The sequence below is a fragment of the Demequina sp. B12 genome, from assembly GCF_028823635.1.
Classification (GTDB): domain Bacteria; phylum Actinomycetota; class Actinomycetes; order Actinomycetales; family Demequinaceae; genus Demequina.
This window is the reverse complement of record NZ_JAPEHU010000003.1, coordinates 285,574-400,916: the sequence shown is the minus strand read 5'-3', so window position 1 is coordinate 400,916 and position 115,343 is coordinate 285,574. Positions and strand designations below refer to the sequence as shown.

99 protein-coding genes, 4 tRNA genes and 1 other RNA gene (2 of these 104 only partly in view) are annotated in these 115,343 nt (G+C 64.3%); 61 read left to right on the top strand and 43 right to left on the bottom strand.

Features of this window, described 5'->3' with window-relative positions; translation table 11 throughout:
- Positions 1-573: the 5' portion of a nucleoside triphosphate pyrophosphatase gene (locus tag ON058_RS09350; protein ID WP_274668776.1), read on the bottom strand. Its footprint begins 60 nt before the window's first position; only the first 573 of its 633 coding nucleotides appear in the window; its start codon is at positions 571-573; the stop codon falls past the left edge of the window.
- Positions 574-713: 140 nt separating this feature from the next.
- Positions 714-2,342, bottom strand: coding sequence for an MFS transporter (locus ON058_RS09345; protein ID WP_274668775.1), 1,629 nt, complete (start codon positions 2,340-2,342; stop codon positions 714-716).
- A gap of 154 nt (positions 2,343-2,496) precedes the next feature.
- Between ON058_RS09345 and ON058_RS09340 the strand changes: the two genes are divergently transcribed.
- The gene (locus ON058_RS09340) at positions 2,497-2,928 is read left to right on the top strand and encodes a MarR family winged helix-turn-helix transcriptional regulator (protein ID WP_274668774.1); all 432 of its coding nucleotides are present in this window, start codon (positions 2,497-2,499) and stop codon (positions 2,926-2,928) included.
- On the opposite strand, the gene ON058_RS09335 is transcribed toward ON058_RS09340, so the two are convergent.
- From ON058_RS09335 to ON058_RS09320, 4 genes are read right to left on the bottom strand one after another with little or no spacing between them, the layout of a single operon-like run.
- Positions 2,925-3,422 (bottom strand): MarR family winged helix-turn-helix transcriptional regulator, encoded by a 498-nt coding sequence (locus tag ON058_RS09335; protein ID WP_274668773.1) that lies wholly within the window; start codon positions 3,420-3,422, stop codon positions 2,925-2,927. The two genes, ON058_RS09340 and ON058_RS09335, sit on opposite strands and share 4 nt — an antisense overlap.
- Positions 3,423-3,482: 60 nt before the next feature.
- A complete protein-coding gene (locus ON058_RS09330; protein ID WP_274668772.1) occupies positions 3,483-4,100 on the bottom strand; it encodes a vancomycin high temperature exclusion protein in 618 nt (205 codons plus the stop codon).
- A gap of 5 nt (positions 4,101-4,105) precedes the next feature.
- Entirely contained in the window at positions 4,106-4,357 is a 252-nt protein-coding gene (locus tag ON058_RS09325) for an acyl-CoA carboxylase epsilon subunit (protein WP_274668771.1), read from the bottom strand.
- Entirely contained in the window at positions 4,354-5,943 is a 1,590-nt protein-coding gene (locus ON058_RS09320) for an acyl-CoA carboxylase subunit beta (RefSeq protein ID WP_274668770.1), read from the bottom strand. Before ON058_RS09320 ends, ON058_RS09325 begins: the two co-directional genes overlap by 4 nt.
- Positions 5,944-5,984: 41 nt before the next feature.
- Here ON058_RS09320 and ON058_RS09315 point away from each other — a divergent pair, with 41 nt between their 5' ends.
- From ON058_RS09315 to glf, 8 genes are all read left to right on the top strand, one after another.
- Positions 5,985-6,854, top strand: coding sequence for a biotin--[acetyl-CoA-carboxylase] ligase (locus tag ON058_RS09315; protein WP_274668769.1), 870 nt, complete (start codon positions 5,985-5,987; stop codon positions 6,852-6,854).
- Positions 6,855-7,226: 372 nt separating this feature from the next.
- Entirely contained in the window at positions 7,227-9,605 is a 2,379-nt protein-coding gene (locus ON058_RS09310) for a glycoside hydrolase family 3 N-terminal domain-containing protein (protein WP_274668768.1), read from the top strand.
- A 147-nt stretch (positions 9,606-9,752) separates the two neighbouring features.
- Positions 9,753-10,163 (top strand): hypothetical protein, encoded by a 411-nt coding sequence (locus ON058_RS09305; protein WP_274668767.1) that lies wholly within the window; start codon positions 9,753-9,755, stop codon positions 10,161-10,163.
- Between the two features lie 144 nt (positions 10,164-10,307).
- Positions 10,308-13,304 (top strand): glycoside hydrolase family 3 C-terminal domain-containing protein, encoded by a 2,997-nt coding sequence (locus ON058_RS09300; RefSeq protein ID WP_274668766.1) that lies wholly within the window; start codon positions 10,308-10,310, stop codon positions 13,302-13,304.
- A gap of 138 nt (positions 13,305-13,442) precedes the next feature.
- On the top strand, positions 13,443-15,854 hold the full coding sequence (locus ON058_RS09295; protein WP_274668765.1) for a glycoside hydrolase family 3 C-terminal domain-containing protein: 2,412 nt from the start codon (positions 13,443-13,445) through the stop codon (positions 15,852-15,854).
- A 12-nt stretch (positions 15,855-15,866) separates the two neighbouring features.
- Complete coding sequence (locus tag ON058_RS09290; protein WP_274668764.1) at positions 15,867-16,628, top strand: hypothetical protein; 762 nt, start codon at positions 15,867-15,869, stop codon at positions 16,626-16,628.
- 16 nt (positions 16,629-16,644) lie between these two features.
- Positions 16,645-17,661, top strand: a complete 1,017-nt coding sequence (locus ON058_RS09285) for a glycosyltransferase family A protein (protein ID WP_274668763.1) — start codon at positions 16,645-16,647, stop codon at positions 17,659-17,661.
- A gap of 31 nt (positions 17,662-17,692) precedes the next feature.
- Positions 17,693-18,832 (top strand): UDP-galactopyranose mutase, encoded by a 1,140-nt coding sequence (gene glf, locus ON058_RS09280; RefSeq protein WP_274668762.1) that lies wholly within the window; start codon positions 17,693-17,695, stop codon positions 18,830-18,832.
- A gap of 12 nt (positions 18,833-18,844) precedes the next feature.
- Here glf and ON058_RS09275 read toward each other — a convergent pair whose 3' ends face one another.
- The 4 genes from ON058_RS09275 to ON058_RS09260 all read right to left on the bottom strand — a co-directional run bounded on the left by ON058_RS09275 (position 18,845) and on the right by ON058_RS09260 (position 22,990).
- A complete protein-coding gene (locus tag ON058_RS09275; protein ID WP_274668761.1) occupies positions 18,845-20,155 on the bottom strand; it encodes an alpha/beta hydrolase-fold protein in 1,311 nt (436 codons plus the stop codon).
- Positions 20,152-21,270: a sensor histidine kinase gene (locus tag ON058_RS09270; protein ID WP_274668760.1), complete on the bottom strand. Its 1,119-nt coding sequence runs from the start codon at positions 21,268-21,270 to the stop codon at positions 20,152-20,154. Before ON058_RS09270 ends, ON058_RS09275 begins: the two co-directional genes overlap by 4 nt.
- Positions 21,271-21,500: 230 nt before the next feature.
- On the bottom strand, positions 21,501-22,217 hold the full coding sequence (locus ON058_RS09265) for a LytTR family DNA-binding domain-containing protein (RefSeq protein WP_274668759.1): 717 nt from the start codon (positions 22,215-22,217) through the stop codon (positions 21,501-21,503).
- A gap of 77 nt (positions 22,218-22,294) precedes the next feature.
- On the bottom strand, positions 22,295-22,990 hold the full coding sequence (locus tag ON058_RS09260; RefSeq protein WP_274668758.1) for an SOS response-associated peptidase: 696 nt from the start codon (positions 22,988-22,990) through the stop codon (positions 22,295-22,297).
- Positions 22,991-23,094: 104 nt separating this feature from the next.
- Between ON058_RS09260 and ON058_RS09255 the strand changes: the two genes are divergently transcribed.
- From ON058_RS09255 to ON058_RS09225, 7 genes are all read left to right on the top strand, one after another.
- A complete protein-coding gene (locus tag ON058_RS09255; RefSeq protein ID WP_274668757.1) occupies positions 23,095-24,258 on the top strand; it encodes a CpaF family protein in 1,164 nt (387 codons plus the stop codon).
- A gap of 5 nt (positions 24,259-24,263) precedes the next feature.
- A complete protein-coding gene (locus tag ON058_RS09250; RefSeq protein ID WP_274668756.1) occupies positions 24,264-25,124 on the top strand; it encodes a type II secretion system F family protein in 861 nt (286 codons plus the stop codon).
- Positions 25,121-26,038: a type II secretion system F family protein gene (locus ON058_RS09245; RefSeq protein WP_274668755.1), complete on the top strand. Its 918-nt coding sequence runs from the start codon at positions 25,121-25,123 to the stop codon at positions 26,036-26,038. The genes ON058_RS09250 and ON058_RS09245 overlap by 4 nt, the downstream gene beginning before the upstream one ends.
- Before the next feature lie 73 nt (positions 26,039-26,111).
- Positions 26,112-26,315 (top strand): hypothetical protein, encoded by a 204-nt coding sequence (locus tag ON058_RS09240; protein WP_274668754.1) that lies wholly within the window; start codon positions 26,112-26,114, stop codon positions 26,313-26,315.
- Complete coding sequence (locus ON058_RS09235; RefSeq protein ID WP_342453037.1) at positions 26,233-26,685, top strand: TadE family protein; 453 nt, start codon at positions 26,233-26,235, stop codon at positions 26,683-26,685. Before ON058_RS09240 ends, ON058_RS09235 begins: the two co-directional genes overlap by 83 nt.
- Positions 26,682-27,212 (top strand): pilus assembly protein, encoded by a 531-nt coding sequence (locus ON058_RS09230; RefSeq protein ID WP_274668752.1) that lies wholly within the window; start codon positions 26,682-26,684, stop codon positions 27,210-27,212. The genes ON058_RS09235 and ON058_RS09230 overlap by 4 nt, the downstream gene beginning before the upstream one ends.
- Complete coding sequence (locus ON058_RS09225) at positions 27,209-27,706, top strand: pilus assembly protein TadG-related protein (RefSeq protein ID WP_274668751.1); 498 nt, start codon at positions 27,209-27,211, stop codon at positions 27,704-27,706. The genes ON058_RS09230 and ON058_RS09225 overlap by 4 nt, the downstream gene beginning before the upstream one ends.
- A gap of 7 nt (positions 27,707-27,713) precedes the next feature.
- Here the strand turns inward: ON058_RS09225 and ON058_RS09220 are convergent, their stop codons facing one another.
- Positions 27,714-30,245, bottom strand: a complete 2,532-nt coding sequence (locus ON058_RS09220) for a glycoside hydrolase family 2 protein (protein WP_274668750.1) — start codon at positions 30,243-30,245, stop codon at positions 27,714-27,716.
- Positions 30,246-30,506: 261 nt separating this feature from the next.
- Here ON058_RS09220 and pflB point away from each other — a divergent pair, with 261 nt between their 5' ends.
- The 3 genes from pflB (at position 30,507) to adhE (ending at position 36,681) form a co-directional block, all read left to right on the top strand.
- Positions 30,507-32,777, top strand: a complete 2,271-nt coding sequence (gene pflB, locus ON058_RS09215) for a formate C-acetyltransferase (protein ID WP_274668749.1) — start codon at positions 30,507-30,509, stop codon at positions 32,775-32,777.
- A 93-nt stretch (positions 32,778-32,870) separates the two neighbouring features.
- Entirely contained in the window at positions 32,871-33,680 is an 810-nt protein-coding gene (gene pflA / locus ON058_RS09210) for a pyruvate formate-lyase-activating protein (protein WP_274668748.1), read from the top strand.
- Between the two features lie 253 nt (positions 33,681-33,933).
- Positions 33,934-36,681: a bifunctional acetaldehyde-CoA/alcohol dehydrogenase gene (gene adhE, locus ON058_RS09205; RefSeq protein WP_274668747.1), complete on the top strand. Its 2,748-nt coding sequence runs from the start codon at positions 33,934-33,936 to the stop codon at positions 36,679-36,681.
- A 144-nt stretch (positions 36,682-36,825) separates the two neighbouring features.
- On the opposite strand, the gene ON058_RS09200 is transcribed toward adhE, so the two are convergent.
- Entirely contained in the window at positions 36,826-38,139 is a 1,314-nt protein-coding gene (locus ON058_RS09200; protein WP_274668746.1) for an ion channel protein, read from the bottom strand.
- A 54-nt stretch (positions 38,140-38,193) separates the two neighbouring features.
- On the opposite strand from ON058_RS09200, the gene prfB reads away from it, so the two are divergent.
- The gene (gene prfB / locus ON058_RS09195; RefSeq protein WP_274668745.1) at positions 38,194-39,306 is read left to right on the top strand and encodes a peptide chain release factor 2; all 1,113 of its coding nucleotides are present in this window, start codon (positions 38,194-38,196) and stop codon (positions 39,304-39,306) included.
- On the opposite strand, the gene ON058_RS09190 is transcribed toward prfB, so the two are convergent.
- Positions 39,303-39,728: a hypothetical protein gene (locus ON058_RS09190; protein ID WP_274668744.1), complete on the bottom strand. Its 426-nt coding sequence runs from the start codon at positions 39,726-39,728 to the stop codon at positions 39,303-39,305. The genes prfB and ON058_RS09190 overlap by 4 nt on opposite strands.
- Before the next feature lie 175 nt (positions 39,729-39,903).
- Here ON058_RS09190 and ftsE point away from each other — a divergent pair, with 175 nt between their 5' ends.
- From ftsE to ON058_RS09120, 14 genes are all read left to right on the top strand, one after another.
- On the top strand, positions 39,904-40,596 hold the full coding sequence (ftsE, locus tag ON058_RS09185; protein WP_274668743.1) for a cell division ATP-binding protein FtsE: 693 nt from the start codon (positions 39,904-39,906) through the stop codon (positions 40,594-40,596).
- Entirely contained in the window at positions 40,596-41,507 is a 912-nt protein-coding gene (ftsX, locus tag ON058_RS09180; protein ID WP_274668742.1) for a permease-like cell division protein FtsX, read from the top strand. Before ftsE ends, ftsX begins: the two co-directional genes overlap by 1 nt.
- The gene (locus ON058_RS09175) at positions 41,504-42,925 is read left to right on the top strand and encodes a M23 family metallopeptidase (RefSeq protein ID WP_274668741.1); all 1,422 of its coding nucleotides are present in this window, start codon (positions 41,504-41,506) and stop codon (positions 42,923-42,925) included. The genes ftsX and ON058_RS09175 overlap by 4 nt, the downstream gene beginning before the upstream one ends.
- A gap of 223 nt (positions 42,926-43,148) precedes the next feature.
- On the top strand, positions 43,149-44,666 hold the full coding sequence (locus ON058_RS09170; RefSeq protein WP_274668740.1) for a sugar ABC transporter ATP-binding protein: 1,518 nt from the start codon (positions 43,149-43,151) through the stop codon (positions 44,664-44,666).
- Positions 44,663-45,691, top strand: coding sequence for an ABC transporter permease (locus tag ON058_RS09165; protein WP_274668739.1), 1,029 nt, complete (start codon positions 44,663-44,665; stop codon positions 45,689-45,691). The genes ON058_RS09170 and ON058_RS09165 overlap by 4 nt, the downstream gene beginning before the upstream one ends.
- Complete coding sequence (locus ON058_RS09160; protein ID WP_274668738.1) at positions 45,688-46,800, top strand: autoinducer 2 import system permease LsrD; 1,113 nt, start codon at positions 45,688-45,690, stop codon at positions 46,798-46,800. Before ON058_RS09165 ends, ON058_RS09160 begins: the two co-directional genes overlap by 4 nt.
- A gap of 42 nt (positions 46,801-46,842) precedes the next feature.
- The gene (lsrB, locus tag ON058_RS09155; protein ID WP_274668737.1) at positions 46,843-47,913 is read left to right on the top strand and encodes an autoinducer 2 ABC transporter substrate-binding protein LsrB; all 1,071 of its coding nucleotides are present in this window, start codon (positions 46,843-46,845) and stop codon (positions 47,911-47,913) included.
- A gap of 107 nt (positions 47,914-48,020) precedes the next feature.
- A complete protein-coding gene (locus tag ON058_RS09150) occupies positions 48,021-48,998 on the top strand; it encodes a sugar-binding transcriptional regulator (protein ID WP_274668736.1) in 978 nt (325 codons plus the stop codon).
- Entirely contained in the window at positions 48,995-50,548 is a 1,554-nt protein-coding gene (gene lsrK / locus ON058_RS09145) for an autoinducer-2 kinase (protein WP_274668735.1), read from the top strand. The genes ON058_RS09150 and lsrK overlap by 4 nt, the downstream gene beginning before the upstream one ends.
- A gap of 36 nt (positions 50,549-50,584) precedes the next feature.
- Positions 50,585-50,995: a cupin domain-containing protein gene (locus ON058_RS09140; RefSeq protein WP_274668734.1), complete on the top strand. Its 411-nt coding sequence runs from the start codon at positions 50,585-50,587 to the stop codon at positions 50,993-50,995.
- 5 nt (positions 50,996-51,000) lie between these two features.
- Positions 51,001-51,888: a 3-hydroxy-5-phosphonooxypentane-2,4-dione thiolase gene (gene lsrF / locus ON058_RS09135; protein WP_274668733.1), complete on the top strand. Its 888-nt coding sequence runs from the start codon at positions 51,001-51,003 to the stop codon at positions 51,886-51,888.
- A gap of 58 nt (positions 51,889-51,946) precedes the next feature.
- A complete protein-coding gene (locus ON058_RS09130; protein WP_274668732.1) occupies positions 51,947-53,131 on the top strand; it encodes a class II aldolase/adducin family protein in 1,185 nt (394 codons plus the stop codon).
- 229 nt (positions 53,132-53,360) lie between these two features.
- Positions 53,361-53,825, top strand: a complete 465-nt coding sequence (gene smpB, locus ON058_RS09125) for an SsrA-binding protein SmpB (protein WP_274668731.1) — start codon at positions 53,361-53,363, stop codon at positions 53,823-53,825.
- 142 nt (positions 53,826-53,967) lie between these two features.
- Positions 53,968-54,804, top strand: coding sequence for a formate/nitrite transporter family protein (locus ON058_RS09120; RefSeq protein WP_274668730.1), 837 nt, complete (start codon positions 53,968-53,970; stop codon positions 54,802-54,804).
- Here ON058_RS09120 and ON058_RS09115 read toward each other — a convergent pair.
- Entirely contained in the window at positions 54,768-55,733 is a 966-nt protein-coding gene (locus ON058_RS09115; RefSeq protein WP_274668729.1) for a serine hydrolase, read from the bottom strand. The two genes, ON058_RS09120 and ON058_RS09115, sit on opposite strands and share 37 nt — an antisense overlap.
- 81 nt (positions 55,734-55,814) lie before the next feature.
- A complete protein-coding gene (locus ON058_RS09110; protein ID WP_274668728.1) occupies positions 55,815-58,424 on the bottom strand; it encodes an MMPL family transporter in 2,610 nt (869 codons plus the stop codon).
- A 138-nt stretch (positions 58,425-58,562) separates the two neighbouring features.
- Here ON058_RS09110 and ON058_RS09105 point away from each other — a divergent pair, with 138 nt between their 5' ends.
- The 3 genes from ON058_RS09105 (at position 58,563) to ON058_RS09095 (ending at position 60,696) form a co-directional block, all read left to right on the top strand.
- Complete coding sequence (locus tag ON058_RS09105) at positions 58,563-59,114, top strand: TetR/AcrR family transcriptional regulator (protein WP_274668727.1); 552 nt, start codon at positions 58,563-58,565, stop codon at positions 59,112-59,114.
- 67 nt (positions 59,115-59,181) lie between these two features.
- Positions 59,182-59,549: a transfer-messenger RNA gene (gene ssrA, locus ON058_RS09100) on the top strand.
- A 190-nt stretch (positions 59,550-59,739) separates the two neighbouring features.
- Complete coding sequence (locus tag ON058_RS09095) at positions 59,740-60,696, top strand: aldo/keto reductase (RefSeq protein ID WP_274668726.1); 957 nt, start codon at positions 59,740-59,742, stop codon at positions 60,694-60,696.
- Positions 60,697-60,710: 14 nt separating this feature from the next.
- Here ON058_RS09095 and ON058_RS09090 read toward each other — a convergent pair whose 3' ends face one another.
- The 4 genes from ON058_RS09090 to ON058_RS09075 form a co-directional block, all read right to left on the bottom strand.
- Positions 60,711-61,139: an LPXTG cell wall anchor domain-containing protein gene (locus ON058_RS09090; RefSeq protein WP_274668725.1), complete on the bottom strand. Its 429-nt coding sequence runs from the start codon at positions 61,137-61,139 to the stop codon at positions 60,711-60,713.
- Positions 61,136-62,743 (bottom strand): leucine-rich repeat protein, encoded by a 1,608-nt coding sequence (locus ON058_RS09085; RefSeq protein ID WP_274668724.1) that lies wholly within the window; start codon positions 62,741-62,743, stop codon positions 61,136-61,138. The genes ON058_RS09090 and ON058_RS09085 overlap by 4 nt, the downstream gene beginning before the upstream one ends.
- A 104-nt stretch (positions 62,744-62,847) precedes the next feature.
- On the bottom strand, positions 62,848-65,469 hold the full coding sequence (locus ON058_RS09080; RefSeq protein ID WP_274668723.1) for an InlB B-repeat-containing protein: 2,622 nt from the start codon (positions 65,467-65,469) through the stop codon (positions 62,848-62,850).
- Between the two features lie 92 nt (positions 65,470-65,561).
- A complete protein-coding gene (locus ON058_RS09075; protein WP_274668722.1) occupies positions 65,562-66,638 on the bottom strand; it encodes an acyl-CoA desaturase in 1,077 nt (358 codons plus the stop codon).
- Positions 66,639-66,797: 159 nt separating this feature from the next.
- Here ON058_RS09075 and ON058_RS09070 point away from each other — a divergent pair, with 159 nt between their 5' ends.
- The 10 genes from ON058_RS09070 to rdgB are packed head-to-tail and all read left to right on the top strand — an operon-like array spanning position 66,798 to position 74,427.
- The gene (locus ON058_RS09070; RefSeq protein WP_274668721.1) at positions 66,798-67,763 is read left to right on the top strand and encodes a calcium/sodium antiporter; all 966 of its coding nucleotides are present in this window, start codon (positions 66,798-66,800) and stop codon (positions 67,761-67,763) included.
- Positions 67,764-67,767: 4 nt separating this feature from the next.
- A complete protein-coding gene (locus tag ON058_RS09065; RefSeq protein ID WP_274668720.1) occupies positions 67,768-68,544 on the top strand; it encodes an ABC transporter ATP-binding protein in 777 nt (258 codons plus the stop codon).
- The gene (locus ON058_RS09060) at positions 68,526-70,124 is read left to right on the top strand and encodes a hypothetical protein (RefSeq protein WP_274668719.1); all 1,599 of its coding nucleotides are present in this window, start codon (positions 68,526-68,528) and stop codon (positions 70,122-70,124) included. Before ON058_RS09065 ends, ON058_RS09060 begins: the two co-directional genes overlap by 19 nt.
- A gap of 40 nt (positions 70,125-70,164) precedes the next feature.
- A complete protein-coding gene (locus ON058_RS09055; RefSeq protein WP_274668718.1) occupies positions 70,165-70,443 on the top strand; it encodes a DUF3039 domain-containing protein in 279 nt (92 codons plus the stop codon).
- Positions 70,444-70,497: 54 nt separating this feature from the next.
- Entirely contained in the window at positions 70,498-70,785 is a 288-nt protein-coding gene (clpS, locus tag ON058_RS09050) for an ATP-dependent Clp protease adapter ClpS (protein ID WP_274668717.1), read from the top strand.
- A complete protein-coding gene (locus tag ON058_RS09045) occupies positions 70,782-71,471 on the top strand; it encodes a DUF2017 family protein (RefSeq protein WP_274668716.1) in 690 nt (229 codons plus the stop codon). The genes clpS and ON058_RS09045 overlap by 4 nt, the downstream gene beginning before the upstream one ends.
- Positions 71,464-72,267: a glutamate racemase gene (gene murI / locus ON058_RS09040; RefSeq protein ID WP_274668715.1), complete on the top strand. Its 804-nt coding sequence runs from the start codon at positions 71,464-71,466 to the stop codon at positions 72,265-72,267. Before ON058_RS09045 ends, murI begins: the two co-directional genes overlap by 8 nt.
- Positions 72,267-73,040: an MBL fold metallo-hydrolase gene (locus tag ON058_RS09035; RefSeq protein WP_274668714.1), complete on the top strand. Its 774-nt coding sequence runs from the start codon at positions 72,267-72,269 to the stop codon at positions 73,038-73,040. Before murI ends, ON058_RS09035 begins: the two co-directional genes overlap by 1 nt.
- Before the next feature lie 26 nt (positions 73,041-73,066).
- Positions 73,067-73,819: a ribonuclease PH gene (gene rph, locus ON058_RS09030; protein WP_274668713.1), complete on the top strand. Its 753-nt coding sequence runs from the start codon at positions 73,067-73,069 to the stop codon at positions 73,817-73,819.
- The gene (gene rdgB / locus ON058_RS09025; RefSeq protein ID WP_274668712.1) at positions 73,819-74,427 is read left to right on the top strand and encodes an RdgB/HAM1 family non-canonical purine NTP pyrophosphatase; all 609 of its coding nucleotides are present in this window, start codon (positions 73,819-73,821) and stop codon (positions 74,425-74,427) included. The genes rph and rdgB overlap by 1 nt, the downstream gene beginning before the upstream one ends.
- A gap of 46 nt (positions 74,428-74,473) precedes the next feature.
- On the opposite strand, the gene ON058_RS09020 is transcribed toward rdgB, so the two are convergent.
- Positions 74,474-75,016 (bottom strand): NUDIX hydrolase family protein, encoded by a 543-nt coding sequence (locus ON058_RS09020; protein ID WP_274668711.1) that lies wholly within the window; start codon positions 75,014-75,016, stop codon positions 74,474-74,476.
- Positions 75,017-75,152: 136 nt separating this feature from the next.
- On the opposite strand from ON058_RS09020, the gene trxA reads away from it, so the two are divergent.
- A complete protein-coding gene (gene trxA, locus ON058_RS09015; RefSeq protein ID WP_274668710.1) occupies positions 75,153-75,515 on the top strand; it encodes a thioredoxin in 363 nt (120 codons plus the stop codon).
- 146 nt (positions 75,516-75,661) lie between these two features.
- Here trxA and ON058_RS09010 read toward each other — a convergent pair.
- A tRNA-Leu gene (locus ON058_RS09010) sits at positions 75,662-75,743 on the bottom strand.
- 63 nt (positions 75,744-75,806) lie between these two features.
- Positions 75,807-76,274, bottom strand: a complete 468-nt coding sequence (gene bcp, locus ON058_RS09005) for a thioredoxin-dependent thiol peroxidase (RefSeq protein ID WP_274668709.1) — start codon at positions 76,272-76,274, stop codon at positions 75,807-75,809.
- A gap of 104 nt (positions 76,275-76,378) precedes the next feature.
- Between bcp and ON058_RS09000 the strand changes: the two genes are divergently transcribed.
- Together ON058_RS09000 and ON058_RS08995 are read left to right on the top strand one after the other, a co-directional pair.
- Entirely contained in the window at positions 76,379-80,224 is a 3,846-nt protein-coding gene (locus ON058_RS09000) for an SCO7613 C-terminal domain-containing membrane protein (protein WP_274668708.1), read from the top strand.
- Positions 80,225-80,302: 78 nt separating this feature from the next.
- A tRNA-Lys gene (locus ON058_RS08995) sits at positions 80,303-80,378 on the top strand.
- 59 nt (positions 80,379-80,437) lie between these two features.
- Here the strand turns inward: ON058_RS08995 and ON058_RS08990 are convergent.
- The 4 genes from ON058_RS08990 to ON058_RS08975 all read right to left on the bottom strand — a co-directional run bounded on the left by ON058_RS08990 (position 80,438) and on the right by ON058_RS08975 (position 83,812).
- Positions 80,438-81,202, bottom strand: a complete 765-nt coding sequence (locus ON058_RS08990; protein ID WP_274668707.1) for a phosphotransferase enzyme family protein — start codon at positions 81,200-81,202, stop codon at positions 80,438-80,440.
- 95 nt (positions 81,203-81,297) lie between these two features.
- Positions 81,298-82,317 carry a glycine betaine ABC transporter substrate-binding protein gene (locus ON058_RS08985; protein ID WP_274668706.1) on the bottom strand — a complete coding sequence of 340 codons (1,020 nt, stop codon included), beginning with the start codon at positions 82,315-82,317 and terminating at the stop codon, positions 81,298-81,300.
- 110 nt (positions 82,318-82,427) lie between these two features.
- Entirely contained in the window at positions 82,428-83,153 is a 726-nt protein-coding gene (locus ON058_RS08980; protein ID WP_274668705.1) for an ABC transporter permease, read from the bottom strand.
- A complete protein-coding gene (locus tag ON058_RS08975; RefSeq protein ID WP_274668704.1) occupies positions 83,150-83,812 on the bottom strand; it encodes an ABC transporter permease in 663 nt (220 codons plus the stop codon). The genes ON058_RS08980 and ON058_RS08975 overlap by 4 nt, the downstream gene beginning before the upstream one ends.
- Positions 83,813-83,872: 60 nt before the next feature.
- Here ON058_RS08975 and ON058_RS08970 point away from each other — a divergent pair, with 60 nt between their 5' ends.
- On the top strand, positions 83,873-84,613 hold the full coding sequence (locus ON058_RS08970; protein ID WP_342453033.1) for an ATP-binding cassette domain-containing protein: 741 nt from the start codon (positions 83,873-83,875) through the stop codon (positions 84,611-84,613).
- Positions 84,614-84,625: 12 nt separating this feature from the next.
- On the opposite strand, the gene ON058_RS08965 is transcribed toward ON058_RS08970, so the two are convergent.
- The 3 genes from ON058_RS08965 to orn form a co-directional block, all read right to left on the bottom strand.
- The gene (locus ON058_RS08965) at positions 84,626-85,501 is read right to left on the bottom strand and encodes a DUF4126 domain-containing protein (protein WP_274668703.1); all 876 of its coding nucleotides are present in this window, start codon (positions 85,499-85,501) and stop codon (positions 84,626-84,628) included.
- Between the two features lie 172 nt (positions 85,502-85,673).
- Positions 85,674-85,746 (bottom strand) — tRNA-His (locus ON058_RS08960).
- 82 nt (positions 85,747-85,828) lie between these two features.
- Complete coding sequence (gene orn, locus ON058_RS08955) at positions 85,829-86,452, bottom strand: oligoribonuclease (RefSeq protein WP_274668702.1); 624 nt, start codon at positions 86,450-86,452, stop codon at positions 85,829-85,831.
- A gap of 178 nt (positions 86,453-86,630) precedes the next feature.
- Here orn and ON058_RS08950 point away from each other — a divergent pair, with 178 nt between their 5' ends.
- Genes ON058_RS08950 through ON058_RS08940 form a run of 3 tightly spaced genes read left to right on the top strand, consistent with a single transcriptional unit; the run spans position 86,631 to position 88,629 of the window.
- Entirely contained in the window at positions 86,631-86,987 is a 357-nt protein-coding gene (locus ON058_RS08950) for a GntR family transcriptional regulator (protein ID WP_274668701.1), read from the top strand.
- Positions 86,984-87,871 (top strand): ABC transporter ATP-binding protein, encoded by an 888-nt coding sequence (locus ON058_RS08945; RefSeq protein ID WP_274668700.1) that lies wholly within the window; start codon positions 86,984-86,986, stop codon positions 87,869-87,871. Before ON058_RS08950 ends, ON058_RS08945 begins: the two co-directional genes overlap by 4 nt.
- Positions 87,868-88,629 (top strand): ABC transporter permease, encoded by a 762-nt coding sequence (locus ON058_RS08940; protein WP_274668699.1) that lies wholly within the window; start codon positions 87,868-87,870, stop codon positions 88,627-88,629. The genes ON058_RS08945 and ON058_RS08940 overlap by 4 nt, the downstream gene beginning before the upstream one ends.
- An 86-nt stretch (positions 88,630-88,715) precedes the next feature.
- On the opposite strand, the gene ON058_RS08935 is transcribed toward ON058_RS08940, so the two are convergent.
- From ON058_RS08935 to ON058_RS08925, 3 genes are all read right to left on the bottom strand, one after another.
- Positions 88,716-89,186 carry a hypothetical protein gene (locus ON058_RS08935; protein WP_274668698.1) on the bottom strand — a complete coding sequence of 157 codons (471 nt, stop codon included), beginning with the start codon at positions 89,184-89,186 and terminating at the stop codon, positions 88,716-88,718.
- Positions 89,187-89,342: 156 nt separating this feature from the next.
- Entirely contained in the window at positions 89,343-90,431 is a 1,089-nt protein-coding gene (locus tag ON058_RS08930) for an NADH:flavin oxidoreductase/NADH oxidase (RefSeq protein ID WP_274668697.1), read from the bottom strand.
- A 124-nt stretch (positions 90,432-90,555) separates the two neighbouring features.
- Positions 90,556-90,628, bottom strand: a tRNA-Arg gene (locus ON058_RS08925).
- A gap of 211 nt (positions 90,629-90,839) precedes the next feature.
- Here ON058_RS08925 and ON058_RS08920 point away from each other — a divergent pair.
- The 5 genes from ON058_RS08920 to ettA all read left to right on the top strand — a co-directional run bounded on the left by ON058_RS08920 (position 90,840) and on the right by ettA (position 97,143).
- The gene (locus ON058_RS08920) at positions 90,840-92,429 is read left to right on the top strand and encodes a dynamin family protein (protein WP_274668696.1); all 1,590 of its coding nucleotides are present in this window, start codon (positions 90,840-90,842) and stop codon (positions 92,427-92,429) included.
- Entirely contained in the window at positions 92,426-93,790 is a 1,365-nt protein-coding gene (locus ON058_RS08915) for a GTPase (RefSeq protein WP_274668695.1), read from the top strand. The genes ON058_RS08920 and ON058_RS08915 overlap by 4 nt, the downstream gene beginning before the upstream one ends.
- Positions 93,787-94,599, top strand: a complete 813-nt coding sequence (gene proC, locus ON058_RS08910) for a pyrroline-5-carboxylate reductase (protein WP_274668694.1) — start codon at positions 93,787-93,789, stop codon at positions 94,597-94,599. Before ON058_RS08915 ends, proC begins: the two co-directional genes overlap by 4 nt.
- Before the next feature lie 150 nt (positions 94,600-94,749).
- Positions 94,750-95,319, top strand: coding sequence for a single-stranded DNA-binding protein (locus tag ON058_RS08905; RefSeq protein ID WP_274668693.1), 570 nt, complete (start codon positions 94,750-94,752; stop codon positions 95,317-95,319).
- 141 nt (positions 95,320-95,460) lie between these two features.
- Positions 95,461-97,143: an energy-dependent translational throttle protein EttA gene (ettA, locus tag ON058_RS08900; protein WP_274668692.1), complete on the top strand. Its 1,683-nt coding sequence runs from the start codon at positions 95,461-95,463 to the stop codon at positions 97,141-97,143.
- A 199-nt stretch (positions 97,144-97,342) separates the two neighbouring features.
- Here the strand turns inward: ettA and ON058_RS08895 are convergent, their stop codons facing one another.
- The 7 genes from ON058_RS08895 to ON058_RS08865 all read right to left on the bottom strand — a co-directional run bounded on the left by ON058_RS08895 (position 97,343) and on the right by ON058_RS08865 (position 105,293).
- A complete protein-coding gene (locus ON058_RS08895) occupies positions 97,343-98,410 on the bottom strand; it encodes a glycosyltransferase (protein ID WP_274668795.1) in 1,068 nt (355 codons plus the stop codon).
- Positions 98,411-99,054: 644 nt separating this feature from the next.
- Positions 99,055-99,969, bottom strand: coding sequence for a glycine betaine ABC transporter substrate-binding protein (locus tag ON058_RS08890; protein ID WP_274668691.1), 915 nt, complete (start codon positions 99,967-99,969; stop codon positions 99,055-99,057).
- 142 nt (positions 99,970-100,111) lie between these two features.
- A complete protein-coding gene (locus ON058_RS08885; protein ID WP_274668690.1) occupies positions 100,112-101,104 on the bottom strand; it encodes a proline/glycine betaine ABC transporter permease in 993 nt (330 codons plus the stop codon).
- Positions 101,101-102,375 carry a glycine betaine/L-proline ABC transporter ATP-binding protein gene (locus ON058_RS08880; RefSeq protein WP_274668689.1) on the bottom strand — a complete coding sequence of 425 codons (1,275 nt, stop codon included), beginning with the start codon at positions 102,373-102,375 and terminating at the stop codon, positions 101,101-101,103. Before ON058_RS08880 ends, ON058_RS08885 begins: the two co-directional genes overlap by 4 nt.
- 423 nt (positions 102,376-102,798) lie before the next feature.
- Positions 102,799-103,686 (bottom strand): acyl-CoA thioesterase II, encoded by an 888-nt coding sequence (locus ON058_RS08875; protein ID WP_274668688.1) that lies wholly within the window; start codon positions 103,684-103,686, stop codon positions 102,799-102,801.
- A gap of 22 nt (positions 103,687-103,708) precedes the next feature.
- Complete coding sequence (locus ON058_RS08870) at positions 103,709-104,131, bottom strand: globin (protein ID WP_274668794.1); 423 nt, start codon at positions 104,129-104,131, stop codon at positions 103,709-103,711.
- A gap of 16 nt (positions 104,132-104,147) precedes the next feature.
- A complete protein-coding gene (locus tag ON058_RS08865) occupies positions 104,148-105,293 on the bottom strand; it encodes a mechanosensitive ion channel family protein (RefSeq protein ID WP_274668687.1) in 1,146 nt (381 codons plus the stop codon).
- A 157-nt stretch (positions 105,294-105,450) separates the two neighbouring features.
- On the opposite strand from ON058_RS08865, the gene malQ reads away from it, so the two are divergent.
- Positions 105,451-107,577, top strand: a complete 2,127-nt coding sequence (gene malQ / locus ON058_RS08860; RefSeq protein ID WP_274668686.1) for a 4-alpha-glucanotransferase — start codon at positions 105,451-105,453, stop codon at positions 107,575-107,577.
- Positions 107,578-107,671: 94 nt separating this feature from the next.
- On the opposite strand, the gene pepN (ON058_RS08855) is transcribed toward malQ, so the two are convergent.
- Together pepN (ON058_RS08855) and pepN (ON058_RS08850) are read right to left on the bottom strand one after the other, a co-directional pair.
- Positions 107,672-110,266 carry an aminopeptidase N gene (gene pepN / locus ON058_RS08855; RefSeq protein ID WP_274668685.1) on the bottom strand — a complete coding sequence of 865 codons (2,595 nt, stop codon included), beginning with the start codon at positions 110,264-110,266 and terminating at the stop codon, positions 107,672-107,674.
- A 145-nt stretch (positions 110,267-110,411) separates the two neighbouring features.
- Positions 110,412-113,012: an aminopeptidase N gene (gene pepN, locus ON058_RS08850; protein ID WP_274668684.1), complete on the bottom strand. Its 2,601-nt coding sequence runs from the start codon at positions 113,010-113,012 to the stop codon at positions 110,412-110,414.
- A gap of 92 nt (positions 113,013-113,104) precedes the next feature.
- On the opposite strand from pepN (ON058_RS08850), the gene ON058_RS08845 reads away from it, so the two are divergent.
- Positions 113,105-114,499, top strand: a complete 1,395-nt coding sequence (locus ON058_RS08845) for an MFS transporter (protein ID WP_274668683.1) — start codon at positions 113,105-113,107, stop codon at positions 114,497-114,499.
- 18 nt (positions 114,500-114,517) lie between these two features.
- On the opposite strand, the gene ON058_RS08840 is transcribed toward ON058_RS08845, so the two are convergent.
- Both ON058_RS08840 and ON058_RS08835 read right to left on the bottom strand, forming a co-directional pair.
- Positions 114,518-115,030: a MarR family winged helix-turn-helix transcriptional regulator gene (locus tag ON058_RS08840; RefSeq protein WP_274668682.1), complete on the bottom strand. Its 513-nt coding sequence runs from the start codon at positions 115,028-115,030 to the stop codon at positions 114,518-114,520.
- 102 nt (positions 115,031-115,132) lie between these two features.
- Positions 115,133-115,343, bottom strand: partial view of a tRNA (cytidine(34)-2'-O)-methyltransferase gene (locus tag ON058_RS08835; RefSeq protein WP_274668681.1) — the final stretch only. 254 nt of this gene lie beyond the right edge of the window; only the last 211 of its 465 coding nucleotides appear in the window; its start codon lies beyond the right edge, outside the window; its stop codon occupies positions 115,133-115,135.

The following is a 115,343-nucleotide window of genomic DNA, read 5'->3' as shown; positions in this document are numbered from 1 at the left end:
CAGCGGCAACGAGACCCCCACGACTCCATGAAAGTCGCCATCGATCGCATCAATGTACGGGCCGCCCAATCCATCCACGGTAAACCCGCCCGCGACCTGCAACGGCTCACCCGTCGCGACGTAGGCGTCGATCTCTTCATCGCTGAGGTCCCCAAAGTGAACCGTCGTCGACGACGAGGCGCCCACCGTTCCGCGCGTGCCATCATCACGGTCATCGACCAGCCAATGGCCGGTGTGCAGCACGCCCGCGTTTCCGCGCATCCGGCGCCACCGCTCCCGCGCCACCTCCGCGGTCCCCGGCTTGCCGTAAATCTCGCCCTCAAACTCCAGCATCGAGTCGCACCCCAGCACCATGCCCTCGGTGTCATACATCCCAGCCACGTGCTCAGCCTTCGCACGCGCCAACGCCAACACCGCATCGGCTGGCCCGGCGTCCGGGTGGAGTTCGCGCAGGCGCTCGAGGACCGCGTCCTCGTCCACCCCAGACACGATCACCTCAGGCTCCACTCCGGCCGATCGCAAGGTCGCGAGCCGGGCAGGGGACTGTGAGGCAAGGATGAGCGGAACGGTCATGCCTTGACCCTATCCCCGGCGCGCATCGGCCCGACCCGCAGCGACTGAAGGCCGCCCCCGCATCGGCCTCTAGTGGCACGAAATGGCTGTTTTAGCCAGCTGTAACAGCCAAATGGAGCCATTTGGCGGGAAAATGGGGGTTACTGAGTGTGCAGTTCTTCGGTCTCCTCGAGCGAGTGGCCGGGATCTGCAGACAGCGCCTTGTCCCCGCGTGGCAACGTCACGAGCATCAGCAACGCCATTGCGCCCGCAATGATCGCGGAGATGAGCATCGCGTGCTGGCTGGCGTCCATGAACGCAGTCTGAGCCGCATCCAAAACCTGAGCCGCAGCAGTCGCCGCGTCCCCGCCTTGCTCTGCCATCGCATCGGTCACCGCCACGGCGCCCGCAAGTGAGTCTTGCACTGCACCGCCTGCCTCCCCGGGGATGGACTCGGCAACATCGGCTATCCCGGAGGTGTACTGATTCGCGATCAGCGAGCCCAGCAGGGCGATGCCCAGCGACCCTCCCAGCTCACGGGTCGTGTCATTCATGGCCGAACCCATTCCGGAACGGTTACGCGGCACTGACGCCATCAGCATGTTGGTTGCGGGCGTCACGACAAGCGCCATGCCCGTGATCACCAGCGACATCGCAATGAGGAAATCCCAGTACGACGGCACGGTAGGCCAGGTGGTCATGAGGAGGAACCCACCGGCAATCACCACTAATCCGGGCACAATTGTCCAGCGAGTGCCGACCTTCTCGACCAGACGTGGAACGAGTGGGCCCAGGATCATCATCGGCAACATCGGAGGAATCATGGCAAGCGCGCTGGTGAGTTCGTTGTAGCCCATGACGAGTTGGAAGATCTGCGTCAAGGAGTAGAACGCGCCAATCATCGCGAAGAATGTCAGCGTCACCGCGATAGCGGACAAGGTGAAGCGCCGGCGCTTGAAGAGGCTGAGGTCCAGCATGGGGTGCTTCACGCGGTTCTCCCACCAGATAAACAAGGCGAGAGCGATCATGCCGATGCACGCCGCGCTGATCGTTGGGGTCTCCCAGCCGTGGGAGGGTGCTTCCATAATCGTGTACACGATTCCAGCAAGAGCGAGCGTCACGAAAAGGCCGCCGGTCCAGTCGACCGGGGTGGCCTTCTCGTCGACGGACTCAGGGACGATGCGCATGGCAACGGGGATGGCCACCACGCCAAATCCGGCGCCCAGGAGGAATGCCGCCTGCCAGTCAAAGTAGTGCAGCAGGAGTCCGGTGAGGACCGATCCAATCATCATTCCCACGCCCGCCACCGCAGCCCAAATGGCGATGGCCTTGGGGCGTTCCTTGGCGGGGAAGACCACGTTGACCAGTGACAGCGTGGTGGGGAGGACGAGTGCGCCGCCGATGCCCATGATCGCGCGCGACGCAATGAGCTCACCTGCGGTGGAAGCGAAGAATGGGGCGTAGAGCGATGCTGCGACAAAGATCACGAGGCCGATGTTCATCACGCGTTTGCGTCCGTAGCGGTCGGCGACGGCCGAGGCAATGAACAGGAGCGATGCGAACACGAGGACGAATGCTTCGACAACCCAGGTGAGCTCCAGCTGGGTCATGGAGAACTCCACCGCGAGTTCTGGCAGTGCCAGGTTGAGGCTCATGTTCGCGATCATCGCGGTCATGAGGCCAAAGCACAGGGTGGCCAGGATTGCCCAGCGTTTGCGGTAGGTCGACTCTGAGATGCCCTCGCTGAGAGCCTCGGCGAGAGTGGACGATGGAGGTGCTGGAGTTGGCATGCAGGCTCCTGAGACAATGGGGTTGGAGAGTGTCCCGGCAGTGGGATTTGGCCAGAATAGTTCGCGTTAGCGGAAGTATCAAGTTCGCGTTACGTGAACTATTGAGTTGATGGCTTTCCGTGGTGTGCGGGAGGCTGTTTTAGCAGGAGTGATGATGGGTCGCGACGATCTTGTGGCTGCAGTGCTTGAGGTGGAGGGACGCCTCATACGTACCTCGATGCGCGCGCAATCCCGCACTTTGGTGAGCGCTAACCTCACACCGGTGCAGTTCCACCTGCTGTTGTTCTTGCATGCAAACCCGGGAACCCCCACCGCGGACGCTGCCGAGGCGATGGGGCTCAAGCCCAACATCACCACGGGAGTGGTGCAACGACTCGTCGATCGCGGCTGGGTTGAGCGCAGGGCATCCGACGCCGATGGTCGTGTGCGACTACTGTCGTTGACGCCAGCCGGTGAGGTCGTGGTGAATGGGGCGATCGCGGAAGCGGAGCAGAGTTTTGTGGCTCACATTCATGTGCTGAGCGATGAACAGATCGAGCAACTCCACGGAATCCTGACCACCATCGAGGCGGCCGCCCGCGACTAGCGCGTCAGATCCGCGTCGAACTCTGTGCACTGCTCCGCAACGGCATCCGGCAACAACGCCGTCAGGAGTGCCGTCAACTGCGGACGGACCTGTTCCGGCACGCGGTCCACGAGCACTTCGCGCTTGAGGGCGTCGTACTTGTCGCTGGCGTCGGCGACCACAGCGAGGCCTTGATCAGTGAGCACAGCCCAGGACGCTCGTCGGTCGTGATCGCACGTGCGCCGAGTCACGAGACCGGCTGCCTCGAGCTTCGTCACCGTATGTGACAGTCGCGACAGCGACGAGTCCGTGGCCTTCGCGACGTTCGCCATCTGCAGTGTTCGGTCCGGGCGGGACGCGAGCATGGCGAGAATGCTGAACTGGTGGTGGTTGAGCCCCGTCACGTCACGCAAGCGTTCATCGAGTGCGGCGGGAACGGTCGCCAGCACCGCGGTGAAGCGGCGCCACAGGAGTTCGTCCTGGGTGCTGAGCATGCTGGTGGGGCTGGCGGTCACGAGCACTATCGTAACGGCGCGCTTGAGCCTGGGCCTAGAGACCTCGTTGCGTCCAGACCGTTACCGCGGAACGTCCTCCAGCGCGGCGTCGCGCACGATCTCGAGTGCTGCCTTCCAACTTGCGGGGAGTTCACGCACGTAGCCGCGGGCGGTGTGGTGACGCGTCCACAGCACGGGCGGGTATGCCCCCTGAACCTCGAGCCCCACGGACCGGCACAGCCACATGGCACGCGGCAGGTGGAACTCCTGTGTGCAGACAATGGCGCTGGTCACTCCCGCGTCGCGGGCATTGCGAGCCGATGCTCGGGTGTCGTGCCCATACGGGTCGCGCAGGAGGGCTTCCTCGGGTATGCCCAGGTCGCGCGCGGTGCGGTGCATTGAGGCGGTTTCGTCCAAGCCTTCCCGGTTCCGTCCCGCGCCGGTCAGCACGAGTCGGCTGACATGGCCCGCGGCATACAGCTGTGCTGCAGCCTCGACCCGCTGGCGCAGGAACAGGCTAGGACGACCGTCTTCCCACACGCGTGCACCCAACACGAGTGCAGCATCTGCGGGGGTGAACGCGGACGAATCCGCCGGGTGGCGGTCGCCAGTCGTGACGGTGCGCGCCACGATCTGTGGCCCCGCAGCGAACACCGCGGCACCCACAGCCAGTTTTCCTACGGCACGTACGCCGGACATCGGCCCTACCTGAGGGAGTGGCGCCACGCGCCGTCGCCACGGCCCAGCGGAAGGTTGCGATGCGAGCCGCGCAGCGTGCGGGTGCGGTCCATCCAGGCCGATGTGGGGGAGCCCGGCGCGTCGTCGTCCGCGTTGGCGGAGGTGACAGCGACCACGCCAGCAACGAGCGCCGCGAGTTCCGCCTCGTCGGGCGAGCCCGACACCACACGCAAGCCGGCGGCCTGCGCGAAGGGGTCTTCCGGTCCGAACTCGCTCATAGCGGGATGTTCCCGTGCTTCTTGGGCGGCAGGGACGCGCGCTTGGTGCGCAAGGCCCGCAGGGCGCGGGTGATCTGCTCGCGCGTTTCGGACGGCTCGATCACCGCATCGACGTATCCGCGGTCAGCGGCGTCGTACGGGTTGACGATCTCGTCTTCGTACTCAGCGGTCAGGCGAGCGCGTTCGGCCTCGACGTCACCGCCGTCGTCGGCAACCTTGGCCAGGGTGCGACGCTGCAGGATGTTGACGGCACCGCCGGCGCCCATCACGGCAATCTGGGCGGTGGGCCAGGCCAGGTTGATGTCTGCGCCCAACTGCTTGGAGGCCATCACAATGTAAGCGCCGCCGTAGGCCTTGCGGGTGATGACAGTCACCAGGGGAACGGTCGCTTCCGCGTACGCGTAGATGAGCTTGGCGCCGCGGCGGATGATGCCCTGGTGCTCCTGGTTGACGCCAGGGAGGAAGCCGGGCACATCCACGAACGTGATGACCGGAATGTTGAAGGCGTCGCAGGTGCGCACGAACCGTGCGGCCTTTTCTGAGGCGTTGATGTCGAGCGTTCCAGCCATGGACTGGGGCTGGTTGGCGACGATTCCCACGGAGTGGCCCTCGATGTGGCCAAACCCTACGAGGACGTTGGGGGCGAACAGCGGTTGGATCTCGAAGAACTCGCCGTCGTCCAGCACGGTCTCGACCACAGTCTTCATGTCGTAGGGCTGGTTGGGGGAGTCAGGGACCAGGGTGTCGAGTGCGAGGTCCTCGTCGGTGCGCTCGAGGTCCGCTTCCGCATCCCAGCTGGGAGCGTCGGACAGGTTGTTGCCCGGCAGGAACTGGATGAGGTGCTGGACGTACTCGAGGGCGTCGTCCTCGTCAGAGGCCAGGTAGTGGGCAACTCCGGACTTGGCATTGTGGGTGTGTCCGCCGCCGAGTTCTTCGAAGGTGACGTTCTCGCCCGTGACTGACTTGATGACGTCGGGGCCAGTGATGAACATCTGGCTGGTGCCGTCCGCCATCACGATGAAGTCCGTCAGAGCGGGGGAGTACACGGCGCCGCCCGCTGAGGGGCCCAGGATGATCGAGATCTGGGGGATGACTCCGGACGCAGCGACGTTGCGGCGGAAGATTTCCGCGAACTGCGTCAGTGCGGCCACGCCTTCTTGGATGCGGGCGCCGCCGCCGTCAGAAATGCCGATGAGGGGAACACCTGTGCGGAGTGCGAAGTCCTGCACTTTAGTGATCTTCTGACCGTGGACCTCGCCGAGCGATCCGCCAAAGACGGTGAAGTCTTGGCTATAGACGGCAACCTGACGGCCGTCGATGGTGCCGTAGCCGGTGACGACGCCATCGCCGTAGGGACGGTTCTTGTCGAGGCCAAAGTTGCGGCTGCGGTGGCGGGCCAACGCGTCGAGTTCAACAAAGGAGCCGTCATCGAGGAGTTGCTCGATGCGTTCGCGGGCGGTCTTTTTGCCGCGTGCATGCTGCTTGTCGGCAGCGGTCGCTTCCCGCTGGGTCACGGCTTCATCGACCTTGGCGCGGAGGTTGTCCAGCGCTCCGGCAGTGGTCGCGGTGGGTTGGGGATCCGTCACGATGCTCCTTGTGCTGTGGCTTCGGCGGCTAGCCTAGCCGGGTGACCCCATCCTCGTCTGCATCCGTCTCCGCCTCGCGTCAGCCGTTGACGGCCGATGCCCTGGCCGGGTTGGTGGGGCCGGGGCGTCAGTTGGCGCGCCTTGAGGTGACGGCGACGTCCCCGTCGACCAACACGGTGCTGCTGGATGCGGCGCGTCGGGAACCCGATGAGTGGCCTGAGGTGAGTGCGGTCGTCACTGACCATCAGACGGCAGGCCGCGGACGTGCAGGCCGGGCGTGGGCGACCCCGCAAGGGGCGGCGTTGACGGCCTCGTTTCTCTTACGGCCCACCGTCCCCGGGGACTCTCTAGGGTGGGCGCCGTTGGTGACGGGCTATGCCACGGTGATGGCGTTGCGCGATGCGGGTGTGGGGGCATACCTGAAGTGGCCGAATGATGTGGTGGTCGAGGCCGGCGCCAAGGCGATCCCTGGCTGGGGACGCTGGCGCAAGGTCGTCGGGATTCTGTGCGAGATGGTGCCGCGTTCCGGTGTGGACGACGAACCTGCGATCGTGGCAGGCATCGGTGTCAATGTGTCGCAGTCATCGGCGGAACTGCCCGTCCCGCACGCGGCTTCCCTAGCGACGCTGGGCGCGACCCGCTTGGACCGTGTGGCGTTGTTCCGTTCATTGGTGGCGCATCTGCATGACGCGGTCGCGATGTGGGAAGCCGATGCCGACCTTCCGCGCGTACACGCGGCGGTGGAGTCCGTATGTGCTTCCGTGGGCTGGGATGTCACGGTCGCGATGCCCGGGGGAGAAGACGTGAAGGGCCGGGTCACGGGGTTGTCTGACTCTGGCGCGTTGCTGGTGGCGACGCGCGACGGCGAACGCGAGGTCCTCGCTGGTGATCTGACGGTGCGACGCGCCTAGACGCCCTGCCTTTCGGCACGTCAAGCCTTAGCAAAGGCACATCACAGAACGGTTACGGCTTGTCACGGCCGTGTTACGGGAGCGACAGGTTATGCGTCTGTAACGACAGGTTGTGTCTTCCAGCAAATACCCCGTGAGGTTCGTTGATGTACTCGCTGTACATCCCGCTGGATGCGTGTGGTCACATCGAGGTCACCTCGGCAATGACGCCCCCGGTACGCCTTCCAGCGCAGGATGCGGAACCCGCGCGGTGCGGGTTCGACGACGAAAGATGGCGAACCCACAGCCTGCGGATGGCCGCAGGTACAGGGAAATCGCTCGCGACTCAAGGAGGAGAAGCAGCATGACCTACTTCCAGGAAGGTGAGAAGTGATGAGAGGCACGCGCATTGCACGCTCCACAGCGTTCTTTGGCATCTTTGCTCTCGCTGTGGCTGGTTGTTCCACGGACAACGGCGACACTGACACCACCCCGAGCGATGAGCCCACCGTTGCCGCAGGCGACTACACCACGCGTGAAGTCTCCGACGGCACCACCGACTTTGTCGTAGTGGAGAACCCCGACGGCACCACGCTGTCCTACTCGGCTGAGGGCGGCGTTGAGCTGCTCGAAGAAGAGATTGACGGATCCACCTACGCGTTCAAGGACATGAACGGCAACGGCGAACTCGACACGTGGGAAGACTGGCGTGAAGACTCCGAGGTTCGTGCCACGGACCTCGCATCTCAGATGTCGATCGAGCAGATCGCGGGCCTGATGCTGTTCAGCTCGCACGAGCGTTCGCCCGCAGACGGTCTGACCGACGCACAGAAGACGTACCTCGAGGAGTCCAACCTCCGTGCAGTGCTGAACGCTGCCGGCTCGGACGCAGGCGTCACCGTGCCGTGGGTCAACGAAATGCAGGCCTACGTCGAGACCCTCGCTACCGAGGACACCCCCTACGTGCCCGTGAACTTCGCTTCCGACCCGCGTTCGACCGCAGGTTCTGGTGGATACAACGCAGACGGCGCCGACATCTCCCGGTGGCCCTCCAACTTGGGTCTTGCCGCGACTTTTGATGCCGAGCACACCAAGAAGTTCGGTGAGATGGCTTCGGCCGAGTACCGCGCCTTGGGTATCGCCACAGCTTTGAGCCCGCAGATTGACCTCGCCACCGAGCCGCGCTGGCTTCGTGTCGGCGGAACCTTCGGTGAGGATGCTGCTCAGTCTGCCGAACTCTCAGCGGCCTACGTGGACGGGTTCCAGGGCTCGGACGGTGAAGCTGAGTGGGGTGACGAGTCCGTCAACGCCATGATCAAGCACTGGGCCGGTGACGGACCGGGTGAAGGTGGACGCGAGTCCCACACCTACACCGGTAAGTACGGTGTGTACCCCGGCGACAACCTGGACGAGCACATTTCCGTGTTCCAGGGAGCGCTCAACTCGGCCGCAGTGATGACGTCCTATTCGATCTCGCTCGACGCTGACGGCAACCCGCTGTTCGAAGACCGCACCGGTACCGCGTACGACACCGGTCTCATGTCCGTCCTGCGTGACGACAACGCCTTCGGCGGCGTGGTCGTCACCGACTGGGGCGTCATGAGCGGATCCAACGACGAAGGCGCGTTCTTCGGAATGGCATGGGGTGCGGAAGACATGACCCCTGCTGAGCGCTACGCACACGTGCTGGGCACCGGCCACGACATGTTCGGTGGAGTCAACGACGCCACCTACATTCTCGAAGGCGCCGAGGTCTGGCAGGAGCAGTACGAGGCTGGCGAACGCGACGTGGACGCGGAGACCCGCTTCCAGGAGTCCGGTGCTCGCATCCTGAACATGAGCTTCCAGGCTGGCCTGTACGAAAACGCCTACCTTGACCCCGAGGAGTCGGCAGCAGTTCTCGCCTCCGACGACAAGGTGGACGCTGGCTACGAAGCACAGTTGGCTTCGATCGTGATGCTCAAGAACGATGGCGTTGTCGCCGAGGGCAACGACTGGTCTGACAAGACGGTCTACATCCCCCAGTCCTACGACACTGGTCACGCTGGACTGTTCGGCGATGCCACCTACTCCGAGGGTCCCACCATGGACCTTGACGTTGCAGCGCAGTACTTCGGCAATGTCGTGACCGACGAGGTCGAGTATGACGACGAGGGCAAGGTCGTGTCCTACACGGCTCCTGACCTTAGTGACGTTGACCTGGTCCTGGTGGGCATGGACAGCCCCAACAACGGTGACAACTTCTCCGCTGCTGGGCACGACACCGAAACCGACGAGTGGTACCCCATGTCCCTGCAGTACCGCGAGTACACCGCAGACGGCGACAACGTCCGCAAGGAGTCGATTGGTGGTGACCTCCTCGAGGACGGTACCCAGGAGAACCGTTCGTACTTCGGCAACACCTCGCGCATCTCGAACGAAGCTGACCTGGACGCATTCGAGCGTGCTGTGGCAGCTGTCGAGGACAGCGGACAGGACATCCCCGTGGTGTCGGTACTGAAGGCGATCAACCCGATCGTTCCAGCAGAGTTCGAGTCCGACGCAGACGCCATTGTGGTCAGCTTCGGAACTTCGGACCAGGCCGTCTACGACGTCGTCACCGGTGGCTACGAGCCCACGGGTCGCCTGCCCATCCAGTTCCCCGCGGACATGGACACGGTTGAGGCCCAGTACGAGGACGTCGCGAAGGACATGACGCCCTACACCGACGCCGCAGGCAACGCCTACGACTACGGCTTTGGCCTCAACTACTCCGGAGTGATCTCCGAGTAAGGCCACGGCACCACGACTGACGGTGGCCGGTTCCTTCACCGGAACCGGCCACCCCGTCAGTCATGAAGGGCCACCCGGCCCTTCGCCCTCTCAGAAGCAACGGGCTGATACCGCAAACACAGACCCGTGAAGTAATAAGGAGCAGAGATGAACACCAAGAAGATGCGGGCTGGCGGCCTCGCCGTCCTGATCGCCGCCACCGGAGCTTTCGGCCTGACCGCCTGCTCGAGCGACGACGGCGCTGCTGGAACCGACACCGAGGTGTCGCAGGAAGCCGCCGTTGACGTGGCCACCGACCTGGAGACCGCAAAGGCTGCCGTTGACGAGGCGCTCGCAGGCGACGACTGGGCCCAGGTCATGCTGGCCAGCGACGTTGACAGCCCCACCGTCAAGTACGGCCTGATGGTCATGCCGTTCGTGAAGACCGACGCTGCAGAGCGCGTCACCGGCACCGTCAACATCGATGGTGGCAACTACACGATCGAAGCAGTGTCCGCTGCTACCGGCCAGACCTGGCAGATCGACCAGGACGGCAACATCTCCGAGGCTGCCGAATAATTCGGTTCCTCGTGGCGTCGGTTTCCGACGCTCGCGGCTGACCCGCCCGGCACCCCTCATCCCTCCCTCGCCGGGCGGGAGCCGCATCCCCTCCCTAGTTTTGAAGTATCGCCCTCCACGTCAAGTGGCTGAAGGAGACTAGTCGTGAAATCACGCAAGCCGAAGGACGGAGCCGCCGCAAAGGCTCGCATGTCCAACAAGGCCTATCTGTCGATCTGGATCCCTGTTGTTGCCTTGCTGACGATCATCGTCGTCGTGGCCAACATGGCCCTGGTCGTGGCGGGTGGCTGGGTTGCCTCGCAGTTCGGTTCCGGAACGTACACGTTCACCAACTCGGAGAAGTCCGCCGAGTGGGACACCGAATACTACGAGGCGGACTACGCCGACATGGACGAGGTGGACGCAGCCGCCCGTGACCTGGTCGAGGAGATCGGTGCCAGCGGCATCGTCCTCGCCAAGAACGAAGGCGACGCACTGCCGCTGGACTCGTCCTCCCAACTGACCATGCTGGGCCGCGCAGCTGCTGACCCAGTGTTCGGTGGATCGGGTTCCGGCTCGGTCGACACCAACACTGCGGTGACGGCACGCGCCGGACTGGAAAACGCAGGCTTTGGCATCAACGATGAGGCCTACACCGCAATCGAGACTTACGCCGACGAGAACAAGCGCGGCCACATCGAGATGGACCTCCCGATGGAGTCGACCTTCACCATCGGTGAAATGCCGATCGAAGGATACGAGGCAGTGTCCGACTCCTTCGCTCAGTACAACGACGCAGCCGTCGTGTTCATCGGCCGTCCCGGTGGTGAAGGTGGTGACCTGGCGCAGGACATGCTGGACATCCCTAACTCCGAGAACATCGATCCTCGCGCACAAGAGGGTGAGCACCAGCTCGAACTGAACCAGGACGAGAAGGCCCTCATCGAACTCGCCAAGGAAGAGTTCGAGACCGTCGTGGTGGTCGTGAACGCCTCCACCACCCTCGAAATGGGTGAACTGCAGAACGACGAAGGCGTAGACGCGATCCTCCTCGCTGGCTCGCCCGGCGCATCGGCCTTCAACGGCCTGGGCCGCATCCTCTCGGGTGACGTGAACCCCTCCGGTCACACCGTTGACCTGTGGTCCGCCGACTTCACCGCAGACCCCACCTTCGCTAACTTCGGCGAGTTCGTCTACAACAACGTCGAGGCCAGCTACCCCGTGTCCGCGACGGAAAGCGCCACCTCGAACGCCACGGTGACGTCCGACGCCCCGTTCGTGAACTACACCGAAGGCATCTACTACGGATACCGCTACTACGAGACCGCAGCCGTCGAGGGCTTCATCGACTATGACGAAGCAGTCGTGTACCCCTTCGGCTACGGCCTGTCCTACACGGACTTCGCCTGGGAGATTGCAGGCTCCGAGCTCGGCGCTGTCGACGGCGAAATCTCGGTCGACGTGACCGTGACCAACACCGGTGACGTGGCAGGTAAGGACGTCGTCCAGGTGTACGTCAACGCCCCCTACTACCAGGGCGGTATCGAGAAGGCTGAAGTAGTCCTCACCGACTTCGTGAAGACTTCGCTCCTGGAGCCCGGTGCTTCCGAAACGCTGACCGTCTCCTTCGCAGTCGAGGACATGGCTTCCTACGACTACCAGGACGCCGGCGCCTACGTGCTGGAAGCCGGTGACTACGAAGTGCGTGTGCAGAACGACTCGCACACCATCGCCGAGGGCACCGAGCCCATCGTCTACACCGTCGATGAGACGGTCGTCTACGACGAGTCCAACCCGCGTTCGACCGACGAGGTTGCCGCGACCAACGCCTTCGACGACGTCTCCGCACAGTTCACCGAGGACGGCGCCAACGGCACCATCCAGCCGATGTCCCGTGCAGACTTCGCCGGCACCTTCCCGACCGCTCCCACCGAGGAGCAGTACGTGGCCAGCGACGCCATCATCGAAGGCTTCGAGGCGTGGGACTACGACGCCGAAGCAGAAGCTTTCGAAGGCGACATGCCCACGACCGGTGCCAACTCCGACCTGTCGCTGATCGACATGCGCGGCCTCGACAAGGACGACCCGCTGTGGGACGAACTGCTCGACTCGCTCACCGTCGGTGAAATGACCGACATGCTCCTCAACGGCGCCTACCAGACCGCACCTATCGGTTCGATCGGTAAGCCCCAGACGCTGGAGCCGGACGGCCCCGCAGGTTTCTCGTCCTTCATCAACTCGTCCATCAACGGCGTGGCTTACCCCTCGCAGGTGCTGATTGCTCAGACCTGGGACGTGGAGCTGGGCGCAGCGATGGGTGAAATGCTCGGAAACGAAGCCATCCTCAAGGGCATCAACGGTTGGTACGCCCCCGCAGTGAACCTGCACCGTACCCCGTTCGGTGGACGTAACTTCGAGTACTACTCGGAAGACCCGGTCCTGTCCGGTGTGATGCTGACCTCGGTCGCCAACGGTGTTGCCACCAAGGGCGTCTACACGATGATCAAGCACTACGCGATGAACGAGCAGGAAACCAACCGCGTCAACAACGGCATCGCTACCTGGGCAACCGAGCAGGTCATCCGCGAGATCTACCTCAAGCCCTTCGAGATCGGTGTCAAGAACATCACGATGGACGTCACGTACCTGGCGGACGACGAGGGCACCGTTGCCGAGACCACGATTGGTGCCGGCGGCATGATGAGCTCGTTCAACCGCATCGGTGCTACCTGGGCCGGTGGGTCGGAAGCGCTCATGGACACGGTGCTCCGTGAGGAGTGGGGATTCGACGGATTCGCGATCTCCGACTTCAACCTCTACCCGTACATGAACCCCAACGAGGGCATCAGTGCTGGTACTGACCTCACGCTGACGTTCCAGCCGTCCAAGTCCTTCGGAGACACCAGCTCCGCGAAGGCAGTGACGGACATCCGTGAAGCCACCCACAACATCCTGTACACGGTGGCGAACTCCAACGCGATGAACGGTCTGGCACCTGGTGCCACGGTCGACTACACGCCTCCCACGTGGGTCTACCTGCAGATCGGCATCACGATCGTTGCTGGACTGGGAATCGCCTTCTGGATCTTCCGGATTGTGGTTCGCGTCCGCCGCCACGGTAAGGCCGCTGAGGGCCAGCCCGCGGTGGCATCCGAGGCCTAATCGCCTCACCTCGTCCACAACGGACAGGGTGCTGGGCCGGCAATTGCGGTGCCGGCCCAGCACCACCCCCCATCCTTCCTCTTCTTTGGTGACGGCGCCACAGCGCCGCCCGTGACGTCCCCGTCTGGAGCCCACCTCATGTCTCACGAGCTGACAACTCTCGAAAAGGCAGCGCTGCTGAGTGGCGAGAACATCTGGCAGTCGCGAGCTTTCCCGCACGCTGACATCCGTGCCCTGTTCTTCGCCGACGGCCCCCACGGTGTGCGCAAGCAGACCGGGTCAGGGGACCACCTGGGGATTGCAGCCTCGCAGCCCGCGACGTGCTTCCCGACCTCCGCGACGATCGCGAACAGCTGGGACACCACGCTTGCACAGGAGGTAGGGGAGGCACTCGGTGCTGAGGCCGCATCCCAGGAAGTGGATGTGCTGCTCGGCCCCGGCCTGAACGTGAAGCGTTCGCCGCTGTGCGGGCGCAACTTCGAATACTTCTCCGAGGACCCGTACCTGTCGGGCACCCTCGCGGCCGGCTACGTGCGCGGAATCCAGTCACAAGGTGTGGCTGCCAGCCCCAAGCACTTCGCGGCCAACAGCCAAGAACTCCGCCGCATGGCATCCGACTCCGTGGTGGACGAGCGCACGCTGCGCGAGATCTACCTCACCGGCTTCGAGATTATGGTCCGCGAATCCTCGCCACGCGTGGTGATGTCTGCGTACAACCAGATCAACGGCACCTACGCTCACGAGAACGCGCACCTGTTGAAGGACATTCTGCGCGACGAGTGGGGCTTCGACGGTGCCGTCATCACTGACTGGGGCGGCGGCAACGACCCGGTGGCTGCAGTGCGTGCGGGTGGTGGCCTCGAGATGCCTTCCCCTGGCCTGGACTCGGTTCCGGCGCTCCTGGAAGCGCTGGAGCGCGGCGAGTTGTCCATGGAAGACCTGGACGCCCGCGTGGAGGAACTGCGCGCGCTGGGGCAGTGGGTAGATGGCAGCAAGGCTCGTCCTGCGGACCTGGATGCTCACCACCGTTTGGCACGTCGTGCGGCACGCGAGTCCGCAGTTTTGCTCCGCAACGAGGACGCGGTGCTGCCGCTGGCCGCGAGCACGCGGGTTGCAGTGATCGGCGACTTCGCTGACACGCCGCGCTACCAAGGCGCCGGATCTTCGCTGGTGAACGCCTCCCAGTTGACGTCCCCGCTGGAAGCTCTCCGTGCATCGGACCTTGACGTCGTGGCGTACGCGCCGGGCTTCAAGCGCGACGGCACTGCCGACGCGGCGCTCACGGAACAGGCTGTCGACGCAGCCATGGGAGCCGATGTGGTGCTCCTGTACTTGGGTCTCGACGAGGTTGCGGAGTCCGAGGGCAAGGACCGCGAACACCTGCGCATGCACGAAGCGCAAACGGAACTGCTGGCGCGCTTGCGTTCAGTTAACAAGCGTGTGGTCGTGGTGTTGTCCGCGGGCTCCGTCGTGGAAATGCCGTGGATCGAGGACGCTGCTGCTGTCCTGCACGGGTACTTGGGCGGCCAGGCCGGAGCTGAAGCAATGGTGGAACTGCTCACCGGCAAGGCCAACCCCGCTGGCCGGTTGGCGGAAACCTACCCGTTGACACTCGATGACACCCCTACGGTCAACTACTACCCGGGTGTGGGCCGCAACGCCGAATACCGCGAAGGCCTGTACGTGGGCTACCGGTACTATGCGACGACGGGTGTCGATGTTCGCTTCCCGTTCGGCTTTGGTCTCAGCTACACCGCGTTCGAGTACAGCGACCTGAGCGTGACGGACGCCGGCGCCACCTTCAACGTGACCAACACGGGCGATGTGGCCGGCGCGGAAGTGCCGCAACTGTATGTGAGCCGCAAGGGTGGAGCAGTCTTCCGCCCCGCACTGGAACTCAAGGGGTTCACGAAGGTCGCTTTGGATCCGGGTGAGACTGCGAGTGTCACCATCCCGTTTGATCAGTACACGTTCCGTCACTTTGATGTGGCGGCCGATGCGTGGGCTGTCGAGGCGGGCGAGGTTCAGATCATCATCGGCGCCTCCAGCCAGGATCACCGTCTGACCGCGACGCACCAGGTCGAGGGCACCGACGTAGAAGCGTCCGACCCTGCGTTGGAGTCCTACGCCAGTGGCAACGTTCGCGACGTGTCTGACGCTGAGTTCACCCGTCTGCTGGGCCGCGACCCACAGGTGCAGGCTTCTCAGTTCTTGCGCCGCAACGACCCCTTGCGTGCCATGCATGAGGCACGCAGCCCTCTGGCCCGGGTGGGTGCGCGCGTGTTGCGGTCCCTGATCGAACGGTCCGAGCGCAAGGGTAAGCCGGACCTCAACCTGTACTTCCTGTACAACATGCCGTTCCGTGCCATGGCAAAGATGACCGGCGGTGCCGTGTCTAGCTCCATGGTGGACCAGATGCTGCGCATCGTGAACGGCCACTTCTTCCGGGGCGCGGGCGGCCTGATCCGCGCTTTCTTTGCCAACCAATCCACGTCGCGCCAACTACGTCGCGACCTTGAGTCGTCGGCCTCCGTGGCCGCACCGCAGTAAAGGAGAACACCCATGTCCGCGATTGCGAAGTGGTGGCGCCGATTTGAAGAGCGCCACACGGGGACTGCCCAGTTCCTGATGTTCTTTGTGTTCTCCAACGCTGTGACGGTGTTGCAGCTGGCCATGATGCCCATCCTGCGTGGCTGGCTGAGCGGCACCGAACTAGTGAACACGGACTTCCAGGTGCTGCCTGTGGGGTCCAACCTCGATGGTTCGCAGTACTACATGTTCGACTACGCCGCTGGGGAGATCTCCACCGGTGGCGGCGGTGGCCTGGCGTACTTCCTGTCCGTCCAGATCACGCTGGCCATTGCGCAGATCATCAACTTCTTCCTGCAGCGCAACATCACCTTCAAGTCGAACACCTCGCCGTGGATCGCGGCCATGTGGTACTTCATCGCGTACATCGCGATCACGTTCATCGCGGCGGCAGCTCAGGGCTTCTACAAGGTGCCGGTGTACGACTTCTTCATCGACACCCTGGGCTGGGGTGCGACCGGTGAGACCACCGCTGACGTGGTGACGATGATCATCAACTCGGCGATCTCGTTCTGGGTCTTCTACCCGATCTTCAAGATCATCTTCAAGCGTGTTCCTGATGAGGCAGTGGAAGCTGCCGCAGCGGAGGTCCCCGCCGCCAGTGCAGCTGTGACGCACTCCACGCCCGCTACCGGCGACGCTGCCGCGGAACTGGACGTTGACTCGGCAGAGGGTGGAGATCAAGCACGAGTGGGAAGTGACGGCAACGCCGACGACGGCGCCACGTCACGCTGATGTAAGGACACATGGCATGAAGACGCTGAGCGTGGTTGTGCCCGCCTACCAGGCGGCTGGGTGGCTCGAACGGTGCGTGGACTCACTGCTGGTGGGTGCCGAGGACCTCGAGATTCTCATCGTCAACGATGGCTCCCGTGATGAGACCGGGGAGATGGCTGACCGCTATGCGGCCCAGCACCCCGGGATCATTCGGGCCATCCACAAGCCCAACGGCGGTCACGGTTCCACGATCAACGTCGGCATTGACGAGGCCCAAGGCACGTACCTGAAGGTTGTCGATAGTGACGACTGGGTAGACCAGGGCGCACTGGTGGCCTTGCTCGAGACCTTGCGTGGTTTTGCGTCGCAGGCCGATGCCGTGGACTTGGTGTTCAGCAACTTTGTGTACGAGAAGGTGGGCCGCAAGTACAAGCGTGCGGTCCGCTATCACAACGTCCTCCCGCTGGGCCGCGTGTTCGGCTGGGAAGATGTGGGCAAGTTCCGTGCCAGCCAGTACCTGATGATGCACTCCTTGGTGTACCGCACCGAGGTGCTGCGCGAATGCGGGCTGCGTCTTCCTGAGCACACCTTCTATGTGGACAACTTGTATGTGTATGTGCCGCTTCAGCATGTGAAGTCGATGTACTACCTGGATGTTGACCTGTACCGGTACTTCATTGGCCGTCCCGATCAGTCCGTCAATGAGGCGGTGATGATCAAGCGGATCGATCAGCAGTTGAAGGTCAACAAGCTGCTGTCAGACGTTGAAGTGAACCCGTTTGAGGTGCCGCCGGCGCTGTACCGCTACTTGCTGCATCACCTACGGATTGTCTGTGTGATCTCCTCGACCATGTTGCTGCGGTCAGGGCGTGACGAGGACTTTGAACGTAGGGTTCAGATGTGGAAGGAACTGCGTTACGACGACCCGGTGGTGTACCGAAAACTGCGCCGTTCGCCCTTGGTGCAGATTGTGAACCTGCCGGGACGTCCGGGACGCAAGGTGTCTTCCGTGGCGTACCGCAGTGCGGCGTGGGCGTTGCAGTTGAACTAGCGGCAGTGCAGACCGGTCACGTGGAGGTGCCATGAGCGACGTCGTTGTGGTGGGGGCGGGCCTGTTTGGGCTGACAGTAGCCCAGCAGCTGGCGGAGCGTGGACGGACCGTCACCGTGGTGGATCAACGCCACCACATTGGTGGCAATGCGTACTCGGAGTTCGATGCGGATACGGGTATTGAGGTCCACCGCTACGGTGCTCACCTGTTTCACACGTCGAACGCTCGCGTGTGGGAGTACGTCAACCGCTTCACGTCGTTCACGGACTACACGCACCGGGTGTTCACCACCCACGCTGGCGAGGTTTATCCCATGCCCATCTCGTTGGGCACCATCAACCAGTTCTTCCGGTCTGCGCATGGGCCGCAGGCAGCGCGCGACCTGATCGCGTCCCACGCCGCGGAAATGGCGGGCCGCACCCCACAGAACCTTGACGAGCAAGGCGTGTCACTCATCGGCCGTCCTTTGTATGAGGCTTTTATTCGGGGCTACACCGCTAAGCAGTGGCAGACGGACCCACGTGAGCTTCCTGCGTCCATCATCACGCGCTTGCCGGTGCGCTACACCTATGACACTCGGTACTTCTCTGACACCTGGGAAGGTCTGCCCACGGACGGTTACACCGCGTGGTTTGAACGCATGATCGACCACCCGCGGATTGACGTGAGGTTGGGGCAGGATTTCTTGAGCGCCGATGCTGTGGTGACGCGGGACACCACACGCGGTCAGGTGCCGGTGGTGTTCACCGGTCCGGTGGACCGGTACTTCGGGTACGAGCAAGGCGACTTGGGGTGGCGGACGATCGACTTTGAGTGGGAGACCTTGCCGGTGGCGGACTTCCAGGGAACCTCGGTCATGAACTATGCCGACGAGGATGTGCCGTACACCCGCATTCACGAGTTCCGGCATTTCCATCCTGAGCGGGACTACCCCCAGGACAAGACGGTGATTGCGCGGGAGTTCTCACGCGCCGCAGTCCGTGGCGATGAGCCGTACTATCCGATCAACACGCCTACGGACAGAGAACGGCTGGCGGCCTACCGTGACCTGGCGGCGGCAGAACCTCTGGTGCACTTTGGTGGGCGGCTCGGGACTTACCAGTACCTGGACATGCACATGGCGATTGCGTCGGCGTTGAGCCTGGTAGACAACTCCCTGGCCGAGCTGTAGCGCGTAGCGCTGTTACTGGGTGAACGCGGACCCTGCGAGGAAGTCAGCCAGCATCTGACGCCACACCCACCACGTGTGTCCGCCGTGAATCATGAAAGTGGAGGCGTCTGTCCCGTGTGCTGAATAGGCGGCGGCCCAGTCGGTGAACACGTCGTCATCCGGAGCGAGTGCATCTTCTGTGCCTGACCCCAGATGGATTCGCTGAGGTGTCGCGGCAGCCGTCAGTGCGGCGTCCGTCAGATCGGCGGCTGCCGTGTGCTGAACAGCGAGGGGAACGGACCAGATGCCGTACTCAGCGAAGAGGCCCGGCTGGGTGTGGAGGAGGTGTTCGGACACGCGCCCACCCATCGACAGCCCTACGAATGCGCGGCGGTCAGGGTCGCTGGTGGTGTGGAAGGTGTTTTCGACATACGGCAGCACGTTGTCGAGCAACTCCGTGGCGTAGAGGTCGAAGAACTCTGGGTCCGTCATTCCTTGCTCGCTCAGGCCATTGAAATCGGTCGTGACGGCAACGAAAGGCTCCATGGCACCAGAGGCGATGGCGTGGTCGAACTGGGTGGCGGCCCCGCCGTCGTTGAACCAGGAGGCAGCGTCACCACCTGCTCCGTGGGATAAGACCAGCAGGGGATACGGCTCGGAGCGGGTGGCGTCCCAATCGGGTGGGAGGTACACCCCGAGTGAGTGAGAACCGGCGGGGCTCACCGACACGGTGGAGTCGTAGGTGTGCATCTCGACGGTGCCTTGGCTTGCGGCATCGAGGGGGATCTGAGTGTCGGCGTCGTACGTGGGATGCGAGGAATCGGTGGGGACAAACAGCTGAGAGAGCGGTGCGCTGTACGTGATGCTGGTGGGCTCGAGTGGCGCAGGGTTGGTGGGGTCTGCGGTCATGGAGCACAGGTAGATCAGGCTGCACGGCTCCGTGATGAACCCGTAGGACCACATGCCTGCGGGCACGGCCATGGTGATCTCCCACACACCGTCGTCGCCTTGGGTGAGCGGGGCTAGATCGGCGGCCAGGGGCGTGTGGGACACATCTCCCGGCTGCCATTCATCCCCGAGCCAGGACGACTGCGACCCCTGAATCTCAATCAGGTCCGGGCGGGTGAAATACACATCGCCACCCAGCCACACCTGCTCGGCTTCTGGCGCCTCAAAGCGGAACGTGGCCTCGAAGCCCGTGGGGGAGTCCTCCGCTGCCGTCACCTCGACGCCAGTCTCAACCGGGGCATCGGCGCTACACGCGGACAAGCTCAGTGCAGCGGCTGTAGCCACCGTGGCAGTGGCGCGCCAGGGGAGGGCCGATGCGCGGGTACGGGCGCTCATGAGCGGTTCTTGGTGGCGGGGACGGGAAGCAGGACACGGAGCACAAACCAGTCGTCTTCCACACGGACGGTGAGTGATCCGCCGTACCGTTCGGCGGTGTCGCGCACGTTCTTGAGTCCGTAGCCGTGGTGGCGGGAGTCGCCCTTGGACGTGACGGGCAGGCCGTGCGCGGTGCGGAGGCTGCCGGTGAAATAGTTTTCGACGCGAACCAGCGTCAAGGAATCCTGACGGTGAATAGCGACTCGGATGAGGCGCTGATCGCGGGTGTGGACTTTGGAGACAGCTTCGATGGCGTTGTCGAGCGCGTTGCCGATGATCGTGACCAGGTCCATGGCGTCCACGAACGCCACAGCCGACCCGTCCGCAACGATCGTCATCGTGATGTCGTAGCGATCGGCTTGCTGGCTCTTGGACATGAGCATGGTGTCGAGCACCGGATTGCCGGTATCCAGCGTGGTGCGTTCAAAGCCCTTGATGGACTCTTCAAGTTGGTCGATGTACCGGGCGCGTTCACCAGGGTCTTGTTCGGCACGGAACGCATGAATGTAGTGCTTGAGGTCGTGATATTTGCGGTTGACCTCATCGATGTCGTGCTTGGACTGCAAATATCGTTCGCGCTGGTTGGACAGCATCATGGAGATGGTGGCGACTTCTTGGGAGCGGTGCAGCTCAAGCCGTTGACCGCGTAACGCGAACAAGATCACGAACCCACAGAGGTCGACCAGGGTGCGGATGTAGAACACCTCCGGATCCAAGCGTCCAGAAAATGGTGTGGACGTGGTCACGAACGACAGATTCGACATCAAGAACGTCACGGCCGCGACAGCAATCACGCTGATGAGTGTGCGGGTGTCGATCGGCAGGGGATTGTCGCGCGGGAAGTGGCCGCGTTCCGCGAGGAAAGCCGCCACAAAGATGCCAATGTAGATGCCGCCCAAGAGCAAATACTCCAGGGCGGGCCGGTTCTCCGCACCAAAGAAGAACACGTGGAGTTGCCACTCGAAGGACGCGACCAGTTCGGCAAGGACGAATGCGCGCGCCGTGAGGTCGCCCGCTTCCCGGGGCCGGACATCGGCCACCGCCACAATGAAGCCGAACATGGCGGCGACCGCCATTCCCCATGCCCAGGACCCACAGCACATTTGGCAGCGACTCGGCCAGCAACTGCACGCCGATGAGCGCAGGAAGGCCCGCGGCGCAGAGCCCCACGGTGGTCCACCGGCCCCACCGCGGCCGCATCAACATGATGTACACCATGCAGGCCGACCATTCGGCAATGCCGGTGAACAGGCGCGGGATGTCGGGAAGTGCGTCGACGATCATGGGTGGGCCTGGATGCGGCGGTTCATGTGCGGGCCCGGCGGTCTACGTCGTCTGTCAGCGCATCGAGGAAGCCCTTACGTCGTGGCCGGCTCACCGCCAGCTCCGCCCCGCCCGTCATCACGCAGCTGGCAGGCTCCACCGAGGTGACGTGCCGCAAGTTCACGATGTAACAGTTGTTGGACCGGTAGAACCCGCGGCCTTCCAGTTCTTCCTCGACAGCTTTGAGTGTGCCGGAGAATGCGTACTCGGAGTCCAACGTGTGCACAGTGATGCGGTGCTTCACGGACTCCACGTACACGATGTCCGCCACAGCAAGGCGAGCAACCCGCCCGCCTACGTTCAGCATCACAGCGTCGTCTTCGGGACGGCGCAACCTGGACAGCGACCGGGTGAGCTCCTGGGCAAACGCAAAGTACGGCACGGGCTTCACTAAGTAGGACAGCGCGTCGACTTGGTAACCCTTGATGGCGTACTGCGCCATGTTGGTCACAAAGATGATGATGACTTCAGGGTCTGTTTGGCGGATCCGACGGGCCGATTCCAGACCGTCCATGCGGGCCATTTCGACGTCGAGGAACAGGATGTCGAACCGCGGGCGGTAGTTCTCGACCAGGTCCGCGCCGTCCTCGTACTCGCTGATATCGAACTCGGTGCCGTTTTCCTCGGAGTACCTGGCCAGATGGTTCAGCAGGTCTGTGCGGTTGGCCGCGACGTCTTCCGCGATACCGACCCTGATCATGATGCTCCTTTGGCCATGGCGTGCGTTCACACGGGTGCCTTTGATCGTATCAACGGCGCAGGTCAATGCAGTAAGTGCTACGCCACGTAGCGCACCACGTTTTCCGGCCCGTTGTTCTTGGGACTTCCCACTTCAGGACGCACCGGATGCCAGGCAAGTTCCGGCGATGGGACGGAAATCACATCAAACAACGTTCCTTGGTCGCTGCCACGATCGAGCCAAGCGTCCGTCGCATCGTGGTCCAGCATGACGGGCTGGCGGTCGTGGATGTCCCGCATGGGCCCACGGGCCGCGGTGGTCATGATGGTCGTCGTCACTAGCCAAGGTGCGGCATCGCCCAAGGCTTTGTCCCGCCAGAACTCGTACAGTCCCGCAAACGCCAGCGGGGCCTCGTCTGCTGAGTGAATCCAGAACGGCTGCTTGCCAGCCTCGCTGGTCTGCCATTCAAAGTAGCCACTTGCCGGAACAATGCAGCGCCGCTTCGCGAACGCGGAGCGGAACGATGGCTTGTCTGCCACGGTCTCCGAACGCGCGTTGATCATGCGTGAGCCAATGCTGGGGTCCTTGGCCCAGGACGGCACCAGGCCCCAGCGGGCCGCTTCCAGCCTGCGACCGGGGTCGTCTTCCTTGCCTGGCACCACGATCGCTACCAGTTGGGTAGGGGAGACGTTCCAGTTGGGATCGAACAGGCGCGGCTCGTCTGCTACGGCAGCGATGTGGAAGTGATCGACCAGTTCCTGTTCCGTGAGGAAGTTCCCGTAGCGTCCGCACATCTGTTCATGGTGGCACACCGCGCTGACCTGGGCGTGGGGGAGTTATCCACAGATCGTCCTGACCCTCTCGCGTCTGTGAGTGAACCTTCCTAGGGTCGGTGCCTATGACAGGGGAGGCGGCAGCACTGATTGAGTCTCAGGTGCGCCAACGTATTCGTGAAACTGGGGTTGACCCCATCCAAGACGTGGCATCCGTGCGGGTCATGGTGGATGAGGCACTGGCGCAGTGGGATGCGCAGTCATTGACCGGGAGCGTGGCTCCGGTGGCCGATGCTGCAGCACTGTCGCGGTCAGTGGTGGACTCGGTGGCGGGCTTGGGTCCGCTCCAGCGCTACCTGGATGATCCTGAGGTCGAGGAGATCTGGATCAACTCGCCCACACAGGTGTTTGTCGCGAAGGCCGGACGCTCTGAACTGACCACCACGTTGCTCACCGATGACAGCGTGCGTGACCTTGTGGAGCGCATGCTCAAGAGTTCTGGCCGTCGACTCGATCTGTCGTCACCGTTCGTGGATGCGACCCTGCCTGGCGGTGAACGCCTGCATGTGGTCATTCCCGACGTCACTCGCCGGCACTGGGCCGTCAACATTCGCAAGTTTGTGGCGCGTGCCGCGTCGCTGGCGGACATGGTGGCGCTGGGCAGTCTCTCGTCGCCGGCGGCCGCGTTCCTGACCAGTGCCATCGCCGACGGTGCCAACGTTCTGGTGTCAGGCGCGACACAGGCAGGCAAAACCACGATGCTCAACGCACTGACGGGCGCACTGCCCGCCCGCGAGCGTGTCGTCACATGTGAAGAGGTCTTCGAACTCACTCCCGCCTCCCGTGACACGGTGGCTCTGCAATGCCGGCAGTCATCCCTCGAAGGCACGGGGGAGATTCCGCTGCGGCGTCTGGTCAAAGAAGCCCTTCGCATGCGGCCAGACCGCATCATCGTGGGGGAGGTCCGCGAGGCAGAAGCGCTCGACCTCCTTATTGCGCTGAACTCTGGCGTGCCCGGCATGTGTACTGTCCACGCCAACTCCGCACGCGATGCCATCACCAAACTGTGCACGCTGCCACTCCTTGCGGGAGAGAACGTCACGGATCGTTTCGTGGTCCCCACCGTTGCCGCGTCCGTTGACTTGGTCGTGCATCTGCGGCGCGGGCGCGAGGGCCACCGGTACGTTCACGAGATCGTTCATGTGCCGGGGAACGTCGACGGGGGAGTGATTTCCCTGGCGCCGGTCTTCCGCCACGACGGCACCGTGCTCGTGAAGTCGGGGGTGTAGCAGCGATGGGAGCCGTGTGGGGACTCGTGCTCGGTGTCGGACTGTGTCTGGTGTGGTGGTCGTGGTGGCCACTGCCTCAGGATGCCCGCGTGCGGAGTGATGGGTGGCACGCCCGGACTGCCGACCGGTTGGTTCTCGCAGGGGCCGGTGCTGTCACTCCCCAGGGCTTGATCGCGACGGCCGTAGCGCTGGGCGCACTGGTGCTGGTCGTGGCGCTTGGGCTCACCGGGTCTCCGATCATCGCCCTGTGCTTCGCCGTCCTTGCCTCACGTGCGCCATTTGCTTTAGTCGCGATGAGGGCACGTCAACGGGTTCAGGCCGCACGTCATCTGTGGCCAGACGCAGTCGACACGTTGGCGTCAGGAATCCGGGCGGGCCTCGCGCTTCCCGAGGCGATCTCTCAACTGGGCGAGCGTGGCCCGCGTGAGCTTCGTGAGCCGTTCGTGTTGTTCGCGGCGGACTATCGAGCATCGGGCCGGTTTGGTGACTGCCTTGACTTGCTTAAAGCGCGCCTGGCTGACCCGGTCGCTGACCGCATCGTCGAGACCTTGCGACTGACCCGAGACGTGGGCGGGACCGATGTGGGCCACGTGTTGCGAACCTTGGCGGAGTTTCTCCGGGAAGATGCGCGGGTGCGGGGTGAACTGGAGGCCCGCCAGAGCTGGACCGTGAACGCCGCGCGCTTGGCTGTAGCCGCACCCTGGGTGTTGTTGGCACTGCTGGCTGCACGCGGCGGCAACGCTGATGCCTACAACTCTGCCGCGGGTGTGCTGGTCCTCGGCGTGGGCGGCGGGTGCACCGTGGTGGCATATCGCCTGATGATGAGGGCAGGGCGGCTCACGACCGAGCAGCGGGTACTGCGGTGACGGGTCAGGCGATGCTGTGGGGCTCGCTGCTGGGGCTCGGGCTGTGGTGCGTGTACCTGTGGACGCGTTCTCGGCGCACACTCTTTGACGCGCGAATAGCGCCCTACGTGCGAGCGAGTGCGAGCGACGAGATCGCGCGCCGGTCAGTCACCGTCACCCCATGGCCCACTCTGGAACGCCTCCTCGCCCCCGTGGTGCGTGACGCATCACCGCTGCTGTCTCGGTACGGATCACCCACGGAACAGATCCGGACCCGCCTGCGGCGCAGCGGCAGTCACCTCACTGTCGAGCAGTACCGCGCTCAGCAAGTGCTGTGTGGTGTGGCCGGGATGGGCGCAGGGCTTCTCGCCGCACTCGTCCTGTCCGCCACGCGCCAGTCCGGCGTGCTGTCGTTGACCGTTCTCGTGGTGGTGGCCACCGCTGGGGGTGTGATCGCGCGTGATGCCCTGCTGTCCCGCGCAGTCGCAGTGAGAAGGCGACACATCCTCGCAGAGTTGCCCGCGATTGCGGACCTGCTCGCGCTCGCGGTAAGCGCAGGCGAGGCCGCGGCGCCTGCACTCGAACGCGTCGTTCGGCTCACCGATGGAGTCATGAGTCGAGAACTCGACGGAGCGCTCAACGCCGTGCGGGCGGGGCAGCGGCTACCTGCGGCGTTGCAAGAGATGGCCGCGAGCCTCCACGTGCCCGCACTCTCGCGGTTCGCGGACGGAATCGCGACCGCAGTAGAACGTGGCACCCCGTTGTCTCACGTGTTGCGGGCACAAGCTCAGGACGTGCGGACCCAGCGACGCGATGCCCTGATCGAGGAGGGCGGAAAACGTGAGCTCGCGATGCTCGTCCCCGTGGTGTTCCTGATCCTCCCGGTCACCGTGGTCTTTGCCGTGTTTCCCGGCTTGGTGGCGCTACGCCTGTAGTGCCACCGCTCATCAGCAATCGCCGCGCGGCGTCTCGGAACGTTGTCGTGGCCCCACTCTGAAGAAGGAAGACATGAAGGAAAATACCTGGAAAGATCGCGCGGCCGGAGCTGTCGCGAGACGACTCGCTGACGCCCGTTCCGACCGCGGGGATGTGCCCGGGTGGGTCTTGATCACGCTGATGTCGGCTGGACTTGTGGCGGTGCTGTGGGCGGTCGCTGAGCCTGCGCTATCGAACCTCTTCGACTCGGCCATTGAATCGGTTACGGGCAACTAGGGGCAACGACCAGGGCAGCGCCCTCGTAGAGTTCCTTGGCGTTGCCATCATGGTGGTCATCATCGGCTTGGCACTCATCCAGTTGGTCTTCGCTCTCCACGTCCGCAACACACTGCAATCCACGGCAAGCGCAGGCGCCCAACATGCTGCGCTCGCGGACCGGAGTCCTGCGGACGGGGCGGCGCGAGCGATCGACCTTGCCCAACAGTCGCTCGGGTCCATCAGTGTCGAGGCGGAAGGGCGGGAAGAATCCATCTCCGGCGTGTCCGTCGCGTCCGTGACGGTGTCGGCTCCCGTCCCCCTGGTGGGCATGTGGGGAGCGGGGCGCATTGCAGTGACCGGACGAGCCATCGAGGAAGGGCGCACATGATGGGCAGCCGCGTGGAGGGCCGTCAGCGCTCGCGGAGGTCGCGCTGGTGGCGGGTAGTCCGAAGCCCTCGTCAGTTGCGGGTGGCCGATGACCGCGGGGGAGCGATCGTGGAGTTCCTTGGCATCGCGGTACTCGCCCTCATCCCGCTCACGTACCTCATCATCAGCTTGGCCCAGATTCAAGCCGCCACCTACGCCGCGGAATCCATCGCCCGCTCCGCTTCGCGGACGGTTGTCTCGACCGGTATCGACAGCATCGACCACGGCACGCCAGCGCTCGTCGCGTATGAGGCCGGAGTGGAGCAGGCACACGGGTCCGCCCTGCTCATCGCGGAAGACTTCGGTGTCACGCCGCCAGATCTTGCCCTCTCCTGTGAAGGTGAGTGCCTAGCCCCGGGATCGGAGATTCTTGCGCACGTCCGCATCGACGTTCCGCTTCCAGGCGTCCCCGATCTGGTTCGTCGCGCTATTCCGATGGTCGTGACCGTCGATGCTGCCGCTCCCGCTCACGTCCCGGGAAGCCCATGACACATGTGCTCGGCCCCACCATGAGTTCGGCCACCGCTGCTCACGGCACGCTGCCGCGAACCACCCGCTCCCACGCCACAGATGACAGGGGAGCGGCGTCCGTGTTCGCGCTCGGGTGGGTGGTGATCGTCCTGATCGCCGCTCTTGTGGTCGCTGTTGCCACCGATGTTCACGTGCAACGGATGCGACTGCTCGCGCTCGCCGACCAGACCGTCCTCGAGGCAGTGGGCAACGCTCCGCGCCCGCCAGGAGACGTCACCCAGGCCGTGCACCTGACCGAATCCCACATCAGACAATCAGCGGCCGCCACCCTCGCCGCCCATCCGGAAGCCTGGGTGGCAGGCGTTGCCGTGACAGACGCGAGCGCAGCGGACACCCGCAGTGCCAGTGTGACACTGGCCCGCACGGTGCCGCTGCTGTTCAACCTCGACGCGCTCGCACCTTGGTCAGACGGCATCACCCTTGAGGTGAACGCCACCGCACGCGCCAGCTAGCGACGTACTAGTCGTGCGCGCCCGCCACCAGCGAGTTCGCGCTCACCAACACTCGTTCGCCCAGGAAGTCCTGCGGATCCACATCTGCACTCGTGGCAATCCGGAACGTCACCCGCTCATCGGGAAGCAACGTCACCAACGTGTCCGAGACCACAGCATCAGCCGCAACTTTGTCCGCCAGCAGCGCCAGGTCCCGCACAAACTCTTGCGCTGTCACCGTCACCTCGTAGCCGCCCGCAGCAGCGGCAGCCGTTGCGGTGAACGGCCGCGCCGCATGTGCAAAGTCCTTGTCCTCAGCATCGGTCCATACGGCACGCACGTGATCCTCATCGCCGGCGTAACCGGCGTCCGCCACCAACAACTCCCGGGCGGGATCCTCAATGTGCACCACATGAGACGGCACCGGAATCGTCACCGCCTGGCGCGCAGGGACGGCCAAATGCACAGTGCTGACAGCCCGCTCTTCGCCATCGAGCGAGACCCGGCTCAGCGTCAGAGTCTCATCCCAATCCTCGTCCGAGTCATTGACCGCCACCACATGCGGCAATCCCGAGGTATCGAGTTCGCCATCAGCGCCACGCGGCTGGAACGTCAGAATGCGAGGCGCATATCCCGCACGCAACGCAAACCACAAAGGCTTGAGACGCTCGTCTCCATCTACCGCAGCCCAGGAGGTGACTGGCCAGCAGTCGTTGAGCTGCCACATGATCGACCCAGCAGTTTGAGGCCACCACGAGCGGTAGTGCTCAATCGCGAACCGGATAGCGCGCGCCTGGTTCAACTGCGTGGCCCAATGCCACTCCTCAAAGTCACGGCCTGCCGGCAAATGCGGACGCAAGCCCCGGTTGAGTTTGTCGTTGCCCTCGTGAGCCTTCTGGTGCGCCAACCACGCCGCTGATTCCTGATGCCGGTCCTCTTCCGGAATCGATCGCGTCAACGTGGCCCACGCGGGCGGGCCCTGGAACCCATATTCGGAGGAGAAACGCGGGACATACGAGCCGTAGTGGGTGTAGTCGAGCGTGTTCCACACCTGCCACTCGTGGATAGGTCCCCACGCGGGGTCGTTGGGGTGAACTGTGTCGTACGGCTGATGCGGGCTGAAGGGGGACGACGGCGTGTACGTGCGAGTGGGATCCAAGTCCGCCACCAAGGCCGGCAGCAGTTCCTCGTAGTAGCCGATGCCCCACGTGCCATCGCCGCCAATGTGGCCTTGCCAGTTCCAGTCGTGCCAACCCCAAATGTTCTCGTTGGAACCGTTCCACAACACCAGCGACGCATGCGGCATCAGGCGAACGATCGCCTCACGGGCCTCCGCTTCGACCTCGCCGCGCAGGGGAGCGCCTTCGGCATAGGCGGCGCAGGCGAACAGGAAGTCCTGCCACACCATCACGCCGGCCTCGTCACAGAGCTCGTAGAAGTCCTCGGACTCGTAGATGCCGCCGCCCCAAATGCGCAGCAGGTTCATGTGGGCATCGGTGGCCTGGGTGATGCGCCGCTCCAGCCGGTCACGCGTAATCCGCGTGAGCAGGTGGTCGTCGGGAATCCAGTTGGCGCCCTTCACAAAGACCGGCTCGCCGTTGACCACAAACGTGAATGCCGCCCCCGTGCCGTCGTGACTCATGTCCACCTCGACGGTGCGGAAACCCAGGCGAGTTCGGTACGAATCCAACGCCGCCGCATCGGCTCCCTCGCCAGCGCTGAGCGTCAACTCGAAGTCATACAAGTGAGCCTCGCCATATCCGCGCGGCCACCAACGTTCCACGTCAGGAACCTCGAGCACCACAGTGCCCTGCGACTCGCCCGCCACAATCGTGGCGCCCGCCTCCACACCGCCAATCGTGGCGTGCAGATGCAAATCGCAGTCGGCGGCGCGTTCCACGGTGACGTGTGCCTCGACACGGCCATTGCAGCCATCGAGGGTCACCACCGGACGGACCGTGTCGATTCGCGCCGTCCTCCACCGTTCCAGCTTGACCGGCTTCCAGATCCCCGCGGTCTGCAAATCTGGGCCCCAGTCCCAGCCAAACGAGCACGCCATCTTGCGCACCGCAGGGTAGGGGTGTGGGTAGGGGGTGGGACGGTGCCCCAACGTCTCCGTGAGGTTCTGGGCATATTCAAGGGCCGATGCGAAATCGACTTCGAGCGCGTTGCTGTCAGTAGAGAGAAGCTCGCGGACATCAAAACGGTAGGAACGGTGCATGTTCTTGGTGCGCGCAACCTCGGTGCCATTGAGCCGAACCGTCGCGACCGTGTCGAGGCCGTCAAAGACCAGATCCACCCGCTCGCCTGGCTCCACCGGGTCCGCATCAAACGTGGTGGCGTAACGCCACTGGCACAGATGCATCCACGCCAAGTCTGCTTCATTGGTAGAGAGGTAAGGATCCGGGATGAGGCCTGCGCTCAACAAGTCCACATGGGTGGTGCCGGGCACGTCCGCAGGGACTGTGGCGCCCTCCACTGCAGCCGGGGCGGTGCCACCGGAATGCGTGAGAGTCCAGCCATCAACAATGAGGGACGATGAGAGCGACGTTGCTGCCATGCGCTCACCGTACCGGTCCACGTGCCAGTGCAACGACACGGCAACGAGAACCGGTGGAAAAAACCCAGGTTCGCCCGCAAAAAAGCTGTCGTGAAGGTCACGTTCCGGCAACGACAAGGCGGGGCTGTGGCATAGGTCCTAGACCACTGGGGTCGAAGGTCCCAAACACCATTGACAACACAGGCGTAACTTGGATGAAGAGCGCACGGGAGCCCTAGCGGAACCACCGCTCACCCCGTGCCCCGGAGGGAGAAATCCATCATGACGACCACTGATCCCCGCACTGGCGCAGACAACCTCGCGCACGTGGACGAGTGGAGGGGCTTCGACCGTGGCCCCTGGGCCGACGGAATCGACGTCCGCGGCTTCATCCAGGCCAACTACACGCCTTATGAAGGCGACAGCAGCTTCCTTGAGGGACCCACTGAGCGCACCACCCGCGCCTGGGACTCCATCGCCGCAAAGTTCCCCGCAGAGCGCGAAAAGGGCGTCTACGACGTTGACGCCACCACGCCCTCCTCGATCACTTCGCACGCACCGGGCCACGTGCTCGACGGCGAAGACGTCATCGAAGGTATCCAGACCGACGAGCCGCTGAAGCGCGCCATCATGCCGTTCGGTGGCTGGCGCATGGTCGCCAAGAGCCTCGAAACCTACGGCTATGACGTGGACCCCGAGCTCGAGACCATCTTCACCAAGTACCGCAAGACCCACAACGACGGTGTGTTCGACGTTTACCCTCCGAACGTCCGCGCAGCCCGTAGCTCGCACATCGTCACCGGTCTTCCCGACGCGTACGGCCGTGGCCGCATCATCGGCGACTACCGCCGTGTTGCCCTGTACGGCGTTGACGCCCTCATCGCAGGCAAGAAGCGCGAGCGTGCTCTGCTGGACATGGAACGCTCCGTCGAAGACGTGATCCGCGACCGCGAAGAAAACAGCGAGCAGATCAAGGCGCTGAACGAACTCAAGCAGATGGCGGCCTCCTACGGCTACGACATCTCCGGTCCGGCCCGCAACTTCCGTGAAGCAGTGCAGTGGCTGTACTTCGGCTACCTTGCCGCAGTGAAGGAGCAGAACGGCGCCGCCATGTCGCTGGGTCGCACCTCGACCTTCCTCGACATTTACGCCCAGCGCGACCTCGCCGAAGGCACCATCACCGAGACCGATGCACAGGAAATCATCGATGACTTCGTCATCAAGCTGCGCATCGTCCGCTTCCTGCGCACCCCCGAGTACGACGCCCTGTTCTCCGGTGACCCCACCTGGGTGACCGAGTCCATCGGCGGTATGGGAGAAGACGGACGCCCGCTGGTCACCAAGACGTCCTTCCGCTTCCTGCAGACCCTGTACAACTTGGGCCCCGCCCCGGAGCCGAACCTGACCGTGTTCTGGTCTGACCAGCTCCCGCAGGGCTTCAAGGAGTACTGTGCCCAGGTCTCGATCGACACCTCGTCGATTCAGTACGAGTCCGACGCTCTGATCCGCCAGCAGTGCGGTGACGACGGCGCTATCGCGTGCTGCGTGTCCGCCATGGAGGTCGGCAAGCAGATGCAGTTCTTCGGAGCTCGCGTCAACCTCGCCAAGGCGCTCCTGTACGCAGTGAACGGTGGTCGCGACGAGATCTCCGGCAAGCAGATCGCCCCCGTGAGCAACCCGCTCACCGCTGAGGTGCTCGACTTCGACGAGACCCTCAACGCCTACGACTCGCTGCTGGACTGGCTCGCTGAGACCTACGTGGACGCCCTCAACTGCATCCACTTCATGCACGACAAGTACGCCTACGAGCGCATCGAGATGGCACTGCACGACAAGGAAATCCTGCGCACCATGGCCTGCGGCATCGCCGGCCTCTCGGTCGCCACGGACTCCTTGTCCGCCATCAAGTACGCCACCGTGCGTCCCGTGCGCGACGAAACCGGCCTGGTTGTCGACTACGACGTCGAAGGTGAATACCCCACCTACGGCAACGACGACGACCGCGCCGACGACATCGCCGTGGAACTGGTCCGTCGCTTCATGGAGAAGGTGCGCCGCCAGCCCACCTACCGCAACTCCAAGCACACCCAGTCGGTGCTGACCATCACCTCGAACGTGGTGTACGGCAAGCACACCGGAAACACGCCCGACGGTCGCCGTGCAGGCGAGCCCTTCGCACCCGGTGCCAACCCCATGAACGGTCGTGACACCCACGGCATCGTGGCTTCCGCACTGTCCGTCGCGAAGCTTCCGTACGACCAGGCAGAGGATGGCATCTCGCTGACCACCTCTGTGGTGCCGTCCGGACTGGGCCGGGACAAGGCTGAGCAGGTCAAGAACCTGGTCGGTGTGCTCGACGCCTACACCGTGTCGCAGGGCTTCCACATGAACGTCAACGTTCTGAACCGCGAAACCCTCGAAGACGCGATGGAACACCCCGAGAACTACCCGCAGCTGACGGTGCGCGTGTCCGGCTACGCCGTGAACTTCGTCCGCCTCACCCGCGAGCAGCAGCTCGACGTGCTTTCCCGCACCTTCCACGGAAGTCTGTAAGCGAAGCGCGGCTCCTGTCACCGGTGTGCGGTGACAGGAGCCGCGGCTTCCGCCCACAGGCCCCACTCGTTCCCACCCCAAGGAGCACAGGTCATGTCCGTCCCCATTGACCTCCACAACACGCCCCCACTCGAGGCTGCAGACGACGATCTGCGCCGTACCGCGCAAGCGGGCGGCGACACGGGATCCGTGCACTCGTGGGAGTTGGTCACCGCCGTCGACGGTCCCGGAACTCGACTCACGTTCTTCCTGGCAGGCTGCCCCCTTCGCTGCCTGTACTGCCACAACCCCGACACCTGGCAAATGCGCCGCGGCACCCGCGTCCACGTCGACGACCTGATGAAGCGAGTGCGCCGCTACAAGCCAGTTCTCCAAGCGTCCGATGGGGGAGTAACCCTCTCCGGTGGCGAAGCACTGCTGCAAGCCTCGTTCGTCGAACGAGTCTTCGCGGAATGCAAGGCCGAAGGCATTCACACCACACTCGACACCTCAGGATTCCTGGGCCTGCGTGCCTCCGACGATCTGCTCGACAACACCGACCTGGTGCTGTTGGACGTCAAGTCTGGCGACCCTGAGACCTACAAGAAGGTCACCGGACGCCTGCTCGAGCCCACACTCGTTTTTGGCCGCAAGCTGGCGGAACGCAATATCCCGATCTGGTTGCGCTTCGTGGTCGTGCCTGGTCTGACGGACGACTTCGACAACGTCGAAAAGGTCGCCGACTATGCGGCCACGCTGTCCTCGCTTGAGCGGGTCGAGGTGCTGCCGTTCCACCAAATGGGCCGCGAAAAGTGGCATGAGTTGGGCGAAACCTACGCCTTAGAGGGCACAGAACCGCCCTCCAAGGAGCTGGTGGAGCGCGTGCGCGGCCAGTTCGAGGCGCGGGGCCTGACGGTCTTCTAAAGCCCCAACGCCGGTATCAGCGCGTCGCGCACGACCCGACACCGGACGCAACGACGTCACATGCTGGAGCCTGGCCTCAGCAGAGGCCCCCAAGCCACGACCCCCGGCGCGCATCGGCCCGTCCCTTGCGCCCAAAACCGCTGGCAGGACCTTTGTCCCGCGGGACCTACGCCTCAGGAATCCTCCCGCTGGTAGCCCTAGATTCTAAGTATCAGGATTCCACCCGGGATCCGCGACCCAAGGGAGAAACACCATGACCGCCACAGTCGACAGTCCCACGGCCGCCCAGCCGTCGGTTGCTGAAGAGATCGACCGTCTGGTAGCGAACGGCCAGCGTGCACTGCAGGCCTACAGCGCCTTCACTCAGGAAGACGTTGACCTGCTGGTCAAGAAGGCATCCGTTGCCGCTCTGAGCCAGCACGGCGACCTCGCCCTCCAGGCTGTGGCCGAAACGGGCCGCGGTGTCTTCGAGGACAAGGCCGTCAAGAACATCTTCGCTTGCGAGCACGTCACCCACTCGATGGGCCCCATGAAGACCGTGGGCGTCATCCACGAAGACGAACTGCTCGGCATCACCGAGATCGCAGAGCCCGTCGGTGTCGTGTGTGGAGTCACCCCGGTGACCAACCCCACCTCGACCGCGATCTTCAAGTCGCTCGTCGCGCTGAAGACCCGCAACCCGATCGTGTTCGCGTTCCACCCCAGCGCCCAGGAGTCCTCGGTCGCCGCAGCTCGCGTCGTCCGTGACGCCGCCATCAAGGCAGGCGCCCCCGAGAACTGCATCCAGTGGGTCGAGCACCCCTCCATCGAGGCCACCAACGCCCTGATGAACCACGACGGCATTGCGCTGATCCTCGCCACCGGTGGAAACGCCATGGTGAAGGCGGCCTACTCCTGCGGTAAGCCCGCCCTGGGTGTCGGTGCCGGAAACGTGCCCGCCTACATTCACGAGTCTGCGAACCTCAAGCGTTCGGTGAACGACATCATCATCTCGAAGGCCTTCGACAACGGCATGGTGTGTGCGTCGGAGCAGGCCGCGATCATCGACGCTTCCATCTACGACGAGGCACTCGCAGAGTTCCAGAAGCTCCACGCCTACCGCGTGAACGCTGAAGAAAAGGCCAAGCTCGAAGAGTTCATCTTCGGTGTGACCGCCTCCGGCGAAAACTGCGCCGGCGCCAAGCTCAACCCGAACGTTGTGGGTAAGCACCCCACCTGGATTGCCGAGCAGGCTGGGTTCTCTGTCCCCGCCGACACCTCGATCATCCTGGCTGAGGTCTCCACCGTCGGTGAGTCGGAGCCCCTGACCCGCGAAAAGCTGTGCCCCGTCCTCGCAGTGCTGAAGTCCGAGTCCACCGAACAGGGCCTGGACTACGCAGAGCGCATGGTCGAGTTCCACGGCCTGGGCCACTCGGCAGCGATCCACGCCACCGACCAGGACCTCATCAAGGAGTTCGGAAGCCGCGTCAAGGCAGTCCGCATCATCTGCAACTCGCCTTCGTCGCAGGGTGGAATCGGTGACATCTACAACGCCTTCCTGCCCTCGCTGACCCTGGGCTGCGGCTCCTACGGCCACAACTCGGTGTCCAACAACGTGTCCGCAGTGAACCTGATCAACGTCAAGCGCATCGGCCGGAGGAACAACAACATGCAGTGGTTCAAGGTTCCTGCAAAGACCTACTTTGAGCCCAACTCCATCCGCTACCTCAAGTCCATGCCGGACGTGGAGCGCGTCACCATCATCACCGACGCCACCATGACCCGCATCGGCATTGTGGACCGCGTGCTGGACGTGCTGAACCGCCGCAACAACAAGGTCTCCGTGCAGATCATCGACAACGTTGAGCCCGAGCCGTCGATCAAGACGGTCCAGGCTGGCGCCGAGGTCCTGCGTGCCTTCAAGCCGGACACCTTGATCGCCATCGGTGGTGGCTCGCCCATGGACGCCGCGAAGGTCATGTGGCTCATGTACGAACACCCGGACGTGGTCTTCAGCGACCTGAAGGAGAAGTTCTTCGACGTCCGTAAGCGTGCCTTCACGTTCCCCCAGCTGGGCGAACTGGCACAGCTGGTCTGCATCCCGACCACCTCGGGAACCGGTGCAGAGGTGACGCCGTTTGCGGTCATCACCGACACCGACACCGGCCGCAAGTACCCGCTGGCTGACTACGCGCTCACGCCGTCCGTCGCGATCGTTGACCCGGTTCTGACCTCGAAGCTGCCCGCCGTGGTGGCTGCGGACTCCGGCTTCGACGCTCTGACGCACGCCACCGAGGCGTTCGTGTCGGTCTACGCCAACGACTTCACCGACGGTATGGCTCTCCAGGCCATCCGCATGGTCTTCGAGTACATCGAAGAGTCGGTCAAGGGCGGACCGGGACAGGAGAAGGCCCGCGAGAAGATGCACAACGCCGCAACCGTGGCGGGTATGGCATTCGGTAACGCGTTCCTTGGTCTGGTCCACGCCATGAGCCACGTGACGGGTTCCACCTTCCACGTTGCACACGGCCGCACCAACGCCATCTACCTGCCGCACGTCATCCGTTACAACGGCAAGATCCCCACCAAGCCGACCTCATGGCCCAAGCAGGAGTCCTACGTGGCTCCCGAGCGGTTCCAGGAGATCGCCAAGGTGCTGGGTCTGGCTCACTCCACGCCGGACGAGGCTGTCGAGGCCTACGCCACCGCTGTGGAAGAGCTGCGCGACAAGGTCGGCATCCAGCGTTCGTTCCAGGAAGTGGGCATCGCCGAAGAGGACTTCATCGGTTCGCTCGACACCCTGGCACTCAACGCCTACGAAGACCAGTGCGCACCGGCCAACCCCCGTTTGCCGATGCTCGCCGACATGAAGATCATGATGCAGGCCGCGTACTACGGCGTCCGCTACGAGGACATCGTTGCTCGCCAGTCGGCTCCGGCCGAGGCCGCCGCCGAGGTTGAGGCTCCCGCCGAGGCCAAGGCTGAGAAGGCACCTGCGAAGAAGGGCCGCGGACGCAAGTAACCCGCGAGCACTATCCACGGCATCCCCTCACCCGGGGATCGCCGGGAATCACGCCCCTGGGCTCGAGTACCCCTCGAGACCAGGGGCGTTTCGCATGTCCGCGGAGAGGTGGTGTGCTCTGGACGGCCGATGCCGGTGCGGCTGCTACTGAGGCGGTTCCGGTGGCGCCGCGTGGCCGGCCTTGGGCGGAACAGTAGCGCCGTGGACCAGCATTTCCGGCCCGGAGGTCACGAACAGCCACACTGGCAAGACGATCACGCACATCATCGGTAGGACGGTCACGTCTCCGACGAGTGCGACGCCCATGAAGATGGCGAGCCAGCCGTCTCGACCCACCGCCAGGATGGACCCCATCGCGCCGGCGGCCAACGCCAGCGACAGCGATGAGTCCGGCACCAGAGCATGCCCGGCGAGGCCAAACGCGCTACCGATGAACACCGCGGGGAAGATCCGTCCGCCGCGGAACCCAGAAGCCGCGGACACCGTCAGCGCCGCCACCTTGATGAACGCCAAGCCCAACAGGGCCCAGAAGGAGAACTCGCTGGCTCGCTCGATGAGCTCACCCGTCTCCGCTGCGCCCTTAAACAATGTGATGTGGCCGCCGATGCTGCCCAAGACTCCCAGCACAAGGCCGCCGATGGTGGTGAAGACAATGGGGTTGGGGTACCGGCGCAGGAGGTGCCACAACTTGGGCATGAGCCACGCCCCGGCTAGTGAAGCGACGGCCGCGACTACCGCCACCGGAATGCCCACGGCGAGGTCCATGAGTGACGGTCCTGTGTAGTCGGAGTCGCCGCCCGGAGTAAACGCCACGCCAAGCCAGTGAGCGACCAATGCACCGCTGGCCGCTGCGGCCACGGGAGCGAACAACTTGTCCCACAACAGTCCGCCGCCCTTGAGGCCCGCGACCATTTCCGTGAGTAGTAGCGCGGCGGCGACGGGGGAGCCGAACATTGCTCCCACCATGCCGGCGCCCGCCACCAGCAGTATCTGGCCATGTCCCGCCTCGGGCAGGATGCGCGCCACGCCCCACACGGATAGTCCCACCGCGATCGAGATGATGGGGCTTTCTGGGCCCAGGGAGACGCCAGCGCCCAAGCTAATGATGAGGGCGAGTGCGATGCCCGGTAGTGCCTTCAGGGGCAGGGGAGGGGCCACCAGTTCCGTCGTGGCGGAGTCGTAGCCACCGTGGCCCGGCACGTAGCGGATCACGGTGCCGACGGCGAGTCCGGCGAGGCCCAACACCACGATGGGCCACCAGCGTGCCTCGGGGTCGATTCCCGTGACCTCCGGAAGCCACTCCCACATCACCACCGTGACGCCTTCAGCAGCCTCATCGATGGCCCACAGCAGCACTCCGCACATCGCGCCAATGACCAGCGCAGGAAGAGTGACTTTTGCAAGCATGCGAACCCGGGAAGTCTGTGCCGGGGAGTGTGCCGTCGCATCCACAGTCATGGCCATGAGCATACGGGTGGGGTGTTCACGGCTGCCCGACTAGACTGGTGCGTCGTGGCCACCGACTTTCCTGCAGAACTCAGCGCCCTGCGCGCAACCTTCACCCAGATCGAGGCAGTGAGCGACCCTGAAGCGCTCGCAGCACGCATCGCGGACCTCGAGGAGCAGGCTGCCGCCCCGGACCTGTGGGACAACCAGGAGAACGCGCAGAAGGTGACGAGCGCGTTGTCTGGTGCCAATGCTGAGCGCGAGCGGCTGACCACGATGCGTAGCCGTATCGATGACCTTGAAGTGCTGGTGGAATTAGGCACTGAGGGGGAAGACGAAGAGACGCTAGCGGAAGCAGACGCGGACCTCGCCAAGTTGAAGGCTGACCTGTCTGCCATGGAAGTGCGGACCCTGATGTCGGGCGAATGGGATGAGCGTGGCGCGGTCGTCACGATCCGCTCGGGTGCTGGCGGCGACGACGCGACCGACTTTGCCGAAATGCTGCTGCGCATGTACCTGCGCTGGGCGGAACGTCACGACTATCCCACCAAGGTGATGGACACCTCCTATGCGGAGGGCGCGGGAATCAAGTCGGCCACCTTTGAGGTGGACGCGCCGTATGCCTATGGAACGTTGTCGGTTGAGGCAGGCACGCATCGGCTCGCTCGCATCAGCCCGTTTGGATCCGCTGACAAGCGTCAGACCAGCTTCGCCGCCGTGGAAGTCATCCCCATCATGGAAGAGGCGCAAGAGGTGGAGGTCCCCGAGACCGACATCCGCATCGACGTCTTCCGATCCTCTGGTCCGGGCGGTCAGTCCGTGAACACCACCGACTCCGCTGTCCGCATCACCCACCTGCCCACAGGCATTGTGGTGTCGATGCAGGACGAAAAGTCCCAGATCCAGAACCGTGCCGCAGCCATGCGCGTGCTTCAGACCCGCCTGCTTCTGTTGAAGAAGGAAGAAGAAGCCGCCGTGAAGAAGGAACTGGCGGGCACCATCACGGCCAGTTGGGGCGACCAAATGCGCTCCTACTTCCTCTACGGGCAGCAGTTGGTCAAGGACCTACGCACCGGCTACGAGGTGGGTAACCCCGCGATCGTCTTCGACGGTGAACTGGATGGTTTCATCGATGCTGGCATTCGTTGGCGCAAGCAGCAGGAGCGCGAGCAGGACTAGCGCTGGAAGTACAGCAGCGCTTCCCGCATATGGTCACGTAGTGCCGGGAGTGGGATCTCACCTTCCGCAGGGACAATCACGCCACGTTTGCCGTCATAGGTAGCGATCGAGCCGTGGGCCTCACGAAACTCCGCCACCAGGCTGGTGCTGCAGGGCGTGAACACTGCGACGTCATCGCTTCCTGAGACCCGATCAATGCGTACGGTCGTGCCCGTGCCGGCGGTAGCGGGACGGTAACTCGGCTGACCCCATTTCAACGACTCCTCTACGACACCAATCGCGGGCTCTGCCGCGACGACTTCCCACAACACTTCTCTCAGTTGGAGCACGCGGTCCCGCGTCGCGTCCGGATAGTCGGCGAGCGCGGCCTCCACCAATGCAGGCACGGCCGGGGCGGGAGTGTTGCGGTCCTGGGTTGTCATCGTGCCAGCGTGCCACGCCGGCGAAGGCTTGGCCAGAGCATCGGCCCGCCGCCTGCGGCAACGCATGTGACCAATGTGACACTGCCGACTCCGGCGCGCCTGCCGACTGCATGGTTGACACGTTCTTACGATGCTTGCGTATGCGCGTGACCGACCCCGCGCGCGGAAGTGACTCATGATCCGATTCGACAATGTCTCTAAGGTCTACACCCGCGGTGCCCGACCGGCACTGGATGCTGTGGACGTAGAGATTGAGCGCGGCGACTTTGTGTTCCTGGTGGGCTCCTCAGGTTCCGGCAAGTCCACGTTCCTCAAACTGATTCTGCGTGAGGAACGCGCCACCAGCGGAGACGTCTGGGTCGCGGGACGCCAGCTCAACAGGCTGTCGAACTGGCGCGTGCCACAACTGCGCCGCGAGATCGGCGCCGTGTTCCAAGACTTCCGCCTGCTGCCCAATAAGACGGTGTACCAAAACGTCGCCTTCGCACTCGAAGTGATCGGCAAGTCCAAGCGCGACGTCAAGGCCACGGTGCCCGAGATGCTCGAACTGGTGGGCTTGGCAGGCAAGGAACGCCGGCTACCGCACGAACTGTCAGGTGGTGAACAGCAGCGCGTCGCGATTGCGCGCGCCTTCGTGAACCATCCACCGATTCTTCTGTGCGATGAGCCCACGGGAAACCTGGACCCGGGCACCTCCGTGGGCATCATGCGTCTGCTGGACCGTATTAACCGCACTGGCACCACGGTGCTGATGGCGACCCACGACGACGAGATCGTGGACCAGATGCGCAAGCGCGTCATCGAACTCAAGGGCGGACACCTGGTGCGTGACCAAGATCGCGGCGTCTACGGACTGGAGACCGTCTGATGCGCCTGCGATTCATCATGGGCGAGGTCTGGAACGGTCTTCGCCGCAACTCCACGATGGCGCTGTCCGTCGCGCTCGTGACCTTTGTGTCGCTGACGTTTGTGGGTGCCGCGGCACTCACCCAGATGCAGGTCCAACAGTTGAAGGAAGCCTGGTACGGGCAAGTCGAGGTTTCGATCTTCCTCTGCCCACCGGGTGCTCTGGACGACAACTGTGCGGAAGGTGCCGTCACCACTGCCCAGCAGGACGAGATTGTCGCGGTGCTCGAAGAGGGCAACGTGGCGGATCTGGTGCAGTCCGTCTATGTCGAGACGCGTGAAGAGGTGTACGAGTCCATCGTCGCCGCCGACGACTCCGGTGTCTATGCGCAGTTGACGCCTGAGGAGCTCGCTCCCGTGCTGCGCGTCAAGTTGCACGATCCAGAAGAGTTCCAGGTTGTTGCGGACGCGACCGCAGGCCTACCGGGCGTGCAGTCCGTCTACGACCAGCGGGAAGTCTTTGACGACTTGTTCTCCTTGCTGAACTCCGCCACCATCCTTGCGGCCGCACTGGCCGGCATCATGATGCTGACGGCAGTTTTGCTCATCACGACGACGATCCGCCTGAGCGCCTTGAGTCGCCGCCGCGAAACCAACATCATGCGCATGGTGGGCGCCTCACGATCGCTGATTCAGGCGCCATTCATGCTCGAAGGAGCTGCGGCCGCTACCGGTGGTGCGCTCATGGCGATTGTGGGCCTGTGGCTCGCGGTCCGCTACTTCGTGGAGGGATGGCTGACCGGCTCCGTGGCGTGGGTCGACTACATCGGACGTGACGACGTGTGGTCTGTCGCGCCGTGGCTCATTGTGGCTGCGGTGGCGTTGGCGCTCGTGGCATCGCTCCTGACTTTGAAGAGGTACACGCGCGTATGAACATTGCACGTCGACAGCTCATCCTCATTGCCGCGGTGTTGCTTGCCGCCATCCTCGGTGGCATCACCGTGGGTCTGTCGACGTCTGCAGGGGCTTCGATCTCCGACTGGGAGGACGAGGTCGAGAAGCAGCAAGACGCCATCGACAAGGCGCAAGACAGCCTCTCCGACGCCAATAAGAAGAAGGCCTCCGCGGAAGATGAAGCAGCGATGCTTGACTCCGCAATCGACGCCACCGACACCGACATCCTTGAGGCACAGGAACGCCTCGATGAGTTGAATGGTCAACTCCCCGGGCTACAGGCGGCGCTCGATGAGGCTCAGGCCGCTGTCGATGCGGCGGTGGTGGAGCAGGGGATTGTCGCCGACAAGTTGGCGGCTGCGCAGGCGCAAGACGAGGCCATCACCAAGCAGATCGAGGAAGACGAAGAGCGCACGCAAGAGTTGCGAACACTGGTCGCTGCCATCGCCTACGAGCAGTACAAAGGCACGTCGCTTAACGCGTCGCTGAGCATCGTGTTGGGGGCTGCTGACGCGCGCGAGTTTGTGGACGAGTACACCGCGCAGGAGTCGGCATCGCGAGTGCAGTCCAACACCTTGGCGGAACTGGACGAGATCGCGGCGGTGAACCGCAACCGCGGCGCCCGCCAGGAAGCCGTCCGGCTCTACATTGAGGAACTCAAGGTAGAGGCCGATGCACTGGTGGTCGAGCTGGAGGGCCTGCGTGAGGAAGCCGCAGCCGCCAAGGTCGAGGTTGAGGCGCTGGTTGCCGAGCAGGAGATCGTCAAGGCCGAGCTTGAGGCGCACCGTGAGAAGCTCGCCGTGCAGCAGCAGGAAAATGATGCCCTGCAGCAGCAGATTCGTAACGAGATCGCTGCGGTCTATCAGACCAAGAAGGAAGCAGAGTCTGCCAAGGCCGATGCGGAGAGTTCGCTCCAGGACGCCAAGGACAAGGCTGCTGCGGAAGCCGGTAGTGGTTCCAGTGGGGGAACCTCGGGTGGCGGGGCTTCCTCGTCAGGGTTCTTTGCCTACCCCACGAAGAATGTGTTCATCACCTCTTCCTACGGCATGCGCTATCACCCGGTGTTGCAGTACTGGCGCCTTCACGCGGGTACTGACTTCCGTGCGTACTGCGGAACGCCGATCTACGCCACCGCGCCTGGCACCGTGGTGTGGGCTACCTATAAGGGTGGTTTTGGCAACCAGGTGATGATTGATCACGGCACGGTGGATGGCAAGAGCGTGATGACGAGCTCCAACCACTTCTCAAGCTTTGCCGTGAGCTCGGGCCAGAGCGTGTCGAGGGGCACCCTCCTGGGGTACTCCGGCACCACGGGCACCTCGACGGCATGCCATCTCCACTTTGAGATGTATGTCAATGGCTCCACGGTTAACCCCATGACGATGCTGGGGAAGTGACGACGCCACGCGTCTCCCGCGGGTAGACCGCTGAAATGAGGTCTGTCACGTAGTACTGAGGTCCTGATCCCGCACACCTCCGTGAGCAAATGCTCACTCTGTGATCAAATCGTCACCTGATCTGGTTCACAAGGAGTTCGCCCCTCGCTAGGCTGTGAGTATTCGCTCAGTGGTTGAGCGGATGCTCGCAAAGTCGCGAGAGAGGCTCTTTGGAGGACAGTCAATGGAGACGGAGACAGGACCTCAGTCAGGTACTGACACGCTAGCGCGTGTCAGCGGCCTGTGGAAGTCCTTCGGTGGCGTTCCGGTACTTAAAGGTGTTGACCTCGACCTGCGCGCTGGAGAGATCCACGCACTCGTGGGTGGAAACGGCGCCGGCAAGTCAACACTGATGAAGATCCTCACCGGCGTGGAGACCGCCGATGACGGCGTCATGACCATCGCAGGAAAAGACTTTCGACGGCTCAACCCCCGCACCTCTGCGGCCGCTGGTGTGTGCCTAGTTCCGCAGGAGCCGCTGCTGTTCGGGAACCTCACGGTCCTCGAAAACGTGCAGCTCGCGGTCACCGACGGTGACCGCTCCCGAGCAGCAGTGGAGCGGACCTTCGCCAACCTTGGCCACAGCATCGACCTCAACCTGCGCGCAAGCGACCTGTCGATCTCCGATCAGCAACTCGTGGAACTCGCCAAGGGCATGATGCGTGGCGCCAAGGTACTCATCGTGGACGAACCCACCGCAGCGCTGACCGCACGCGAAGTCGACCAGCTCTTCGTGCAGTTGCGCGGCCTCGCGGCCCAGGGCGTCGGCATCTTCTACGTCTCACACCGCATGTCGGAGATCTTCGAACTGTGCCAGCGCGTCACCGTGTTGCGAGACGGCGCCATGGTCCTGCAACGCGACGTTGCCGAGACAACGCTCGGCGAGATCGTCGAAGCGATGGTGCCCAACGCACGCCAAGACACTGGCCGCGCCGCAGCGCTCACCCTTGACGAGAGCGTTGCCCCGGCGCTCACCGTCGAGGGACTCAGCGGTCAAGGCTTCAGCGACATCTCGCTCAACGTCCGTCCCGGCGAGATCCTCGGCGTTGCCGGAGTGGTCGGTTCCGGACGAACGGAACTGGCCGAAACCGTGTTCGGACTCCGGCCCCGCATCGAAGGATCCGTCGAACTGTGCGGCACCGTCATCCACAAGCCTGATCCCGCCAGCATGCAAGCCCAAGGGCTGTCGTACCTCCCCGAAGACCGCCGCGAACACGCCGTGTTCCTCCTGGGCGACATCATCGACAACGTCACGTGCACCGTCCTCGACCAGGTGTCCCGCGGTGGAGTCATCGACAACACCCAAGACCGCGGCTGGGCACAGAAGGCCTCCGAGGACCTCGTGATCCAGGCCGGGTCGCTCACGCGCAAAGTCGGCAACTTGTCCGGCGGAAACCAGCAGAAAGTCGCGCTAGGCAAGGTGCTTGCGCCCGCCCCCAAGGTGCTCATCCTCGATGAGCCCACCCGTGGCATCGACGTCGCCGCCCGCCAAGACATCTACGACCTCATCCGCGGCCTCGCAGACGACGGCGTGGCAGTCATCCTCATCTCCTCCGACTTCGAGGAAGTCGTGCAAATGGCGACCTCCGTCGTGGTGATGAGGGAAGGGCGCATCGAAACCCACCTTGACCACGCAGACGTCACCCTCGAGTCCGTGCGCAACGCTGCGTTCGGCATCGGCAACGAAGGAGTTGCAGCATGAAGCTCCCCGCCTTCTTCAAGGCACGCGAAATGGTCACCGTCATGGGCATCGTCGTCTTCGGCGCTGTCGTCGGCCTCGTAGACCCGAACTTCCTTGACCCCAACAACCTGGCTCGTGTGCTCAACTCCACCGTGATTCTGGCGCTTCTCACCGCCGGTGTCGCCGTGGTCATCATGACCAAGAACATCGACGTGTCCGTCGGCTCCACCATGGCGCTCACCGCGATCGTGGGAGCCATCATGCTGCGCGACGGCGTGCCCATCCCCATCGTGGTCGTCGTCACCCTCGCGCTCGGTGCCCTCCTGGGAGCTGTCAACGGCATCGGCGTCGCTTATGGCCACGTGCCGTCCATCGTGATGACACTCGGCACACTCGGCCTCTACCGCGGCGCATCGTTCCTCATTACGGGTGGGTACTCGATCGAGTCCATTCCCTCGGAGTACAAGGCGATCGCCGGCGCGGACCTGCTCGGTCTGCCAGTGCTTGTCTGGCTCGCGGCGGCCATCATCATCGGCCTCGGACTGCTCCTCGGACGCACCCGTCGCGGCCGCCACGTCTACGCCACCGGCGACAACGCCGAAGGTGCCCGCCTCATCGGCGTCCGTGTCAACGGCATCGTCGTGGGAGCCTTCGCACTGTCCGGAACCCTCGCCGCTTCGGCCGGCCTGGTCTTCCTGTCTCAGATCGGCTCTGTCAGTAACCAAGCCGGCGTCGGAATCGAAATGCGCGCCATCGCTGCAGCAGTGATCGGCGGCGTGGCCCTCACCGGTGGCTCCGGTTCCGTGTACGGAGCGGGCCTGGGTGCCTTCTTCATCACCCTCGTGACCTCCTCGATGAGCTTCCTGGGTGTTCCCGGCTACTGGACGGACGCCGTCATCGGTGCAGTCCTCCTCCTGGCCCTGTTCACCGACGCCCGGGTCCGTGCGGCCCTCGAAGCCCGCCGCATCGAAGCCCGCTACCGACGAAATCCACCCCCAGACGCCATCCCCGAGGCAGTCGACACCCCAGAAGGAGCGGCACGATGAAACCTCTGATGACCCGTCTACGCTCCGCATGGCGTTGGGAAAGCGCCCTCCTCCTAGTGTTGGTGCTCGAACTGGCGATCTTCGGAATGATGTCGCCCTCGTTCCTGGAACCGTCGCGACTCATCGAGTCCACCACCGACTACGTGTACCTCGGCGTCGTGGGCCTCGCTCTCGCGCTCGTCATGATCACCGGTGGCATCGACATCTCGATCGGCTCCATCGTGGGACTGTCCGCAGTCGCCATCGGCGTCACGTTCTCGCTGGGGCTCAACATCTGGCTTGCCGCCATCGTGGGACTCGTCGTCGGTGTGCTGGCTGGCATCGCGAACGCAGCCGCCATCCTCACCACCGGAGCCCATCCCATGGTGATCACCCTGGGGACACAGTTCCTTTTCATCGGCATCGCGCTGTCCCTCTCCGGACTCCTCGGTGTCTCCGCCTACGAAGGCATCTCGGGCCTACCTGAGTCCTACCTCGTGCTCGGCGGGGGAGAACTGGCAGGCATCCCGGTCATGCTGATCATCTTCGGCCTGGTCGCCGCGGCGTTCTGGTTCCTGCTCGAACGCACCGTATTCGGACGTCGCGTCCGTCTCTTCGGTGCCAACCCAGGAGCCGCCCGCTACGCAGGATTCCCACTCAGCCGCATCACCATCGGGGTGTACGCCCTCACCGGACTCGCATCGGCCATCGCCGCAGTGCTGCTCACCTCGTACCTGGGCTCCGCACGTTCCGACCTGGGCGCATCGGTCCTCATGCCGGTCCTGACGCTCGTGGTCATCGGCGGCGTCAGCTTGTTCGGCGGTGAAGGCAGCATCTCCGGCGTGATCGTCGCCACCTTCGTGGTCGGCATCCTCCAGCAGGGCCTGCGCTTCCAAGGGCTCACCGAATCCGAAGTCGCCGTCGGAACCGGCGCCGCGCTCATCATCGTCGCCTCGCTGCGCTGGTGGAGCGGCCGGACCTCAGAACGGCTCAAGAACCTTCGCAGTAGGACCACCAACGGTCCCACCGCGCCCACCCCGCTCCCCGCAGGTGCCGCAGCCGTGGCAGCTCAGGAGCCCGCACTCCAGCCCACGGAGCGCACCACCACAGCTTCCTCCCCGAATGCTTAAGCGACTGGACTGAGGAAAGAAAAAGAGAGGTAAGGAAGATCAATGACGATTCAACGTAAGGCTCTGATCACCGCTTCCATCGCAGCACTCGCACTCGCGGGCTGCTCGGCTGGCGGCAGCGACGGCGCCGAAGCCTCGAGCGATGGCAACAGCTCAGCATCCGAAGGGGCCGCCAAGGTCGCCTTCATCCCCAAGCTCACCGGTGTGGGCTTCTTCGAAAGCGGCGGTGCCGGTGCGGAAGCAGCCGGCGACGAACTCGGACTCGACGTGTCCTACGTCGGCTCGCCCGAGGCCTCCGTGGCCAAGCAGGTGGAGATCATCAACTCCCAGCTGCAGCAGGGCGCAGAGGCACTGATCGTGTCCGCTGTGTCGCCTGACGGCCTGTGCAACGTCCTGGGTGACGCCCAGGACGACGGTGCCCTGGTCATGACCTGGGACTCGGACGTCAACCCCGAATGCCGGTCCTTCTACATCAGCCAGGGAACCCCCGACCAGCTGGGTGAACTCCTGGTGGAGATGACCACAGAGGACATCGCACTGGAGGACTCCGCCAAGGTTGCGTTCCACTACTCCAGCCCCACGGTGACCGACCAGAACCAGTGGGCCGAGGTAGCTAAGAGCATCATCGCGTCTGACAGCTCGTGGGAGGTCGTGGACACGATCTTCTCGGAGAACCAGACCGAGTTGGCCGTGCAGCAGGCAGAAGCGCTGATCAACGCAAACCCTGACATCAACGCGATCATCTGCCCTGACGCCAACGCTCTGCCCGGAACGGCACAGGCCATCCAGAACCTGGGCCGCGAAGACATCACCGTGGTGGGCTTCTCCACCCCGAACGTGATGCGTGACTACATCAACGACGGCACCGTCAAGCGCTTTGGCCTGTGGGACGTGACCAAGCAGGGTGAACTCTCTGTGGCAGTCGCGAACCACCTGCTGGGCGGCGGCACCCTGAATGTCGGCGACACGCTCGACGTGGAAGGCATCGGCACTGTCGAGGTCTCGCCGAACTCCGTGCAGGGCTACGACTACGAAGCAGATGGCAACGGCATCATCGTGATGCCCGAGCGCACCGTGTTCACCGCGGACAACATCGACGACTTCGACTTCTAGTCGCACGGACCGGTGGGGGCGCGGCATTCCCCTCCCCCTGGCTGCGCCCCCACCACACCTTCTTTACTCGCCACCCCTACCCGCCACCACCACCTTTGGGAGAAACCATGAGCACGCAGCGCGGAACCGACGCCGACTGGGCAGCACAAGAACAGCTCACGCGAGCAGCCTGGTACTACTACGTCGAGTCCATGACCCAGGACGACATTGCCCGCCAACTCAACGTGTCGCGCGCCTCAGCCGGCCGCCTGTTGGACAAGGCCCGCAAGTCCGGCATCGTCTCTTTCACGATCGACTCCGACTATCTGGAGTCCTTCGGTGTCGCACAGCGCCTCCGTGAGGCGTACTCACTGTCCGAGGTGATTGTGTTGCCGCCGGCCGTTGACGGTCTGGTTTCCCAGCGCGACACCAACCGCAGGGTGGGCCTCGGTGGCGCCCAGTTCCTGCAGAACCGACTTTCCGCAGGGTCAACCGTGGGACTGGGATGGGGCGACACCGTCCACCAGACCATGCGTGCCCTGCACTCCGACCTCATGAGCAACGTGGCGATCTCGACCCTCACTGGTGGCGTGGGTGCGTACATCAACACGTTGAGCCTGGCGACCGGAGACATGGACGTTGAGCGCAAGAGTTCCGTCCTGCCCACGCCTTTGGTGGCTTCCACCGACACGCTGGCCGATGCCCTGCGTCAGGAGCAGGTCGTGCAGGACGCGCTCGAGTCCGCCAAGCGTGTGGAGTATGCGCTGCTGTCCGTTGGTGGCCTTGCGGGCCAGCCGACACTCGTGCAGATGGGGTACACCGGCGAAGAGGAAATGGCCCAGATCGCAGCCTCTGGTGCGGTGGGCGACGTGCTCGGCATCTTCTATGACGCCGATGGCAACACTGTGGATGTGCCATTGCACCGCCGGCGCATCGGTATTGACCTTGAAGACTTGCGTGCCATCCCGAACGTGGTGGGTGTCGCCGGCGGTCTGGACAAGCTTGATGCTCTGCGTGGTGCCCTGCGCGGAGGGTTCTTCTCCGTGCTCGTGACCACTGACGATGTTGCCGAGCGTCTGCTCGACGAGGCAGGGCAGCAACGATGAACCTTCTCGCCATCGATGCTGGCACCGGCTCCGTCCGTGCCGTCGTCTTCAACGCCGCAGGTCAGTCGCTCGGCAGCGCCTCCCGCGCATGGGAACACCGTGCCATCGAGGGCATCCCCGGTTCGATGGACTTCGACGTGGAGCACAACTGGGCTCTGGTGTGTGAGTGCATCAAGGGCGCGATCGCCGATGCCGGTGTTGAGGCGTCGAGCATCGCCGCCGCTGCCGCGACTTCGATGCGTGAAGGCATCGTGGTGCTGGACGAGCACGGCCAGGAGATTTGGGCTGTCGCGAACGTGGACGCCCGCGCTGAGCACCAGGTGGTGGAACTCGGCGTCGACGCGCAGCTCGAGGAGCGGGTCTATGCGGGCTCCGGGCAGACCTTCGCCCTGGCCGCCCAGCCTCGTCTCAAGTGGCTGGAAGCGCATCAGCCGGAGACTTACGCGCAGGCTCGCACGCTGGTGATGTTGTCGGACTGGGTCGCCTACCGGCTCAGTTCGGTGGCCGCGGTAGAGCCGTCAAACGGCTCAACCTCCGGAATGTTGGCGCTCGACACCCGTGCGGCCGATGCCACGCTTGCGTCCTCGTGCGGCGTACGTGACGATCTGCTTCCCCCGGTCGTGGAGCCCGGCACTGTTCTGGGGCCCGTCACCTCCGCTGCTGCGGCCGACACCGGCCTCACTACGTCGACCGTGGTGGTTGCTGGTGGTGGAGACGCACAGCTGGCGGTGCTCGGCACCGGCGTCAATGAGCCGGGTGCGGCGATGGTCATTGGCGGCACATTCTGGCAACTTGAAGTGAACGTGTCACAGCCGCACGTGCCCGCGGACATGAGTGTGCGGGTTAACGCCGCAGCCTTGCCGCACTTGTGGCAAGCCGAAGCGATCGCCTTCCACACCGGCACCGCCATTCGGTGGTTCCGCGACACCTTTGCGGGTGAGGAAACGCGCGCCGCTACGGAGGCCGGCATCGACCCGCTGACATACCTGGTGGACCGCGCTGCAGAGGTGCCCCCAGGCTCCGACGGCGTGATCCCCGTGTTCTCCGATCGCATGAACTATCGAGCCTGGCGCCATGCCGCGCCGTCGTTCCTGAACCTCAACCTTGAGGGTGGACCGCGCCTGCGTGCCGCCATGTTCCGGTCATTGATGGAAAACGCTGCGGTCGTCACCGCGGAGAACCTTGACCTGGTGGCACAGTTCGCGACACTCGCCGATGTTCCCGTCGCCTTTGGCGGGGGAGCAGCCAAGAGCCCCGTGTGGACTCAGATGGTGTCCGATGTCCTGGGCCGGCCCGTGCGAGTCCCCGTCGAGACAGAAGCGACCGCGCGCGGTGCCGCAGCCTGCGCAGCGGCTGGCGCCGGACTGTTCGCGGACCCCGCCGAGGCCGCGACGGCCTGGTCCGCATGGGACCGCCACCACGAACCTGACTTGCGCACCCACGCCATCTACACCGAGGTGCGCGAGCAATGGAAGGCCGCATATGCGCCACAGCTAGCCCTGATGGACGCGGGCGTCACCACATCGATGTGGCGAGCGCCCGGTGCCTGACACAGCTTCCCGGATGATCGAAGAGAGGTAAAACGCATGCAATACAAGGATTGGAACGACGTCGAGTTCCGGTTTGGCGAGTTCGGCCCCGGATACCTGATGCGCGGCCCCCGCACCGACCTTGGTGTGGTGCGACTGCGCCCCGGAGACGACGCAAGCAACCACTTCCACGCAGACATCGAGGAGACCTTCTTCGTTGTCGAGGGTCACGCGACCGTGTGGATCAACTGCACCGAAGAGCGCCACCTGTCACCCGGTGATGTGGTCCGTTGCGACCCAGGTGACATGCACTACTTCGTCAACAACGGCGATGACAACTTCAAGGCGTTCTTCATCAAGGCGCCTTGGAACCCCACCGACGTGGTCCAGGTGCCCTGGACCCCTGGAGAGCCTGTCCCCGATCTCTCCGAAGACGGCTACTCACAGCGCATCAACAAAGGAGTCTGATACTCATGGCTGATCTCGAAGGCAACCTCGAGGCGGACCGCTTCCACACCGACACCCCCGTGGCGGCAAGCACGTTCCACGTCAAGGGCGCGGAGTCGTACGACTACGGCATGAAGCACCGTCTGGGACGCATCTTCTCCCCGGAGTCGGGACGCACCGTCATGCTCGCGTTCGACCACGGTTACTTCCAGGGCCCCACCTCGGGCCTGGAGCGCCTTGACCTGAACATCGCGCCGCTGGCCCGCCACGCAGATGCCCTCATGGCTACCCGTGGCGCCCTGCGTACCTCGATTCCGCCGAGCCCCGGAACGCCGCTGGTGGTGCGTGCCTCCGGTGGTCCCTCGATCCTGAAGGACCTGTCGGATGAGCGCATCGCGATGGACATGTCCGATGCTGTGCGCATCGACGCTTCCGCCGTGGCCGTCCAGGTGTTCGTTGGCGGACCGGGGGAGACCCAGTCCGTGTACAACATGACGCGCCTGGTCGATGCTGGCATCAATGCGGGTATCCCGGTCCTGGGCGTCACGGCGGTGGGTCGCGAACTCACTCGCGACGCTCGCTACCTGCGTCTCGCCACCCGCATCATCGCGGAGCTGGGTGCTCAGATGGTGAAGACGTACTACTGCGATGAGGACTTCGAAACTGTCACCTCATCATGTCCGGTGCCGGTCATCATGGCGGGTGGCAAGAAGCTGCCCGTCGACGAAGCCCTCGACATGGCTTACAAGGCCATCGACCAGGGGGCCGCCGGCGTCGACATGGGACGCAACATCTTCCAGCGTGGAAACCCGGACGCGATGATCCGCACCGTCCGCGCGGTCGTTCACGAGGGCCTTGCCCCCGCGGACGGCGTCGAGATGTACCGGGACCTCAGCGGCGGGCTCGTTGACTGAGTTCGCTCCCGGACCTGGATTTCCCGTGCCGTCAGCCCTCCAGGAGGGGGCTGGCGGCATGGGATCCCACCCTGCGCTCGCAGGCGTGGCCGAGTGCGCATCGGCTTCACGCCTGCTAGGTGGGCACTCCTCGCTCGCCCTTGCTGGGGGCGGCAACACCTCGTGGAAGGACGCGGACACCGTCCACGTGAAAGCCAGCGGCTACTCGCTGGCCACCTTGAGCGTCGAGGGTTTTGCTGCCGTCGACCGCGCGGGGCTTGCGGATCTGATGCAAGACCCGCCTGCGGGAGATGGCGCCTTGCTGGATGCGATGGCAGCGTTGCAGGACGCCGTGCCCCCCAAGGTGCCGTCCATTGAGGCGCCGGTGCATCATGTGATTCCCGCGGCAACCGTTTTGCACACTCACGCAGACGCGATCGTCACCCTCACCAACGCCGTGGGGTGGCGGGACCATGTGGATGCCGCGCTGGGGGCGGTGACGGCACGCCTGGACTATTTCAAGCCTGGCCTGGACCTTTCGCGTGAGGTCGCTGACCTGGTCCGTGAGGGGCGGCTCGCTGTGGGCGAGGCTGCGGATATCGCTACCGGTCTTGTCCTGCGTCATCACGGTCTGTTCACCGCCGCTGATCGCGCTGAAGACGCGTACACCCACCACATTGCTTTGGTGCGTCGCGCCCAGGAGTACATCGCCGCCCACACGGGGATTGCGGTGGGACGGTCGGAAGCTCTGGATGCGGTGATTGATAGCGCGACCGACGCCGACCCCGCGTTGGTGGCACGGATCAGCGAGGCCGCCGGAGCTCCGCGCACTGTGGTGGAGGTGACGTCTCCAGGCAGCACCCAGTTCTTGTCTCGCGATGACATCCCGTCGATCACGCAGCGCGGAACGGCCACGCTCGAGCACGTGATCTACACCAAGCGCGTGCCATGTCTAGGAACGACCGCCGCTGACATCGATCAGTACGTCGCGAACTATGGCGCGTACTTTGAGCGCTGGCGTGACGAGCGCGGGGAGAACATCTCGATGCTCTCTCCCGAGCCGCGGGTCCTGCTGGACGGTGGCCGGATGTTTGCCGTGGGCAAGGACCGTGCGCAGGCGAGCTTGGTGGCCTCCGTCTATCTGCACACCATGGGCGTCATCATGGCGGCCGAGGGGCTGGGCGGATACTCGCCCGTGTCGGAAGGGGACTCCTTCGACATCGAGTACTGGGAGTTGGAACAGCGCAAGCTGCGTTCGTCGTAGCGCGCGGGGCGCCGGGTGCTTCTGAGCCGTCCCTGACACGTCACGCACCGAACCGCCGGCGAGTCCGCCCGGACACGCCGTCGAGCACCGGGAGTGTGGTCAGGGACGGCTCGCTTGCTGCCCGCGCATGACGCCCGCGCACATCGCCTAGACTCGTAAGTCCCGTCCGTGCCGTGGTGGTGCGGGCTGTTTCATGTGACGCAAGACGTGTGAGGTTAGGAGGTGCGCCATGCCTGAGGAGCTCAAGGTGATTGCGAGCAACCGCTCGGCCCGCCATGACTACTTCATTGACGACACCTTCGAGGCGGGTCTGGTGTTGCGTGGTACCGAGGTGAAGGCGCTGCGTGCTGGCCGCGCCTCGATCGGGGACGGCTACGTGTACATCGAGAACGGTGAAGCGTGGTTGGACAACGTCCACATCCCCGAGTACTCGCAAGGAACCTGGACCAATCACGCGCCGCGTCGCAAGCGCAAACTGCTGCTGCACCATGCGGAGATCGACCAACTCTTGATCAAGACTCGCGAAAAGGGCTTCACGATTGTGCCGCTGCGGCTGTACTTCGTGAAGGGGCGCGTCAAGATTGAGATTGGTATTGGTCGAGGCAAGAAGCATTACGACAAGCGTCAGACCTTGCGCGAGAAGCAGGACAACCGCGAGGCGCAGCGGGCCATGAGCCTGCGCCGCCACGACTGACCTGCGCGTAGACGCCCTCCGGTGCCTGTCGCGGTTCCGGTAGTGGTACCCGTGGCTGTCGCAGCGCCCGTGACGGTGGCGTGAGTCCGTCCCCGGACCAAAGGCCCTCATCCCGGACGCATGGGGCTTCTACATTTTCTCCATGCTCTCCATCACCGATGCTGTAGAAAATCAGGCGCGGGACGCGGCCGACAAGGTGCATCAGGCGCGCAACCACCCCTGGCGCTTCCTGATCTCAGGAATGCTCGCAGGTATGTGGGTGGGTGCTGGCGTCTACGTGATGTTCTCCGCGGCCGGTTCCTTCTTCATGCAGGGGTCAGCGGCCACGCGCCTCGTGTCCGGCGCAGTCTTCGCGATCGCACTGACGTTTGTCGTGTTCGCCGGCGGGCAGCTGGCGACCTCCGCGATGATGGCGCTGCCGATGGGGGCGATGCGGCGGGTGGTTTCGTGGTGGCAGGCCACCTGGACTCTGGGCGCGATCTTGCTGGGGAACCTGCTGGGTTCGCTGGGATTGGCCTGGGTGTTGAAGATGGCGGGAATCTTCACCCACGCAGACACGCAGGGAATGTTGGACGGGGCCTTGACCCTCAAGATGAGTTTCACGCCCACGGAGATGTTCTTCCGCGCGGTGATGTGCAACATCCTGGTGTGCGGTGCGATCTGGGCGGCATCACGTGTGAAGAGTGAGGCCGCCAAAGCCATCATCATCTTCTGGGGCGTCTTTGGCTTCATCGCGTCGATGTTTGAGCACGTCGTGGCCAACATGACGGTCTTTGGTTTGGGGCTGGTGGGTGCCAGCACCGTCACGGTGTCGTGGTCCGCCTTTGGCACCATGCTGGTGTGGGTGGGGCTAGGAAACCTGGTGGGTGGCCTGGTGGTCTTGGGAATCGCCTACACCGTGGTGGGAGGCCCGTACGGTCGCACGTCTCACGTGCCTGGCGTCTATGCCAGTACGGAGTCAATCGCCGCAAAGCCGTAGTGGGTCACATCTGACGCGACCGCGGACATCACTGCGACACCAGTTCCGGCTTCCCGGTCTGCACCCACGAACGACGCGAATCCGCCCGTCATCCCGTTGTGCCAGGTGATGGTGCGTCCCCGTGCGGGAGTGGTCATCCATGCGGCCCCCACCAGGGACGGAGGTTGAGCCTTCGCGAGGGGTTCCAGCGCATCGGCTCCAGGAAGTTCCGTGATGCCGGCGAGGCCCCGCAGCAGTGCTTCGAGGTCGTCCGCGCCAGCCCTCACCATGCCGGCGGGGGCGATGCCTTCACCGGTCCAGGCCGACTGGCTCACGCCCTTCTTCGATACGCCGCCCACGGCCGTGGTGCGAAGGTCGGTCGAGGAGGCTGCGACATACGCCTCGTGCATGCCCACGGGCCGCAGCACGCGCGTGTCCAGGAGCGCCGCATACGGCTGGCCTGCAGCCCCTGCGAGCGCGTGCCCCAGCAGTGAGTAGCCCAGATTCGAGTACCGGTAGCGCGCCCGCTTGAGTCGCGTGGCGCGTGCGTAGGCGAGCCATTCGTCAAGGCTGTCGCCGTACGGGTCCGTGCCGTCCTTCTTCATTGCTTTCACGCGTGCCCGCATGGGCTTGTCGCGATCGAAGCGGGGGAGCCGCGGAAGTCCGGAACGGTGGATGGCCACGTCCCCGAGCAGTAGATGTGCGGCAGGGGAGTTGCCCAAGTCCAACAGGTCGCCCAGCCGGGTCGTGGAGTCAATCTCGTCCCGTGCGAGTGCCTGCGAATACAGCAGTCCGGTGAGGCCTTTGGTGATGGAGCCGATCTCGCCGTCCGCGTCGGCGTCGACCCCGTAGGTGCGGCTGGCCGTTGCGCCGTCCTTGGCAATCGCGACCCACACCTGGGTGTGCCGTGGGGGCAGGAGGCGGCGAACATCGTCCAGCAGGGAATCCATGATGTGACCCTAACGCGTGGACGCAACAGCGCCCGGCCTCCGGAGGGGAGACCGGGCGCTGAGGTCCGATGCCGGGGCGGGCTACTTGGTGGAGTCGCCCGTGTCGGTGGTGTCGGCTGCGGGGGCTGTCGTGTCGCTGTCCGCTGCAGGTGCCGCCGCGACGGGCAGCGGGTGCTCACGTTCCAGCGCCGAACCTTCGACATCCACGTTGGGCAGGATCTTGTCGAGCCACTTGGGCATCCACCAGGCGCCCTCACCCACGATGTGCATGAGCGACGGGATGATCAGCATGCGGACCACGAACGCGTCGAACAGCACGCCGATGGCCAGGCCGAAGCCCATGGGCTGAATCATCGTGATGTGGGAGAAGATGAAGCCGCCGAAGACGGACGCCATGATGATGGCGGCCGCAGCCACGACTGCGCGGCCGTGACGCATTCCGGCGACAACGGATTCACGGGCGTTGGCGCCGTGAACGTAGGCCTCCCGCATTCCTGAGGTGATGAAGAGCTGGTAGTCCATCGCGAGACCGAACAGGATTCCGGTCAGCATGATGGGCAGGAAGCTCAGGATGGGGCCGGGTGCGTGGATTCCGAAGATGTCGCTGAGCCAGCCCCACTGGTACACGGCGGTGACGGCGCCGAAGGCTGCGAACAGCGACAGCACGAATCCAAGGGTCGCCATCACGGGGACCAGGATGGAGCGGAACACCACGATCAGGATGATCAGGGACAGCCCCACGACGACCGCGAGGTACACGGGAAGTGCATCCGCGAGCTTTTGGGAGATGTCGATGTTGCCGGATGCGGTGCCAGCAACGCCGAGCTCCGTGCCGTCCTCCAGAGGTGACAGGTCGCGGATGGCGTGCACGAGTTCCTCGGTGGACTCCGCGTTGGGGCCTTCCGTGGGGATGACCTGGAACGCCATGAAGTCCATGTCTTCGGAGACGCCTGCGGGAGCGACCGCGGCAACGGTGTCGTTCTCCATGAGCACGTTCTCGAGTTCCACCTGAGTGGCGAGCACCTGCTCTTCGGTGACGGCTTCCGCAAGATCCGCGGTCACGATGAGGGTGCCGTTCAGGCCTTCGCCGAACTTCTCGTCAATGATCGTGTACGCCTGGTACTGCGTGGAGTCGGGGAGTTCCTGGTCTCCTCCGGGAAGGCCCAAGCGCATGGATGCTGCGGGGATGGCGATGATGCCCAGAATCACCACACCGGCCACGACCTGAAGCCATGCCTGGCCGGTCTTGATGGGGGTGTAGGGCGCCTCAGGCTCCATGGGCTGACCGATCTTGTCTCGCGAACGACGCGAGATGGCCTTAGTGCCGATGAGTCCCAAGACGGCGGGCACCAGGGTGATCGCGACCAGGACGGCGATGAAGATGCAGAATGCCGCCACATTGCCCATGACGCCGATGAACGGGATGCCCGTGACGTTGAGCGCCAAGAGCGCGATGAGCACGGTCGAGCCAGCAAATACGACGGCGTTTCCTGCGGTGCCGTTGGCGAGGCCGATCGACTCGGTCACTTCCATGCCGCGCTTGAGGTTGGTGCGGTGGCGGTTGATGATGAACAGCGCGTAGTCAATGCCGACCGCGAGCGCCAGCATGACGCCGAGCACGGGGGTCACGGAGGACATGTCGAGCGTGCCGGACAGCGAGAGCGAGGCGGTCACGCCGACGCCGACGCCGATGACGGAGGTGATGATCGGTGTGACGGCGGGCCACACCACGCGCATCATGACGAACAGTACGACGAGCGCCATAAACACACCGATGACTTCGCCTACGCCCAGGATTCCGTCCACCGCGGTGGCGATCTCGGAGGAGAAGTACACGTCGACGCCGTCGAGCGGTGCCGCTTCGATGGACTCCATCACTTCGTCTTTGTCGCTTTGCGGCAAGGTCAGCATGTCGTCCACGAAGGTGACTGCACCAAGCGCGGTCGTGCCGTCTTCGGAAACTGCACGCACGGTCGCGGCGTTGTCAGCGAGCTGCTGGCCCAGTGCGAGCTGCTCTTCGGATGCGGCGAGTTCTTCGTAGCCGGCGTCGATCTGTGCCTGCTGGGATGCGAGTTCTTCGAGTCCTGCGGTGAGCTGTTCTTGTTGCGTGTCGAGTTCTGCCTGCTGGGCGTCGAACTGAGCCTTGGCAGCCTCGTATTGGCCTGCTTCCTGCGCCTGAGCGATGGCGGCATCGAGCTGCTCCTGGCCGGCATCCAACTGCTCTTGACCTGCCTGCGCTTCTGCTGCGGCTGCGTCGAGTTGTTCCTGGCCTGCGTCAAGTTCCGCGCGGCCGGTTTCGATTTGCTCGGCACCTGCGGCGAGCTGAGCGGCTTGTTCCTCGAGCTGTGCAGTGGTCGCGAACGGGTCGATCACGGCGGAGACTGACTCGAACTCGGCGACAGTAGCGAGCGACTCTGAGATCTGCTGTTGCTGATCAGAGGTGAGTTCCACGTCATCTTGAGACTGGTAGACGATCCGCGCGGTGGCGCCGTCGAGCCCTTCGAGCTCCTGCGAGAGCTGGTCGGTGACCTTTTGGGTCTCCGTGCCAGGGATGGAGAAGGAGTCGGTGAGGGTGCCGCCAAACGCGAGGAATGCGCCGACGGAGGCCGCGAGTGCGACGATCCACGCGACAATCGCGATAAACGGCTTGCGGGCGGACCCGCGTCCAAGCCGGAAGAGGAAGTTGGCCACGTCTGAGCCTTTCGGGGGTGGGGTGCAGGGCAGGTGGCGACAGTGCCAGACGGTAAGTCTAACCCCGCCGCGAGGAGTTTTTCGACAACTGTCGGTTAACGGTTGGTGCTTTCGCTGCGCGCCAGGCACAATGGCCGCATGGACGCCCGCATCGTGAGGACACGCCGCCGCCTGCAAGAGGCGTTGTTCAGCCTTGCCCGCGAGCGCGGCATCGACCATGTCAGTGTCTCCGACATCGCCGAACGTGCCGAGGTCAACCGCTCCACCTTCTATCAGCACTACTCCGACAAGGAGACCCTGCTCGCCGATGCGCTCGACATGGTCGCCGCCGAAGCCGGCGCCCAAATCGACGGCATTGACCCTGCCGCGGAACGTGCCCCCACGGTCTTGGTGGAGTTCCTGCTCCACATCGAAGCCCACGCGGATCTGTATCGCCGCGTGTTCACCGAGCCCGGCTACGGCGTGGTCCTGTCGCGCCTGCGCGAGCAACTGCACCAGGCGATCATCGCTGCCGCGCAGGACGAACGCGTCCACTCGATCGATGTGCCCCCACACGTGGTCGCTGCTGGCGTAGCCGGCTCGATCATCGGCGTCATTGGGGCATGGCTGTCCATGGACGACCGGCCGCCAGCGCTGGAAGCCGCCCAATGGGTGTGGACGGTGCTCCTGGGGCTGGGAGACATGGCCTAAGAGCATCGGCCTGCCACGGCGTTTACCGGCGCAGTGGTGGTGCGTACAATAGAAGGACAACTGCACAGGGGATGATCGGTTTCGACGTGTGTGCTTTCCTCAGGGGAAGCGGGCCGAGGACGTCACGTTATCTCGTTAACGCCCGTGACAAACCAATAGGTGCCGATTCCAAGCGCACCGACTTCGCCCTCGCTGCTTAAGCGAGCCCCGAAGTCCGTCAGCCCAGGCTAGTTCCCGTCCTGGTTCCTGGCGTCATCTAGGGAACTTGCTCCATCGCCATGTCGTCGGGCGGTGGGGGACTCTTAGACGACTGGGGCTATCGCACAGCTTGTCTGAAAGTCGTGCGGGTCCGAGACACTGTTTATTCAGACTGCGCCCGGAGAAGACCTGTCGTTGTACATGCGGACGCGGGTTCGATTCCCGCCATCTCCACGATTTCATCCCTGTCTAGGTGAGCACTAAGGCCGCCGCGATCCCTCAGCGTTCGCGGCGGCCTTGGTGTCTCTGTATGCAGCGTTCCTGCATGCAGCACACACTTTAGCGGACTCATGCGTCCGGAGCGATGTGGAGTCCCACCCTGGCAGTGAAGTGGGGCCGGGGCGATGCGCCGGTTACGGTGGACCTCATGGAACAGCGACGACTTGGCTCCGCTCCCTTCACCGTGTCCGCCATGGGACTGGGGTGCAACAACTTTGGGCGCGAAGGCACCGTGTCCATCACGCAGGAAGGGACCACAGCGGTGCTGGACGCCGCCATCGACGCAGGCGTCACCTTCCTCGACACGGCGGACCTGTATGGCCGCGAATGGGGCGAAAGCGAAACCCTCATGGGCGTTGCGCTGCGCGGCCGCCGTGACGAGGTGATCCTCGCCACCAAGTTCGGCTACACCGAGGTCGCGACGCCCCTGGACAGCATCGGCCCCAAGGGATCTCCCGAGTACCTCCGCGCATCGCTCGACGCTTCGCTCACCCGTCTTCAGACTGACTATGTGGACCTGTTCCAGCAGCACCAGCCCGACCCCTCTGTCCCCATTGAGGACACGCTCGGCGCGCTCGCGGAGTTGGTGGAGCAAGGCAAGATTCGCGCGTATGGCGTCTCGCAGTTCACTGCCGCACAACTGCGGGAAGCCGATGCCGCGGCCAAGTCTCGCTCCTTGCCGGGCCTCGTCTCGAGTCAGGATGAACTGAGCCTGATCGCCCGCGGCGTCGAAAAGGACGGACGCTTCTCCACCGCGCACGACATCGACGCAGGCTTCTTGCCGTTCTTCCCGCTCGCCAACGGACTGTTCACCGGCAAGTTCACCCGCACGGACATGCCCGCAGACTCCCGCATCGCCAAGGTTCGCCCCCACATTGCACAAAACGCCGACTGGGACGCCATGGAGGCATTCCAGGCCCTGTGCGACGACTGGGGAGTGACGATGCTGGAAGCGACGCTCGGCTGGTTCCTGTCGCATTCCGGGGTGTCGTCGGTGATCGCGGGAGCCACCCGGCCGGAGCAGGTCACGCAGAATGCGAAATCCTCGCATTGGCGTCCCTCCTCCGACCAGGTGGCGTTGATCGAGTCATTGTTCCCCGCATAAGCGAGGAAGCCGGTCTACACCCGGCGCCTGACCAAGACGAGCACGGCACCGGCAAGCAGCGCCATGACCGCGATCGACAGCAGTCCGGTGACGTTGCTCGCGCCCGTCGCCGCCAGTTCCCCGGAGCGAGTGTCCTGGCCGGCATCCTGACTGCTTCCTTCATCGGTGCCGCTACCTGCGCCGTCGCTAGTGGGCGAAGGGTCAGGGGTAGCCGTGGCATCGGGGCTGGGCTCTGCCAGTACCTCAACCGTTACCGGGGACGACGCACTGCCGCTCACCGCTGTCGCGACCAGCGAATGGTCACCGGCGCTTGCATCGGCAGGGATGGTCACCTGAGTGGCGAACGCACCGCTGGCATCGGCCGTCACTGTCATGAGGGTCACTGGGGTGGAGTGGAGCTCAACCGTCACCGTTTCACCCGGGTCAAACCCGGCACCGGTCACGGCGATCTGCGCACCTGCCTGAGCGGTTGACGGTGCCTCAGGCTGTAGTCGCTTGTGGTGTAGACAGCCTCGAACGTGAGGGCCGATGTGATGGGTGCGGCGAAGTCAGCGGCGGCTCCGGACAGCAGCCAGCCCTCGAAACGGTGGCCGGAGACGAACGGTGCGACGGGAGCGGTCGCCGTCATGCCGTGGTCGACTGTGGTCACATGAGCCGTGAGCCCGTGGCCGAACTCAAACGTGATGTCGTAGCTGCTGCCCTCCCACTGGGCGTACAGAGTAGTGGGACCGCTGACTGTATCTGAGGCGAAGTTCCACGGCGACGTACCGGCCGCATCGGTGGACCACCCCAGGAAGTCATGGCCGGTGGCGGTCAACGGTGCTGGTTCCGTCGCCGTGTCGCCCACGGGCACATCCTGGTCAGCAGGCGCGGTGCCCTGGCCGTTGGTGTTGAACGTGACGGTCGCAACCGGTGAGGTGGGGTAGGCGGTCGAGTCCAGCGCCCCGTACGGGCTCCACGTGGGGCTGCCAAACCCGGTGTTGCCCACGTTGAATGTCACCGTTGCCGGGGTGAAGCCGCTCTCGGGGAACCAGGAGGTCGGCAGTGCTTCCACTCCCATGACAGGTTCATCGCCCAAGAACGTGGCCGTGACGAGGGGATTGTTGCCAAACGCGTATGTCCCCAGCTCGGTGATGTGCGACGGGATCGTGAGGTGGGTGATGTCGTTGTCATAGAACGCGTCTGTCGCGATGGACGTCAGGCCAGAGGGGATCGCGACGGATGTCAAAGCGTTGCTGGTGAACGCTGAGACACCCAAGGATGAAAGTGAGTCGGGGAGGTCGACCGTGGGCCCAACACCGGTGGAGTAAAAAGCACTGTCGCCGATGGTGGTGACGGTGCTGGGGATGTCGATCGTTGATGACGCGCCGGCCCCGAGGGGGTTCTCGGTGAGAACGCCGGTGGGGATGGCCGTCAGTGTTGACGGGAACGTGAAATCCTCGATGGCGTTCGAGGAGAACGCGTAGGAACCGATCGACGTGACCGACTCCGGAAGGACAACGGAACCAGACAGGCCAACGCCGGAGAAGGCGCTGGGACCAATCGTGGTCAGCTGAGAGGGCGCCTCGAACGTGACTGTCTCCAGGTTGAAGCCTTGTGATGTGAATGCACCCTCCCCGATGACTGTGGTCGACGCGGGGATAGTGATGTCCGTGAATGCGTTGTTGGCGAACGCACGGGCACCCAGTGTCACGAGCGAGTCGGGCAAGTCGATCGAGTCGAACTGGTTGTACCGAAAGGCCTCGGCGCCGATGCTCTGGACAGTGTCGGGGATCGTCACCAAGGTGGCGTACTCGTAGTAGAAGGCCTGGTCGGCAATGGCGGTGACGACATAGGTGTCGGTACCGTCATTGACGTTCTCCGGGATGGAGAGCGTCGATGGACAGGGATAACCCACACATCCGGTCACGGTCGCCGTGTTGTCAGGGTTCACGTCGAAGGTGTAGGCGCCCCCGGTGTCGGTCACTGCGGAGGCAGGTGCGGCAGCAAGGAGGCCTGCCGCGCCCAGGGCGATCCCCGCCATGAGTGTTCGCTTCGCGAGTTTCATAGGGTTCCTTTGGTTGGGGTGTGCAAGAGTCACGATCGTGGTTGAGGTATGCCGCAGCCTGGGTGACCTCGTAGGAGACCGCCCAGGTGCGGGGATGAGCGGGGTTAGGCCTTGCGGCGGATGATCAGCGCAGCGGCACCTGCTGCGAGGAGCAGGAAGGCCACGAACGCGAGTGTGCGCGTGTGTGCGGCTCCCGTACTGGCGAGTGCGGGCTGTTGCGCACCGGCCGGGGCGTCGCTTGCCCCCGTGTCAGAGCCGCCATCAGAGGTGGTCTCGCCATCCGCAGACTCAGCCGTCGGTGCTGCGGTGACAGTGAACGCTTGCTCCGCCGTGCCTGACCCGGCCGTGAGTACCAGCGTGTGGTCTCCCGGCGCGGTGTCCGCCGGAATGGTGACGGCGAGCGTGAAGGTGCCTGACGCATCGGCCGTGGTGCGTCCCAGCGAGACTGGCGTGGAGTGCAACTCTGCTGCGATGGTCTCGTAGGGGTCAAAGCCGTTGCCGGTGAGCGTGATCTGCTCGCCCTGCGTGGCTGAGGAAGGGCCGCGAAGAATGCGCTCATTCTCCGTGTACACGGCGGTGAGGGCGAGGTCTTCGCTCACTGTTGCGCTGGCGTCCCACACGCTTCCGTCGGCGAGCTCCCAGTGGGAGAACGTGTGACCGCTGAGGAAAGGTGTCGCTTGCTCAGCGGGCGGCGCCGGGTAGGCAGCGGTAGCTGCCCACGGGGCGGTGCCGTTGGCAGGGTCAAAGGTCACGGTGTACTCGACAGGCGTCCACTGCGCGGTCAGCAGCGTGTGTCCCGTCACGATGCTGAGGAAGGTCCACGGCTGGGAAGCCGCGTCGGACCAACCGGAGAACGTGTAGTGATCCTTCGTGGGGGCTACAGGTGCCGATGCGGGGGCTGGGTAGGTCACGTCCTGCGGGGCCACTGCCGAGCCGCCAGCCGAGTCGAACGTCACCGTGTAGGTGTGCGGCGTGAACCTGGGCTCGAACCGCGGCTCAACACCAAAGTGTGTGAGAAAGTGCACCTGGGTTGTCGAGAAGTAGGCGCTCAACGGACTCTCGAACGCGCTGGCAGGGCCGGTAGCGATCCACCAACCGTCGAAGGTGTGATGCTCACGGTCGAGTTGGCCCAGGTGGAGGTTGTCGACTCGCACGTGGGAGTTGTCTGGAAGGTGGACTGCCTCGATGGGGGAGCCTGGCGCGAAGAGGTGGTTGGCAAAGAAGCGCAGCGCGAAGTTCTGGGCCCCCACCGTGATGGTTGCGGGAACCATCAGCTCGGACTGCGTGGCACCTTCGGGGGTGAGCCCCGTCACGGTGAATGTCCCTGACGCGGGATCGGCGGTGTAGGTGAAATGAGCATCGCTGACATGTGCCGTGGTCCAGGTTGCGGTCAGTGCGGTGTCGTCGGTCACGGTGGTGGCGAAGTCCCACGGGGTGTCGGAGCTGTCGACCCAGCCGGTGAAAACGTAGTCCGCGCGTGATGGCACCGGCGGCGCCGTGGCGGTATCGGGGTAGGTCACGGACTGGTCCGCGACGGGTGTTCCGCCTGCACTGTCAAAGGTGACCGTGTAGATGTCCGGGATCCACTGCGAGGTGAGGGTCAGGGGCTCGGTCACGGTCGTGGCAAAGTCCCATGCCGCGCCGCCGGCAGAAGCCCAGTAATCGAAGGAGTAGTGGTCGCGCGTCGGATCGGCAGGCTCCGTGGCCGTGCCGGGGAACGTGATGTTCTGGCCCGCGACCGCGCTCCCGCCTGCGGAGTCGAACGTTACGCCGTAGACGTCTGGCGTCCACCGTGCGGTGAGTGTCATGTCAGCGTCGATGGGGTCGGAGAAGTTCCACAGGGTTCCACCGGACGTCTCCCAGCCTGCGAGTGTGTAGTGGTCTCGCGTCGAGTTGGGGGAGGAGAGAGCCTCGGGGTACGTGGTGGTGGTCGATGCCACAGCCGAGCCGCCATTGGCGTCGAAAGTCACGTTGTACTGGGCGGCAGTCCAGCGCAGGTAGAACGTGGTGTTGCCGTAGACGGTGCCGCCGCTCGTGACGGGAAAGCCCGCGGTGGGGTGCGTGTACCAGCCTTCAGACACGTAGTGCTGACGCGCGGGGGCTGCAGGCAGGGTGATGTCTGTGTAGGACGTGAGGTACGGGTACTGCGCCGACTGTTGGGGCGTGGTGCCGCCGTCGCTGAAGTTAAACGTTGTCGTGTACTGATTGACTTCATAGCGGGCGTACATGGTCCCTGCAGGGGCTTGTCCTGACCACGTCACTTGAGCGCCGCCGGTCGGGGCCGTGAACCAGCCGGTGAACGTGTGCCCCGGCTTGGACGGTGCGATGCTTGCGGCACTGACCCACACGGGTCCGTTGAAGGTGATGGACTCGAGCGGGTTGCCGCTGAGGGCGTAGTTGCCAATGTCGGTGACCTGAGATGGCAAAGCGACAGAGGTGATCCCCTTGTCGTGGAGCGACCACGCGTTGATCAGGGTGACGGGGCAGGTGTTGCCGTCGTCGGTGATGGTGCCGGGAACAGTGATGGCTCCGCCGCTACCGGCGTAGCCAGCGATGTGGCCGGTGTAGGTGCCAGAGCCTGAGGCGTCGGTGCAGATCCCGACGAGCCCGTTGGGCAGTTGGACTGCTTGTGCGCTGGGTGCCAGAACCTGGAGTCCTGCCGTGGTCAGTAGCAGACTGAGCGCGGCCACTACGGCCGCCCTCGTCTTCGAGATGCGTGCGGTCATGTTCCCCTCCATGAACAGTGTTCATGGACACAATACATGCATGCCTGTATGCAATCTCTTTAGTGTGGCAAATTCCGCTCGAACGAGGGCGATTACCTGCCCATCGCCACGCGTTCAGGGCAGTCGAACGGGTCCCGTGCCGCCAGACCTACGCGGTTGAGGTAGGCGATGACAATGCCGTAGGACTCGATCAGCGTGGTTTCCGTGTAGGGCACGTCGTGGGTAGCGCAGTACTCGCGCACCACTTCCCGGGTACGTGCGAGGTGAGGCCGAGCCATGTTGGGGAACAGGTGATGTTCGATCTGATAGTTGAGCCCGCCCAGCAGGATGTTCATGCCCCAGCCTCCGCTGATGTTGCGGCTGGTCAGCACCTGCTTGGAAAGGAAGTCGAGTTTCACGTCGGGGTCCACAATCATCATGCCCTTGTGGTTGGGCGCAAAACTGGCGCCCATGTAGACGCCAAAGACGGCCAGCTGCACCCCGACGAAGGCGAAGGCGATGCCCAGCGGCAGGAACAGAAACACCGGCGTCAGGTAGACGGCGAAGTGTGCCGCGATCAGCGGCAGTTCCACCCAGCGCTGTCGACGAGTGCCTTGGGTTACCAGCGACGCCACCGAGCGGTAGTGCAGGTTGAGCCCCTCCAGGGTGAGGAGTGGGAAGAACAGCCAGCCCTGACGCACGGTGATCCACTTGATGAGTCCGCGCGCCTCGCGTGCGTCTTCCTCAAGGAAGGAAATGGTGTCCTTCTCGATGTCGGGGTCCGCGCCTCGCTTGTTCGGGTTGGCGTGGTGGCGAGAGTGCTTCGTCATCCACCACTGGTGAGAGACGCCCACGACGAATGCGGAGAGCGCCCTGCCCAAGCGGTCATTAGCTGGCCCTTTGGCGAAGACGGCGCGGTGGGAGGCTTCGTGGCCCAGGAACGCCACCTGAGTGAAGAAGAGTCCAAATCCGGCGGCAATGAGTAGTTGGAACCACGAGTCGCCGAGCAGCACGAAACCGGTCACCAGCGCTCCCAGCGCTACGGTCAGCGCCACCGCGTAGCCCACATAGAACGAGTGAGCGCGTTCCAGCAGGCCCATCTCGCGGATGGTGGCCGCGAGATCGGTGAAGCGGTGGGTGATGTGGTTGACGGGGTAGCGGGGCGCATCGTGCGTAGGAGTCGAAGGCATGCCTCTCCTGGGTTGGCGTGTGTCCGACTTCTCAGCCGAGTGTCCGGGTGCGCTCGGTGCGCGTGCCGCCCACCCTACGGGACCGTAGGTTAGAAGGAAACCCCTCGGACGGGGGAAAGCCGCGAGGGCGGCAATATCCGCGCCATTACGCTTATCGTCATGCTGGTCCCCATCCTTGCCGCCCTCGCAGGCCTCGCAGCGCTCGCCTGGAGCGCAGACAAGTTCGTCCTCGGCGCATCGGCGGTCGCCCGCTACCTCGGTATGGCGCCGCTGCTCATCGGAATGCTCGTCATCGGTTTTGGAACGTCGATGCCGGAGATGGTGGTGTCCGCCTTCGCCGCCGCAGACGGCGCCCCTGAAATCGCACTCGGTAACGCCTTCGGCTCGAACATTGCGAACATCGGCCTCATCTTGGGAACCACCGCGCTGATCCTCCCCATCATCGTCAGGCGAGGAATCCTCCGGACAGAGCTGCCATTGCTCATCGTGGTGACCGCCGCGGCCTGGCTGCTGATGAGCGACGGCGAGCTGTCCTCGGGCGACGCCGGCGCCATGTTGCTCATGCTGGTCACGCTGATCGTCTGGCAGATCATGAGCGCACGGGGCAAGTCAGGAGACCCGCTCGAGGCTGACGTAGAGAAGGAAGCGTCCGCGCACCCCATCAGCAAGAAGGCGGCCTGGATATGGCTGCTCGTGGGCCTGGTGCTGCTGGTGCTGTCCTCGCGTCTGCTGGTGTGGGGTGCCGTGGAGATCGCCGAGTCGCTCGGCTGGTCGGACCTCGTCATCGGCCTGACTGTCGTGGCGATCGGAACCTCGGCGCCCGAACTCGCCTCCGCCATCGCGGCCGCGCGCAAGGGCGAGAACGACCTCGCGCTGGGCAACGTCATCGGCTCCAACCTCTTCAACACGCTCGGCGTGGTCGGCATCGCGGGACTCATCCACCCCGCGGTCGTGAGCAACGAGTTGCTGACGCGAGACTTCCCCATTCTGATGACGTTCACGGTGGTGCTCGTGGTCATGGGCTTCAGGTGGAAGGCCGACGGTCGCATCAACCGGCTTGAGGGCGCCGTGCTGGTCTCCGGGTGGCTGGGATACACCGCATATCTAGTGTTGGCGGCGGGGTAGGCACATGGGCTCGCCCGCAACTGCACCCGTCGCCGCGATGTCGCTGCGAGGACTGACCAAGCGATTCGGCGCCACGGTGGCTGTTGCGGGAGTCGACCTCGACATCCCTACGCACTCGTTCTATGGGGTGGTGGGGCCCAACGGCGCCGGCAAAACCACCACCTTGTCCATGGCCACAGGGCTCTTGGAACCGGACACGGGCACCGCGCTCATCCACGGCATCGACATGTGGCGCCACCCCGCCCAAGCGAAGCCACTGGTCGGGGTCCTGCCGGACGGGCTGCACACCTTTGATCGCCTCACCGGCGGGGAACTCATCAGCTATGCCGGGCTCATGCGTGGGCTCGACAAAGCCACCGTCAAGCAGCGCCGGGACGACCTCCTCGCCGCGTTGGATCTTGACAACGCCGGAGCCACGCTCGTCACGGACTTCTCGGCAGGAATGACCAAGAAGATCTCCCTCGCGTGTGCCCTGGTTCACGCGCCGCGGGTGCTGGTGCTCGACGAACCCTTCGAAGCGGTCGACCCCGTCTCCGCCGGAGCGATCAGACGCATCCTGCAGGAGTTCGTGGCCTCGGGCGGCACCGTCGTGATGTCGAGTCACGTGATGGCGCTCGTGGAGCGTTTGTGTGACCACGTCGCGGTCGTCGGGCACGGACAGATCCTGGCATCCGGAACGCTGGACGAGGTGCGTGCTGGGCGCGACCTCGAAGACCGATTCGTGGAACTCGTGGGGGATGTGTCAGATCAACGGGACTTGTCGTGGTTGCGACAATCCTGAAACTGAAGTTCACCACGGTGGCGCACCAACTGCGCCGCGAATGGTGGCGGGCGCTGCTGCTCATCGGTGGGGCCGTGTGGTCGTTGACGCTGGTCCCCATGGTTTTTTGGGCACAAACGTGGCTGGGCTTCGAGACGTCCGATGTGCGCGGCACGATCCTGGTGATCTTTGCCGCAGTCTGCACCGCGGGATGGATGGTGGTGCCGCTGTTGGTGACTGGGTTGGAAGACACCCTGGACCCCGGCCGCTTCGCCACCCTGGGAGTGGACGCTCGCCGTATCGCTCCGGGTCTCATCATCGCGGCCTTTCTGACGGTTCCAGCGCTGTTCTTCATGCTGGTGTTCACCGTTCTTTCAGGCGCCTGGAGATACGAGTCCGGCTGGACGCAGGCCGTTGCCGTCGTGGGGGGACTGTTGACGGTGGCCACGATGGTGCTCGGCGCCCGTGTGGCAGTGGCGTGGAGTTCGCGCGCAGTCAATGAACGCCGTACCCGGGTGCTGTTGTTTCTGGCGATCGGGCTCGGGGTGGCCGTCGTGGGTTCGGTGACGTGGCTGGTGTTGCGGGACGGCCTGGAAAGCGGCCTGGAAAGCACCGTGCCGGTGCTGGGGGAGTGGCTGGGACGAACCCCGCTGGGTGCTGGCATGCAGGCCCCGGCGGTGTGGGCGGCAGGAGACGCGTGGGGTGCGGTGTGGCGGCTACTGGTGGTGGCGGGAACCGCGGTGCTGTTGGCGTTGGCCTGGAAGGACTCCATTGCGCACGCCCTGGTTCACCCCGTGCATCGCGGCGGGGGTCGCCAGCGCCGCGTTGATGCGGTCATGGCAGGTGCCGGGGAAAACAACTCGGGGTGGTGGCGTGCGTCTGGCCCTATGCGGGCCGTGCGTTCGCGCATGCTGATTTCGTGGTCCACGGATGCGCGGTACATCGTTGCTGCGCTGGGGGTGGTGGCGCTTCCCGTGGTGTTCTTCGCGATCCTCATGCCCGTGCTGAGTCTTGACCCTAGGTGGGCGTTCGCTGCGCCCCTGTTGTTGGCATCGTCCATTGGGTGGGGGCGTCACAACGACGTTGCTTTGGATTCCTCCGGGCTGTGGCTCGACATCGTGTCGGGTTCGCGTGGCCGCGACATCATGATGGGGCGCCTCCAAGCGGTGCTGATCTGGGCGGCTCCTGCCACGGGAGTGGCAGTGCTCGGGGTGCTGGTGTGGAGCGGGCGATGGGCCGATGCGCCTGGCTTGGTGGGGGCCGCTGCCGGCACGCTGGGAGCGACGTTGGGGGTGTCGGCGGTGTGTGCGGTGGTGTTTCCGTACCGGGCGCCTGGCCCTGGGGAGAACCCTTTTGGGGCGGAAGTTGGGTCGCTGGGCGCGAGTTTGCTGGCTCAGGTGGTCTCGTCGCTGGGGATGCTGGTGGTGTTGCCGTTGGTGACCGTGCCGCTGGTGCTCGCATTGACGGTCCATAGCGGATGGGGGTGGGTCGCACTGGTCACTGGCGTGGTGATCGGTGCACTTGCGTTGGTGTGGGGAGCGAGGGTTGCGGGCGCGCTCTACGACCGGCGCTCGGGCCGACTCATCGGCGCGGTCACGTGAACCAGCGTTGTCTCAGCGGCCGCCGCGTAGACTGTCCAGTATGAGTGAGCCCGTTGCACCGCAGTCCGAGACCCAGCCGCAGGGCGGCACCGCCACGATCGAGCGGGTCGAGCAGCAGGAGCTCGTCGAGCCCGGCGATGCTGAACGCTTCTCTCACTATGTGAAGAAGGACAAGATCATGGAGTCGGCACTGTCCGGCGACCCCGTGATTGCGCTGTGCGGCAAGGTGTGGGTGCCCGGTCGTGACCCCAAGCGATTCCCCGTGTGTCCGGAATGCAAGGAAATTCTGGACGCTGCCTTCGGTCCTGAGGGCGACTGATCGTCGCCTGGCGCGCTCCTGAGCGTCGTCGGCGTCAACCCGTAGGCTAGACCTGTGTCGACCCAGGAAGAACGCGAACTCGAGGCCGCTGTCGCGACCCTGGTGGACGATGTGTGGGTGACGATCGTGTGGAACGACCCCGTCAATCTCATGACGTATGTCACCCACGTGTTCCGTACCTACTTTGGGTTCACTCAAGAAGTGGCTGAGGCGCGCATGTGGGAAGTGCACCATGACGGGAAGTCCGTGGTGAGTTCGGGTACGCGAGAGAAAATGGAAGCCGACGTGCAGGCGATGCATTCGTATGGCCTTCATGCCACCATGCAGCGGAGCGACGCGTGAGAGCGTTCGTCGTTGATGGCGAGGCGGCTGTCGCTCGACTCGATGGTGAGGAACGCGATGTAGTGGCGACGTTGATTGCCGATGTCGCCGTGCTGTTGGGGGCGGAGCACTTCAGCGAATCGAACGACGGTGACACTTCCGCCCAGGGGACTGGCCCACCGTCTGACGAGGACATGATCAGGGAGTCGCTCGCCGGAATCGCGGACAGCGTCGAGACTCCCCACGACCCCGCCGTGCTGGCATTGCTGCCGCATGCCTCCAAAGACGATGACGCCCTCGCCCAAGAGTTTCGCCGGCTCACCGAGCACGACATGCGCAACCTCAAGGTCGCTCGTCTGAAGCGCATGTGGGAAGCGCTAAGCGCGGAAGAGTCCGAATGGCGCGTCTCGCTCGACGAGGCACTTCCCACTGCTGCGGCGCTCACCGACGTGCGGTTGGTGCTGGCCAGCAGACTTGGCGTCAGCACGGAGGACGATGCCGAACTGCTGCGCATGAGCATCGCGACCGCGATCGACTCGGAAGAGGCCCCCACGGATGAGGGAGCTGCCCAGCGCTTGTGGTGGGGAATGGTGTACGAGTCCTTGGGTTGGTTGCAAGAGTCTTTGCTTGATGCGCTGTCGTTCCCGGACCAGGAGCCCGACTCCCACCATGATGGTGATGACACGAAAGGTGGTGACGATGTCTGACGCGCCCATTGGTGTGTTCGACTCCGGTGTAGGAGGTCTGACGGTAGCGCGCGCCATCATGGACCAGTTGCCGCACGAGTCTTTGCATTACGTGGGGGACACGGCGTACGGGCCGTACGGGCCACTGCCGATCTCCGAGGTGCGCCAGCATGCACTCGACATCATGGACTCCCTGGTAGATGAGGGTGTCAAGATGCTGGTCATCGCATGCAACACGGCCTCCGCAGCCGTGTTGCGGGATGCGCGCGAGCGTTTCTCCCGTGAACGCGGGGTGCCTGTCGTGGAGGTCATTGTGCCGGCGGTACGCCGCGCGGCCTCCTTGACGAAGTCGGGCCGGGTGGGGGTGATCGGTACCTCGGCAACAGTGACATCGGGCGCCTACGACGACGCCTTGGCTGCCGCTCCTGACATCCAGGTGTATTCGCAGGCCTGCCCGCGCTTCGTGGAACTGGTGGAAGCTGGCATCACCTCGGGGCCGGACGTCATTGAGGTAGCCCGCGAGTATCTGGCGCCGCTGCAAGAGGCTCAGGTCGACACCCTCATTTTGGGATGCACGCACTACCCGATGCTCTTGGGTGCGATCGGCTACGTCATGGGTCCGGAGGTCACTCTGGTGGATTCGGCGACGGAGACGGCCATTGACGTGTACCGCGCCCTGACCGCTCACGGGCTCGAACGTGCCCCCGTCGGCGATCCCGTGCATCGGTTCTCCGCCACCGGGGAAACCACCCGGTTCGAGGCCCTTGCTCAACGGTTTCTGGGGCCCGTCGTCACGACTGTGGAACGGCTGAGCTGATGCGGCTCACCGTTGTCGGGTGTTCCGGTTCCGTGCCCGGCCCTGCGTCGCCCGCGTCGTGCTACCTCATTGAGGCCGATGACGTGGACGGGAAAACCTGGCGGGTGGCCCTTGACTTGGGGTCCGGGTCGTTGGGGGCGTTGCAGAAGTACTGCGACCCGCGGGAGTTGGATGCTGTGGCGGTCACCCACCTGCATCCCGACCATTGCTCCGACCTTGCCGACCTGCACGTCTATCTCAAGTACCACCCGGAGGGTCAGTCCACCGTCACCGTCTACGCACCCTTTGGCGCCTCCACGCGCATCAACCAGTTGCGGGGCACCACCGACAACTCTGACGTGCTTCACCCGGTGGTGTGGCAAGCGTCAGGGGAGGCGCGCATCGGTCCGCTGCTCATCACCTGTGAGGCGGTCCGTCACCCGGTTCCTGCATACGCACTGCGCGTGGAAGGCCCGTCGTCTGTGCGCCCCGGCTCCACTGCGGTAGTGACGTACTCCGGTGATACCGACACCTGCGATGGGCTCGAAGTCGCGGCGGCAGGAGCAGACCTGTTCATCTGTGAAGCGACCTACCTCACCACCTATGACGTGGAGCCAGGGGTGCATATGACGGGGCGCGATGCAGGACATACTGCGGAGCAGGCAGGTGTCGGCCGCCTCCTGCTCACCCACGTTCCCCCGTGGACCGACTGCGCCAGCGTGCTCGAAGAAGCGACCGCGACCTTCGCCGGTGATGTGTCTCTCGCACGGCCAGGCCAGCACATCCAGGTGTAGCCGCGCGGGCCATTAGGCTCGTACACATGAGCGACATCACTCGCGCCGATGGGCGCCGTCCCGACCAGCTCCGACCCGTCTCCTTCGAACGAGGGTTCCAGCGCAATGCAGAAGGCTCATGCCTGGTCACCTTTGGTGGCACCCGCGTCCTGTGCTCCGCGTCCTTCACCGAAGGCGTGCCGCGGTGGAAGAAGGGCTCTGGCGAGGGCTGGGTGACGGCCGAGTACGCCATGCTTCCGCGGGCCACCAACACCCGCAACGACCGTGAGTCCGTGCGGGGAAAGATCGGCGGACGCACCATGGAGATCTCCCGCCTGATCGGCCGCTCGCTACGCGCCGTCGTGGACGTCAAAGCACTCGGTGAGAACACCATCGTCCTCGACTGTGACGTGCTGGACGCCGACGGTGGCACCCGCACCGCTGCCATCACCGGCGCCTACGTGGCGCTCGCCGACGCTGTCGCCTACGGCCGCGCCCAGGGGTTCATCAAGCCCGGCGCCTCGCCGCTGACCGGCTCCGTGTCCGCGATCTCCGTGGGCATCATCGATGGCGTCCCCATGCTTGACCTGCCCTACGTAGAAGACGTCCGGGCCGAAACCGACATGAACGTGGTGATGACCGGCACCGGCGGCTTCGTGGAAGTTCAAGGCACCGCCGAGGGTGCGCCGTTCTCCAAGGCCGAGCTCGACGAACTGCTGGCCCTCGCCACCGCAGGCAACGCCGAACTGACCCGCCTGCAAAATGCCGCTCTCGACGCCCCGGAAGGCCCGGTGCGCTAATGGCGCGCCTCGCCATCGCCACCCACAACGCCCACAAGGTAGGCGAGATCTGGGCGATTCTGGCGAAGGAAGTCCCAGGCCTGGACCGTGAGTCCGTGGCGTCAGCCGGGGACCTGGGCGCGCCGTCGCCGGTGGAAGACGGCACCTCCTTCGCTGAGAACGCACTGATCAAAGCGAGTGCCCTCGCGGCATCGTCTGGACTGCCTGCTATTGCCGACGACTCCGGCATCTCCGTGGACGTCATGGGCGGCGCACCCGGTATCTTCAGCGCGCTGTGGTCGGGAAAGCATGGTGCGGATCAGGACAACCTGAACCTGCTCCTCGCACAGATGGCTGACATCCCTGACGAGCACCGGGGCGCCGCGTTTGTGTGCGCCGCCGTACTGGTCATGCCTGACGGCCGGGAAGTCGTGTGCGAAGGGCGTATGCCCGGACGCCTCCTGCGTGAGCCGCGCGGCGACCACGGTTTTGGCTATGACCCCATCTTCGCGGGTGAGGGACAGACCCTGTCGAACGCAGAACTCGACGCTGACACCAAGAACGCACTGTCCCACCGCGGTGCAGCATTCCGTGCGCTAGCGCCACACGTGGCAGAACTGCTCGGGTAGGGCCTCATCCGGCCACGGCATCGATGCGATGCCGTGGCAACGGTGCCTAGGGCAGGACGCCGCAGAACGCGAGCGCCTGGCGCAGCAAGGTGTCCTGCCCACCGGTCATATCCCGCAGCACTTCTTCGCTCGCAGCCTCTTCCGGCGTGATCCACACAATGTCGAGCGCGTTTTGACGCGGCTCGCAGTCGCCATCAACGGGCACCACATACGCCAATGCCACCGCGTGCTGGCGCGAGTCGTGGAACGGCGTCACGCCCGCGGTGGGGAAGTACTCAGCAACCGTAAACGGCGTTGGCGACGCAGGGATTCGCGGCAGCGCCACACCGCCCAGGTCCTTTTCGATGTGCCGGATCAGGGCGTCGCGGATTCGCTCGTGGTAGAGCACACGGCCCGCGATCAACGCGCGGTGAATCGCGTCATCGTCCGCCCGCAACAGCAAACCAATCTCCGCTACCTGGCCCGATGCGTCCAAACGCACCGGAACCACGTTGACGTACAGCAGCGGAAGTTCGCGGCGTACGTGCTGGAGTTCGCGATCGCTCAACCAGCCAGAAGGTTCGGGGGGCAGCTCCGCCATGTCCGTCATGACACCCATTGTCACCCCTCTCATGTGAGTAAGTAGCAACGCGCGCCGAGCTCTGGCAGGGTGGGCGCGGAATACCTGCCCCGCTTGCGTCGTTAGGGGTGACATCCGGGGAAGCAAAAAGGAAGGAATCCCCACCATGGCAACTGTGGATCTGACAACTGAGACTTTTGAAGAGACCGTCACCAAGGACGGCATTGTCCTCGTTGACTTCTGGGCTGAATGGTGCGGACCGTGCAAGCGTTTCTCGCCCGTGTTCGACGCCTCGTCGGAAGCCAACCCTGAGGTGGTGCACGCCAAGGTCGACACTGAGGACCAGCCCGTACTGGGCCAGCAGTTCGGCGTGACTTCCATTCCGACCCTCATGGCATTCCGTGACGGAATCATGGTTTTCCAGCAGGCAGGCGCACTGCCCGCACCGTCGCTGCAGCAGGTTGTTGATGCTGTCGCCGACCTCGACATGGATGAGGTCCGCGCCAAGCTCGCAGAGCAGCAGGGCTAAAACCCAGTCTCACCACAAAGCCCCGGGTACTCGTTGACGGACGAGTACCCGGGGCTTTGTGCTGGGAAAAGACGAGAGGGACATGGGTATCACGTGTCACTGCTCAAGTGATACCCATGTCCCTCTCGGGGCCCAGGGGCCGTACGTGCGCGAGGGGGGACTTGAACCCCCACGTCCTAAGACACTGGAACCTAAATCCAGCGCGTCTGCCAATTTCGCCACTCGCGCGCGGCATCCAGAATACGCGGCGCACCGGGGTGCTGCGACCAGCGGCCGCGTATCTGGGGTGGTTTAGATGCCGAGTTCGCGGCGTACGCGTGCCACGTGGCCGGTGGCCTTGACGTTGTACAGGGCAAGTTCAACCTTGCCGTCGGGGTCGATGACGATGGTGGAGCGGATCGATCCCTGGACAACTTTGCCGTAGTTCTTCTTCTCGCCCCACGCGCCGTAGGTTTCTTGGATCGACTTGTCTTCGTCGGACGCGAGCGTGAAGGTGAGGGATTCCTTGTCGCGGAACTGTGCCAGCTTCTCCGGGGTGTCCTTCGAAACTCCCACCACCTCATACCCTGCGGCCTGCAGCGCGTCCAAGGAGTCACGGAAGTCGCATGCCTCGGTGGTGCAGCCGGGGGTCATGGCGGCGGGGTAGAAGTACAGGATCACGTGCTTGCCACGCTGCTGTGACAGCGTGAAGGTGCCGTTGTCCGTGGTGGCAGTGAAGTCGGGGGCGGTGTCGCCCACTGCAAGACGGTTATCGCTCATGGCTCCACGCTATCGCGTTGTCCACATGGGTCTGATGCGGCCGGGTTGTCGCTGGTAGCGTCGCCGCACAGGGACGCTGCAAGGGCGGCCAGGTAGGGGGAGTCATGGTCATCTGTGCTTTTTGTGGAGCACAACCGGGAGCGGCTCGCTGGTGTGGACATTGCAACGTCGACCGCCACAGCAGTGAGTACGCGGCACTGGAGAACGCCGATGCCGCCATCGCCCAATGCGATGCGCACATCGCGGACGCGCACGCCCGTCGCGAACAGTGGCTGACGTACCGCAGCACCGCCCGCACGGCAGTGGAGGCGGCCATGGCGGTGCCCGCAGCGCCCACAGGGCCGGCGGCACCCGCGGGACCGGCGGCACCCGCAGCGCCCGCTGTGTCTGCGGACGCGGCTCGGGTGTCAGCGCAGGCACCCGCGCCGGCCGGCGATGCCGTGGGCGTCGCCGCTCCGCCATCAGAGCTGACGGTGCTGAGGCGCCTGACACCTCCCGCGCTGTTGGGCATCGGCGGTGCGGCCTTGTTGATCGCCTCCGCGATCGTGTTCGTGGCGGTGAGTTGGGGGACGCTCGGGACCGTCGTACAGGTGGCCACGATCGTCGCCCTGGCGGCCGGAATTGCCGCGCTGGCGGTATGGCTCACCCGCATCGGCCTGCCCATCACGGCAGGAGCGGTAGGGGTGGTCGCGATGGCGTTCCCCGCAGTCGGCGTGGTGGCCATTGAACGTGCAGCCGATGCCTTGGGCGCCTTCACGGGGGCTGTCGCCCTCGTGGTCGCCTGCCTGTGTGCTGCCGTGCTGCGCCGCCTGTCGGTCCCGTGGGTCGCAGAAGTGTCAGCCCTGTCCTTGGGTGTGGCGGGCCTGTGGGCGGTAGCGGCCGCTCGAGCCGAGTTCATCGAAGGCTTCGCGGCTGCGTCCTTCACCGCTGCGGCGGCGGCCCTGGTCATCGGTCCCACTCATGACACGTGGCCAACGCGTTGGACTCGGCGCGTGATCCGCGTGAGCGCGGTGACCATTGCGGCCGTTGGCGTGCTCGCCTCGGTAGCGGTGGTGAGTGACGCGAGCGGCAGCGCCTGGTGGACTGTCGGCGCGGCGGCAGCCCCGTTGCTTGCCTTGGTGGGGCTGGGGCGGCATTGGGCTCGCATGCCATGGATCGCTCTGGGGTTCGTGTTGCCGTTGTGGATCGGGGCTGTGGGGGTGGCCGCTGGGGCGAGCACTGCCGTGATGGCGGTGATGGCTCTGGCCTGTGGCGTGCTCGCGACCGCAGTGATCGCCGCCGTGGCGTCTCCCCAGACCAGCAGCGCACTGATGCAGGGCGCTGTCGTGTGGTACGTCGTTCCGCTCGGGATTGTCGGGTTCGGACTGCTGGACTTCGGGGCCAGTCCCTCCACTGCCGGGCGGGGATTCGATGCTCCCTGGACCGGGGTAGCGCTCCTACTCTTTGCCGCAGGCCTGCGCGTGGTGCTCGCCAAGGTTCCTCGGCGTGTCCGTACTCCCGTGGGTGCTTCCGGAGCGGCGTTGACCGTCCTAGGTGTGGTCCTTGCGTGCGTGTCCGCTGCAGACGTGATGAGGGAGCGTTGGCTCGGGGGAGTGGCCCCCTCTGTTGAGACGATGGTGGCGTGCTTGGCCGCGTTGGTGGCGGCCGGCCTGATGGTGGCCGTGATGGTGGTGTGGCGTCTGCGGGCGGCGCGTTGGACGCTGGGCATCGGAGCCGTGGCGACAGCGACGATCAGCGGAATCGCCGGTGTCTCCACGGTCGTGATGGGTGATGTCGCTGCCGGTGCGCTCGTGGCAGGTGCGGCAGTGGTGGTGCTTGCCTTGGGCATGCGGCTATCCGTGCCGACCGTTGCGGGTTGCCTCGTGTTCCTCAGCTCTGCGACAGCGGCCGCCGTCACCGGATACTGGCTGGACTCCTGGGTTACGGGGCTGACTGTAGGGGGTGTGGTGGGGCTGGTGGCGCTCGCAGTCGCGGCTCCCACCCGGAAGCCCACTTTTGTCAGCGTCGCCAGTGGTGCCACACCGGCCGTCCTTGCTAGTGCATTCGGCGGGTTGGTGCTTGCGGGTGTCGCGGTCGAACGAGTGGTGAGTCCCGACTCGTTCCTCAGCACGTCCGTCGCCGATTGGCCGGCTTCGACGTTTGTGTTCGCCTCGCTTATGGTCGCGACGGCTGGTCTCGTCGAGTTCGTCGTGGGCCGTGCCGCAGCGATCCGTCCGTGGGCCGATGCGCTGCGGCGCCGGGCAGGCTATCCCGTGACTCTTGCCATGGCGGTCGTGCCGCTGGCGGGTGCGATCGCTGTGAGCGTGCCCGTCGATTCCCGGGAGATCGTGCTGGTGGCGGCTGTTGCTCTCAGCATTGCGTCGTGGGCTGCGTTGGCGGTCGCGCGCACCGCGGCGGCCCGGCGCGGAGTGTGGATTGCCGGAACGGTGTTGATCACGGGCTCCGCGGTGCTCGTATTGCGGGACGCCGCGAACGCCAATGCCGCCTGGCCCGTGGCCGCCGCGCTCGTGGTGGTGGCGATGGGGGCCCTGGCCGTGGCAGCGATGTGGGTTTCCCGGGTGACGGTCGGTCCGCTCGCCTTTCTTCTGACAGGGCTGGTGGGCGCCATTGCCTGGGCAGTGGGGGCACCCGTGGAGACCGTGGGTGTCAGCGTCGCGCTCGCCACTGCCTGCCTTTCCTGGGCTCGCCTGGCCGTGACTCCCGCGCTACGGCTTCCACTTTTGTGCGGCCTAGCGCCGGGATACGCCGTGACCGGGGCGGTAGCTGTCGCAGCGGGCGTCGCTGGGCTCGAACGTGTGATCCAGGTGGCCCCTGCCGGGCCAGCCTGGATTGCGGTGGGAGCGCTCGCCGCAGGCCTCACCGTGTGGAGCGTGCCCGTCAGTGCCGGAGTTCGGTCGGCTGTGACCTCGGCATCGGTGTTGCTCGCATCAGTGGCGCTGCCAGTGCCTGCGGCATGGATCGTGGTGCTGGTCACCGCGGCAACGTCACTGGTGGTGCTCACGATGCTGCGCATGGCGCCGGCCGCCGCAGGAGTTTCGCGCGGGGCGTCGTCGTATTCCCGTGCGTGGGGGCTCGCATTGGCCCTGGCGAGTGGCATCTGGGCCTTTGACTCCCTGGTGGCGTGGGCCAGCATTCTGGGGGTGACCGGTTCACTTGCGGTCGCGGTGGCGCTCACGACGGCCCGGCAGGGCAAGGCAGGACTGCTTGCTGCCGGCGCTGTGGTATCGGCGATCGCCGCTGGCTTCGCGGTTGTTGCCGGGGGAGCGCCCTCGGAAGCGGCGTCGGTGCTCGCTGCGACCGTGGCAGCGGCGCTGGTGCTCCCGCCCATCTTCAGACGAGTCGATCCCGGTGCCTCTGCAGCAGTTGCTGTGGTGGCTGGTGTGACTGTTGCAGCACCGGCCTCAGCGGGGAGTCTCTGGGGTGCCGGTGTGACTCTGCTGGTGGCCGCCGCGGCCTGGTGGGCACTGCGTCTGGCTGGCGTGCGGGCCGCGACCTGGTTCGCGCTGAGTGCGCTCGTGGCAGGCGAAGTCGGGATCTTTGCGGATCTGGGAGTCACCGTGGTCGAGGCATACTCGGCCATCCCCGCTGCCATCGCGATCACCATGGGTGTGCTTCATCTGCTCAAGAACCCCAGCACGCCCTCGCTGCACGCGTTGTGGCCCGGCCTTGCGCTTGTCTTGGGGCCGTCGCTTGTGGCGCTCGTCGTTGACCCCGTCCACATGGGCCGGGTGCTGTGGCTGACGTTCGCGGTTGCGGTCTTGGCTGCCGTGGGAGTGGCCATGGCGTGGCGTGCCCCCATCGCCGCCGCGGCGATCACTGCCGTCGGCCTCGCCCTCACTCAAGCCGCTGCCAGCGACGGGCTGGTGCCACGATGGCTCGCTTTCGCTGCAGTGGGAGCGGTCATGATCGCCTTGGCGGCGACCTACGAGAAGGTCAAGAAGTTGAGGTAGTCCCGCGTCCGGCAGTGGATTTTTATGTTCGCCAACTTCCTGCTAAAGTTGTCTCTCGCACCGGACGTACGGTGCTAAGCACCTCTAGCTCAATTGGCAGAGCAACTGACTCTTAATCAGTGGGTTCTGGGTTCAAGTCCCAGGGGGTGTACCACCCCAGAAAGGGCCTCTCTTCGGAGAGGCCCTTTCTGCATGTCAGGGGACTGCTCACAGTCAATGCGACGGCGCAGGCATCGGAATGTTCCCGGCCTCCAGGACCGCGGCATCGGCCCGGTAGAGCGCTGCATGATTGCGCAACTCAGGATTATCCAGCTCCGTCGCCATCTGCTCCGACAAGTTCGCTAGCGCCCGTAGCCGCGCGACGAGCACTGTCACGAGCGCATCGACGCTTTCCTCGCAGCCATAGGCGTCCATCAGTTCGCGCAGACGAGTACGACGCTCACCCACAGTGAATCCGTCCCCGACCTGTTCGCTCGTGAGCGGCACCAAGCGGTACGCCAGGTATGCCACGTCCCACAGACGTGGCCCTGGCGCAGCGAAGTCCCAGTCGATGGCCCCTGTAGGCAGTCCGTCGTTCCACACCAGGTTGTAGGGCGCAAAGTCGTGGTGGCACACCACTTCAGCGGGGGAGCGCGTTGCGGAGCGCCAGGGTCCAGAGAAGTCGGCGCCGGTGGTGGCATCGTGAAGCTGCCGCAACAACTGTGCCGCGCCCTCTAGCGAAGCCCGGGACCACACATAGGCGGGAATCGGCCAGTCGGGGACGGTGCCCTCCACGAACGTCACTGTCTCCCGAGTGCCGTCCGCGCTCATCGCGACCGCTCGTGGGACGCCCGCGACCCCTTGGCGCTCCAGATGTCGCAACAGGCCGTGAACGGCGGGAGTCCACGCTCCTGCCGGTCGCTCCACCGTGGCTCCGTGCCGGGTCACCGTGCCCATGTTGCCGCCTGCGAGAACTTCTGGTGCGTCGTTGAACTCCACCCCAGCATCGTACGGACTCCGCATCATGCTCCGGACATGCGGAAGGCCAGCCACCGAGCAACCGGAGACTGGCCTTCCGCCCGCTTCACAGGCAGTTACTCGGTGGGGGCGAGTGCGCCGTCCGAGGAGAACACCAGGCCCACCGCAATGTCGCCATTGGTGATGGCGTTCTTGGTCAGGGGGCCACCAGCATCCAGCGACAGGAACTGGTTCACCTCAATGCCATAGGTGTCTTCCAGGCCCACCTGGCAGAACGGGCGCTCGGGGCACTCCGGAGGTCCACCCAGGACAATGCCGGAGCAGGACTCGGCGAGGTCGCTCAACGTCGACACTTCATACTCCTGAGCAAACGCCGTGGTGACGGCGAAGGCGTTCTGATCCTGCGCATCGGCCGCCGTGCCGATCGCAATGCCCTGCTCCTGAGCGAGAGGTTCAAGCGCCGCGACGGTCTGTGCGATGTCTCCGGACGCGACCGGTGCGGCATCGGCACCGTTGATCGCCAGGTTGAGGTACTCCGTGAAGGTGGCGGCGTATTCGGGGACGATGTCGATGTCGCCGTTGATCAGCGCCGGCAAGTAGGTTTCGCGGCTGCCGATCTCCCGCACCTCGGTGTCGTAGCCGGCTTCGTCGAGGACGTCGGCGTAGATCTCCGCGAGCGTGATGTTCTCGGAGAAGTTTGCGGCACCGATCGTGAGCGACCCGCCGTCGTCTGATTCAGGAATCGTCAGTCCGGCGTCGGCCACCCATTGCTCGGCAACGTCGCCGGACGTCTGACGGTCGATGTCGACGGCCTTGTTGAGCTCGATCAAGGTGGGGGTGTCGAGTGCGTCCTGCACCAGTGTGAGCACCTCGAGGATGTGGTCGGTCGAGGACTCAGTGTTGAGCGCCGGAATGATGTTGTCGCTGTTTTGCAGCATCTGATCGTCATCAAGGACCACGAGTTGGTCACCGGGGACGGGCAAGCACTCCGCCGCGGCTGCATCGGTAGTCGCGTCAGAGGTGGAGGCGCCTGAGGTGGTGTCGTCGACGGGGTCGGCATCGCCGTCCGACGAACATCCTGCGACTACGAGTGACAGTGCCGCGACTGCGGCCAGAGGGATCGTACGGGTGTGCATCAGTGCTCCTCGTGTGGGGATCGGTCGTGGTGGGCAACCGTGAAGGTGCCCAGGTTGTTCCCGTGTTCTTCTCCAGGCTAGGCGGGCCGGCGTGGATACGCACAGGAAAGCTAGGCGGCGACCGCCTCCCGCAACGGTGCAGGGGTGGCGGCGCGTTGCATGGCAGCCATGACGGCATCGATCACGAGCGACAGGACTGCGACGATGACCGCGCCAGCGAGCACCTGGCCGTAGTTCTGGAGGGCAAGCCCGCTGTTGATGATCACTCCGAGTCCGCCTCCAGCCACCAGCGCGGCAAGTGGCACGGTGGCGACGGTTTGCACGGTGGCGGTGCGGAGGCCGGCGGCAATGAGGGGGATGGCGAGAGGCAACTCGACCTTGAGCGCTACCTGGCGGCGGGTGAAACCTTGACCGAGCGCTGCGTCGCGAATGTCCGGGTCGACACCTGCCATGCCGGTGAACGCGTTCGTCAGGATTGGCGGGAAGGCGAAGATCGCCGCCGCGAGAATCACGGCCTGATTTCCCACCCCAATGGCCGATGCGGCGAAGAGGGTGAGCAGCGCAAGCGTGGGCATGGCGCGGCTGACGTTGGAGAGGATCACTGTTGCGGTGGCGCCCTTGCGGACATGGCCCAGGAAGATGCCGAGCGGGAGAGCGACCATGATGGCGAGGGTCACGGAGGCGAAGGACAACCACAGGTGTTCCAGCCCCAGCGCGAGGATGGAGTCTTGCGAGAACCGCCAGCCGCCATCGAACGTGGGGGAGGTGAGGCCGTTCTGGCCGGTCCAGTTCTCTGCGGTGGTGACGTAGTCCCAGGCGTCGCTCACAATGCTCATGCGGCCCTCCTGCGCGTCCACGGGGTGAGTGCTCGGCCCGCGAGCATCAGCAACACGTCGAAGACCAGTGCGAGCGCTAAACACAGGAGGGTCGCGGTCATGATCTGTGCCCGGTAGTCGGACTGGAGTCCCCGGAACATCAGCTGCCCCAAGCCGCCGTATCCCACCACGACACCCACAGTGACGAGCGCGACGGTGGTGACGGTCGCAATGCGCAGGCCCGCAACGATGGACGGCAACGCCAACGGCAACTCCACCTGAAACAGCATCCGTGCGGGGGTGTAGCCCTGGCCGCGCGCAGCGTCCACGACATCGCGGTCAACGCCCTGCAGGCCAACGACGATGTTGCGGACAAGGACTAGTAGCGCGTAGGCCACGAGTCCGATCAACACGGTGGTGCGTCCGATGCCGGTGAACGGCGCGAGCAGAGCAAACATCGCAAACGAGGGGATCGTGTACAGCACTCCGGTGAGCCCCAGGATGGGTCCTGTCAGCCAGCGCACCCGGCGTGCGACGACCGCCAAGGGAAGAGCGATGGCCGTGGCGATGAGGACGGCTTGCAGCGTCAGCGTGGTGTGGATGAGGAGCTGTTCCGAGACTTCGTCCCAGTTGCGGGAGACGTAATCCCACGAAAACCACGGGTTGGGCACGGAGTCCATCCCTTGACGCTACCGTGCGGCGGCTGTCCAAGGCGAGCCGCGGCGCGCTACCGTGGCCAGATGGATCACGGCGGCATCACGTTCTCTCATGTCCGCAAGGAGTACCCCGACGGGACTGTCGCGGTAGCCGATCTGACCCTGGACGCGGTGCCGGGGGAGATCCTGTGTTTGGTGGGTCCGTCCGGTTGTGGCAAGTCCACCACCTTGCGCATGGTGAACCGTCTGGTGGAGCCCTCTGGGGGCGTGATCACGGTGGACGGCCAGGACATCATGGAGGTGCCGGCCGTTGAGTTGCGCAGGTCTATCGGATACGTGATCCAACACGTGGGTTTGCTTCCCCACAAGACCGTCGCCGCGAATGTCGCGACGGTGCCGTCGCTGATGAAGTGGCCGCAGGCGCAGATCCGGGACCGCGTAGAGGAGCTACTGACGCTCGTGGGCCTGGACCCTGACGTCCACGGAAGCCGCTACCCGCACGAGTTGTCTGGCGGCCAGCGTCAGCGCATCGGCGTGGCGCGTGCTCTGGCGGTGAAGCCGCCAGTGATGTTGATGGATGAGCCCTTTGGGGCCGTGGATCCGCAGGGGCGGCGGCGTTTGCAACAGGAGTTCATGACGCTTCAACGCGACCTGGGCCTCACCGTGGTGATGGTGACGCATGACATGCGTGAAGCGGTGCTCATGGCGGACCGCATTGCCGTGTTGTCCACCGGCGGTGTGCTTGAGCAGTGGGGGACCCCAGAGGAGGTCACCCAAGCGCCAGCCAACGACTTCGTCGCGGACTTCCTGGCTGATTTCGCCTAGGCAGCCAATGCCCTAACGGGCTGAGGGTGCCGAGGGCGGAGTGTGCGTGCTTGGTGCACTCGGGGTGCTGGGGATGCTGCGGGGGCGCGGGATGGATCCGGGCGTTGCGGCGCTCGCGGCCGACCGCGACGAAGCGGAGCCCGATGCGGCGGAACCCCGTGACGTACGGCGGGCGTGACGAGGCGAGACGCTATCGGAGCGGCTCTTGCCCAACAGGCTGGGCTCGCGCCACTTGGAGCGCCACCAGGCGACCATGCCGCCTTCGGCTTCTTCGGCCTCGCGTTCGAGGCGTTCTTGTGCCTGCAGCATTTCGCGGTGGCGACGACGGCGGCGTCCGGTGGTGACGATTCGGTAGACGGTGATGCCCATGAAGATGAACACCACCACGACCAGGATGGGCACAAAGATCGCGACCAGGGACAGCACAACGGCAATGGCGTCCTCTGCGAATGAGGCGAGCGGGGCGCCCGTGCCGCCGGTGGTGGCGTTGACCGCGGGCCGCGAACTCGCCTTGCCGAGGTGCACGGCCAAGGACACGAGCGCGCCGACGATGCCGGCGACCAAGGGGTTTTCCTGCCAGAAGTTCGACTGGTCCACGACCTGTGCGGCTGCCGTCGCTGCGAAGATCACACCGCCAACGACGGGGCGCACCAGGGTCTGGAGCAGGTCGTTGATGTGGTCCACACCGGGGATTTTGTCCAGGATCAACTCGAGTGAGAGCAGCGCGAGCGACACGATGATGACGGGCCATGACTCGAGCCACAGCAGGTGCTCGGGCAGCACGATGAAGTCGGTGAAGCGCGCAAAGAGTCCCACGATGAGCAGGGGAATGAAGGCGTTCAGTCCGGCCGCTGCTGAAAGTCCGGCTCCGGTGAGCGCTGCGAGCATTCGGGTCCTCCGTTATGGCGTGAGCCGTCGGGTGCTGACATTCACAGGCTCTCGGGTCACTCCCGGGAGCCAACTGCATAAGGGTACCCGCGTGCGCCTGAACTAGGGCGAGTTGAAACCCACCTGAGAAACGACGAAGGCCCCGGGGTGTCCCGGGGCCTTCGTGTAGGCGGGTGGCTAACGGGACTTGAACCCGCGACCCTCGCGACCACAACGCGATGCTCTACCACCTGAGCTATAGCCACCATCGGCCCTGCAACCAGGGCCAGCGAAAATCATACCTTGCTTGAGGGCGTGGGTGAAACCACCCGCCCGTCTCAGGCTGATTTAGGCGTTGAGATCTCCACCTTCATGGACCGCTCCGACCTTCTCTGCGGCTGCTTTGGCCTCGTCGGAGTCTGGTCCGGGGAGGTCGACAAGGACGGTTTCGCGGTAGTACCGCAGTTCCGTGATGGAGTCTTGGATGTCGCCGAGTGCGCGGTGTCCACCGGTCTTGGGTGGGGCGTTGAAGAACACTCGTGGGTACCAGCGGCGGACGAGTTCCTTCAGGGAGCTCACGTCGACGACGCGGTAGTGCAGGTGGGACATGAGGTCTGGCATGTCGCGGTCCAAGAAGATGCGGTCCATGCCCACGGTGTTGCCTGCGAGGGGGGCTTTGCCGCTGTAGGGCACGTGCTTCTTCACGTACGCGAGCACCTGGGCTTGGGCGTCTTCCATGGTGGTGCCTGATGCGAGTTCTGGCAGCAGGCCGGAGTCCGTGTGCATCTTGGTGACAAAGTCGTTCATGCCGGCCAGTGCTTCGTCTGACGGTTTGATGACCACCTGGACGCCGTCTCCCAGCACGTTGAGTTCCGCGTCGGTCACCAGGCAGGCGACTTCAACGAGTGCGTCGCGAGTGGCGTCGAGGCCGGTCATTTCGCAGTCAATCCATACAAGGGGCGTCTCAGACATGGCTCCACTTTACGACCTCTTGGGGTGACGCTTGGCGGTCGGGCGGAGCCGGTGCGTGGCGGTGGGCCGATGTGGGGTGTGAGGGCGTGGGGGAGCGTGCGGCCTTGACATGGCGTCTGGCACATGGTTGGTTAGTTGCACAAGTAACTAACCAATGAACCTCAGGAGGTGGCGACCAGTGGACGACGGACGGCCCATCTTTCTCCAGATCGCAGAGAGCCTGGAGAGCCAGATCCTGGACGGCACGTTGCTCGAGGAAGAGCAGATCCCCTCGATCAACGCGCTGGCCGCATTCCACCGCATCAATCCCGCCACCGCCCTCAAAGGAGTGACCATGCTCGTCGACGCCGGAACTCTCTACAAGCGCCGCGGCATCGGCATGTTCGTCGCGGAAGGGTCACGCGAACGCCTGCGGGAAAGCCGTCGCGCTGAGTTCCGTGACGCACACATTCGTCCACTTGCACACCGGGCCCAAGAGTTGGGCCTCACCTCAGCCCAACTTCACGACATGATTACCAAGGAGATGAACCGATGACCGCCATTGTGGAGGCACAAGGTCTCACCAAAAGATTCGGCAAGGTGACAGCCGTCAATGACGTCACCTTCACCCTCGACGAGGGTGCGATTCACGGCCTCCTGGGCCGCAACGGCGCCGGAAAGACCACCCTCATGCACGTCATGACGGGCCAAGATTTCGCCACGGAAGGCCATGTGCGGATCTTTGGGGAAAGCCCCGTCGAGAACGCAGCGGTCCTGGGCCGCACCTGCTTCATCAAGGAATCACAGGTGTACCCCGACGACTTCAGGGGTAAGCATGTGTTGCGCGCAGCGCGCTGGTTCTACCCCCACTGGAACGACGCATTGGCGCAGCGCCTCGTCGACACGTTCCAAGCGCCTCTGGACCGCAAAATGAAGAAGATGTCTCGCGGCCAACGTAGTGCGGTCGGAGTGATCGTTGCCCTCGCTTCCCGTGCGGAACTGACGTTCCTCGACGAGCCCTACGCAGGGCTTGACGCCGTCGCTCGCAAGCATTTCTACGACCTGTTGCTCGAGGACTACCTGGAACACCCCCGGACCTTCGTGCTGTCCACGCACCTCATCGATGAGGCGGCACCGCTCCTCCAACGCGTCCTCGTCATCGACAAAGGTGAGCTCGTCATCGATGCAGACGCGGACTCCCTGCGCGCCACCGCCACCACGCTCGTCGGCAAAGCCTCGGATGTGGAACGCTTTGCCGCTGGCCGCGAGGTCTTGGACCGCACCGCGATTGGGGCGATCGCTTCCGTCACCCTGACGGGACTGAGCGAGCAAGACAAACGAGAGGCAGCATCGGCCGGTCTGGAAACTACCCCTGTCTCGCTCCAGGAACTGATTGTGCGCCGCACGGGCGGCGCCGTAACCGAGGAGGTCAGCGCGTGAACGCCATCGCCACCCGGTCGCCCAACGCGACCACGCCCCAGAGACTACTCAACGTGGTGCGCCTTCACGTCGCGAACCCGTTCCCCACGCTGGTGGCGCCCTGGCTCATTACCTTCGTCATCTTTGGTCTCAACCTGGCCGTGTGGAACATCGTGGCCCAGGCCGCAGGCGGGGTCGAGAACCTTGACGCGGACGCCTTCCAATACAACGGCGGCATCCTGTGGATCGTGGTCTTCATGATGGTCGTGGGCGTCCAGGCCATGAGCCTGACGTTCCCCTTCGCGCTCGGATTCGCAGTCACGCGGCGCGACTTCTTCTGGGGCTCCGCTTTGTACTTTGTGCTGTTGACCGTGCTGTACTCGACCGGACTCACGGCCTTGGCATGGCTCGAACGCGCCACCGACGGCTGGGGCATCGGCGGGGCGTTCTTCCAGCCCTTTGGTGCCCTCGAAGAAAGCCTCAACGTGGTGTGGTTCCTCTTCTTCGCCGCGATGCTGTTGTTCTTCTTTGTTGGCGCGGCCGTGTCCGCGGTGTGGGTGCGGTGGCGAGCCAACGGACTCTACGTCTTCTTCATCGCGCTCGCCGCGCTCATCGTGGGCGGCCTGTGGGTCGTGGGTCAGTTGGATGCGTGGGCGCAGATCGGAGAGTTCTTCTCCACGACATCTGCCACCGCCATTGCGGCCTGGACCTTGCCCGTCACCGCAGTCAGCGCGATTGTGGGCTACCTCCTGCTGCGACGCGCGACGAGCAAGGGCTGAGTCACCTGCCCCCAAGCGAAGGGCCGATGCTGCACTCACGTGAGTGCAGCATCGGCCCTTGTCGGTTGTCCAATAGAGGCGCGGCGCTACTGCGTGCCGCCCGCTTCCGTCACCACCACGGTGAGGAGACCAGAGTCGCCACCGGGCTCTTTAGCCCAGGATGCAGTCACCGAATAGTTGCCGTCGGTGAGGTTCTCTGACCGTGCGGCGTCCTGAACGGAGACGTCACTGCCAGTTGTGAACCCGGCGTCTTCAAGTTGAGCAACGTAGTCATCAACCGAGAGCGACGGCGCTGTGGCGGCTGCCGTCCAGCCCGATCCCGTGGCCGCAGCCGCCTGCAACTCAAACTCTGGTGCGGGCACACCCTCCGGCCAGCTGGCAGGCAGCGACGCGCCGTCACCCAGGTTGATCGAGGCTTCACCGCCGGTGGCCTCGTTGATGGCCTGTTCCGCCGCGTCTTGTGCCAGTTCTCCCACTGCATCCCCAAATCCGTCGCCAGAACACCCGGACAGGGCAACTGAGCCAAGAATCGCTGCAGAGATGGCGGCCTGACGCATGAAAACTCCTTTGGTCACAACGGTGCAGTGTGAGTGCAACGGCCAGGATGCCGTACCGGTTCCCCTCATGCCGCATTCTGCGCAAACTCTGTGGATAACCGTGCACGATTCGTCGCGCACCAGGCCCGCGCGGACCTGTCAGGGCAGGGAAGGGCGTTACGGGCGGTCTGCGAAGGTGCCCCGGTCGTACTGGGACGGCCAGTAGTCAACATCCACACCCAACTCGTGCGCGGCACGCAACGCAAAGTGCGGATCACGCATGAACTCGCGGCCCGCCATCACAGCATCGGCTTGTCCCGCGGCCACGATGTGCTCGGCCAAGTGAGGGTCAGTGATGAGACCAACGGCGCTGACCGGAACGTGTGCACGTTCCTTGACCTCCGTGGCAAACGCCACCTGGTATCCCGGACCCACGGCAATCTTGGCATCCGGCACGTTGCCCCCAGACGACACGTCAATGAGGTCCGCACCCGCATCTTTGACCCACTCCGACACGATGACGGTGTCCTGGACGGTCCAGCCTTCCGGCTCCATCCAGTCGGTCGCAGAGAAGCGCACAAAGATGGCCTGCGATGGTGCTACCTCACGCATCGCGCGAACGATGTCGAGCAGCAGACGTGCGCGGTTCTCGAGCGAGTCGCCGTACTCGTCGTCGCGTTGGTTGGACAAAGGGGAGAGGAACTCGTGCAACAGGTAGCCGTGAGCGGCGTGAATCTCCAGGACATCAAAGCCCGCAGCGACCGCCCGCAATGCCGCCTCCCGGAAGGACGTCACCACCGCAGCAATGCCCGCGTGATTGAGCTCCTCCGGGTACGCCAGCCCGCGGAAGGCCAGCGCTGACGGGGCTTGCGGAGTCCAGCCGCCATCGTCGTGCGGGACCGCGCCATGCCCGGACCACGACCGGTACGTCGACGCCTTGCGTCCGGCATGGGCCAACTGCACCCCAGCCTTGGCTCCCTGGCCATGGATGAAGCGCACAATCCGGGCCCACGCATCGGCCTGCGTGGAGTTCCAGATACCGGTATCCCACGGCGAGATGCGGCCCTCGGGCGTGACCGCCGTAGCCTCCGCCATCACCAAACCTGCCCCACCGCGAGCCATCCCGCCCAAGTTCACCAGGTGCCAATCCGTGGGAACACCGTCGCGGTCCTCGCACGAGTACTGGCACATCGGCGCCACCCACAGGCGATTGCGGAACGTCACGTCCCCAAGAGTGAGGGGGCTGAACAAAGCGGAGGTGGTCATGTGCGGTCTTTCATTCGGGCGCGAAGGGCGCGGAACGATTCAGGGCGTTTTACCTGTCAACGATTCTGGACTGTCAACTGATTCCCTGCAGGCTTCCTGGGTGGCCGCTCCCGCGCGGCCGCGGTGCCCCCGGCAGGACTCGAACCTGCAACCTACGGATTAGAAGGCCGTTGCTCTATCCATTGAGCTACGGGGGCCTGCGTAGCCGAACGCGCCGTCGCACCCGGATTTGCGACTACCAGCGTAGCCGTCCGTGCTTCAGGGAGGTGCGCATCGGCCCCATAATGCGCAGTTTTCGTGCGCTTTCGGGGCGTCTGACCGGGTCCAGTGAGGCAGGATGGTGAACTAGTAGCAGGCCTGAGTCACGGTAATCTTGAGGCTGCCCTGAGGACGGAGGAAGCACGCGGCATGTCGATCCGCCCCATTAAGACGTGGTCGTACCCTGGCGCGCTCCTTGACGCGCTGGTCGACACTCGGCGTGTTGTCGCCGATCTTGAGTTGCCTATTCCGTTGGGCAATGCCGAGGACACGCGCGAGATCCGTGACCACATGCTGGACCAGCTTGACCACCATTTGATTCCGCGTGTACGCGAAGAAGCCTCGCCCGCGATCGTGGTGGTGGCGGGGTCCACCGGAGCAGGCAAGTCCACCGTGGTGAACGCCCTCCTAGGTGAGCAGTTGACTCCCTCAGGGGTGTTGCGTCCCACGACCCGTATTCCGCACGTATTCCACCACCCGCTGGACACAGAAGTGCTCACGTCTGTGGCTGACGAAGCCAAGGTCCAAGCAACGGACGCTGTGCCGCGTGGACTTGCGCTTGTGGACTCGCCCGACCTTGACTCCGTACGCGCAGAAAACCGTGATGTGGCGGAGAACCTTCTTGAAGCGGCGGACTTGTGGATCTTTGTCACCACGGCCGCGCGCTACGGCGATGCCGTGCCGTGGGACGCCTTGCGCAAGGGTGCCGAGCGTGGTGCGTCGATCGCGATGGTGCTTAACCGGGTGACACTCGACGTCGCCGCCCAGGTACGCCGCGAACTTGTGGAGCGCCTCGCGCAAGAAGACCTCGAGTCGCTGCCACTCTTTGTGATCCCGGAGGACACACGCGGCGGCAAGGATCTTCCGGCCGATGTGGTGGGCGGACTGGGACGCTGGCTTGAGTCCGTCGCGGCGGCGTCAGCGGGGACCATTGTGGAGCGCACGATGCACGGCGCCACCGAGTCGCTCAAAGAGTGGTTGGAGACACTGGCCGAGCGCATGGATGACCAAGTCAGCGCCGCCAAGGAAGTCCGTGCAGAAGTCCGTCGCTGCGCCGCCCACGCTGAGGCCAAGGGCGGAGACACCTGGTACGAGGAGATCTCCACCGGAGTGCTTGCTGCCCGTTGGGAAGCAGCGTGCTCCGAAGGTGGCCCGCTGTTCAAGTTGCGCCACAGCATGTGGACCAAGCGCCGCTCCGCACGCGAACAGCGCGACGACGTGCTGCACGCCATCCACAAAGACGTCCTTGATTCCGTGGAAGCAACCCTCAGCGCCGCCGCCGGCGACGCGTCCGTCATGATGGTGGAAACCCTCACCGACGGCGATGAGTCGCCAGGAACGTGGCTGGCATCGCAACGCGACCCACGCGACGCCCGCGTGATCAGAGAGCGCCGAGCAGCCGATGCCACCCGCGCCTGGATGTCGAAGTGCCACGAACAAGTGATGAGGCTTCCCGGCGCAGAACGCGGCGCAGAGATCGTGGGAGAAGAAGGACTCGCCGTCGCGCTCGCGTCGGCGGCGCTCGGAATTGAACAGGCGCGCACGATTCTGGGAGTACTCGTGACGCCATCCGTAGGGGAGCCCGTGCACCTTGCGCGCGCCGAACTCACGGGAGCACGCCGGTACTGCATCAACCGTGAGGCGCTCGACATGATGAAACCCACCGATGTGCCGTCACTGATGCCGGAAGTGTCCTCCACCGTACGCCTGCGCCGCGCCGAGTTGAGGGGGCTGATGTGAGCGTCCAGTTCGTTCCGCTCGAACCCCGCTCCGAAACCGTGCTGCTGGGGGAGCGAGTGGCCCGGCTGCGCTCCGCCATGGAGTGGGCCTCGGACGCCATCCCCGCCGCTGTCCGGGCAGAAGTCTTCGCCACCATCGACCGCTGTGAAGAGCGTCTCGCGCTCGGTGTGGACCACACCGTGGTGGCGCTCGCGGGAGGCACAGGCTCGGGCAAGTCCACGCTCTTCAACGCGATCCTGGGCCGAGAGTTCGCCGTCCCCGGGGTCGCTCGGCCGACCACTTCCCATGTCAGTGCCGCAGTGTGGGGAGGTGACGCGGTTCAACTGCTCGACTGGTTGGGTATCTCTCAGGTCCGCCGTTTCGAACGCGTCATTGACGAGCTCGACGATGATGACGAGATCAACCTCGCAGGCATGGTCCTGCTTGACCTGCCCGACCACGACTCCGTGAACGCGGACAACCGCGCCACGGTGGACCGCATCGTCCCCATGGCAGACCTGTTGTTGTGGGTAGTGGATCCCCAAAAGTACGCCGACCACGCCTTGCACTCCGCCTATCTGGAGGCCGCGTCGCGACAGCAGCGCCCGTCCCTCGTGGTGCTCAACCATGTCGACCGGCTCTCGACGGAGGATGCCTGGGCTGTGGCCCGCGATCTTCAGCGCCTCCTTGCCGTTGACGGCATGACCCAGGTGCCGGTGATGCCCATCAGTGCACGCACGGGGCAGGGACTCGACATCTTGCGCGCCGAACTCGGCGGCGCTGTCGCAGCAAGGTCCGTGGCCGCAGAAGCGGTCCGCTCCGACCTGGTGCACGCGGGCCGGCTGTTGTCCGGAGCGCTGTCACGCGGTGCGGAGCCGCAGCTTCCCGATGCCGAGGAACTAGTGGAAGCACTCGCCCGGGCTGCCGGAGTCGACGCACGTGCCGAAGCCGCGGGCGCCCGCGCCAAGGGTGCAGCCAACGACCTTCACGCGCCCCTGCGTCTGACGGTCGCGACTGCGGAACGTGAACGCATGGACTGGGTCGATGCCGCCACCGACGGATTGCCGCCCACGTGGCGACAAGTCATGGCGGAAGCTGTCTCCGACGGCGCCACCCTGAGTGCAGACCTCGAAGTCGCGCTCGCGGACGCTCCGTGGCCTGTGGTGGCTCGTCCCACCGGTCTGAAGGCCCTGTTCGCGCGGGCAGGGCTCGCGGCCAGTGCGCGCAAGAAGACTCTGGACGTGGGCCGTGCGGCAGTCCGAGCCGTGGTGGTGCCTGACGTGGTGGAACCCACCGTGACCATCCATCAGGCCTACCGCGCCATGGATGAACTGACCCGCCTTGATTCCGTAGATGTCGACGACCACGAGGAGCAGGCGTGACCACCATTGCAGTCCTGGGAGCAGGAAACATGGCGGGTGCGATTGCTCGCCGACTCGCCGCCACTGGCCCCCAGACAACGGTCCGCCTGACCACCCGAACCCGGGTGCCCGCGTGGGCGGCAGAACTGGACAACGTCGAGCACCGCGCACTCGAGTCCGACCCCACCGCAACCGCATGGGCCCTTGCCGGTGCAGATGTGGTGCTCGTCGGCGTGAAGCCCGTGGGCGTCGTTGATCTGCTGCAGGAAATCGCGCCGCTGATTGCGCCCGGTGCGGTGGTGGTGTCGGTGGCCGCGGGCGTCCGACTGGCGCCGATGCGCGCCGCACTTCCCGCTCACGCGCGGCTTGTCCGAACCATGCCCAACACCCCGGTAGCGGTGGGGCGTGGCGTCACTGCTGTCGCTATCGAGGATGATGCACCCGCAGAGGTCTTGGCCGATGCCGTGGCACTGTTGGAGCCCACCGGTCTGGTGGAGCCGCTCCCCGAATCGTCGATTGATGCTTTCTCTGCCGTGTGTGGCTCTGGCCCGGCGTATGCGTACTACGTGGTGGAGGCGCTGCGTGACGCCTCAGCGCGCCTAGGACTTCCTGCTGAACTCGCAGAACGTGCGGTACCTGCCATGTTGGCGGGTTCGCTGGCGTACCTGGAACAGTCCGGCGAGGAGCCTGCTGAACTGCGACGCCAGGTGACCAGCCCGGGAGGCTCGACCGCGCAAGCGATCGGTGTCTTCGATGACCGTGACCTCAAGGGTCTGATCGCTGATGGTCTTGAGGCAGCCCGCCTGCGCAACGTCGAGATGGGCGCCTAACTCCTCTCGCTGAGCGCGCTAGTGCTATCCCCAGGGCCGTCAAGCCGCCGCATCGGTCCCCATGTTGAGATCTTCGTAGGCGCTGCGCGCTTTCCTCCCTGCACGGTGGATCCACCTGCGGCACCGTGCCACAGGTGACGGGAGAAACTCATGAATGACCTCAACCTCACGCTGACAGGATGGGTGGCGACGGAACCGCACATGGTGGTCCGGCGCGACGGCAGCCCCACTGACATGTGTACGTTCCGCATGGCGCAGACGCCTCGACGCTTCAATCCAGCGGTCAAGGACTGGCGGGACGCGCAAACCGAATGGTTCACCGTCCGTGTGCACCGCGACGCTGCCTACTTCGTTGAGCGCTCGGTGGCCAAGGGACAACCGGTGGTCGTGTGCGGAAGGCTGCGCTCGCACACCTGGCAGACCGCGGAAGGGGAGTCACGCACGGAGATGCAGCTCGACGCCACCGCTGTGGGCCATGACCTGAGCCGTGGCTATGCCACCTTCCGGCGAGCAGTCGTAGATGGCAGCGGAACCATCGCCGATGCCGGTGCGCGGGCCGAGGACACTGTGGACGCGGACGTGGACGTGGACGTGGATGAGAGTGAAGCCGAGCTCACTGCCGAGGAAGCCACCCAGTGGGAGATCGCTCCCAGCGCAGACGTCGACGAGTCGGACGCGGATGAGGCCGACGCTCGGGTGCGCGCCGCGTTGTCGGCCTGAGGCGGTGAGATGGCGGGGCTTCGCTGACCTGGGACAATGGTGGGCGGAGCCCCCGCCGTACGCGGTGAACGCGTAGGCTGGTGGGCGGTCATTCCCAAGGCGTAGGTCATCTGCGCCGCCGCACGAGTTCACGGAGCAGCAGTGGCAGAGTTCATCTACACGATGCACAAGGCGCGCAAGGCGCATGGCGACAAGGTCATCCTCGATGACGTCACGATGGCGTTCTATCCTGGCGCAAAGATCGGTGTCGTTGGTCCTAACGGCGCTGGTAAGTCGACCATTCTGAAGATTATGGCGGGTCTCGAGGAGCCCTCGAACGGTGAGGCTCGACTGAGCCCTGGTTACACCGTGGGCATCCTGATGCAGGAGCCGCCGCTGAACGAGGACAAGACCGTCCTGGGCAACGTCGAAGAAGGCGTCGCAGAAATCAAGGGCAAGCTCGACCGCTTCAACGCGATCTCGGAAGAGATGGCCAACCCCGATGCGGACTACGATGCCTTGCTCGCTGAGATGGGCACCCTCCAGGAAGAACTGGACCACGCGGATGCGTGGGACCTGGACAGCCAGCTCGAACAGGCCATGGATGCCCTCCGGTGCCCGCCGCCGGACGCCGATGTCTCGGTGCTGTCCGGTGGTGAACGTCGCCGCGTCGCACTGTGCAAGCTCCTCCTGGAAAAGCCCGACCTGCTGCTGCTCGACGAGCCCACGAACCACCTGGACGCCGAGTCCGTGCTGTGGCTCGAGCAGCACCTCGCCAAGTACCCCGGCGCTGTTATGGCCGTCACTCACGACCGTTACTTCCTGGACCACGTCGCAGAGTGGATCTGTGAAGTGGACCGCGGACGCCTGTACCCCTACGAGGGCAACTACTCGACTTACCTGGAGAAGAAGCAGGAACGTCTTCAGGTCCAGGGCAAGAAGGACGCCAAGCTGTCCAAGCGTCTGAAGGACGAACTCGAGTGGGTGCGCTCCAACGCCAAGGGTCGCCAGACCAAGTCCAAGGCTCGTTTGGCCCGCTATGAAGAGATGGCGGCTGAGGCGGAGAAGACCAGGAAGCTCGATTTCGAAGAGATTCAGATTCCCCCGGGCCCGCGCTTGGGCAATGTGGTCATCGAAGCCAAGAACCTCAAGAAGGGCTTTGGCGACCGCACGCTGATCGACGGGCTGTCCTTCTCGCTGCCGCGCAACGGCATCGTGGGTGTGATTGGTCCGAACGGTGTAGGTAAGACCACCCTGTTCAAGACCATCGTGGGTCTGGAGCCGCTGGACGACGGCGAGCTGAAGGTCGGCGAGACCGTGCAGGTGTCTTACGTGGACCAGTCGCGCGGCGGAATCGACCCCAAGAAGTCGCTGTGGGAAGTCGTCTCCGACGGTCTGGACTACATCAATGTGGGCAAGGTCGAAATGCCCTCGCGTGCGTACATCTCGGCGTTCGGCTTCAAGGGGCCGGACCAGCAGAAGGCCGCAGGCGTGTTGTCCGGTGGTGAGCGCAACCGCCTCAACCTGGCGCTGACGCTGAAGGAGGGCGGCAACGTCCTGCTGCTGGACGAGCCGACCAACGACCTCGACGTCGAAACGCTCGGTTCACTGGAGAACGCCCTGCTGGAGTTCCCCGGATGCGCCGTGGTGGTCAGCCACGACCGTTGGTTCCTTGACCGCGTTGCGACCCACATCCTCGCGTATGAGGGCACCGAAGAGAACCCCTCGAACTGGTACTGGTTCGAAGGTAACTTCGAGGCCTACGAGAAGAACAAGATCGAACGTCTGGGTGCCGACGCAGCACGTCCGCACCGCATGACGTACCGCAAGCTCACGCGCGACTAACGCCTGCTCGAACATAAAGCGCTCTTGGGCCAGGTCTCCCACGTTAGTGAACGGCCTGGCCCAAGCGTGGTGTTTGCATCGCGAAACCCTGGTCAGGTCTTTCGACCTAGCGGCCGAATGCTCGACCACATAAGTCCATCGGTTAGGGCTTCTGATTACGTGTGACGCGCTACATCTTGGCAGCTGTTCTCGGCAACGGCTACTGGTAATGACGAGTGGTGTAACGTGGTTTCGAGTTTAGGAAAAACGCGTCGGTCCACGGGCCGTAGTTTCCACGAACTAGGCTTGCAGCGTCTTTCAGTCCCAGAGCATCAAATATTGCAACGCAAACAGCTGCAACATGTAGTCCGTCCGAGCTCAGGAGTGAATCAGAGGTTATCGAGATCGCCTCGAGGCTGTCGACAAGGATCGCCGCGGCGTTTTGATCAGCATCGCCCAACATCAGTCTGGAAACTGCGAGAAAATAGGCGTTCTCTGCATACCGGTACGGCGGGATTTCGACGAACTGAGATGCGAACTCTCTCAAGCTGTGCCAGTCCCCAATGCCTATCTGATGATAACAGCACTCTAGTCGTAGCCCGTCGAGGTAATCATCACGACATAAGTGGTCGCGTATGTCGTCGCGCCCAAGCCTTGCGAGGTGGTCTTGGGCTTCAAGCACCCTGCTGTTATCGCGCGAGGCGAGGTAGTGCCGGGCAAGATAAACGTAGTTCCTAGCACGGCCAGGGTTCTCGGCAATATCGCGTGATAGGAGCGTGAGGTTTCGATTGTACTTTCTTCTCATGGCGTCTTCGTCGAGAGAATAGCCACTGTGGTGGATGGAAAGGTCTGAACTCTCGATAACTGCGGCTCGCGGTGCAATCATCCTCGCGGCCTCGTGGACGTAACCTTCGTACCTGGTCTGGTGCCTATTGAGAATGACTCGAGGCACGCCGGTGGAGGCTTGCCCCGTAGACTCATCGACGATTCTGTACGACATCAGGTCCGCAGAGTTCCCCTGTGCTCGACGAATTTCTTCCGCCACTCGTGATGTACTTCTTTGATCGATCCATTCGTCTGAGTCGAGAAACATGACGACATCGTTTTTCGCGGCCCGTAGGGCGTGATTCCTTGCGTCGGAGAATGAGCCAGTCCATGTGTGCGGCGCTAAGGAGACTCGAGAATCAGTGCTTTGTGCTCCTAGAAGGTCATCATTACCCCTCGTGGGGACAAGCAATATCTCAGTTGCGTGTGTTTCCAGGCTGGAGCGAACGGAGCGCGAGAGCATTTCGCTCTCGCGCTCCGCCAATATCGCAATCGTGAATTCCACTTGTCGATACAGAGTTCTACTTGCAGACGGTCTTGTAGTAGTTGCCCAATGCACATCCCGACCAGACAGTTGCATAGAACTTGTAGCAGGTGCGGGGCTTGCTCGCTCCGTTGTTGCTCTCCGTGTACTTTGAGATGTACTCATAGTAGATAAAACCACGCCCACATCGCACGCGTTGACTCTCCGTTTTCGGTTCAGGGTTTCCGCACGTAGCGCGAGCAGTTACTGTAGCGGCAGAGGCATCTGAGATGCTGCCAGGGGTCATGAAGAAGGCAAATGTCGCAAGCAGTATCATTGACGCATAATAGAAGCGTGTCTTGCCATTCCTTTTAACTTCTTGGTACGAGTTCGCTCGGCTTCCATTCGTTGTGTCCGTCACAATGGGAGAATGCTTCATGATTTCGTCTCTAATGCTGGAGAACCCGCTGTGGTCAAGCATCTTTGCTCCGTTTCTAAGTTCGGAGGACACCCAACGCGCCCCCCCATTGGGAAACGTACCAGTCAGCCCGATGCCTGTCTATGTCTTGATGCCCGGGCGCACACACGAGCGCCGGCCGGCCCTTGCGGACCGACCGGCGCTGTGAGAACTGCTGAAGTGAGACTTACGCGGTGAGCGAGTCGACCCACTCCTGGTTGGCAGCAACCCAGTCGGCCACGATGGACTCGTAGTCCGCGGAGTCTGCGCCGTTGAGCTCGTTCTCGAGCGAGTACAGGACGTCAGCTTCCATGGTGAAGTTACCGATCCACTCGGCGACCTCGGGGAAGTCGGTGTCGAAGTCGGTGCGTGCGTAGGTCACGATTTCCTCGGCCTCGCCCAGGATGCCCTCGGGGTCTTCGAGGTTCTTGATGTCGTAGGCGCCGTAGGCCCAGTGGGGCTCCCACAGCGTCACGATGATGTTCTCACCGTTCGAGGTGGCGGTGTCGAGCTCGGAGAGCATCGCGGGGGTCGACGACGTCAGGAACTCGTAGTCCGACAGGCCGTAGGCCTCGATGGCGTTCTCCGTGGCGGTGGTCAGACCGGCGCCGGGCTCGATACCCACGATGCGGGCGTTCATGTCGTCGACGAAGTCAGGCAGCTCGGCGAGCGAGTCGACAGGAGCGTCAGCGTTGACCGCGATGGTCAGCGCTGCCGAGTCGAACCAAGCACCCAGCTCGATCATGTCGTCACCGAAGGACTCGATGTAGTCAGCGTGGGTCAGCGGCAGCCACACGTCGGTCACGACGTCGTAGTCACCGTCGGCCACACCCTGGAACACCACGGCGGGGTCGGCGTACTCGAGCTCGACGTTGTAGCCCTTGCCCTCGAGGATGTTCTCCCACAGGAGCGAGGTGGCGAGGGACTCGTCCCAGCCGTTGAAGACAGCCAGCGAGATGTCGCCGCCCGCTTCGGTTTCGGTGCCGGCGGTGGCGCCAGCAGTGGACTCGTCCGTGGTGTCTTCGTCGGCGGACGAGCAACCAGCGAGCACGAGGCCCGCAGCAGCAGTCACCGCGAAGGCGGTGGCAGTGCGCTTGAACATGTTTCTCCCTTTCTCGGCACAGGGATTTCCTTGTGCCGTGGAAGCATTCCACCGTCCGGATCGGGCGGAACGCCCGCAGCCCAGGAGGGCCGCGAAGTCTTGCAGTAGGGCACCGGCCAGGAGGGCCGATGCGGTGGTCAGGTCAGGCGACAGGCTCCGGCGTGCGGGGTGTCGCTTCGGTGTCGAGTTCGAGGGCGTCGATGCGCGCCTGCTCGGCCTCTTCGCGCTTGGTCTTGCGTGCCTTGGCGATGCGCGACCACAGGCCCATGCCCTTGCCGAATGCGGCGGTGAAGCGGTCCAGGATGATCGCGAGGACCACCACGGACAGGCCTGCTTCGAATCCAAGGCCTACGTCGAGGCGCTGAATGGCGGCGGAGACGTCTCCACCCAGGCCACCGGCACCCACCAGGCCAGCGATCACGACCATGGACAGGCTCAGCATGATGATCTGGTTGATGCCAGCCATGATGGAGGGCATCGCCAAGGGGATCTGGATCTGGCGCAGGATGCGGCCAGGGGTGGCGCCGAAGGCCTCGCCGGCCTCCACCACTTCCTTGTCCACACCGCGGATGCCCAGTTCGGTGAGGCGCACGCCGGGGGCGATCGCGAACAGCATGGTCGCGATGATTCCGGGGGCGACACCCACGCGGAACAGTGCCAGCGCGGGTACGAGGTACACAAACGCGGGAAGCGTCTGGAGGAAGTCCATGATGGGCTTCACGACCGCGGAGACGGTGTCGTTGCGAGCGGCCCAGATACCGAGCGGAATTGCGATGAGCACAGCGAGAAGAGCGGCGACGATCACCAAGGCGACCGTGTCCATGGCGTTGTCCCATTGGCCGACCGAGATGATGAACACCAGGCCCAGGACTGTGCCCAGTGCGAACGTCCAGCCCCGCGCCAGCAGCGCGCCCACGCCCACCAGCAGGATGATCACCCCGGCAGCGGGCGTCGTGAATAGCCAGTCGAGGCCGTCGAACATGCCCTTGAGGATGTCTCGAAGGACCTCAAAGAACGCCCCGAATGAGGCTTCGAGCCAGTCAAAGAATGCCTTGATCCAGTCGCCTACGGGAATCTCGATTGGCCATGGCCACAGGTGCACGGTGGTATCGCCAAGGTTGATGTCGATGTTCACGACTGTGCTCCCTTCGTTGTGGCGGCGTCGAGGACCTTGTCGACCACCTCGGTGGGCAGGGGTTCAACAACCGGCTCTGCCGATGCTGCGGCCTCGGGCTCTCCGCCCAGGGCGGCGAGGAGCGTGACGCGGGGGACTACTCCCACGAGACGGTCCTTGTCGTCGGTGACGGCCAGCGCGAGCGCGGCCTCAAGCGACGGAATGAACAGATCTGCAAGCGAGGTGTCTTTCGACACGGCGCCGTGGTCCGTCTGGATGGCGCTGGCCAGGGATTTCTCGCCCTTGCGCACCAATGCCATGACGTCGCGGTCGCGGACCCAGCCCACGATGGTGCGGTCCCGCTTGGTGACGTACAACGCTGAGATCTCGTTCTCTCGCATTGCGGTCAGCGCTGCGTGGGGGCCGGAGTTTTCGTGGACGACGGCGCGCGGCTTGCGCATCACCGACTCCGCGGTGAGTACCTTGGCGCGGTCGACGTCCTGGACGAACTGCTCGACGTAGTCGTTAGCGGGGTTGGTCAGAACGTCCTCGGGCGAGCCGATCTGGACGATGCGGCCGTCACGCATGACGGCGATGCGGTCGCCCAGGTACATGGCCTCGTTGAGGTCGTGGGTGATGAAGACGATGGTCTTGCCGAGTTCTGCCTGGAGTTCCAGGAGCTGGTCCTGCATCTCGCGGCGGATCAGCGGGTCGAGCGCAGAGAACGCTTCGTCCATGAGCAGCACTTCGGTGTCCGCGGCGAGTGCGCGGGCCAAACCGACTCGCTGCTGCATGCCACCGGAGAGTTCGGAGGGGTACTTTTCTTCCCAGCCGGACAGGCCCACGATGGTCGTCACTTTGAGGGCGCGCTCGAGGCGTTCTGCCTTGCTCATTCCCTGGATCTCGAGGCCGTAGGCGACGTTGTCGATCACGGTGCGGTGGGGGAGAAGTGCGAAGTGCTGGAACACCATCGAGATCTTGTGGCGACGAATGTCGCGCAGCTTGGTAGGTGTCACTCCGGTGATGGAGTCGTCCCCAATGGTGACGGTACCGGCGGTCTGCGGGTGCAGTCCGTTGAGCATGCGAATGAGCGTGGACTTACCTGAGCCAGAAAGGCCCATGACCACAAAGATCTCGCCCTTCTTCACGTCGAAGGAGGCGTCGATGACGGCGGCAGTGGCGCCGTCGAGTTCGTCGCGGGACGCTCCTTCGCGGAGCTTCCTCACGGCATCGTTCGCGTTGCGGCCAAAGACCTTGTACAGGCCTTCCGCCTTCAAGGCGATGTCGTTCACAGTTGTCCTCAATGCTCCCGGCGTCAGACGGGAGCCAGAAGGTCGCGGCCTTCAACAGGAGAGGGAGCTCGCAGCCGTCGTACGGCAGTCACGGGCCCGCGGTCGCCATCATGGGATGGGCGGCACGCTCGCCTGGGGCGCTGCCAATGATCTGGCGCTGCCACAAGGCCTGGGCTGGTCGTTGACGTTTCGGTCGTGACTGACGCGAACCCCGAAACGGCTCCATGACGCTATCTAGCCTGTCTGGGCAAACTCAAACCCTGATGAGGGAATAACCTGCCGACACGCCGCCTGGTCGGCCATGAGGTCCCTGGTAGCGAGCCTATCGGCCGACTTTAGTAACGATTGGGTAAAGCGATCGCCTTGGCTTGGCGCGGTATGTGAACGCTACTACTGCAAACCGGACAAACCGGCACTTAAGTCCTATGCGCCCTCCGGCGACATCCGGAACATGCCTTCCTGAGAAGCGGAGGCCACGAGCCGTCCGTCTTCAGAGAAGATCCACGCGCCGCCAAGCCCGCGCCCACCCTGAGCGGTGGGGGCGTCCTGAACGTAGAGGAGCCATTCGTCGGCGCGTGCGGGACGGTGCCACCACATGGCGTGGTCCAGCGATGCAAAGTTGAGGCCGGGAGTCATCCACGAGGCTCCATGCTGACGCAGCAACGGTTCGAGCATCACTTGATCACACTGGAAGGCCAGCAGTGCGCGGTGCAGAAGGTCCGTGCCCTCGATGGGCTGGCGGAGCTTAATCCAGGTGGTCTGGTACTGCTTGGGACGGCCATCGGGCTGGAACAGCAAGCTACCTTCGACATGCCGCAGGTCAAACGGCGTGCGCTTGAGCCAATAGTCGGCCACCGGGTTGCCTTCATGGGGAGCCAACAGGTCGATGGCAGACACCACAGCGTCCGGTCCGGGAACCTCGGGCATCGCGACCGAGTGTTCCGGCCCCTCCTGGTCGAGCTGGAAGGAAGCGATCATCGACAAAATGGGCTTGCCATCCTGAAAGGCGTGGGTCCTGCGCGCCGAAAACGACCGGCCGTCGCGGAGGATCTCCACCTCAAAAGAGATGGGCCGTGACGCATCGCCCGGACGCAGAAAATAGCCGTGCATCGAGTGCATGGGGCGGTCAGAGTCCACGGTGTGGCCTGCAGCCAAAAGCGACTGTGCAAGAACCTGCCCGCCATACGCGCGCCCACCCGGCATCGGCAACGAGTCACCCTCAAAGCTGGTGTCACCCAGGCGCCGCAAGTCCAAGACTGCCATGCCTGAATCGACAGCCTGCTCGGCCCAGATGTCGTCCACGTGTTCCATACGTTGGTGTCCCCGATACGCGTCAGGAGCCCTCAGTGGGCTCAAAGCTGTTAATCATGGAATGCGCAGCACGTTCCATGTAGTCCATCAAAGTGGTGGCGTGCAGAGGAGAGAGATTCTCCTGTGCGACCGCCTCCCGCATCAGTGCCACCCAGTGGTCGCGCGCCTCGGGGTTGACGCGGAACGGCTGATGGCGCATCCGCAAGCGGGGGTGCCCACGCTGCTCAGAATAGGTGGTGGGGCCGCCCCAATACTGCTCCAGGAACGCGGTCAGGCGCCATTCGGCTCCCTCCCAGTCGTCGGCTGGGTACATCGGACCCAAGACCGGATCCGACTTCACCCCGGTATAGAAGCGGTGGACGATGCGGGCGAACGTCTCGTGCCCTCCCACAGCGTCGAAGAAGGATTGCTGAGGTTCCTGAGTGGGGCCGGACCCCACGGACATTCCAGGAGTCGTCACGTCAGTCACTTTCACCGTCGCCGTCAAGGTCGTGAGAAGCAGGCGGCAAGGGGCGTCCCTCGTCATCGGCGGGCTGCTCGTCGTGAGGACGGCGAACGTCGTTGATGCGGGGAGCTCGCTTGGCGGGCTTCTCATCCACGATGATGGCGTCGCCGGGGACAGCAAGGCGAATGTTGCGTTCCGCGAAGATCCGACGCATCTCGCGGCGAACCTCACGCTGCACATCCCATTGCATGGCCGGGTTCACCTGGCACATGAGACGCAGCATGATCGCGTTGTACTCAAGCGACTCAATGCCGGCCACCTCGGGCTCGCCCAAGAGGTTGTTCTTCACGTCGTCGGACTCCACCGCCGCCGATTTCACGGCGTCGATCATGGCGTCCTTGGCTGCCTCGACATCCGTGTCATACGCAAAGCGCACCTCGATCATGACGCGGCTCCACAGGCGCGTCATGTTGCCCACCCGGGTGATCTCGCCGTTGGGGACGTACCAGACCGTCCCATCAAGGGCGCGCAAGCGAGTACAGCGCAGCCCCACCTCCTCGACGGATCCCGCTGCGGCCCCCAGGTCGACTACGTCGCCCACGCCGTACTGATCCTCAATGAGCATGAACACGCCGGCCAGGATGTCCTTCACCAGTGACTGGGCACCAAAGCCCAGTGCCACACCCACGATTCCCGCAGACGCGAGCATCGGCCCCACAGGCAACCCCAGCACCGCCAAGACGGCCATGACGAGCATGATCACGACCACCACGGCCAAGGCGGAATCCAGCACCCGCTTGAGCGTGTGGGCTCGCTGACGACGTCGCTCCGCTTCGAGGCGCGCATCCATGTCGTCTTGCTGAGGAAGCCTGATCTTGGCTTTCTTCAGAGCGGCCAAAGTCTTGGGATCAGAGATCGGTGTGCCCTTCTCAATCCCGTGCACAAACCACTTGATGACGTAGTGGAAGATCACCCACACCAACAACGCGATGAGCACTACGGCGCCCAAACCTCCCGCGCGCGACTCCACGTCGCCCAACCACTCGCCGATGTCGCCGGCGTCGGGCACGCCCGGGAGGGAAGGTTCTGTCGTCGGAGTGGCCGAGGGGTCGGCAGAAGCGCTACCGGCCAGCGGAATCTTCGAGCTCAAGAGTGCAAACACGATTTCCACTGTAACGGGATGGCAGACAAACGGATACGACGATCCGCAGGGGAAGTGAGATGCGTCACCATCGGTGCGTGCGTACCTTCTCACAGTGGTGTCCGTACTCCGCGCGTGAGCATAGGCGTGTAGCAGCGCGCCTGGCAGGATAGGTTCCATGACTGAGGAACCCGGTGCTGTGACGGAAGTTCTGGCCGCGCTCGCGCGCGAATGCGGAGTCGCGCTGGAATACACCGGGTGGGACGGACAGCGACGTGCCTCGTCTGCTTCCGCGGTACGTGCCGTGCTGGTAGCGATGGGCATGGATGCACACGATGACGCCGGTTGCTCCCGAGCGCTCGCAGCGATCGACGACCATAAGTGGAGCCGCATGGTCCCTCCCGTCACGGTGCTGCGCGAGGGCCACGGCAGCCAGATCCCTGTTCATGTTCCCGACGGCGAGCCTGCAGAGGTCTCGCTCACCCTTGAAGACGGGAGTTCCCGCCGGCTGGAGCAGCTTGATGTGTATGTTCCGCCCCGTCACGACGGAACGCGAACCATCGGCCGCGCAACTTTCGCCGTCCCCGGAGACTTGCCGCTCGGCTGGCACAAAGTGGAAGCGCTCACCACTGGCCGGCGCGGACGCGGCTATGTGGTCGTCACACCCGCACGGCTCGACGTTCCCGCCTGGGTCCGAGCACGCCGTCCATGGGGACTTGCCGCCCAGTTGTACTCCGTGCGCTCCGAACGGTCCTGGGGCATCGGTGACTTTGGTGACCTCGGAGACTTGGGTGCGCTCGCGGCCGTGCGTACCGGCGCGGACTTCTTGCAGATCAACCCGTTGCATGCATCGGAACCCGTGAGCCCGATCGAGGCGTCGCCCTACCTGCCTACCTCCCGTCGGTTCTTGTCGCCTCTGTACATCCGGATTGAGGACATTCCCGAGGTCGCCTACCTCCCGTCACAACAGCGGGCCGTGCTGGCATGGGAATCGGAACGCCCGCGCCGAATGAACGCCAGCAGCGACTCGATCGACCGCGACACGGTGTGGCGATCCAAGGTCTCAGCACTGGAACAGGTGTACGTGGCACCCCGTTCCGCGGGCCGTGACGCCCAGTTTGAGGCGTTCTGCATGCGTGAGGGTAAGGCTCTCGAGGACTACGCGACTTGGTGCTCGATCGCGGAAGGCCACAAGGGTGTGCCATGGCCAGAGGAGCTCGCGACGGGAGTACGCACGGCCGTGGAGGCCTGGCGTGACGAACACGCAGATCGCATCATGTTTTATGCGTGGCTCCAGTGGATCGCAGACGAACAACTTGAACGCGCCCAGCGGCGCGCGAAGGACGCTGGCATGGGGATCGGTTTGATGACCGACCTCGCCGTGGGTGTCCACCCCTATGGGGCCGATGCGTGGGCCTTGGGGACCGTGATGGCTCGCGGTGTCGCTGTGGGAGCCCCGCCGGACATGTACAACCAGAAAGGTCAAGACTGGTCACAGCCGCCGTGGCAGCCGCGTGCCCTTGAGGCGAACGCGTACCTGCCGTTCCGCGACGTGGTCCGCTCCGCGGTCCGCCACGCCGGTGCACTGCGGATCGACCACATCTTGGGCTTGTTCCGGCAGTGGTGGATCCCTGCAGGTCATGAGGCCTCCGACGGTGCCTACGTGCAGTTCGATCACGAGGCCCTCGTGGGCATTCTTGCCCTCGAAGCCCAGCGCGCCGGAGCCATCGTCATCGGTGAAGACTTGGGCACGCTGGAGCCGTGGGTCTCCGACTACCTGAATGAGCGTGGCCTGCTGGGCACGGTCGTGGCATTGTTCGAGAAGCAGCACGATGGCTCGCCCACACCGCCCGAGCACTACCGCGCGGACGCATTGGTATCGGTGACGGTCCACGATCTTCCACCCACCGCCGCCTACCTTGCGGGGGAGCACATTGCGACCCGTGCCGAGCTCGGCCTCATCGCAGGTTCTGAGGCAGACGAGCGAGCAAAGAGCGACCATGAACGCGATCGCATGGTCGAGTTCCTCCGGTCCCGCGACTGGATGATCGAGGACTGGAACGAAGAAGACCTCGTCGCCGGAGTCCACAAGTTGGCGCTCGCATCGCCGGCGCTACTGACCTCAGTGACGCTCACCGACGCGGTGGGGGAACGACGCTCCCAAAACCACCCCGGTACCAACACCGAGTACCCGAACTGGCGCGTGCCATTGGCAGACTCCAACGGAGTGCCCGTCATGGTCGACGACCTGTTCGACCACCCGCGTCTCCAGCGCCTCATCGAGGCAGTGCGCTCCATGCGCTAGCCGCGGCATACGAGCACCACACCGAACCACCAACACAGTGAGGGGCGGGGCCCAGACAGATCTGTCTGGGCCCCGCCCCTCACTGGTCTCGCCTCTAGTCGGCGCTTGAACCGTGACGCGCGGCCTGTGCGGCAAGTGCGCGCCGCACCTCATCAAGGGCCTCGATCACGACCTTGCGCAGGACACCCGGCGCATCGGCGTTGGACGCCAGCCACTGCTCAAGGCGTCCATCCAGGTTCTCCACACGGCCGGCAAGCGTCACCGGCATCACATACTTGGCGACCCGCACCCCCATCATGGGGTCCATCACCTGATAGGTGGGACGCAACGTCGCCAGCAGATCGTCAACAACGGTTCCCAGCAGCGCAGGATCAGCACAGTTGGACAAGCCCAACCCAATCTCGAACGCCAGCGCATTCGCCGGTAGCGGTCCCTGGGGGCGTGCCAAACGGTTCCAGGCACGTTGCTTAGCCTCAGGCGTGCCGATCAACGCCCGCACGCCAGCGGCGCGACGCTCACCCGCGGATCCCGGGTCGGCAGCAAGCTGGGCGTCCACCTCGGCGTCTGTCAGTTCACCGACGCGCGCCACCGCGCCCAGCAGGTCCCACACCAGGTCGCTGTCCAGGGGAAGGCCAGGGATCGCGTCGCCGCCGAGCCACGCCCGTGCCTGCGCAGCATGACCCGGCGTCACCGCGGCGCCCGCGAAGGCCCGTACGAGTTGAAGCTGCGCATCGGACCCAGGCTCGGCACGGCCAATCAGGGTGACCAGAGCATCGGCCCACGTCACTGCAAGTTCCTGTGCCTGCGCCACGGGGGCATACCGCTGGATCGCGGTCACAGCGTTCGCGAGGTGGCTGCCACGTACCTGCGGATTGTTGATCGACGTGACTGCACGCTGTACGGCGCTGACGTAGTCCGCGGCGGGCAGCAGACCGTCGCGGCACATGTGCCACAACGCGCCCAGCGTGACAACCTGAGCCTGGGGTGGAAGCGCATGCGCGTACTCGACGGCGGTGCGAGCTGAGACTGCGTCGAGGCGCAACTTGGCATACGTCAGGTCACCGTCATTGACGAGCAGCAAGTCGGGAGCGGGCTTGCCCACGGCCGCTGCCACTGGGGTCGAGGCACCATCGGTGGCAACATCCACAGACCACGCCGGAACCACCGCGCCGTCGTGCACCACGTAGGCACCCACACGCAACTGGTGCGGGTGATGAATCGAGGGAGCCGCTCCCGCCGTGGGCTCCGGCAGAGCCTCGGTCACGGTGAGTGAGGTGACAGCACCATCCGCGACGGTCACATCCGCACCGAGAGCCGTGAGCCCCGCCGTCTCGAGCCAGGCCTTCGACCACGCCGTCAGGTCACGTCCGGACACCGCCTCAAGCTCGGTGAAGAGGTCCGCGAGTGTGGCATTGCCAAAGGCGTGAGCCTTCAAGTAGCGGGCCACGCCGGCAAAGAACGTGTCCTCGCCCAGCCACAGCGCCAGCTGCCGCAGTGCGGAAGCGCCCTTGGCATAGGTGATCATGTCGAACTGGCCGGCCACTGCCTCGATGTCGGGGATGTCGGACAACACCGGGTGTGTGGTGGGCAACTGGTCCTGCACGTAGGCCACGGACTTGCGTTCGGCGCCGAACGCGGTCCACGCCCCGTCCAACTCTTGTGCGCGCTCACCAGCGTGGGTGCCCACGAACTCCGCGAACGACTCGTTGAGCCACAGGTCGTCCCACCACTGCATGGTGACCAAGTTGCCGAACCACATGTGTGCGAGCTCATGCAGCACGGTGACCAGGCGTGACTCCTGGATGGACTGCGACGGGCGGGTCCGGAACAGCAGTTTGTCTTCGCTGATCGTGACCAGACCCACGTTTTCCATGGCGCCCAGGTTGTACTGCGGTGCGAACAGTTGGTCGTAGCACTCGTAGGGGTACACGGTGTCAAAGATGCGTTCGTACAGCTCGATGCCCGCCTGCACAGCAGCGAAGATCTCTTCGGCATCGAAGTGGTCTGCCAACTGGGGTCGGCCATACAGACGTGCAGGAACGTCGCCGCCCTTGGACGTCAGGGTGGTTTCTTCGAACGCCCACGGCCCCGCCGCAACGGCCGCGACATAGGTGGGCAGCAGCGGGGTAGGGGAGAAGTCCCAGCGCTGCAGGCCGCGCTCCACACCAGCGACCGTGACCGTGCCGTCCACACGCTCAGGAGCGGGCTGGATCGAGTTGGACGCGACCTGCCAGTGATCGGGTGCCGTGACCGAGATCGCTAAGGTGCCCTTGATATCCGGCTGGTCAAAGCAAGCGAAGGCGCCCCGAGCATCGTCGATGGCGAACTGGCTGTACAGGAAGGTCTCCTGGGTTTCCGGGTCAATGAAGCGGTGGATGCCCTGTCCCGTGGTGCGGTACGTGCATTCGGCTTCGACGACGACCGTGGTGGCACCCGCAAGTCCCGTTAATGAGATGCGGTCTTCCGTCTGGAGCGCCGATGCGTCACGCTCCTCACCATTGACGGTCACGCGGGTGGCGGTTCCCACCAAGTCGATGAAGGTGTCCGTACCGGCGGCAGCGTCGAAGGTCACGGTGCTGGTGGAGCGGAACGAGTCCCCTGGAGCAGAGAAGTCGAGGTGAATGGAGTAAGCGGCGGTGGGCACGGCCGCGGATCGCGCGGCAGCCTCGTCACGAGTCAAGATGGGCATGAGAGCAGTCTTTCACGCGCGGGAAGCCTCACGCGGTCCCCAAGTCCCATGGCCGCAAACGCCAGTGGGGTGGCAGCGAAAACTCGCTGCCACCCCACTGGGTAATGCCAGAAGCGGTCGGGCCGGCTCCGGCTGATGCTGAGACTTAGGCGCCGGCCTGGGCGTCGACAGCCTGGTTCTGCAAGGCACGACGCACGCCGTCACGTCCCTCGACAATCAGACGCTTGAGTGCGTCGTGAGCATCGGCGTTCGCTGCCAACCAGGCGTCAGCCTTGTCCTGCAGCTCAGGGAGGCGTCCGGCCAGCTCCACGGGGTACAAGCCTTCGATCAGCGTGGTGGCCATCTCATTGGTCTTGGTTTCGTAGATGCGGCGAGCCGACTCGAAGTACTCGTCGACGAACGGCAGCAGCAGGTCGGTGTCGTTCACCAGGCTGAAGCCCGCAGTCGCGGAGAACTGCAACGCGTTGGGCATGTCCTTCTCCGCGTTGACCAGTGCATCCCAGGCCGCACGCTTGCCTTCTGGCGTGGCGATCGCGGCGCGAGCCTTGGCGGCGCGGCGGTGGCCCGATGCGGTGGCGTCCTTGGTCAACTGGATCTCGATCGCCACATCTCCGCAACGACCACCAGCGACCAGACCAGTGAGGAGGTCCCAGGTCAGGTCCGCGTCGATCTCGAGGCCATCGAGCGTGAGGCGACCATCAATGAGGCCCTGGAGCGTGTCGAGCTGCGCATCAGTCGAGGCGTGCGCGGCGAAGGCCTTCACGAGCTGGAGCTGCGTGTCCGATTCCGGAGCCGCAGCCAAAGCAAGGCCCCACAGTGTGTCGGCAGCCTGCTCTGCGGTGTCGTCGGCATAGTCCGGGTGGACGTACAGGCCCAGCGTGGTGGCGAGTTGGCGCAGCAGCACCATCACCGTGGTGGACTCAGTCTCCGTGGCAATGGAGCCCAAGATCAGGTCCACATACTGGCGGGCCGGCATCTCACCGTCACGGGTCATGTCCCATGCTGCGGTGAGCACCATGGAGCGTGCCAGCGGGTCGGTGAAACCTGCGACGTGCTGAACTGCGGTCGCGAGCGACTGCTCGTCCAAACGGACCTTGGCGTAGGCGAGGTCACCGTCGTTGATGAGCAGCAGAGCCGGGCGGTGCTTGCCCACCAGGTCAGGGATCTCGGTCAGTTCGCCACGAATGTCGGTCTCGACGTGGAGGGTGCGCTCCAGCTTGGCGTTGCCGTCGTCGCCGATCACCACGTCGTAGCCGCCAATGCCCAGGCGGTGCGGGCGCTGCGTGGGCCACTCTTCAGGAACTTCCTGGCGGACAGCAAAGTAGACGATGTTGTCGTTGGAGTCCGTCTCAATCTGCGGGCGCAGGGTGGTGATGCCTGCCTTCTGTAGCCAGACCTCCGACCATTCCTTCAGGTCGCGGCCCGAGGTCGCTTCCAGCTCGACCAGCAGATCCTTCAGCGTGGTGTTCGAGTGGTGGTGCTTGCGGAAGTACTCAGCGACCCCCGCGAAGAACTGGTCCTCGCCCACCCACGCGGCGAGCTGGCGCAGCACAGACGCGCCCTTGGCGTAGGTGATGCCATCAAAGTTGACTTCGACATCTTCGAGGTCCTTGATGTCCGCCATGATCGGGTGGGTGCTGGGAAGTTGGTCCTGGCGCGCAGCCCAGGTCTTCTCCAACGAGTTGAAGGTGACCCAGTTGTTCTTCCACTTGGTGGTTTCCACGGTGGCAACGGTGGAGGCGTATTCCGCGAAGGACTCGTTGAGCCACAGGTCGTTCCACCACTTCATGGTGACCAAGTCGCCAAACCACATGTGAGCGAGTTCGTGCAGCACGGTGACGGTGCGGCGTTCGACCTGAGCCTGCGTGGCCTTGGAACGGAACACGTAGTCCTCAAGGAAGGTGACGCAGCCAGCGTTCTCCATGGCGCCTGCGTTGAACTCGGGAACGAAGATCTGGTCATACTTCTCGAAGGGGTAGTCCATCTGGAACTTCTCTTCGTAGAAGGTGAAGCCGTTCTGGGTGTCGTCAAGGATGACGTCGGCATCCAGGTAAGGAGCCAGCGCGGCGCGGCAGTACACGTTCGCCCGCAGGGTTCCCTTGCGCGACTCGACGGTGCCTTCAACCTCGTGATACGGGCCTGCCACCAGGGCAGTCACGTAGCAGGGGAGCACGGTGGTGGGCGTGAACTCCCAACGCAACTTGCCGCGTTCCTTGCCTGCAATCTCGATGGTGCCGTCCACCGGCGTGGAGGCGCCGGGGTTGTTGCTCAGCACATGCCAGTGCTCTGGCGCCGTCACATTGAAGGTGAAGGTGGCCTTGAGGTCAGGCTGCTCGAACACAGCGAACATGCGGCGGGTGTCTGCCACCTCGAACTGGCTGTAGAGGTAGACCTCTCCGTCTTCGGGGTCCACAAAGCGGTGAAGGCCTTCACCGGTGTTCATGTAAGCACCGGTCGCCTCCACCACAAGCTCGTTGTGTGCGGCGAGGTTGGGCAGGGTGATCCGCGAGTCAGCAAAGTGGGTGGCAGGATCAAGGTCCACACCGTTGAGGACGATGCGGTGCACCTGCGGAGCGATCAAGTCGATGAACGTCTGCTCGCCTTCAGTGGCAGCAAAACGCACAGTCGATGTCGTCTTGAAGGTCTCCTCAGAGGTGGTGAGGTCGAGTTCGACAACGTACGCCTCTGTGGAGACGATGGCGGCGCGGGCTTCAGCCTCCGCGCGGGTGAGGTTGGTACCTGGCATAGCGAGATTGTGTCACGCACTGCATAGGGACGATGCCCGCAAACGTCCCGCTGTCAGCGAAACCGTCGCGACTCCCTGCGTACAATCCTGCGGTGACCCACCCGCCCGAACCGCCCCCGGCATCGGCCCCACTCGCTCCGGACGCTGAACCGGCACGCCGCCGCACCCTCGTGGACCTGGCTCCACTGAAGGAGTCTCGCACCTTTGCGCGGCTGTGGATCGGCGGTGCGATCTCGGGCGTAGGTGCCCAGATGACAGTGGTAGCCGTGGGGCTACAGATCTACGAGATCACCGAATCCAGCCTCGCGGTTGGGCTCGTAGGCGGGATTGCGCTGCTACCCATGATCATCGCTGGCCTGTGGGGCGGCATGCTCGCTGACGTCTTCGACCGTCGCCGTGTGCTCATCTCGTCCTCGCTGGTGGCCTGGGCCGCAGTGTTCGCGCTGGTCGCCCTCTCCGCATGGGACGCAGTCTTGCAACGTGACGGTGCGCATGCGCCCGTCTGGCCGTTCTACATCGTGACCACGCTCAACGCCGTTGCCGCGACCATCTCAGGTGCGACCCGAGGGTCAGTGGTGGCCCGCATCCTGCCGCAGCATCTGATCTCCCGCGCCACCGCGCTCAACGGCATCGCGATCGGGGCTGCGCTCACCGTGGGACCGGCGCTCGCGGGTGTCTTGGTCGCCACGGTGGGTCTGCCGTGGACCTTCGCGATCGATGCAGTGCTGTTTTCTGCGGGGTTCTTGGGGATCTGGATGCTTCCAGCGTTGCCAAGGCTTGGACACCAGGTGCAGGCCGGGTGGAAGGTGCTGCGCGAGGGCATGGAGTTCCTGGGACGCAGCCCCAACATTCGGATGAGTTTCCTGGTCGACATCGTCGCAATGACCTTTGGGCGACCCCTAGTGCTGTTCCCGGCGCTAGGCGCCACGCTCGTGGGCGGTGGAGCGTTGACGGTCGGAGCCCTCACTGCTGCGGGAGCGGTGGGAACTCTCGTGGTGTCGTTGTTCTCTGGCCCAGTGGGGCGGGTGCATCGTCATGGTGTCGCGATCGCGCGGGCCATCACGGTGTACGGCGCGTTTACGGTGATGTTTGGTGTGGTGATCCTCGCTGCATCGATAGTGGAGCACGACCCTACTGAGGGCTGGGCCGGCGTGTACTGGCCGGCGCTGGTGTTGCTGGGCATCTCGATGATGGGGTTGGGCGGCTCTGATGAGGTCAGTGCGATCTTCCGTCAGACCATGATCATTCAGGCCGCACCCGACGACATGCGGGGCCGGCTCCAGGGCGTGTTCATCGTGGTGGTGACGGGTGGACCCCGCATCGGCGATCTGTATGGCGGCATCCTTGCCACCGTGGTGGGCCTGTGGTGCCCGCCTTTGCTGGGAGGATTCGCAATCATGGGGATCGTCGCGGTGTTGGTGCGGGTGCGGCGCTCCCGCAACGGCGAGCGGTTCCTCGACTACGACGCGCGCCACCCGGTGGCCTAGCCTCGGGGCGAGTCGGACTTACGCCCACCATCGCTGCCACCAACGCTGGAACGCGCGTGCGGCATCGGCTCTGGTTCTGGTGTTTTGAGCGTGCTCGATTGCGGTCATGTGTGCGATCGCTGTGATGGCGGTGCGTGGCGTCAGGTGCGCACGCCACCTCGCCTCTGTGCGGCGCAGCTGACGAATCATGAGGGAGAGCACCCAACGCCCGTACGCGCTCGCGGCGACCATCACGACGCGGCCGTCGCTGATGGAGGGACGGCGTTTCGCGTACCCCTCGTTTTCCAGGCGGGTCACCATCTGCGATGCGGCCGCGAGCGTGACTTTCGCGTGTTCCGCAAGATCACTGATGGTGATGCCGTGGGGCATTCTCGCAATGTGTTGGAGGTAGAACGCCTGAGTGGGAGTGAGGTGGTGCCGGCTATCCGGTTCGATTGCACTCTGGGTGCGGCGCGATGCTTTCGCCACTGCACGAGCACCGGCAAGTAGCGCGGTTTTGCGGTCCAGCGGGGCGCTGTGTTTTTTCTCCATAGTTAAGACGTTAAGTACCTGGAAGAAACACCTTCGCCCCCTGCTCTCAGACTGTGAGGAGACGGGGCCTTAGAACAGGCTTGGGGACGATGCTCGCGAACGCTAGGCGAAGTCGGCCTGGCGCCACGCGTCGTAGACCACGAGCGATGCCGCGTTGGTGAGGTTGAGCGAACGCCGGCCCGGAATCATCGGAATGCGAACCCGATCCGTGACGCGAGGATGCGCCATGATCTCCTCAGGCAGGCCCGTCGGCTCCGACCCAAAGAGCAACACGTCACTCGGGCGGTACTGGACGTCCGAATAGATCTTGTCC

Excerpts from the sequence above, each read along its gene's own strand:
- ON058_RS09230 (WP_274668752.1), top strand. The coding sequence starts at position 26,682 with ATGATGGGCAGCCGCGTGGAGGGCCGTCAGCGCTCGCGGAGGTCGCGC.
- ON058_RS09340 (WP_274668774.1), top strand. The coding sequence starts at position 2,497 with ATGGGTCGCGACGATCTTGTGGCTGCAGTGCTTGAGGTGGAGGGACGC.
- ON058_RS08870 (WP_274668794.1), bottom strand. The coding sequence starts at position 104,131 with ATGTCCGTGGGGTCCGGCCCCACTCAGGAACCTCAGCAATCCTTCTTC.
- ON058_RS09085 (WP_274668724.1), bottom strand. The coding sequence starts at position 62,743 with ATGAAACTCGCGAAGCGAACACTCATGGCGGGGATCGCCCTGGGCGCG.
- murI (WP_274668715.1), top strand. The coding sequence starts at position 71,464 with ATGTCTGACGCGCCCATTGGTGTGTTCGACTCCGGTGTAGGAGGTCTG.
- ON058_RS09345 (WP_274668775.1), bottom strand. The coding sequence starts at position 2,342 with ATGCCAACTCCAGCACCTCCATCGTCCACTCTCGCCGAGGCTCTCAGC.
- ON058_RS09325 (WP_274668771.1), bottom strand. The coding sequence starts at position 4,357 with ATGAGCGAGTTCGGACCGGAAGACCCCTTCGCGCAGGCCGCCGGCTTG.
- ON058_RS09065 (WP_274668720.1), top strand. The coding sequence starts at position 67,768 with ATGGGCTCGCCCGCAACTGCACCCGTCGCCGCGATGTCGCTGCGAGGA.
- ON058_RS08935 (WP_274668698.1), bottom strand. The coding sequence starts at position 89,186 with ATGCGTCAGGCCGCCATCTCTGCAGCGATTCTTGGCTCAGTTGCCCTG.
- ftsX (WP_274668742.1), top strand. The coding sequence starts at position 40,596 with ATGCGCCTGCGATTCATCATGGGCGAGGTCTGGAACGGTCTTCGCCGC.
- ON058_RS09080 (WP_274668723.1), bottom strand. The coding sequence starts at position 65,469 with ATGACCGCACGCATCTCGAAGACGAGGGCGGCCGTAGTGGCCGCGCTC.
- lsrK (WP_274668735.1), top strand. The coding sequence starts at position 48,995 with ATGAACCTTCTCGCCATCGATGCTGGCACCGGCTCCGTCCGTGCCGTC.
- lsrF (WP_274668733.1), top strand. The coding sequence starts at position 51,001 with ATGGCTGATCTCGAAGGCAACCTCGAGGCGGACCGCTTCCACACCGAC.
- pepN (WP_274668684.1), bottom strand. The coding sequence starts at position 113,012 with ATGCCAGGTACCAACCTCACCCGCGCGGAGGCTGAAGCCCGCGCCGCC.
- ON058_RS09275 (WP_274668761.1), bottom strand. The coding sequence starts at position 20,155 with ATGAGCGCCCGTACCCGCGCATCGGCCCTCCCCTGGCGCGCCACTGCC.
- ON058_RS08985 (WP_274668706.1), bottom strand. The coding sequence starts at position 82,317 with ATGCACACCCGTACGATCCCTCTGGCCGCAGTCGCGGCACTGTCACTC.
- ON058_RS09070 (WP_274668721.1), top strand. The coding sequence starts at position 66,798 with ATGCTGGTCCCCATCCTTGCCGCCCTCGCAGGCCTCGCAGCGCTCGCC.
- rph (WP_274668713.1), top strand. The coding sequence starts at position 73,067 with ATGAGCGACATCACTCGCGCCGATGGGCGCCGTCCCGACCAGCTCCGA.
- ON058_RS09055 (WP_274668718.1), top strand. The coding sequence starts at position 70,165 with ATGAGTGAGCCCGTTGCACCGCAGTCCGAGACCCAGCCGCAGGGCGGC.
- glf (WP_274668762.1), top strand. The coding sequence starts at position 17,693 with ATGAGCGACGTCGTTGTGGTGGGGGCGGGCCTGTTTGGGCTGACAGTA.
- ON058_RS08840 (WP_274668682.1), bottom strand. The coding sequence starts at position 115,030 with ATGGAGAAAAAACACAGCGCCCCGCTGGACCGCAAAACCGCGCTACTT.
- ON058_RS09150 (WP_274668736.1), top strand. The coding sequence starts at position 48,021 with ATGAGCACGCAGCGCGGAACCGACGCCGACTGGGCAGCACAAGAACAG.
- ON058_RS09310 (WP_274668768.1), top strand. The coding sequence starts at position 7,227 with ATGAGAGGCACGCGCATTGCACGCTCCACAGCGTTCTTTGGCATCTTT.
- ON058_RS09140 (WP_274668734.1), top strand. The coding sequence starts at position 50,585 with ATGCAATACAAGGATTGGAACGACGTCGAGTTCCGGTTTGGCGAGTTC.
- ON058_RS09160 (WP_274668738.1), top strand. The coding sequence starts at position 45,688 with ATGAAACCTCTGATGACCCGTCTACGCTCCGCATGGCGTTGGGAAAGC.
- rdgB (WP_274668712.1), top strand. The coding sequence starts at position 73,819 with ATGGCGCGCCTCGCCATCGCCACCCACAACGCCCACAAGGTAGGCGAG.
- ON058_RS09255 (WP_274668757.1), top strand. The coding sequence starts at position 23,095 with ATGACAGGGGAGGCGGCAGCACTGATTGAGTCTCAGGTGCGCCAACGT.
- trxA (WP_274668710.1), top strand. The coding sequence starts at position 75,153 with ATGGCAACTGTGGATCTGACAACTGAGACTTTTGAAGAGACCGTCACC.
- ON058_RS09120 (WP_274668730.1), top strand. The coding sequence starts at position 53,968 with ATGCTCTCCATCACCGATGCTGTAGAAAATCAGGCGCGGGACGCGGCC.
- ON058_RS08875 (WP_274668688.1), bottom strand. The coding sequence starts at position 103,686 with ATGGAACACGTGGACGACATCTGGGCCGAGCAGGCTGTCGATTCAGGC.
- ON058_RS09270 (WP_274668760.1), bottom strand. The coding sequence starts at position 21,270 with ATGGCGGTCGCCGCCATGTTCGGCTTCATTGTGGCGGTGGCCGATGTC.
- pflA (WP_274668748.1), top strand. The coding sequence starts at position 32,871 with ATGTCCGTCCCCATTGACCTCCACAACACGCCCCCACTCGAGGCTGCA.
- ON058_RS09295 (WP_274668765.1), top strand. The coding sequence starts at position 13,443 with ATGTCTCACGAGCTGACAACTCTCGAAAAGGCAGCGCTGCTGAGTGGC.
- ON058_RS08920 (WP_274668696.1), top strand. The coding sequence starts at position 90,840 with ATGTCGATCCGCCCCATTAAGACGTGGTCGTACCCTGGCGCGCTCCTT.
- ON058_RS09200 (WP_274668746.1), bottom strand. The coding sequence starts at position 38,139 with ATGACTGTGGATGCGACGGCACACTCCCCGGCACAGACTTCCCGGGTT.
- ON058_RS08905 (WP_274668693.1), top strand. The coding sequence starts at position 94,750 with ATGAATGACCTCAACCTCACGCTGACAGGATGGGTGGCGACGGAACCG.
- ON058_RS09260 (WP_274668758.1), bottom strand. The coding sequence starts at position 22,990 with ATGTGCGGACGCTACGGGAACTTCCTCACGGAACAGGAACTGGTCGAT.
- ON058_RS09290 (WP_274668764.1), top strand. The coding sequence starts at position 15,867 with ATGTCCGCGATTGCGAAGTGGTGGCGCCGATTTGAAGAGCGCCACACG.
- pepN (WP_274668685.1), bottom strand. The coding sequence starts at position 110,266 with ATGCCCATCTTGACTCGTGACGAGGCTGCCGCGCGATCCGCGGCCGTG.
- ON058_RS09330 (WP_274668772.1), bottom strand. The coding sequence starts at position 4,100 with ATGTCCGGCGTACGTGCCGTAGGAAAACTGGCTGTGGGTGCCGCGGTG.
- pflB (WP_274668749.1), top strand. The coding sequence starts at position 30,507 with ATGACGACCACTGATCCCCGCACTGGCGCAGACAACCTCGCGCACGTG.
- ON058_RS09020 (WP_274668711.1), bottom strand. The coding sequence starts at position 75,016 with ATGACGGACATGGCGGAGCTGCCCCCCGAACCTTCTGGCTGGTTGAGC.
- ON058_RS09075 (WP_274668722.1), bottom strand. The coding sequence starts at position 66,638 with ATGCCTTCGACTCCTACGCACGATGCGCCCCGCTACCCCGTCAACCAC.
- bcp (WP_274668709.1), bottom strand. The coding sequence starts at position 76,274 with ATGAGCGATAACCGTCTTGCAGTGGGCGACACCGCCCCCGACTTCACT.
- ON058_RS08980 (WP_274668705.1), bottom strand. The coding sequence starts at position 83,153 with ATGAGCATTGTGAGCGACGCCTGGGACTACGTCACCACCGCAGAGAAC.
- ON058_RS09220 (WP_274668750.1), bottom strand. The coding sequence starts at position 30,245 with ATGGCAGCAACGTCGCTCTCATCGTCCCTCATTGTTGATGGCTGGACT.
- ON058_RS09305 (WP_274668767.1), top strand. The coding sequence starts at position 9,753 with ATGAACACCAAGAAGATGCGGGCTGGCGGCCTCGCCGTCCTGATCGCC.
- ON058_RS09130 (WP_274668732.1), top strand. The coding sequence starts at position 51,947 with ATGGGATCCCACCCTGCGCTCGCAGGCGTGGCCGAGTGCGCATCGGCT.
- ON058_RS09000 (WP_274668708.1), top strand. The coding sequence starts at position 76,379 with ATGGTCATCTGTGCTTTTTGTGGAGCACAACCGGGAGCGGCTCGCTGG.
- ON058_RS09285 (WP_274668763.1), top strand. The coding sequence starts at position 16,645 with ATGAAGACGCTGAGCGTGGTTGTGCCCGCCTACCAGGCGGCTGGGTGG.
- ON058_RS09265 (WP_274668759.1), bottom strand. The coding sequence starts at position 22,217 with ATGATCAGGGTCGGTATCGCGGAAGACGTCGCGGCCAACCGCACAGAC.
- lsrB (WP_274668737.1), top strand. The coding sequence starts at position 46,843 with ATGACGATTCAACGTAAGGCTCTGATCACCGCTTCCATCGCAGCACTC.
- ON058_RS08945 (WP_274668700.1), top strand. The coding sequence starts at position 86,984 with ATGACCGCCATTGTGGAGGCACAAGGTCTCACCAAAAGATTCGGCAAG.
- smpB (WP_274668731.1), top strand. The coding sequence starts at position 53,361 with ATGCCTGAGGAGCTCAAGGTGATTGCGAGCAACCGCTCGGCCCGCCAT.
- ON058_RS08895 (WP_274668795.1), bottom strand. The coding sequence starts at position 98,410 with ATGCTCTCGCGCTCCGTTCGCTCCAGCCTGGAAACACACGCAACTGAG.
- adhE (WP_274668747.1), top strand. The coding sequence starts at position 33,934 with ATGACCGCCACAGTCGACAGTCCCACGGCCGCCCAGCCGTCGGTTGCT.
- ON058_RS09225 (WP_274668751.1), top strand. The coding sequence starts at position 27,209 with ATGACACATGTGCTCGGCCCCACCATGAGTTCGGCCACCGCTGCTCAC.
- ON058_RS09095 (WP_274668726.1), top strand. The coding sequence starts at position 59,740 with ATGGAACAGCGACGACTTGGCTCCGCTCCCTTCACCGTGTCCGCCATG.
- ON058_RS09170 (WP_274668740.1), top strand. The coding sequence starts at position 43,149 with ATGGAGACGGAGACAGGACCTCAGTCAGGTACTGACACGCTAGCGCGT.
- ON058_RS08965 (WP_274668703.1), bottom strand. The coding sequence starts at position 85,501 with ATGCTCGCAGCGCTCACCGGAGCCGGACTTTCAGCAGCGGCCGGACTG.
- ON058_RS08890 (WP_274668691.1), bottom strand. The coding sequence starts at position 99,969 with ATGTTCAAGCGCACTGCCACCGCCTTCGCGGTGACTGCTGCTGCGGGC.
- ON058_RS09175 (WP_274668741.1), top strand. The coding sequence starts at position 41,504 with ATGAACATTGCACGTCGACAGCTCATCCTCATTGCCGCGGTGTTGCTT.
- ON058_RS08970 (WP_342453033.1), top strand. The coding sequence starts at position 83,873 with ATGGATCACGGCGGCATCACGTTCTCTCATGTCCGCAAGGAGTACCCC.
- ON058_RS09190 (WP_274668744.1), bottom strand. The coding sequence starts at position 39,728 with ATGACAACCCAGGACCGCAACACTCCCGCCCCGGCCGTGCCTGCATTG.
- ON058_RS09115 (WP_274668729.1), bottom strand. The coding sequence starts at position 55,733 with ATGGATTCCCTGCTGGACGATGTTCGCCGCCTCCTGCCCCCACGGCAC.
- ON058_RS09165 (WP_274668739.1), top strand. The coding sequence starts at position 44,663 with ATGAAGCTCCCCGCCTTCTTCAAGGCACGCGAAATGGTCACCGTCATG.
- orn (WP_274668702.1), bottom strand. The coding sequence starts at position 86,452 with ATGTCTGAGACGCCCCTTGTATGGATTGACTGCGAAATGACCGGCCTC.
- ON058_RS09035 (WP_274668714.1), top strand. The coding sequence starts at position 72,267 with ATGCGGCTCACCGTTGTCGGGTGTTCCGGTTCCGTGCCCGGCCCTGCG.
- ON058_RS09240 (WP_274668754.1), top strand. The coding sequence starts at position 26,112 with ATGAAGGAAAATACCTGGAAAGATCGCGCGGCCGGAGCTGTCGCGAGA.
- malQ (WP_274668686.1), top strand. The coding sequence starts at position 105,451 with ATGACTGAGGAACCCGGTGCTGTGACGGAAGTTCTGGCCGCGCTCGCG.
- ftsE (WP_274668743.1), top strand. The coding sequence starts at position 39,904 with ATGATCCGATTCGACAATGTCTCTAAGGTCTACACCCGCGGTGCCCGA.
- ON058_RS09250 (WP_274668756.1), top strand. The coding sequence starts at position 24,264 with ATGGGAGCCGTGTGGGGACTCGTGCTCGGTGTCGGACTGTGTCTGGTG.
- ON058_RS09105 (WP_274668727.1), top strand. The coding sequence starts at position 58,563 with ATGGACGCCCGCATCGTGAGGACACGCCGCCGCCTGCAAGAGGCGTTG.
- ON058_RS08975 (WP_274668704.1), bottom strand. The coding sequence starts at position 83,812 with ATGGACTCCGTGCCCAACCCGTGGTTTTCGTGGGATTACGTCTCCCGC.
- ON058_RS08930 (WP_274668697.1), bottom strand. The coding sequence starts at position 90,431 with ATGACCACCTCCGCTTTGTTCAGCCCCCTCACTCTTGGGGACGTGACG.